A 109509-nucleotide genomic window follows, 5' to 3' on the forward strand; every position below is an offset into this window, starting at 1 on the left:
CAGCGTGGTATCGTCGCGGTTCAGTTCGTTGAAGAGCAGCGCCGTCACACCGTGTTCGCCGACGAATACCGTCCCCAAATTTTCAACCGTGCCATTGGCATTCATCAGCAGCGCCGTGGTTCCCTGCTTGAGGCTGGTAGAAGAGAGATAAACCAAGCTTGGCAAGGCACTCTTCAAATCCTGAGGTTTATCGACGATCACCAGCGCATGACCTTTGAGATCAATCATGTCGCCAACCTGAACCAGTATCGGAGCCGTCATCACCGAAACCCCTTCAGTCAGGCCGTACAACCCGCCCTGTTCTGAGGTGAGATACTCAAGCCACTGGCCGACATTTTCGACCGTGCCCCCCAAATCAGAAACCGTCTCTCCGGTATAAGTCAGTAAACCTGTTTTGTTGTTGAGCTGAACAAACACAGGGAGCGCGTCTAGCTGAGCGATCGCATTCCCCGTTGAGACGACCGTTGTACCCAGTTGCGTGGTCGCTTTCGTCGCACCTTGCAAGGTCGTTGAGACGTAAGAGTTGTCCACCTCTAACGATGAGGTGCCAAGCGGTAAACCATCACCAAGTGCACTGACAACTTCGCCCAGATTAACCAACACATCTCCGGATCCGGTCGTGATCGTGTCCAAAGTATCGGTCAGTTGACTCTGTGAAATCACTCCCCCCGATTCAGACACAAGATTTTTGTCCGATTGACTGCTGGTATTAGCGGTGTCCGTTGTCACGTCTTTACTCGTCACATCCTGAGAACTTCCGGAATTATTGGAAGCCACAGAACCGTTGCCACTGCAAGCGGCTACCGCTAATGCGGCCAGTGCGGTGACAATCGCAGTTCGATACACATTGACCATCGTATCTCTCCTTTATCAGATACTTCCTAGGCGATTCGCTTAGGTTGATGCGCTAAAGCGAGGTAAACGCGCTTCAGCGGCTAACGTATTGTTGAGCATTGCTCAAACCCGATTGGGAAATAAAAATGGCTTAAAAATAAGTCGATAACTTCAATATCATCCCCAATTCTTCTATTCATAAATTGAGGACAACTGCCATTAAACAGGCGAAATATTGGAGGACTTTTCGATGTTTAAGTAATACAACATCGGGAAAAGTAGAGATAAACAGAAAAAATCAACGCCAACCAATATCAAATATTTTCTTATTATCATCGGCCATACTTAGCAAAGATTGCCATCAAAGCACGATATTCTGTATAGAATATCGTTAAGGGTTAATTAAAAATCCAGAAAAAGATCACTCCTGAAAAATAATGAAAATCAACATAATTCAAACACTAATTTTGTGGTTATATACCTAAGTCATTAATTATTTTAAAAATTAATCATTCATCAATTGATAAATAAGAAAACAACAGGTTGATTTTTTTTTGAAATGCCACTAGTTTCATTCTTTTTTTATGACACTCGTCACATAAAAAAGTCTACTTTTCTTGCCGGCACACCTAGTCTTAAGTTTGAACGAAGGCCACAAAATTGTCTCATTTCGTGGATCTTCAGACAGTGTTTGGATAAGCACTGGCAGAATAAAAGCGTTGTGCTAGAGGGATTTAAAATGAATTATTTCAATACGTTAGTTACTAAGGCTTGGTGCGTATTTACCTCTTTCCTAATCGATAATAAAGGTGCCTCTGGTATTGAGTACGCCATTATCGCTACCATCGCAGCCATTGCGATTGCCTTATTCTCAACGGGTGATGACACCATTGCCGATCGCATCGAAGCGGTATTAACCAGTGTGAAGAACGCACTGCCGACCACAGCGGGATAATTACTCGATACGCTGATAAATGAGCTTATATTGGTTTGAATTAGGGCTGCTGCTTATTGCAAGTGTGTTTGATATAAAAACCATGAAGGTACCTAATATTATTAGCTATTTATTGATGTTAGGCCCTCCAGTTTGGTTGTTATTAGACTCCGACTTTAATTTTTCACTGATTGAATTAAAGTCTATCTTCTTAGTATTAGTTCTGACAATACCAGGATTTATTAAAGGGGAATTTGGCGCGGCAGATATCCGTATTCTGCTGGGGTTAGCCAGCATCTCTCCGTTTAATATCATGATTTATTATATATTTATCACGCTGGCCATATTCATTTTCTACAGCACAGTAAAATTCTCGACAAAAAATGAGGCGCCGTTTGTTCCCGCTATTTTTATTACAACAGGCGTCTTTGGGTTGGCAGGGATGGTGTAAGCAAAATGACAACGATACATCAGATACACAACAGGCAGCTCGGTTCGGTCGCGATAGAAACCGTCTGCCTGATGCCTATCATCATGATTTTACTGTTTGCGGTGATCCATTATTCGATGATCTTCTTCGCCGCCAGCCTGTTTGATCACGCCGCAAAAGAGAGTATTCGCCAATCCATCTCCTACGTCGATGAAGAGTGTTATTTCGATTATTCGGGCAGCGGCTGCAGCGACAATACCGTACTCGGGAATGTATCGCAGGTTATTCGCAACAACGCACTCGAGGTGATACAGGGGTTCACACATGGAGAAGGAACCAGCCCCGGACAGCTGTTTGGTGTGACGCTGCCCGCCGCCGATACGCTAATCAGCATCACTACAATCGATAGTGGCGGATGCTGCAAAGTCACCATCACATTACCCAACTATCAAACGACGCCTTTTCTCCCGACCAGCATTATCGATGGCCTGATACCCGGCGATGATTCTGTCTTTCCCACTGAAATTACGGCATCTGCCGTATTGAAACTGAATTAGGAGAAGCCGATGAAAATGACGTTCGATAAATCACTCTGGCTCAAAATTGCAGCAGGGGCTTTGCTGGCCATCGGTTTAGTCTTTTTCATCACAGGCATCATGACCGCTAAGCGTGAAACCACCAAAGTCATCCCACAAACGCAGCCAGAACGGCTGTACCAGGCTTGGGTGCTCACTCATGGTGCGGAGAAAGGCACGATCATCACCACCGACTTGATTGAACCCGTATCAACGCCACAGTTCAACGACAGCTTCATCCAGAATCCGGACATCGCCATCGGAAGGCGCCTGAAAGAAGAAGTCGCGCCCGGCACCTATCTGACAGCCAAACTGCTCGCGCCGAACCGCCCCGTGATTGATGATTTACCAGAAGACTACCGCGCCATCGCGATTAAAGCGGGTGAAGTATTGACTGTCGGTGGCTATCTTCAGCCCGGTGACTTTGTGGATGTAATGCTGCTGCTGAAACCCAATAAAGAGTCCGGGGCAATGACCAGTGCCCGCACTATCGCCTCAAACCTGATGGTACTGGCTATTGGTGAAAATCAGACCAGCAAAGATGACTTCCAACGTGAAGACCACGCCAAATCGGTTGTCCTTGCGGTACATGAGTCTATCGCGCCAATTCTTTTGCTCGCCGATGCGTCGGGAGAAATTCGACTTGCCGCTGTCGGCAGTAAAGAGGTGGCGCAGAGCAACCGTCCAGACAGCTCTTTTGCAGAGAACAATGCACTGTTTCATACCGTGGCGGTTTCTCAAACCACGTCATCCTCTGCACTCAACCGCGGAGCCAATATCGTTGAGCTCAAACAATTCAATCTGGCACCTAAAGCGTCGCCCAAAGTGAAACCCGCGCCCAAACGTCCATCTCAACCCGTCAGTTACGTGGAAGTGATTCAGGGCAACGAACGCTCCATGGTCACGACGAAAAACTAAGCGGAGGCTGCAATGCGCATCACCACATTTTCTATTACAAGTTTGTTTGCATTGTTCGCGTCTACGTTAGCGATGGCGGCCGAAGTCATTACTCTGGATGAAAACACGCAGAAAAGCCTCGCCTTAAACGGACAGGAGATCGCGCGCGTTGCCGTGTCTGATCCTAAAATCGCAACCATCAATGTGCTGAGCAAAACGACCTTGCTCATCAACGGCCATCAGGGAGGCCGAACCTCGCTGTTGGTGTGGCCGAAAGGCAGTAAGCAGCCCAACGAGTATCAGATAAGTGTCGTGCCGACAATGGTCAGCAGCTCCAACGTCCAGGTACAAACCGACATCAAAGTGGTGGAAATCAGCAAATCGGCCCTGAAAGAGGCGGGATTCTTTTTCGGAAAACAATCGGGCAATACCACCTTTGCTATCGGGAACAACTCGGCTTTGAACGGCGGTAATTTTGCCGGTGAGTTGCTATCAAGCAACAACTTCACATCGCTGGCGGATTCATTCAATGTCGTGATCGGCAATGCGTCCAAGGGCATTCTCAGCACCATCAGCGCGCTCAACGCCAACGGCTTTGCTTATACCCTTGCCGAGCCGAGCCTGGTGACCATGTCCGGCCATACGGCCACATTTCTGGCCGGCGGTGAATTTCCCTATCCCAAATCGTCCAACGATGGCGACATCACCATTGAATTCAAAGAATTCGGCGTGCGGCTGAATCTGTCGCCGACCGTGTTGAAAGATGAACGCATCATGCTCAAAGTGGCGCCGGAAGTGAGCGAACTCAACTACAACAATGCCGTCAGCACCGGCGGTGTTTTGGTGCCCGGTATGAGCGTGCGGCGCACCGATACCACGGTTCAGCTCGGTGACGGCGAAACCTTCGTCATTAGCGGACTGATCAGCAGCAGCACAATGAAAAACTCCGACCGCTTCCCCGGTTTGGGTGACATTCCGATTCTCGGTGCCTTTTTCAGCTCAAGCCGCTTAGAAACCAACGACAAAGAGCTGATGATGGTTGTAACGCCGCATCTGGTGAAGCCGATCGCCAAAGGAGCCACCCTGCCGCCACTGCCCGGCGAAATTTATCGCAACTATCGGCCTGACTTCTTCGATCTGGTTTTCCTGCAAACCGAGCCGGATGACTTACCTGAAGACATTGGTTTCTCTGATTAGACGCTAGGAAGGTGCTGTATGAACGCCATGGACTGGTTAAACACCATGAAATCCTCAGGTTACCAACCGCTGGATCTGGAACTGAAAGCGGCACTGCATCAGTTTGTGCTGGAACGGATGGAAGATGACGGCATCATTTTCGACATGTCATCGTCCGAGCGCTGCAACCTGCTGTTGCCTGTCAGCAGCTATATTCAGCTCTATCTCGACTCGGAAAAAATCGCCAACCCGCCTCCGATTGATGTGTTGGCCGCCGAATTGGTGGATGAGATGATGGGCTACGGCCCGATCGAAAACCTGCTGAAAGACAACACCATCAACGACATTCTGATCAACGGCCCGAAACACGTTTTTGTTGAACGTAACGGCATCCTCGAGCAAGTGAATCACCACTTTCTCAACGACGAACACGTTATCCGCGTGATTCGCCGCATGCTCTCGCCTCTTGGCCGCCGGATTGATGAATCCAATCCGATGGTGGATGCCCGCCTTCCCGATGGCAGCCGCATTAACGCCATCATTCCGCCCTTGGCGCTGGACGGGGCCTGTTTATCGGTGCGCAAGTTCAAACAGGATGTCCTGACCGACGAATTTCTCTTGGCAAATGAAGTGTTATCGCCGGAGATGCTGGAATTTCTCAAACGCTGTGTGCAGTCACGCCTCAACATTCTGATCAGTGGGGCGACCGGTTCGGGCAAGACAACGTTATTGAACGTACTGAGCCAGCACATTCATGCCCATGAACGTGTGGTCACGATTGAAGATGCCGCAGAGCTACAACTGCGCAACGGCCATGTGGTGCGTCTGGAAACCCGCCCGCCCAATTCCGAGGGCGCCGGTGAAGTGACCGCACGCGAATTGCTGAAAAATGCGCTGCGTATGCGTCCGGATCGCATCATTCTTGGCGAAAGTCGCGGCGGCGAAGTGCTGGATATGCTGCAGGCAATGAACACAGGCCACCTCGGTTCGATGAGTACGCTGCATGCCAACTCACCGCGAGATGCGCTGCTTCGCCTCGAAATGATGGTGACGCTGACCGGTTTTCGCTCCAGCGAAACGTTCATTCGCAAAGTGGTCTCTTCAGCAGTCGACATGATTGTGCAGGTCATTCGTCTGCCCAGCGGCAAACGAGTGATCTCTGAAATTGTGGAAGTAACCGATGTGCAGGCAGCGAACATTAACACTCAGACGCTGTTCCAGTACGTGCGAACCAAACGCCAGTTCAAGGCGTTAAAAGATCCGTCGGAAGAGCTGACCGTCAAACTTGAGGAGCAGATATGGTGAACGAGTATCTGCTGCTTGGGCTGGCGTTTTGCCTTCCCGCTTACCTCTGCTTTGTGTGGTCTAAGCGGGAGTCCAAAGACGTGTTGGGAACACCGCAATCGACTCTGCTGGCGACGCTGGCAAAGCAGAAACTGGGCCAGCATCACCCTGTTGCCGAACGGCTGCAAAAACTCGGTTTCAGTCGTTCGCCCTTCAAAAACCTGCTGATGTTGGGTGGTATCGTGATGTTTAGCCTGTTGTGCGCCTTTATTTTGGGCATCACCGGGTTTGCCATCAGTTTTCTCTTTTGTATTACGGTCGCCCTGACCATTGCGCAAATTCGCCGCAACAACATCAAGCTGCGGTTGGTCCAGCAGCTGCCGTCGTTTGTTGATCAGGTGAACCGCCGTATCAAAGTCGGGCTGAGTATAACTCAGGCGGTTGAGCAATCCGCTCGCGCCACCACCAGCCCGCTAAAAGACGTGTTGCAGCGGGTCAGCCACCGTCAGACGGTGGGGGTCGAGCTACAACATGCGTTCGAGAAAGAGAGCGCCATTACCGGTGTCGAAGCGTTCTATCTGCTGGGTTCCATATTCAGCATCAATTCTCGCTATGGCGGCAGTATTACGGATTCTCTGGAAAGCTTGGTGAAGCTGCTTCGTCAGCAAGATCTCAGCCGCCGGGAACTCAAATCCATCACGGGCGAAACCCGCATCACCGCATGGGTCATCGGCAGTGCACCGCTGCTCGTCAGCGCGTACATGATGACCCAGAACCCTGAGCTGTTGATCAACATGTGGTATTCCGAGAGTGGCCGTCATGCGCTCATCTTAGGGATTTCACTGCAAATCATCGGCGTTATCGTCATTTGGCGAATGTTTCGCAGCTTATAGTCGGGAGAAGAGAACATGGCAGGCGCTTTTTACTTCTTTATCGCTTCTATCTGTATGGTGTGTGCCTCACTTTGCTTTCACTATTCGCGCAAATATGTCGGGCAGACATCGATCACCGTGGGTGCAGACAAAAAAACCGGCAGCACCAAAGAGCACCTGTTGATGCACTCGCAAAAATGGTGGGGAAAATCAAAACAGCAACACCAGAAGTCGCTGTCGCAAATCGTGGTCGCCATGCGTCAGGCGGGCTACATCAGCAGCCGACAACAGATCCTGTGTCTGTTCAAAATGTTTCTGGTCTGGAGCGGGTTGTTTCTGATCCTGACGGGGCAGCAATATCTTTTCTCCACCTCGTTTCAGCGTACATTTTTGTACTACGCCCTGTTTATGGCAATCGGCGCGCTGGTATCCATTCGCTGGATTCGCATGCAGGCGCACAAACGTGCCCGCATCATTGATGAGGAGATGCTGACCGCGGTGCACATGATGGCCATCTTATGGCAGGTCGGGCTGTCGCTTGAAAGCCTGCTTAAGGCGTATCACAAAGAAGCCCGCCATCTGACGCCGGAAATGAACAAAGACATCGCGCTCATCATCGCCCGGATTGAAGCGGGCCAGAACCGTGAATGGGTGTTCCGCGACATGGCCACGATGACGCTGTCGTCCGGACTTCAGGATCTGTTGTCGATGCTCTCGCAAGGTTCAGAAACCGGTGGCGGGCTGAAAACATCATTTCAGTCACTGGCGGAGCTGATTTATGAACGCAAGCGCGTGGCGCTACAAGAGAAGGTCACCAAGATGTCGGGAAAAATCTCGGTAGCGATGATGACTCTGATGTTCCCCGCTCTATTCATCGTGTTAGGTGGCCCGGCAGCGTTGGCTCTGCTGGCAGCTTTTGGAGGCTAAATGAGACGACTATTCGTGATTTTCACTCTCGCTTTGGGTGCCTGTACCTCAGCCCCGAAAGAGACGCAATATACTCAAGCGCCGGGGTTGTGTGGTGAGAAATTCTCACAATCGACCGGCATGCAACTCTCGATGGCACAGCAAGCCTTCGCCAACCAAAACTACTACTCCGCGCTGGCTATGCTGCAAAAAATCGAAGGCAGTTACGTAACCAAAACGGCACTGGAAGCCAAAGCCCTGCTGAAAACAAACCAGTGGGACGAGGCCAATAAGAAATACACCAGTTTGCTCAATAGCTGCATGAAAGGCCAGGCCGCTCACGGCTTGGGATTGCTGACCGCGTATCAGAAAAAATACAAAGAGTCCGGCCACTGGCTGCGCTTTGCGGTGGATATGGAACCCGCCAACTCAGACATTCGCAACGACTACGGCTTTTATATGTTGCTGATTGATGAAGTCGACGTGGCCAAAAAAGAGTTTCTGACCGCGTTAGAACTCAATCCAAACAACCAAAAAGCAGCCAAAAATCTCTGGCTGGCGTTGGCACGCGGTCAGGACTTAAAAGCAGCGGAAAGCCTCACCAGACGTTATGGCTGGGATCAGGTCGAAAGTCAGAAACTGGCGAACGCTCTTAATACCTTCAACCCGATTAAAAATCTGGAGACGAGCAAATGAAACTCAACCTACTGATGGCTCTGTTGTGTGTATTGTCCACTCACGCTTCGGCTGCTCAGCAACGTCCGGAAACCAAAGGTATGAAAATGCCAGAAACCAAAGAAACGCAAATTTGGCTGCAAATCCAAAGAGAGAATATGATGGCCACCAGCTATCAGGACACCCTATCTCCCGAAGCAGCCAAAGCCAGCCAGCAACGGGCCATCAAAACCTTTAGCCATGAGCTGCCGGACAAATTCATTAAGAGTGAATTCGGAGAGAAATAATGACGCTTAAAGCTCAGTCTGGTGCCGTGACACTCTGGCTCGCCGCCGCGCTGCTGAGCCTGGTCATATTCACCTCCGTGGCACTCGACACGGCAAGGCTGGCTTTTCAACGCCAACAACTGCAATCGATCGCCGATTTAGCCGCAACTGAACTCGGCGTGAGCAGCCCCTATTTTTTGGACCCGAATCAGAAAGCGGAAGCCGAACAGACGGTTGCCTCGCTTTTTAGCGACAAAATCGACAAGCTGACGATCGAATACGGCACGGCAAAAATCGTCGATGGACGCTGGGTGATCGACACCAGCGCAACCGCCGACAACGGTTATCCTACGGCCAAAGTGGTCGTCACAAAAAAAGTCCCGGAAAGCATGGTCGCAGGTGGGCTGTTCAATAACCGGACGATGACGTTGTACGCCGAAGCGGCAGTTCAGAAATCGGGCGTGATCAGTTTTGGCGTCGGTTCAAAGACCGTATCGACGGAAACCGAAGCGGGACTTCTCAACAGCCTGCTGGGCAATGTGCTCGGCACAACGCTCGATCTCGATGTTGCCGATTACAATGGTCTGGCAAACAGCTCGGTCAAATTAGGTACTCTGCTCAGCACGTTAGCAGTAGATCTGAGTTTAGGCACAACCCAAGAGGTGTTGGAATCGAGTATTTCTCTGCTCGATATTCTCAATGCTTACGCCGATGTGCTGAGCAGCGATGGCGATTATCCGAATGGCATTAACCTGCTGATCAATCAATTGGCGCTGGTAGAGACCGTACCCGACATCGTGCTGGGCGATATCGTGGCGCTCTCCGAAACCAACACCGATGGCGCGGCGTTTGAATCGTCCATCAACGCACTGTCTCTGGTCAAAGCGTCCATCTTCGCCTCAGACAACAGTCATTTTATCGATGTTCCGGCGTTAGGGGTTTCAGTGCCCAACGTCGCCAGTATCGCTCTCGCCACCGACGTCATCACGCCGCCCTCATTCACTATCGCCACATTGCCAGTCATTGAAAGCAAAGAGCCCAGCATCTCCAACTCACAGGTGGATTTATCGCTATCGGCCGATCTTGATATTGTCGATGACATCACCTCTGCTTTATCGGTGGTCAGTCTTGGGCTTGCCAATGTGGTTGTCAGCCCGTTAAAAATTGAGGCGAATGCGTCCAAATCGACCGCCACATTGGTGGGCGTCAGCCGCTCTCCGAGCAGTTCCGAAGCGGAGTTCGCAACAGAGAGTTCGCTGGTTGATGTCAGCGTTGAACCTCTGACCATCAGCATTTACATTCCGCTGGTCAGTTCGCCCATCGTCGTGACCGCTCAAATCGCGGTGAATAATGAAGATCCCGTCACCGCAACCCAAACCATTTCGCTCGCGCAGCTGCCGCAAACCTCCACCATCAACCGAGGCACACTGTTTGATACCGAAATCAATCTATCGATAGAAGTACCAAACTCGTTAATTCTCAATGCGGTGTTAACTCCGTTGACAACTGCGTTATCGAGCGTACTGAGCCTGACATTAGGCAACGTGTTGAGTGGTGTTCTGAGCGGAATACTGCTTCCCACATTAGATGTATTGGGTGTGCAGGTGGGCGGTGCAGATATGTGGGTTGACGCGATTCAATCTTCGCCATCCGGCCTGATTTTGTAGCCGGAAGGTGTCAGCGTTGTATCGCGTCATAACGTGGTTTGCGAACGTGAAATCACACTACTCGGTGGCCGGAAGCATCCAGAATCAGTTCGCCATCTTCTTTGCACAAAGGGCCGGCCGGCCACCTATCGAGTAAATCCAGTACCGATTCACTAGGCCGGCACAACTTAACCCCTTTCGGTGAGCAGACAATCGGCCGATTGACCAACACCGGATAACGCAGCATGGCATCGAGAATCTGCGCGTCACTCACATCTTCAGCGAGCAAACCCAGTTCCTGCGCCGGAGATTTGGTGGTACGCAGCGCTGATCGAGGTGTGAGATCGGCGGCGGCAAACAGTGCCAGCAACTGCGAACGGCTCCATCCTTCTTGCAGATAGTCGACGATCACAGGCTCATACCCCGCCTTCTCGATAATCGCCAGTACGTTGCGTGACGTTCCACAATCCGGGTTATGGTGAATAACGATCATTGGGATGATTCCGTCACGTCAAACCAGCCACGGGTACGGTTCGCAAACCAAACCAGCGACAGCATCACCGGCACTTCCACCAGCACCCCCACTACAGTTGCTAATGCCGCACCAGAATGAAGACCAAACAGCGACACCGCAACCGCCACCGCCAGCTCAAAGAAGTTCGACGTACCAATCATACAAGCTGGTGCTGCCACATTATGAGGAAGCTTCAAGCGCTTAGCCGCCCAATAAGCAATGGCGAAAATGGTGTAGGTCTGAATCAGCAGAGGAATGGCGATCAGCACAATCGCTTGTGGAAGGGCCAGAATGGTCTCCGCCTGAAAACCAAACAGCAGTACCACCGTTGCCAGCAAACCTACGATTGACCACGGTTTCATCGTCGCCAGGAAACGATTCAGCGTTGAGTGGTCATTGGCTTTATCCAGCTTTTGACGAGCGACAGCTCCTGCCAACAGTGGAATCAACACGTACAACACTACCGAGAGCAACAGTGTGTCCCACGGCACCGTAATGTCGGTGACGCCAAGCAGAAAGCCAGCAATCGGCGCAAACGCAAAGATCATGATGATGTCGTTTATTGAAACCTGCACCAGCGTGTAGTTTGCATCGCCTTTGGTTAACTGACTCCAGACAAACACCATCGCCGTACATGGCGCAACACCCAGCAGAATCATGCCTGCGATGTATTCGCTCGCGGTTTGCGGATCGACCCAGTCAGCAAATAGCTCCTTAAAGAACAACCAACCCAATAACGCCATGGTGAACGGCTTGACCAACCAGTTGATCACCAGAGTCAGGACCAGACCTTTCGGCTTCTTACCAACATCTTTCAGAGAGGAGAAATCAATCTGCACCATCATTGGAAAGATCATCAACCAAATTAACACCGCGATCACGATGTTCACGTGTGCCAGCTCAAGGCCTGCAATCGCTGCAAACGCTTGAGGCGCCAGACTGCCCAATGCAATGCCACCCAAAATAGCCAACCCGACCCAAACGGTCAGATAACGTTCAAACAGACCCATTTTTCCTCCGAACACTTAGTTTTCGCCCATGCGCACTGTCCGTTCTTTCACTATAAGCCAGCGCAGCCATGTCGGTACTCTAACGCTGAAATAAACATATGAAAAGTCATATATACGAATTTCCATATATTAAATTTTAAACATGACAGTTGAGTGACAACGCGCGAGTAACATTGCACTAGTTGAGCAACAAAAGTGATTGGAACGATGAAATTCAGAGTCAACGGATGACTTGTTGATGTGGCTCAGATTCTAGGGAGATACGCATAACACAATGATTCGGTTCACATTCCGTATCGACTACCGTCCAACCTAAACGCGAATAGAGTGATGGAAGGTTAGTGTAAACGTAAAGATGACGCTGGTTGAAAGAGGAAACTTGGCTGACGCCCAGACAAATCAGTTCACTGGCAATCCCCTTTCTCCGCCACGGTGGAGAAACAGAGACGGCATTGATCCAAATGACATCAGCGACCTGATTCGGCTCCTGATAATAGGAATAAGCCAGCCCACCAATCACTGTGTTTTGACTGAGCACCATGATGACAGGTGGAAGTTGGACATCCGGCTTATAAGTATCGCGAAAACGGAATTCGGACCATTCACCTTGAAACAGACGTTCAACGTCCTGCCAATAAGGACTAGTTTCGTCGCATTGTCTGAATTCTAAGTTGTGCATTTTTGATCGTTACGTTTGGGTCAGAGTGCTCAAGCATAGCCTCTGTTATACGCATCAGCCATTGTGAGTCGTCTTAAATTTGACCGCCTGCTACATTCTTCGTCATACCTTTGCCAGCCACTTCATGATGAATGGTGGCAATATCCTCGTCCTACGTGACATTCTCGGCCACGCAGATCTCAGTATGACAATGCGCTACGCGCACTTCGCTCCAGATCACCTGACGGAAGCAATTTCCCTAAACCCTATCGCCTCGCTGACTGCCGCCACAAAAAAGTTGAGGTTCTGTCGCCACTTTGTCGCCACTTCCCTTTTTTGACGTAAAAAAAGAGCCACTAAAAAGCGGCTCTCAATAGTTCGTATTTTCCGAGTAATCTTACGATCACTCTTTACCGAATACGTTGTTCTCTTGCTCTTGTACGCGGATGAAGGTAGTACGCTTTGTTAGCTCTTTGAGCTTTGCTGCGCCTACGTAGGTACAGGTTGAACGCACACCGCCGAGGATGTCTTGAATAGTGCCGTGCACGCTGCCACGATATGGCAACAGGACGGTTTTTCCTTCAGCTGCGCGGTAGCCCGCTACGCCGCCAGAGTGTTTGTCCATCGCGCTCTTAGAAGACATGCCGTAGAACTTCATGAACTTCTCGCCGTCTTTTTCGATGACTTCGCCGCCTGACTCTTCGTGACCAGCCAGCATGCCGCCCAGCATGACGAAATCTGCGCCGCCACCGAAGGCTTTAGAGACATCGCCTGCACATGAACAGCCACCGTCACCGATGATGGTGCCGCCAAGGCCGTGTGCCGCATCAGCACACTCAATGATGGCAGACAGTTGCGGATAACCGACACCAGTTTTGACGCGAGTGGTACACACAGAGCCTGGGCCAATGCCGACTTTGACGATGTCTGCGCCTGCAAGAATCAGCTCTTCACACATATCGCCTGTCACGACGTTGCCTGCTGAGATCACTTTATCCGGGAAGGCTGCGCGCACTCGTTCAACGTACTCAACCAGATGTTCTGAGTAACCGTTGGCAATGTCGATACAGATGAAGATGAATTCATCTGACAGCGCCATGATGTCTTGGGTTTTTTGGAAGTCTGCGTCGGAAGTACCGGTAGACACCATCACGTTGTTCAGGGTGGCTTTATCTGCGGTTTTCGCAAACTCAGCCCAATCTTCAACGGTGTAGTGTTTGTGGACTGCGGTCATTACACCATGCTCAGCCAGTGCTTTGGCCATCGCAAAGCTGCCCACTGAGTCCATATTCGCCGCAATGACTGGCACACCGGACCATTGACGACCACTATGCTTGAAGGTAAACTCGCGGGTTAAATTTACTTGAGAACGGCTTTTCAGGGTTGAACGTTTCGGGCGAAACAGGACATCTTTAAAACCCAACTTAAGTTCTTGTTCGATACGCATTGTGTAATTCCTTGATTGATTCACAGTTTGTGTCTCTTTTGCAGAGTGCGTAGTACCGCGGTTGGCAGACTTTGGTACTTTTCGGACACAAAAAAACCGGAGCGTTGGCAGACGCTCCGGTTTTCAGCATTATAGGCCGCGATTTCTTTCCGGCAAGTCTGATATTTGACTTTTTTTTGTGTTACCCTGTCGAAGATTTCATACCTGTTCGCACTCCTTTCTCTCCCCTGCGCCTAAATATCAGATTTAACACTTAATATTCAGTGAGTTAATTAGAACCTACTTATTAAACTGCTCTAGGAAAACGTTCACCGCAAACGTTCACTCTGAGTGAGGAAATCTAAAAGTGAGACTGATGTCTCATGTTCAAACGGACAAATGGCAGCAAAACACCACAAATTATGACGGCGATATTTCGCTGATCACACATTTTCTTCTCTCTGCTTCGAAAGCCTCTGAAACGGTGTAAACCTTGCTAAGGTTTAACTATCGCTAATTCCTTCACCGGAAGTTAGCAGCGCCAAATACCTGGTTTTGGCTAACTTCTATGAAACAGCAGTGGAGAACAACAATGATAAAACCCATGATCGCCGGGATAACGCTGGCAACACTGTTTGCCGCCATGCCAACTTTTGCCGCCACCAACAGCCAGCATCAGTTCAACGTTGATGCAGGTTATACCACCTTAGATAACGGTCACAGCAGTGATCAGGTATTTACCACGACCGTCGGCTACAGCTACTACTTTTCGCCGTTCATGGGCGTAGATTTGGGCTATAACGGCACGATGTCGAGCACCGCAAAACTGCGCGATGGCAACGGCAATGCCATCGAAACCAAATACGACAGTTTCTACGGCGGTATTCGCGCCGAGGCGCCAGTCACCCGATACGCCACACTCTACGCGCGCGGCGGCTTTGCCTATACGCAGTTGGAAGAAACGAATGTCAGCGCCGTGCCGGAAACCTCCTCGACACATTCGGGCGTTAATCCCTATGTGAGTGCTGGCGCTCGCGTCGCCACCGGATTGAATCCGAACCTTGAGTTTACCGCTGAAGTCAGTTACCAAGACCTTGATAAAGGTTACTCCAGTACCTCATTCAGTGTGGGTGCGCGCTTTAGAATGTAGTGTTTTCCCTCAATTTGAACAAAAGGCGAGCGACCACCGCTCAGCCTTTGTTCACATACAAAACTTATGGTTTATTTTTGCCACCATCCGTTTAACTATAGCGATAATTATTTGAAGTCAGGTCTTATTTAAGGAGACTGCTATGATCGATATCGCTTTCTTCAGCGCAAAAACTTACGACGAAACCTCATTCAAAAAAATCGTCGACAAAAACGCGTTCACGCTCCATTTCCATGATTTTCGTCTAACGAAGAAAACCGCCAAAATGGCCAAAGGCTGTAAAGCTGTATGTGCCTTTGTGAACGATGATCTGAGTGAAGATGTTCTGACTGAACTGTATCAAGGGGGTACCCGCCTTGTTGCGATGCGCTGTGCAGGTTTCGACAAGGTTGATCTGGATGCCGCTAAACGCATTGGTATGCAAGTGGTGCGTGTTCCGGCTTATTCACCGGAAGCTGTTGCGGAACATGCCATTGGTCTGATGATGTGTCTGAACCGCCGCTACCACAAAGCGTATCAGCGTACCCGTGACGCGAACTTCTCTTTGGAAGGCCTGGTCGGTTTTAACTTTTATGGTAAAACCGTCGGCGTTATTGGCTCAGGTAAAATTGGCATCGCGGCCATGCGTATTCTCAAAGGGCTGGGCATGAACATTTTGTGTTTCGATCCGTATGAGAACCCGCTGGCGATTGAAATCGGCGCAAAGTACGTGTCGCTGCCAGAGCTGTTCGCCCAAAGCGACATCATTACCCTGCACTGTCCGATGACGAAAGAGAACTACCATCTGCTGGATGAAAATGCGTTCAATCAAATGAAAGACGGCGTGATGATCATCAACACCAGTCGAGGTGAACTGCTGGATTCGGTTGCCGCGATTGAAGCGTTGAAACGAGGTCGTATCGGCGCACTGGGGTTGGATGTGTACGATAACGAGAAAGATCTGTTCTTCCAGGACAAGTCGAACGATGTCATTGTCGACGATGTGTTCCGTCGCCTGTCAGCGTGTCACAACGTACTGTTTACTGGCCATCAGGCGTTTCTGACCGAAGATGCCCTGCACAATATCGCCCAGACAACGCTGAACAACGTACTGGCCTTTGAGCAAGGCACGACGTCAGGCAACGAACTAATTAACTAAACTGCGCAGATGGTGCAGTAAGTCACTGGCGAGCAAGCCACGCTCGCCAAACGCTTTGGCGTTTTGATCCGCCGCTAAACTGTGGATCAAAACGCCCATTTTCGCGGCCTCAAACAGACTCAGGCCCTGCGCAAGCAGTGAAACGATAATACCTGTCAGCACATCGCCCATTCCGCCCGTTGCCATTCCCGGATTGCCCGCCAAGCACACGTACGTTTCTTTGCCATCACACACCAGTGTCCCGGCCCCTTTCAATACCACCACGCCGCCATATTTTTTCTGCAGCGCTTTCACCGCGTTATAACGATCCGCCTCGATATTGGAGACTTTGGTATCCATCAGTTTGGCCGCTTCTGCCGGATGTGGCGTCAGAATACGCTGCTGGTCGAAGTTTGCGGATTGCGCCAGAAAATGCAGCGCATCAGCGTCCATGACTTTCGGTTTGGTCTGCTTTTGCACTTTGTGCATCATTTGCAGCGCGGTGTCATTTCGCCCCAGTCCCGGGCCAATCGCCAGCACATCACACCATTGCAGACGCTCATCGATCATCGCTTCGTCAGTCCATCCTGCCGCCATGATTTCAGGACAAGCGGACAACATGGGAGCGGTATTACTCGGATGCATCAGCGTGGTTGTTAATCCACTGCCGACCCGCGCACACGCCTGAGCCGCAAGGATCACCGCGCCCCCCATACCGTCATTTCCGCCCACGATCACAGCTTTGCCATGGCTGCCTTTGTGCGAGCAGGGTTCTCGCTTGGGCAGCAGTTGCTTAAGCGTTTTCTGATCGATCGCCTGAACGGTCGGCACATTTTGCTGGCTAAAGCTTTCTTCCAGCCCCAGCCCGGCAAAGTGCAATTCTCCAACGTAGTTACGCGCTTTACCCGTTACTAACCCTTGTTTCAGCCCGATAAAACTGACGGTATGCTGAGCGCGTATCGACGTGCCCAAAACCGCACCAGTGTTGGCACATAACCCTGACGGAATATCAATTGCGACAATCGGCGCTGAGCAGCGGTTCAGCGTATCAATCAATTGCTGCATCGGTTCGCGAACGGTACCCGTGAGGCCAGTGCCGAGCAGCCCATCGACGATCAAATCAACATCATCCGGCACCACTTCATCGATCGGATACACTTCTCCCCCATGATCCAGCCAGTGGTAATAGGCAGAAAGTGCATCTCCCTTGAGCTGCTCTGGGTCCCCTATTTGCCAAACCGTTACCTGAACGCCCAGCGAGCGGGCCAGACACGCCACAATATAACCGTCGCCACCATTGTTACCGCCACCGCAACATACCAGCCAGTGATGCGTTCCCGGATATTGGGCATACGCGACGGTAAACACCGCCTGTCCGGCCCGTTCCATTAGGCTGAACATCTCCAACCCTTTGGTTTTGGCCGCCATCACTTCACCTTGTTTGACTTGTTGCGCGGTATAGAAAACTTTCGGTAACGGCATCAGTTTGGTCCCTGTATACAAAACGATAAACTTAAAGTGTATGCAAAAAAGCCAAGGTTCACCTTGGCTTAGTTGTCAATTTTCTGCTTGGACGCGATTTACTTGGCTTGCAACGTCATCAGCGCTTCGGCGGTGGCATCCTGTATCGACAAGAATAATGAATTCACCTTGCCTGTCGGCGTTCGCATCGGGTTGAGCGTGATGTTTTGATACATGAACTCGGCCTGCTGGGTCACCGGACGCACATTGCGGCATTTAAACAGATACGGACGCTGCTGCCAGGTAATGAAACTGCGACACCCCAAATCGTAAACAGGCTTGGTTTTGAGTTTGAACCACTCTTTATGAATCTCAGGAAACAGAGTAAACAAGGATTGGCCTATCGCTTCATGCGCTAACTTACCACTGTGATGAGTCATAAAGCCGTTCCAAACCTGAACGTTGTAATCACGATCGAGGACAATCAGTCCCATATCGACGTTCTGAACCATATCCACCATCCAGTGAAATTGTTCAAATTCTGCAGGAAGCGACAACATCAGAAATCCTCCATCAGATAAGCGAGTTTGCTGTCCAGAAGCGGTAGCGATTCATCAACAAACATAAACAAGAGATCGCAGCGGATCGACGTGCCTTCTATGTTGTAGCTGACTTCAAACGTCATGGTTTTCTTAAACGAACCTGCGGTTGACTGAATCACAGAATCGATTGGAATGTGCTGACCGAGCAGCACCGGCGAACTCTGGAAGAAACGCACTTCGGCCTGCTCGCCCAACCCATTCAGAAAAGACCCGACCAAAATATTGGAGACATCCATGATGAGCTCCAGCTCTTCCAACTCTTCATTATCAGCTGGCACTTTCATCAGTTTTTTCAGATCGGCGACACTGGAATCGGTCAGCAAAACTAAGGCTTCCCCGGCAATCCCTTCACCACTAAAGCCCTGACAAACACCGGAAACGTGGACGTTATCCGCCAAGTCACGCAGTGCCATGTGCAGTTCACTCACTTCAAAAATATTTACGTTTGGCAGAGGTAACTGCACAAACACGTCGAAGTGACGTGCTAAAGCATCCGCTGCCCGGCCGATAGAAACGTTCGCCACTTCCATATAAATATCGCGGCGGCGCAGAACTGGCAGTTCAATGGAAATAGGCGTAACGATACGTGGCTGCGTGGGCGGTTCAACCAGCGTACGGATAACCGCATTGAGATCGTCTTTATTAATCGGTTTTTGAATGAAGGCTTTAGCACCGAGGGCCAATACGCGTTCTTTCGCTTTGGGTTGAATATCGCCGGACACCACCACCACAGGAGTGGTATAGCCTTTATCACGCATTGCTTCTAACGTGCCGAAACCATCCAGTTCCGGCATCGTCAAATCGAGAAACATCAACTGAAAGCGCTGAGTTTCTAAAATACTCAGCGCATCCAGTCCATGTACGGCAAAGGTGATATCTGCATTAAGCGATGCAGGGAGAGAGCGTGCCATCTGCTTTCGAGCCAACGCTGAGTCATCGCAGATGAGTACTGAATACGACATATCATCACCTTCTCATTCTCATTTTGGGTTTAACCTAGAGTGTATACCTAAATTTGCGAGAGAGGCTAGAATTGCGGCCTTAATTATTGATAAATAGGATGATTCCTATCCGTTAGTAATTTGGCCATAAAGTCAGAAGGACAATACGTAGTACAATAGCCAACACAACCATCGCAACCCCGAGTCGATATAACTTGTATTCCTCGATGGTCATTGGAACGCGCTTGTAAAACATTGTCGCCACACCTTTCCAATCCTGACTGCGTTTGCCGTATCGGGTAATCCCTGTCAGCACCAGCAAAATGCCCACTAAAAGTACACTTTTTTCAATCCAAAACAGTGCGGTTTCCATACTTCTACCATCCTTCAGTTACAACTCAACAGACAGTGTATAAAGAAACGAGCGGTATGACTGTAGAACTATAGTCGAACGTCAGGACACGCGAGATGAGCCACAAAAAAAGAGGCCTGACGGCCTCCATTTTTTTAATTGCTTAGTGATGTAGGGTTGGTTTGGGCACCACTGTAATGCTGTCTCGATAGCTGAACCACAAATAGGTCACGACAATCGAGAAGAACAAATAGGACAACGCAAACACCAATGGCGAGGTAATCAGTTGCGCCGACAGTCCCCAGGCTACTCCTAATACGGTGACACCCACTTTCGCCAACAATCCACACACCAGCAGGAATACCGCTAGTTCAGGGAAACGAGAGCTGCGAAACGCAAACCAGTAACAGCTACCTACCGCCAATGCCGCGACAGATAAGCCAAGCATGAAAGAATGGAAATGTTCAGCTGACGCTACACCTGCCGATACCGATGCCATCATGATCAATAACAGTTTCATAATCTGCCTACCTTAGTTACAGAAAGCATCCTTTCAAATTTGAAATCTCACTTTTTGCATATTTTCTCGCATCGAATTTTTATTTCAAGAGCAAAAAAGCAACAAAAAATGAACAAAACTCAGGCCTAAAGCGATTGTTAATTAAGCGTTAAATTAGGCAGAGAGACACTTTTAGACTTACCAAAGCTTAGCGCGAGACATCTTTCCGAAAGATGACATTTTGAAACAAAAAATTAACCATAATTTTTTTATGACTAATGTTTTCATTTTGTGATCAGCGCACAGTTAACCCACGGCGAAAAACTTCAGATTGCAAAAATGGAAAGGAGCACTGATTGCGGAGATTGAAAATTGCAGAAAAGAGGAGGAACGGAAGAGATAGCTGTATCACACTTTTAAACTATTGACCGATTTAACAACGCGAGGGTTCTCGTCTTAGGGATTGCTCTCTGCTACTTTTGCGCCACCTTTGATTAACCTCACTTTCACCTCATGCCGTCACAGTATCGAATCGACAAAATTGTTGAGATTGGCGACACACTTCATCGCAGCGGATGCGCCCCTTATAAAGTAGAAAAATACACCCAGTTTTATGCACAAAAACATGGGGTGGATGTGATGATTCAGGCGACACCGACAACGATCAACTACCAGTTTCCAGACGACAACAACGCTGTGGTCATGAAACGTTTAAAGCCGGCTTCAATTAACCTCAGCTTGCTGGCCAATACGATTATCCGTATTAACCAGCCAAGCCATGAACCGGTTCCCGAACCCATTGGTTATCCCAAATGGATCATCGCGCTCGCCAATATGGGAATACCGCCAGCCTATCTGATGTTAGTGGGGAGTACGCTGGAAGCGGTCATGATCGCCGTGTTACTTGGCTTTCTGGTTTGGATCAGTCAACTGATTTGCCATTCACGCCGAGCGATTGCGGTGGAATTTGTGGCTGCACTTATTACTGGTGTGCTGGTGGCATTTCTGGCCAGTACCGGCTTGCCCATTCCGGTTTGGGCGTTATGTGTTGCGGCCGTGATTCTGTTTGTCCCCGGATTATCAATTGCGAACTCATTGGAATGTTTGGCGTTCAACGACCTGGTCTCCGGCACCAGTTTATTCGGTCAGAGTGCGCTGACGCTCATTAAGCTTTTTGTCGGCATTGTGATTGGTTTAAACATCGGGGAAGCGATATGGGGTCAAGCTCCGGCGACAACGTACAAAAACGAAGTACCGCTGGCCCTGCATATTTTCGGCTTGTTCCTGCTCTCGACATCGATCGGTGTCCTGTTTAATGCACGCCCGAAAGATATTCTGCTCGGTTTGCCCGTCGCCGTATTGGGGATGTGGGGACCATTTTATCTCGGCTTTGATGCAGGATGGGTGGTGGGCACCTGGGTAACGACCGTACTTATCACTTTGTATGGCACCTGGCTGGCCAAAAAAATGGAGCTCACAGGCTCCATCTATATCGTTCAGGGGATCATTATTCTGGTTCCGGGTAGCCGGGTGTTGATCAGCGCCAGCCAATCGGTATTTGAACAGTCGATTCTGCCGATCCCAAGCATTGGCCTATCGGCGTTGTTTATGTTTTCCGCCATCGTTGCGGGCCAGATTACCGCCTATTCGATTTACTCTCCTAAAATCGAACGTTAATCATGTTGCCCTAAGTTAAGAGCCCTATTCGAAAGTCACTCTTAAGCGGCTTTTGAATAGGGCTCTTTCCCTCTGTGTTTCATTTTGCGGCTGAAACTGCCTTTCCCTTTTTTCGCTTTCTCGACTCGTTGTCTGAACAACTGACTGGTAACGACGGCTTTTAATGCGTTGTCTTTGATCGTACCGCGACCAAACTCGGTTTCTATTACCGGATTGTCACGAGACATCTTTGATGAATGACTCATCATCGCCTCCTTTGTATTGGCATTAACATGTGATTACATTTTCGTAGCACATTTTGCGCCGAAATCTTGGCGTGTCAATCATCTACGAGGAACTGGGGCCACTATTTTTAAGAATGAGTACATACACAATTGCACAGAAATGGCGCATAGAGCATAAAATCTGACAAAATCTGAAAAAGCTTTTCGAGAGACATCAAGATTCGATTGACAACCCTACGGATTGCTCTAGACTCGTTAGCAGCTAGAAATGAAGTTCTTTGTATACACATTCGTTGGATTACTTGTAACTCCCGTCGTGTCGTACGCAATAGCAATCTACTTTTCCACGCTATCCGCGCCGTGATCGGCCACAATATTTAAATTTTTTTAGGATATACACTATGTCTACTCCAGTTACTGGTACCGTTAAATGGTTCAACGAAACTAAAGGCTTCGGCTTCATCAAACAAGAAAACGGTCCTGACGTTTTTGCTCACTTCAGTGCAATCCAAGGTGACGGTTTCCGCACTCTTGCTGAAGGTCAAAAAGTTGAGTTCGTAATCACTCAAGGCCAAAAAGGTCCTCAAGCAGAAAGCATCAAAGTTCTGTAATAGACTTTCCGAATTTTAATAGCCAGCTTTTAGCTGGCTATTTTCGTTATTGGGCCTCCCACTTTTCAGGCTCGTATAATCCTTATCCCTTAAAGTTAAAGTGTGAGCCGTTTTCATGGCACTGAAACCAACCATTTATAAGTTCCGCATCGCACTGACGGACATGAACCGCGATCATTACGATACGCTCAACCTTACCGTGGCACTCCACCCTTCAGAAACCGAAGAGCGTATGATGGCACGTGTACTGGCTTACTGTCTTAATGCCCACCCTCAACTACAGTTTACCAAAGGCATTTCGACCACCAGCGAGCCGGACATCTGGCAACAAGACTTAGCCGGGCACAACGAACTCTGGATCGAATTAGGTGAGCCAGAGGTCGAACGGGTGAAAAAGGCGACCCGCCTGGCCGATGTAGTAAAAGTCTACACCTATCAAACCAAGTCAGATATCTGGTGGCAACAGAACAAAGGTAAACTAGGCTACCACAGCGCTGAAATTGTGCGCTTTGACCCTGAAGCAATTACTGCCTTAGCTGCGAATCCCAAACGCACGGTTGACCTCTCGGTAATGATTACGGGTCATACCGTATTCGTTGAAGGTGACCTCAACAGCCACGAGATCAACTTCGATCTGCTGCAAGCGTTACCAGACTAATTGCACACATTTCAATAGACATCAAACTTTTGGAATCGCCGGAACAATCATAACTAGAGAAACTTGTGATTTTCCGGCAACATAGGGCGCAAAAATTCAGTCTTAAAAAATGGACACTTCAGCAAATTGTTACATCTTTGTTGAGAAAAGAACGTCAGGCAACCGGCTACTGGACTAAAAATGATTGCACGGCTTATCAACCACCACCTTCGTCTGACTAACGATGACGAGCAGTACCGGCGTATATATCTCAATTGCGCATCGGCGATGTTGCTCGCTGCAAACAACGTCTTTTTCCTGTTCTACAATACGGTTCTCGATTTCTATCCTCCTTTGGTATACGCGCATCTGACAACACTGGCGATTGTCTGTTATACCCAATACCTTCTGTTTGTTAGGAAAAAGGCTTGTGCGTCAGCATTACTGCTCACCTGCGTGATTTTCCTGTTGACCCATTTTTATATGTTTGATGAAGGGAACCGCGAATACGCTTTAATTTTTGGGTTGATCACGCCAGTCGTCGCAATTGCATTACTGCCCAGAAAAATTTCACTCCCCGCGATTGCCATCCAGTTTACCGTCTTTAACTACTTCATGCTGTCGCACATGGATGTTTGGCAACCCGCAGAAGATAACTTTGCCAGCTACATCAATTTAGTGGTCGTATGGATCACATTAGCCATCATCATTTGGTATTTCGACGCTAGTCGCTTGCATGCATACCGGAAAATGAACGAGGCCAGCCTCAAGCTGGAAAAACTGGCGATGACCGATTCTCTTACGGGTGTGTTCAACCGCCACTATATTGAGCGCCGCATTGCCAACAGCACTCGTCCCTTCCATGTGGCCATGATTGACGTTGATAACTTTAAGATGGTCAACGATCAATTCGGACACGTGGCCGGAGATAACGTCCTGAAAGGAATTGCCGATGTGCTCACCCAGTCGTTTGCCAGTGTGGGGATTGTTGGACGCTGGGGTGGCGAAGAGTTCATAGTACTGCTTACTGAAGGCGACAGTGAGGATATCTACCATTTGACTGAACAGGCACGAGCGAAAGTCGCGACCACTAATTTTGAGATCAAAGCACCAGTATCCATCAGTATTGGGCTGGCTCAGCATGATCTCGGTGACTATGAAGCGACGCTGCGTAAAGTCGACAAAGCGCTTTACAGCGCGAAGTCGGAAGGCAAAAACCGTATCGTCTCGACATTCCGTTACTAGTATCCTTCCATGAAAAAAGGCCCCGCAGGGCCTTTGGTGTTCTTGATGATGCCTCAGTAATCAGGCATTGAGCGTAGCGTGCGGGCCAAATACTTCGTAGTGAATACGCTCACCACTCACACCCAGAGCCATTAGCTGTTTCACGATGCTTTCCATGAAGGCCAGTGGGCCACACAAATAGAAGTCACCATCTGTCAGTGGCAGATCAACCAGACTGAGATCCATCGCTCCAGAGCGCGAAGCGCCGCGTTGACCATTCAGATACCAGATATGCTGCTGCCAGCCTTTTGCCGCTATCAGGGTTGCAGTTTCGTCAACAAAAGAGTGCTGCAAAGGCGAGTTACACGCGTGCAGATAAGTCACCTGCTGTTTCTCACCCTGAGCCAGAGTTTGCAGCATGGCCTGAACGGGTGTCGCGCCCACACCAGCAGAAATCAGGACCACCGGGCGATCACGCTCAACATAGAAGAAATCACCAGCTGGAGCGTATAGCGAGACACTATCCCCCTCTTCAACATGGTCATGCAGGTGATTTGATACCAAACCTTCAAACTCGCTGCCAACACCTTCACGCTTAACTGAAATGCGGTAGTTCACACCATTTGGTGCTTGTGATAGTGAGTACTGACGGATCTCTTTGTACTGACCACCCTTTGGCGTTACTTCAATCCCAATATACTGACCCGGCTGATAATCCAAGACAGACCCGCCATCTTTTGGTGCCAGAATGAAACTGGTCACCAGCTCCGATTCCACTCGTTTTTCTGCAACGACAAATTCGCGCGCATTCGCCCAACCACCGACGGCTTGTTTGCGCTGCAAATACAGTTCGCCTTCCCGGTCAATAAACACTTTGGCCAGGAACAGATAGGCTGCCGTCCACGCTTCTTCCACTTCTTGTGTGAATGCGTCAGGCGCCAGTTCACGCAGGGTTTCAATCAGATGATGGCCCACGATTTGGTAGTGTTCTGGCTGAATGTTGAAGCTGGTATGTTTATGCGCAATACGTTCAACTGCTGCCGTCAGCGCGGCAAGGTTTTCGATGTTCTTGGCGTACGCCGCAATGGCTTCAAACAGCGCAACACTCTGACGACCCGTTTTTTGGTGTGTCATGTTGAAGATGTCTTTCAGTTTCGGGTTGTGGCTGAACATGCGCTGATAAAAATGTTGAGTCAGCGCAGGACCTGCGGACTCAAGCAAAGGAATGGTGCTTTTGATGATGGCAATATTATGATTGTTGAGCATAGATCCAATTCTCCTCAAAGGTGGATACAAATTGTAAGGTGGCTAAAGACCACTCTGTCTGGTTCAAAGCATGACTTTCTGAATCTGATATTGCACTATCCGTACCAATTCATATCTTATTGATTTTTAATAATTTGATTTAATTTCAATCACAAGCAATGAGTCAAATTAACTCTTTTCAATCAGGTCACTTTGACACTAAACTATCCAAAACGAACATTTGGACTCTAGAATGCAGGATTTTTCTATTTCGACGCTGGTCGATATGACCATCGGCCTGGCGAGCGGGCTCAATGATGAAGACCGTTTCAACCGATTGTTGGATGCGGTGCGAAAGACGATTCAATGCGACTGCGTGGCGTTGATGTCGCTACAGGGCGACACGCTGGTGCCGCTGGCGATGCAGGGCTTGACCCGCGATACCCTCGGACGTCGTTTTCTCATTCATGAACACCCGCGTCTGAATCAAATCTGCGCCTCAACGACTCCGGTACGCTTTGACGCCGACAGCACACTGCCCGACCCGTTTGACGGCCTGCTGATGGATCACGATGATGACCTGCCAATGCACTCCTGCATGGGGTTGCCGCTGATTTTCGGAGACAAACTGCTCGGCGTACTGACGCTCGACAGCCTGACGACCAACGCGTTTGAACATATTCCGCTGCGCAGCCTGGAAGTGTTATCCGCCATCGCCGCTTCGACCCTAAAAATGGCGCTGACCTTTTCTCAGCTCGAAGCGCAGGCAAAGCAGACCCAGCAGCGTCTGGAAGAGCTCAATGAAGAAGCGTGGGAACGTGATGGTGGCGAAATTATTGGGTCCAGTGACGCCATGCAAGTAATGAAAGCCGATTTGGAAGTCGTCGCGCCGTCCAACTTTAATATTCTGATTCACGGTGAAACTGGCGTGGGTAAAGAGCTGGTGGCGCGCACCATCCATCATCTGTCACCGCGTAAACGCCAACCGTTGATTTACGTTAACTGCGCCGCCATTCCGGAAAATTTGGTTGAAAGCGAATTGTTTGGTCACGTCAAAGGCGCTTTTACCGGCGCCGATCGCCATCGTCTCGGGAAGTTTGCGTTGGCAGACGGCGGCACCCTGTTTCTGGATGAGATCGGCGAACTGCCACTGGCGGCACAAAGTAAAATCTTGCGTGCGCTGCAGAACAACGAGATTCAGCCGGTGGGTCAAGATCAGGTGCAGACCATCAACGTGCGTATTCTTGCCGCGACCAACCGCGACTTAAAACAGGAAGTTGAAGCGGGCCGCTTCCGCGCGGACCTCTACCATCGCCTGAGTGTGTATCCTATTCACGTTCCGGCACTGCGCGAACGTAATGGCGATGTCACATTGCTGGCTGGTTATTTCCTCGAAGTGGCACGGCGTAAACTCGGCATCGTGCAACTCAAAATTCATCAGGAAGCGCTCAGCCAACTGATCTACTACTCTTGGCCTGGCAACGTGCGCGAACTGGAGCACGTCATCAACCGCGCTGCATTAAAAGCGCGTGCCAAGCATCCGATGCAGACGCTGATCACCGTCAGCGCCGAAGATATCGGTGTACTGGAAGGCGAAGCTCATACCCCAGCGAAAACGGCGGTGAAAGCGGCAGCCGAGCCGGCGGTTGATCTGTCGAAGGGATTGCGTGATGCCACCGATGATTTTCAGCGTCGCTTAGTCAGTGAAGCGCTGACTCAAGCCGATTTTAACTGGGCGAAAGCGGGTCGCCTGCTCCAAATTGATCGGGCAAACCTGACTCGCCTTGCCAAACGTCTTGGGCTGAATGTGACGAAAACACACAAGATTGAGCAGAATTAACCTCACAGAATGCGCACAAAAAAGGGATAACATCGGTTATCCCTTTTGTTTTTATCGCCAATCAAATCAGGCCGCAGCTGAAGGCTCTGCGAGAGTCGGCTGGCGTGGAAACGCTCGCTCGTACTCTTCCATAAAATCACGGCGAATCAACTGCTCAAGATGCGTTGCACGCTCGGTCGGACAGAAAATCATGAAGTGCACAATCTGCTCTCCTGCCGGCGCACTGGTAATGTCGATGTGTGGCTCGGCATTCGGCAAATCCACGCCAGCGTGCTTTTCAATCATGCTGTTGTAGCGGCGCGCGACATCAATAAAGTGCGAGAAGTGCTCTTCAATCCGTTCATGCATGACAGGCACTAACGGATAAAGATTCACAAATTCCGGCACCACCACCGTGAAGTTATGAAATACGTAGCGTTTCATAAAATTGAGGTTTTTGACCGGAAAGGTAAAAAACATGCTGTTCGGCAACGTCGCCGTCTTGCCGGTGTAATGATACTGGCCATGTTGCAGGTCGATTTCCTGAATCACCGTCGCCATCATGTTGTGCTCAATCACTTCGCCGCTCAGTTTGCCGACTTCAATCCAGTCGCCAATGCGGAATGAGCGCGAGCTGGCGCGCTGAATCGAACCGGTAAAACAGAGGATGATCTCTTTGGACGCAACCACAATAGCCACGGCTATCGCGGTAACAGACAACGCAAACTGGCTGATCTCCGGTTGCCACAAGACAAACAGCACAAACAGAGTGGCAGCAAAGGTACCGTTTTTGGTACTCGACATCCATTTCCGTTGATGTTCGGTTAAAAATGCCGCATCGCCACGGATCTGCGACAGCGCAACCCTGCGCATGAACACCGCAAACAGTAAAATGATGAGTGTAAATATAAGTTTGTGTGTCAGCAGATAATCGATAACCGCGTTGAGCTTCTCCATTACCTTCTCCTACTTTCTGTGCACAGCGACTGCCATTCATCTCTGCGGATGATTAAACGCTGTGATTAATTCAAATTTGGGGCATTGTAACCAAGTAACGCGGGAGTGTCGGCACAGGCTGCTCGTTCTATGCGCCCTGTCAAAGGTTTATCCCGATCCCGCTTAACTAGTGCGCAGGCAGTTGAATAAACGTGGGCATCAAGAGATTCCGCCACAAAACAAAGCGCCGCTTTACAGAGGCAAAGCGGCGCCGGAATAGAAGAAGATGAAGACAATTATCGATAATGATGCGCGGTATTTTCCGCCAGTTTCACAATCACTCGAACCGCCTGTTCCATGCCTTCAATGGTAATGAACTCATGAATACCGTGGAAATTGTAGCCACCAGTAAAAATGTTCGGACATGGCAACCCCATGAATGACAAACGTGCGCCATCAGTCCCACCACGAATCGGTTTGATCAGCGGCTGTACATCGCACGCTTCCATCGCTGTTTTCGCTAACTCAATGATGTGCGGATGCGGTTCAATCATCTCTTTCATGTTGGCATAGCAGTCGTTGACCACTAACTCCACATGGCCTTTCTTGAGTTGACGGTTTAACTCGTCCACCGTTTGCTGCAAAAACGCTTTGCGAGCTTGTAAGCCCTCACGTTCAAAATCGCGGATCAAGTAATCCAGTTGCGTTTTCGCCACGCCCATTTTGGCAGACTTAAGATGATAGAAACCCTGATAGCCTTCGGTGCACTCCGGCGTTTCCTGCTGTGGCATCATCAGGATAAAGCGCGCCGCGATGTGCATCGCATTCACCATCTTGCCTTTGGCAGTCCCCGGGTGCACGTTCACGCCGTGACAAATCACTTCCGCGCTCGCGGCGTGGAAATTTTCATATTCCAACTCGCCCACCGGTCCACCATCAACGGTATATGCCCACTGTGCGCCAAACTTCTTCACGTCAAAATGATTCGCGCCGCGGCCAATCTCCTCATCCGGGGTGAAAGCAATGCAAATATCCCCGTGGGGAATCAAAGGATCCGCCATCAGCATTTCGACTGCGGTTATGATTTCCGCGATACCCGCCTTGTTGTCGGCTCCGAGCAGAGTGTTGCCATCAGTGGTGATGAGGTTGTAACCATGCAGATGATGCAGATCCGGGTATTGAATCGGTGACAGTACTTCGTCTCCCTTACCCAGCGCGATGTCGCCACCCTGATAGTTTTCCACGATTTGCGGCTTCACATGCTTACCGGGGGCATCGGGTGCAGTGTCCATGTGCGCGATAAAGCCGATCGGCGGCACCGGATAATTCACATTGGACGGCAGCTTAGCCATGACATAACCATGCTCGTCCATACTGACCTCGCTCAGCCCCAGTTCCAGCAGCTCGTCGTGCAGCGCCAGAGCAAACACCTTCTGACCGGTCGAACTCGGGCAGTGGTGGTTTTTCGGTTTCGATTGAGTGTCGTAGGTTACATAGCGTAGAAAACGCCCCACAAGATTATCCATAGCAAGTCTCACTGTCTGTCAAAACGCAGTTGAGCTTCTCCTCAACTGAAAGAAAACGCGCTTATTCCCAGCGATGCAACATTCGGTGCTGAGATACGCAGCCAATTGCAATCCATAGTACGGATTCTTCAGGAGGATGATTTGCTATAAATCAGTTTTTGGTGGATTAGAACAGAAACGCCCGCCACGGGAAGAGACGGGCGTGAAAAGCATTACAGCGAGATAAAGATGCCGGCTAAACAGGCACTCATCAGGTTAGCCAACGTACCAGCGAGTACCGCCTTAATGCCGAGGTTCGCTACTTCAGAGCGGCGCTCTGGCGCGATTACCCCAATCGAACCCAACTGAATCGCAATAGAACCAATATTGGCAAAACCACACAATGCAAAAGTCACAATCACTTGCGAGTGCTCACTCAGCAGTGCACGGTGGTCAACAAAGTCGATGAAGGCAACGAACTCGTTCATCACGATTTTCTGACCAATGTAAGAACCCGCCATCAGCACATCACTGCTTGGCACGCCAATCACCCATGCCAGTGGCGAGAACAGGTAGCCAAACAGCGCTTGCAGAGTGACGCCGCTAAAGCCCAGCACTTCACCCAAGCTTTCCAGACCCGTGTTGACCATGGCGATCACGCTGACGAACGCGATCAGCATGGTGCCAACCGCCACCGCGACTTTCATACCGTTCATCGCGCCGCTCGCCAGAGCATCAATCACGTTGCTGTCTTTGGCGCTGTCCATTTCAATATCGCTCTGATCCACTGGCGTATCGCGCTCTGGCACAATGATTTTCGCCATCAGCAGGCTGCCAGGAGCCGCCATGAAACTTGCCGCAATCAGGTATTTCAGATCCACACCCAGGCCGGCGTAGCCACCCAGCACGCTGCCCGCAACCGATGCCATACCGCCCGCCATTACCGCAAACAGCTCTGAACGGGTCATGCGTGACAGGAACGGACGCACCAACAGCGGAGATTCACCCTGCGATAAAAAAATGTTGCCCGTTGCTACCAGCGATTCCGCTTTACTGGTGCCGAGGAACTTCTGAATACCACCACCGATGAACTCAATCACCTTTTGCATGATGCCGAGGTAGTAAAGCGCAGAAATCAGCGCGCTGAAGAAAATGATGATGGGCAGGACGCGAATAGCAAAGATAAAGCCCGAATTCGCCAGGTCACCAAACAGGAAGTTGATGCCCGCATCGGCAAAGCCCAATAGGCTGGAAACGCCACCACTCAATGACGCCAGCGCACTTTGTCCCCAAGGGAAATAAAGTACCAGCGCGGCAAAACCCACTTGCAGTAAAAGCGCGCGGGAGACAGTTTTCCAGTTGATTGACTTGCGGCTTTCCGATAACGCCACCGCGCACAGTACCAGCACCAGAACACCGATGAATCCAAATAAAAGTGTCATTGTTTTACCCAGTTAAAAGTTTGTAATAAAAGGAAAAACCAAAAACTTGGTAAAGGAGGAAGCACGCACCTCATCGGCAATGTCGGCAGACAGCGCACTGTGAAGAGAGAACAAATTGTTCATGAGAGATCACCTTATACAAGCGTTGGATGGATCGCAGCTGGTCCGGTCCGTGGGGTCATTCACAGTTCCATGTGACGGCTTGTATTGGCTGAGCACCGGCTCATAGCCGGGCGGAAAGTATAGCGATAGAAAATAGAACTTCATCACATTTTTTGACGCAAACGTTCAAGCGTTCATCCATTGAACAATTGATCAACACATTGGGTAATAAGGGTGATGAGATATGCACCAAAGCACATTTCAAATGCTACTTCGCTTCCAGAATAGAATAAAAAAGACGCGATACTCTGCCTGTAATTTGCAGTTTGAGCTATCGCGTCTACGTTTAATTAAGTCTCTCTAAAATCCCTTTAGATACTAAAATCGCTAACAACGTCATTGCCTCTTGTGATCTGTCTTCGGATCCTTGAGGCGCTTTTATTTGTGCGTTCAGCGATTAAAGCACAGGGGTAAAGTTCACTGTACTCGTTGTACCCACAGTCAGCGTCACTTCAGCCACTTGGCCATCCGGGTTTGGAATGGTCAGGCCGTCGTACTGAATCGAGCTGTCGTCATCACCGTCACAATTAAACGCAACGGTATAATCCCCTTCCGGAAGATAACCGAAGGCATAGCTGCCATCATCAGCCACTTCTGTAGAGCTGTATGGAGAGACCACGCCATCTGGCACCACAGTGTTAAATTCAGAATCGCTTTCGTCCACCAGGTCGCCCAGCGTCGATGTCGCTACGCTGCCCTGATAGAGGTACACATATTTGCCAGTACTCAGCGAACAGGTGCCTTCATCAAAGAGGGTTGGGTCGACGGTGCCAGACAAACTGGTGGCTTCATCGTTGCTCACAATAGACACACCATGAGGTTTTAAAATGTAACCATTGGTGCTGCCGCTGCTGCCACGCATCACCAGTGAGTAACGCAGATCAAATTCAATTGTGAACGCTTGTGTGGCTTCATCGCTGACAGTGAAGCTGCCCAGTTGCAGCTTATTACTAGGTTGCTTGAGCGCCTGAGTGCCGTCTTCATCCACGACGAAATTCACGTTCGATTCGGTGCTGATGTGCAGGATCAGGTTTTTATAAGTACCCACCGGGATCGACTGGCTGGTGATGATCAACTTCGAGTCGGTACCTTGATAATCCATTAGGTCAATCTGCTCATAATCCATACTGGGATCCGAAGGATTGACGTCCAGATAGATCGACGACCCGTCTGATTGAACCAGCTCTACCTGAGTAAAACCGATGGTAACGGAGCTTGCGTTGTCGACTGGTGCATCTGAAACCGAAAAGGAAACTTTAGACGTTTGTACAGATGAATCATCGCCGCCACCGCAGCCCGCAAGTAAAAGAGCAGCACTGCTGAGTGCCATCCAAGGTAAGATTTTCATGTTCACACCACTTATTGATACACTCATCAATTATAGTGCGGAAAAATCGTTCCTCGACAACGTAGTGAGCATTCTGGCAGTAACCTGACAAATTGACGCAATTTTACAGAACGCTGTCATTTTAAGTGTAAAAAAGCCTTTTAAATCAAATACAATCGAAGACCTATCCACGTTGTTAAGTTTATAAACTCCTGTCTTTTCAATGTATTAGCCGCAGTGGCCGCTGCGGCTATTTTTTTATCTATTTTTCGCTCACCCACAACATCCTGCTGCCCATCGAGGCCGTCTCTATCATCACTTGCGTGCCATCAGACGCAAACGTCTCGCCACTCAGTACATCCGTCAGTGACTGCGGCCAGTTGAGTTCCACCGTCTGACTGCGGGATGACTTGTTGATGATCACCACGCCTTTTTCACCACGGCTGAACACCAGCAGATCATCATTGGCTTCAATGTTCACCATCGGCAAACCGTGCATGCGGTTGTGAAATGCGATTCTGGCGACCATCTGCGTATCGCGCCAGCTGTCCCGCCAGCGCGGCTTCCCTGCTCCATCACGAATACCACTCGGATCCAGATCGGTGTAGATCAATGGCACGCCACCGTCACGTCCCAATACATAGCTGTAAGCCAGCGCTTCACATTGCGGCGTCATCACCAGATTGGCGAATACATCGTTGTTGGGAATGTCATGGGTGATGGCGAACGTAATCGCCCGCTCTTTGGAGAGCGCTTCACCAAAACAATAGGGGTCAATCAACCCTTTCAGGCTGCCGCCCGGTTGCAGTGCATTAAACAGCGTCTGGAACAGCGGAAAGTCATAGGCCCCGAGTCGGGTCTCTTCCAGATACGGCTGCAAAAACAGCTGATACTCTTCCTTGGTTGCACCACCATCGGTGATAATTTCACCAAAGATGTGCACATCGCGGGTAATCTCTTCCGTCCAGACTTTTTTCAGATGCTCAATCGTCATGTGCTTAGCGGCATCAATTCGAAAGCCTTTTACACCGAGATTTTTCAGCGCCAACAGGTAGTGTTGCTGCTGTGTCACTACATGGTCGTTGTCTCGCAGTGTTGGCAAACCTTGGTCATGCGGGCCGCCGGTAATGCGCCCGTTCTGCACCTGCCATTTGTCTTTCCAATCTTTAATTCCGAAGGCTTCGACGAAATCATCTTCGTTAAACAACGGCTGAGACAAATCGCCGAACAGACACTGTTTCTGGTAGTAGCCTGAACGTTTGCGATAGGCCTTCATATCCGCCTCACTCGGATATTGCAGATCAAGCCGCTGTTTGGATTCATTGGCCATGTGGTTAAACACCACATCAGCATATACGCGAAGATCCAGCGCCTTTAACGCGTTGATCATGTTAATAAAGTCTTCGGTGTTGCCAAGTTGGTTGTCGATAACCCGATAGTCCTGCGGCTGATAACGCTGCCACCAGGGAGTACCGGATGGGTGTTGATAAGATTTCATCGGTGGCGAAACCAGCACCGCTTTGTAGCCAGCCTGCTCAATAACGCCAGCTCGCTCAGTAATCAAAGAATATGGCCAGTCGAACGCATGCAAAATGACATCCGTCGGATGAGAACTGATCATGATTTATGCTCCTTCTGCGTTAGCAAGCGAAGAAAACGAAGAAAGTGAATGCAGCTTGCTAATCTTGACGCTGATTATAAATCGACCAATCATGTCGCAATCCCCCTTTGGAGAATAATTTATGGTTGAGAGTCAGGGCGTAGATCGTCGATCTTGCACCGATTTGGTTAAACTTTGACTCACTCCCAAGTAACCGATCATGCAAAAGCTATACTTAGTTGCAGGGTCTACCTCCCATCTGAGCGTGGCCACTGGCCACAATCCAGCAAACTCAAACTGTTACAAACACACCCATTAAACGACGGAGATTGAAATGCGCACACTTCGAATTGACATCGTCTCCGATGTTGTCTGCCCTTGGTGCATCATCGGTTACAAAAGGCTGCAAGCCGCACTCAGCATCCTGTCAAACGAAGTCCGGGCGGAGATCCACTGGCACCCGTTTGAACTTAACCCCACCATGGCTCCGGGCGGCGAAAATCTGCGTGAACATCTGGCCCGCAAATACGGCACGACACCACAAGCCAGTCAGCAGGCACGGGATACGCTCCTCCGCTTTGGACAGGAAGTCGGCTTTTCATTTCAATTTTTTGATGACATGCGTATCTACAACACACGTAAAGCCCATCAACTGCTGATGTGGGCGAATCAACACCACAAGCAGGGCGAACTGGAAATGCTGATGTTCGATGCTTATTTTTGCCAGGGACAAGTGATGGACGATGATGAAGTGCTGCTCGGCCTCACAGAGCAGGTCGGCCTCAACCGGGCCGAATGCCAGCAGGTTCTGGCGGACGAATCCTGGGCGAAAGCGGTAGCCAATACCGAGCAGCAATGGTTGCAGGCGGGCATTCACGCCGTGCCGGCGATCATCATCGAGCAGCGCCATCTGATATCCGGGGCGCAAACCACCGAGAACCTCTTGCAGATGCTGCGTGAGATTGTCAGCAAATCACCAACGCACTAACGTTCCGTTGATGCAGAAAAAGAAAAAGGCACCGAGCGGTGCCTTTTGGATTCGATTGAATGCAGCTTAGTGAACGGGCGTGTCAGATTCTGCGAAGAACTTACCGAAGTACTGCTCCATCACTTCCGGCGTCAGTTTGCCTTCCGCTTCAAGCTTTTTCAGCTCAGCAGCAATCGCTTTCTGCTCTTCCAGGCTTGGCAGCGCCACCTCTGGCTCGCTACCCATTTCCTGTGACATCTGCTCCAGTTCTTTCTCAAAATCGCTCATCTTACTTACCTAATTGTTCATAAATCACTGAGGGGGAGTTTACCCAACTCCCCCGCCTGATTCTAGAGCTTAAAGCTGCCTACCATCTTATCCAGACGTGCCGACAGGTCGCGCAGCTCCTGACTCGCTTCCGCCAGCTCTTCTGCGGTGCTGGTGGTCACTTCGTTGATGGCGTTGATCTCTTCGATGTTCTGGTTAATGGTGTGCACCACGGTTGATTGCTCTTCGGTCGCGGTTGCCACTTGCGTGTTGCGATCCGAGATGTCGTGAATGCGATCCGAAATACTCACCAACACCTGCACCGCTTCATCCGACGAAGAAACCCCTTCTGATGTCACAGCAATACCCGCCGACATGGCCGTTACAGCGTCTTTGGCATCGCTTTGCAGCTGATTGATCATCTTCTGAATCTCTTCGGTCGACGATGCAGTGCGGCTGGCCAGATTACGCACTTCATCGGCCACCACGGCAAAGCCACGGCCCTGTTCGCCCGCACGCGCCGCTTCAATTGCCGCGTTCAGTGCCAACAGGTTGGTTTGATCCGAAATATCGCGAATCACATCAAGGATTGAACCGATGTCTTGTGTCGTGGCTGCCAGTTGCTGTACGACCTGACCCGTACTTTCGATGTCGGCCGCCAGTCGGCTGATCGCATCTTTAGCTTTGTTCACTACGACACGGCCTTCGTCAGTGCTGTCTGAAGCCTGATTCGCCGTTTCTGCTGCGGTTGCCGCGTTTGACGCAATTTCCGAGATGGTCGCGCCCATCTGGTTAATGGCAGTCACCACCTGAATAGTCTGGTCACGCTGCTGCTGACTGTTGTCGTGAGTGGTGTTGGCTTTGTGCGAAACGGTTTCCGCCGCCACTTGCAGTGAATTGCTGGTAGACGCCACTTCCTTCATCGACTGATGAATCTTTTCGATAAAACCGTTGAAGCCTGAAGAGAGCTGAGCAATTTCATCTTTGCCCGCGATCTCAATACGCTGTGACAGATCACCGTCACCTTTACCCAGATCCGTAAAGCGCTGCGCGATTTGACGAATCGGATTGGCAATGCTGTTCGCCAGCACAATACCCATCACAATGAAAATCGCCGCCACCACAATCGTGATGATCAACATGCGCTGCGCCATTTGGTCGAGATCGGCGAACACTTCATTAACCGGCACCGTACCAATCACGAACCAGTCCATCGATTTGATGTACAAACTCGCGACAAACACTTGTTCGCCGTTGTACTGAGTGTTAATCAGGTTAAAACCGGACTTGTTCAGCAACTGATTCGAGTCAGCGCCATACAGGCTGTTGAGCGAAGCTTTGGCCTGATTCTTCTGACGATGAATCTGCACATTCCCTTTCGCATCGGTCAGGAACACAAAACCGGTATCTTCAATTTTGAAACCGTTCAGCAGTTTCACCATGTCGTCCATCGACTTGGACAGACCGGACATACTGTCACCGTTCAGCTGCTGATAGTTGGCAAACATTTTCACTTCGCCCGTTGCTTCCTGGAACATACTCACCATGGTTTGGTTACCCGATGAGGTGAAACCGAAGAACCAGCCATCCTGCTGCTGATTAAGCTGGCGCAGGAAGCCATTCTGGTTCCAGTAATAAGCCGTTTTGCGGTTGGCCACCGAGGCGTCGTTCAGTTTGTACTGATTGCGCACGTTGTTCAGCTGTTTAACCAGCACCGCCTCTGCCGCAGGATCGATATCCTTGTTGGCAATGGCTTGCTTAATGAATTCGTTATTGGCGATCTGTTCCGCGGCCTGAAGAAGCGTACTCACTTCGCGGTCGATCTGAGCGCTGATCTGTTCCAGCATGGATGGCAGCTCAATGTCTACCAAACGATGCTCGAGCACATCACGTGCCTGACGTTGAGCCATCACACCCAGAATGATGGTCGAGGCGAGCACGGCCAGAGTAATTCCGAGCACCACCTTTTGTTTAATTGTCATATTATTGAATTTGAACATCTTCTCCGCCTTTTACACTTGGCTGCTGCCAATACCAGTCACGTTGTCGGCCACTCAGTGGCTTTCTTGAGAGTTATCTCTGATTTTTATGTAATAAATGTCTTTGGTTTCACAAATTTGGCCACAATCCGTTCAATACGCGGCCAATCACCCAGAGCTAAGCATGGTCGAGAATGTTCAGAAATGACCAACTTTTCGCCAAACAAACTCTCTGTCGAAGTTTTGCGGAACTTTTCTTACAAACGACTCACTAAATGCCCAGAGTAAGAAGGGTATACAAACGCCAAGGAGAGTTGGGTTTCATGCAGTCACAGACTTTTCAAACACTACAGACCTATCTGAATCAACAAGTCATCGGCCAGGAATCGCTGGTTGAACAGCTACTCGTCGCGCTGCTCGCCGATGGCCATATTCTGGTGGAAGGCCCTCCCGGGCTGGCCAAAACCCGCGCCGTCAAATCTCTTGCCGATTGTATCGAAGGCGATTTTCACCGCATTCAGTTTACGCCCGATTTATTACCCGCCGATTTAACCGGTACCGATATCTACCGCCCGGAAACCGGTGAATTCACTTTTCAGGCCGGACCGATTTTTAATTCTCTGATCCTGGCCGATGAGATCAACCGCGCGCCCGCGAAAGTGCAGGCGGCGATGCTCGAAGCGATGGCCGAGAAGCAAATTACCGCCGGTCGTCAGACTTACCGTCTGCCAAAGCTGTTTCTGGTCATGGCAACTCAGAACCCGATTGAACAGGAAGGCACCTACCCGCTACCGGAAGCGCAATTGGACCGCTTCCTGCTTCATCTGGATGTGGATTACCCAAGTGCCGAACACGAGCTGGCGATTCTGCGCCTCAATCGTGGCGAGGCTCAGGGCACCGCGACCGCGACGCCACCGCTGGTTACTCAGGCACAAATTTTCGCAGCGCGCCAAGAGGTGCTCGCTATCCATATGGCGGAGTCGATTGAGCAGTATCTGGTTCGTTTGGTGATGGCAACCCGCCACCCTGCGCAGTACGACGCCAAACTGGCGGAATGGATTGAAATGGGCGTCAGCCCGCGTGCGACGATTGCGCTGGATCGCTGCGCCCGCGCACACGCCTGGCTGAACGGACGTGATTTCGTGAGCCCGGATGATGTGCAGGCGATGGTTTTTCCGGTGCTGCGTCACCGCTTGCTGCTGACTTATCAGGCGCAGGCGGAAGGCGTGCATCCGAATCAGGTGATTGCACACTTATTGTCTCTGGTCGGCAGCGCATAAGGTCGAACCATGGCAACGACACCGCTTCATCATTTGCCACCCCATGCTAATGGCGTAACGCTGAGCCTCGAAGAGCTGCTGCCGTATCAGCAGCAGAGCGTACGCTGGCTTCCGCCGGCGCGCAGCTTATGGACGCAAATGTCCGGTCAGCATCAGAGCCGCAGCCTGGGCCGCGGAATGGATTTTGCCGAGGTGCGCCAATATCAACCCGGCGACGATATTCGTGCCATTGACTGGCGGGTCACGGCGCGCACGGGCAAACCGCACACCAAGCTGTTTACCGAAGAACGGGAAAAGCCAGTGGTGCTGTACATCGATTTAAGTGCGTCGATGCAGTTTGGCTCGCAGCTGATGCTGAAATCCGTGCAAGCTGCGCACGTCGCCAGCCTGATCAGCTGGCTCTCCGTGGCACAAAAAGATCGCGTTGGTGCGGTGATTGACTTGGGCAACAAGCAGATTGAACTCAAACCCACCAGCCGCCGCAAAGGGCCATTGCAGTTAATGGCGCAGTTAGTCAGTGCGCAGCAAGCAGCGCTCAGTAGTCTCTCGCCTGAACAAGCGCCGCTGCACAACGCACTGCAAGTGCTTAACCGCATGTGCCCCAAAGGCAGCGAGGTCATTTTGATCAGCGACTTCGTGCGGTACGACGATTCACTTAAGCCATTATTCAACCAGCTGCGCAAGCATAACCGCGTTCGTCTGGTGCATATTTATGATCCGCTCGAGCAAGGGAACACCGCTTTTCGGGGTGTGGAACGGGTAAGAGATAACCAACAAACGCGCTGGCTCAACTTTTCGATAAATAGTACGCGCACAGGTATCAAAAAAGCCTTTGAATCTCAAAAAGAAAAACTAAAATCATTGAGCCAATCTATGGAGATGGATTACCGCTCACTGACATGTGAGATCCCTTTGCTGCAACAACTGTCCGGATAATAAAAATATGAAGGAAACATCATCGACATCCCTTGATCTTAATGCTTTGCATCTGCCTGCTGCACCGTCCTGGTGGCCTTTGGCCTGGGGTTGGTGGGCAACAGCGGCAGGCATTATTGCGGTTGTCGTAATTATCATGTTGATGATTCGCTGGAAACGTAAACGCATGGCGCCGAAAAAAACGGCTCTGCGTCTGCTCAATCCGCATCTGAAGCAGACGCCTTCTTCGGCGATTGAACTGCTCAGACAAGCGGCGCTTTGTTATTTTCCTCGCGAAGAAATCGCCCATCTGACGGGCAAAGAGTGGTACAACTTCCTGGATACTCAGGTCGGCCGTCCACTGTTTGTTCCGAACGAGAATGTGTGGCAGCAAGCCTTGTATCAAAAGCAGAAAGTCGAACACGCCGATGCGCTGGTCGCTGACTGCTACCAATGGGTTAATGATGCTTTGCCGCCCAAGAAAAGGAGACCTGTGAGCATTGGCAAACATTGAATTCGTATGGTGGTGGCTGTTTGTTCTGGTGCCACTGCCGCTGATTGTTTATCGTTTTTTACCTCCGGTAAAAGAAAGGGCAGCGATTCAACTGCCCTACCTTCCTCAACAAAATCAGGCAATTGCTCCGCGCCAATGGCTTGCGAAAACTCTGGTCATTGCGCTCTGGCTCTGTTTGGTGACCGCCGCAGCGAGGCCCGTCTGGTACGGCGAACCCGTCACCACATCGCCCAAACACCGCGACATGATGCTGGTGGTCGATTTGTCTTATTCCATGAGCCAGCAGGACATGAAATCCGGTGATCAGTTCATCGACCGTCTCAGCGCTGTCAAACAGGTGTTGTCTGATTTTATTGCCAAACGTCAGGGCGACCGCTTGGGTCTGATCTTTTTTGCTGACCACGCTTATCTGCAAACGCCGTTGACACTGGATCGTCAAACGATCGCCCAACAGCTCAACCAAGCCGTACTGCGCCTGATAGGCACCAAAACCGCGATCGGTGAAGGAATCGGTTTAGCCACCAAAACGTTTATCGACAGCGACGCACCGCAGCGCGTGATGATTCTGCTCAGCGACGGCAGCAACACCTCGGGTGTGCTCGATCCAATGGAAGCGGCCAAAATCGCGAAGAAATACCACACCACCATTTATACCGTCGGCATCGGTGCCGGGGAGATGATGGTCAAAGAATTCTTCATGACCCGTAAAGTCAACACGGCTGAAGATTTGGATGAGAAAACCCTGCAGGCGATCGCCAATGAGACTGGCGGTCAGTACTTCCGCGCGCGCAATCAGCAGGATTTGCAACACATTTACGACACCATTAACCAGCTTGAACCGATCAGCAAAGCCAGCCAGACCTGGCGCCCTCAAAGCGAATGGTTCGGTTATCCGCTGGCTCTGGCCCTGTTGTTGTCCGTTATTCTGATGATCATGAGGAGAAACTATGTCTGATTTTGTTTTCCTCTCCCCGTTATGGCTCTTAGCGCTGATCCCATTGGGCGGATTAGTTTTGTGGCTGAGCCGCCGCGCGAAAAACCAAACGCTGATTGCGCCGCACCTTGCCTCCGCTCTCGGTCTTGCCAGCCCGAAAAGCCAACGCGGTGCGCTGCATCTGCTCGGACTCAGTTGGCTGATTGCCGTCACGGCATTGGCGGGCCCGAGTTTTGAGAAACAGCCGCGCCCAAGCTACAGCAACAGCAGCGCACGAGTCGTGGTGATGGATATGTCGCTGTCGCTGCACGCCACAGACATCAAACCCAACCGACTGGCGCAGGCGCGCTACAAGGTGTTGGATTTATTGAAAGGCTGGCAGGAAGGCAGTACGGCTCTGGTGGCCTACGCGGGTGATGCTTACACCGTCAGCCCGCTGACCAGCGACAGCGCGACGATTGCCAACCTGGTGCCCAACCTGTCGCCTGAGATCATGCCATTTCCCGGCGCCAATGCCGCCAGCGGCGTCAAACTGGCGATTGAAATGCTGAAAAACGCCGGGCTCAATCGCGGTGACATCATTTTGCTGGCTGACGATCTCGACTCGAGTGAAAGCAAAGCAATTCGCGCGCTGCTCGACGGCACAAACTGGACACTGATGATTGTCGGTATCGGCACACAAGCGGGTGCCCCTATTCCGCTAGATGACGGGTCGCTGCTCAAAACCGATGCGGGCCAGACTGTGGTGGCCAAAACGGACTTTGCTGCCATGCAGTCACTGGCTTCAGCGGTGAATGGGGTGTTTACCCCCTATCGTGCAGACGGTTCGGATGTCGAGCGCATTCTGGCGGAAACACGCAGTGAAAAACCGATAACGGGTAGTAAAAATGCACAAACTATCAGCGATCAGGTCAATAACGGCTACTGGTTGGTCGTTCTGCTGCTTGCTCCCGTCCTACTGCTGTTTAGACGCGGTTTTGTTTTTGTCGCCCTGCTGGGCTTGACCTTAGGTTTGCACACGCCGACGGCTGAAGCTTCTCCATGGTTAAACCGCGACCAACAAGCCATGCAGGCCTTTGAGCAGAAAGATTATCAGCATGCCGCCGAGCAATTTTCTGACCCGCAGTGGCAAGGCATCGCCCGTTATGAAGCGAAAGATTATCAAGGCGCGATTGACGCACTTTCTCAGGTTGCGAAGCCAGACAGCCGCACCCAATACAATCTGGCCAATGCCTACGCCCAAGCTGGTCAACTGGAAAAGGCGCGCGATCTCTACCAACAGTTACTCCAAACCGAGCCTGACAACGCGGATGCCAAACACAACCTGCAAGTGGTTGAGCAGGCGCTGAAACAGCAGCAACAGCAACAGCAACAGCAACAGCAACAGCAACAGCAACAGCAACAGCAACAAAAATCGTCGCAGGGTTCTGAGCAAAAGCCAAATCCATCGTCTTCAAACGGCGATCAAAGCAAGGATTCGCAAAACTCGTCGTCACAAACAGCCAAAGACGAGAAAAATCCGTCTCAGTCGTCGAATCACTCGGCGCCAAATTCAGATTCCGCCAGCCAGTCTGAGTCTCAGGCCAATTCACAGCAAAACCAGCAGAGCGAGCCGCCACGTTCCCAAGGACAGAGTTCAAAGCCACAAGAGGCTGAGCAAAATACGCCTGAAGGATCGCAAACGAAATCTGACCGTGAGCAGCAGGCCCAAGCGAGCCAAGCACAATCGCCAAAACCGTCCGAGGCGCATTCTCAGTCTCAAGCAGACGTGGCCGCTCAGGCACAGCCGACGACTCAGAGCGTCGATCCGCAGCTAAGAAAACTCGAACAGGTTGAGAGTGCTCGCGACCCCAGCCAGCTACTGCGCGCGCAGCTTTATTTGCAGGCGCAAGACAGAGAGCCTCCACAAACGCAAGGTAAGAAGTGGTGATCATGAAATTGTTACAACCTCGTCTCTCAACGCTCAATCGTCTTGTAATCGGATTGAGCACGCTGCTGATGTGTATCGTCAGCTTATCAGCCCAAGCCGCTAACTTTTATGCCAGTGTCAGCAAAAACAAAGTGGCCAAAAACGAAGTGTTTCAACTGACCGTCGTCAGCGATCAGAAGGCGTCGGGTGACGACATCGACTTCAGCGTTCTGGACAAAGACTTCTTCATGAGTCGTCCGAGTTTCAGCTCATCAGTCAATATCATTAACGGCAGCCGCAGTAACCGCAGCGAATGGACCGTGTCGCTGGCCGCGAACCGTCTCGGCGTGGTGACCATTCCGAGTTTTGAACTCAATGGGGCCAGAACGCAGCCGATCGCGCTGCAAGTTACGCAGGATGAACAAGCCCCCAACAGCGATGATCTGGTCGAAGTACGCAGCCAACTGTCACGTTCAACACTCTATCCGAGCGAAAGTGCGCTGTTTAAAGCCAGATTGATCATCAAGGCCGATCCGCGCCGTTTACAGGATCCGAAAATCGCGCCACCTTCTGTCGACGGAATGGAGCTGAAAGCGGCCAGTGAGCCGAATCAGTACCAAACGGTGATGGACGGAATTCAGGTCACGGTTGTCGATCAGGACTTTCGTATCACCGCCAGTGAGGCGGGTGATTTCACGCTGACTGAACCGAGCTTCAAAGGTGCGCTGATATACGGCAGCAGTTACAGCGGCAGCACGCGTATTGTGCCGCTGCAAACCACGCCGAAAACCTACACCCTGCACGTCGATCCCAAGCCAGCCGACTATCAGGGAGCTTGGCTCCCCACCAGCAAACTCATCCTTAGCGAGCAATGGCTCGACAGCCAGGGAAAACCCATTAGCGGCAGCCATTTCGCCACCAAAGTGGGCGATTCGATTAGCCGAGAGGTAACGGTTCAGGTCACGGGTCTGACTCAGGAACAGTTGCCCAACATCAGCCTCAGCTACCCGGATTCTGTGCGGGTGTATGATGAAAAACCGCAGTTCGCCACACTGGATAGCGGCGATGTCGCCATGACGCTGAAACAGGTACTGATCCCGCGTCAGAGCGGTGAAATTGCGCTGCCCAAAGTAACGATGCAGTGGTGGGATACCGTCACCAAAGCGCAGAAAACCACCACAGCAGAAGGCCTGACTTTAAGCGTCGCCGCGGGCGATCCCGGCACCGTGACCGCGTCAACACCACTTCCTGCAACGCCTGCGCAAGTGCAGACGATCACGGTTAACGATGCTGGATTCTGGCCCTATCTGACGGCGCTGTTTGCGCTGTTGTGGCTCGCCACACTGGGGCTGGCCTGGCGCTGGAAGTCCTCGCCAGGCAAAGCAGCACCGCAAAGCGCAGCTCAGTCAGTCGCAGATACGCCTTATGAACAGCTGCAACAGACTTTGAATCGTGATGATGGCATCGCCATTTCGCGGGCGTTGAACGTTTGGATGCAACACGTGACGTTAACGGATGCTGAAACCGCGCAGCTGACGCTTGCGCTGCACGAACTCAATCAGTCGCTCTATGGCGCTCTGCCGGGCAAAAACAACAGCAGCGAACTCAAACGGTTAACCAAAGCCATTCACAAGCAGCAACCGAAACGTAAAAAGCAGGTCAAATCGCCGTTAGCAAGCCTATGAACGTGATCTGCCGCCTAACTCCACTCCGACAGTTTGGTCTACGCTGTCGGAGTTGGGTTGACAGGAGAAGACCATGACACAATTGAATACCAAATCGGCGCTGACCATGGGGATCAGCATTCTGCTCGGACTGGGACTGCTGGGCTACTTTGTCGAACAAGCCGCAGTGAAGTTCAAAGAGTACGACCGCATCGTCACGGTAAAAGGCCTCTCGGAACGTGAAGTGCCGGCCGACACCGTGATTTGGCCCATCCAGTTCACGCTTGCCGATAACGAACTGCCGACCTTGTTCACCACTCTAGATGCACAAACTCAGCAAGTGATGCAGTTTCTGGCGCAGCAAGGTATCGACACCCAATCGATTTCAATCTCTGCCCCTGCAGTGATTGATAAAAAAGCCCAGCAATATGGTGGCGAAGCGCGGATTGAATACCGCTATCTCGCGACGCAAACCTTAACCGTCTACAGCACGCATTTGGATTTGGTCCGTCAGGCGATAAGCCAGATAGGTCAGCTCGGTAAACAGGGCATCGTGTTTAATCAGGACAATTACAACAATCGGGTGGAATATCTGTTTTCTGGCTTGAATGACATCAAACCAGCGATGATCGAAGAAGCGACCAAACAGGCGCGAGAAGTGGCCGAGAAATTCGCCAAAGATTCGCAAAGCAGTCTGGGCAAAATTAAACGCGCGACACAAGGCCAGTTCTCGATTGTCGATCGCGACAACAACACGCCATATGTGAAAAAAGTGCGCGTCGTCTCGACCGTGGAATATTTCCTTTCTGACTGATACCAATCAGGCCTGATCAATTAGACCAGGCCGTTTTGCTCTCCCCCACGACCCGGTTGCGGCCAGCGTGTTTCGCTTCATAGAGCGCTTTATCAGCCTGAGTGTACATCTGGTCAAACTGGATTTCGCTCGGCTGAATACGCGCGACGGCAAAGCCAATTGACACGGTCAGCCAGTCCCCATCCGGATTGCAACAATGGGCAATCTGTTCCCGCTCAACGCTCTGGCGAATGCTCTCAGCCAACGCCGCGACCTGCTGTGGCGAGTGATCCGCCAACAGTAAAATAAACTCTTCACCGCCAATGCGGCAGAAACCTTCATTGTGTGCTGGCGTATGCTGGCTGAGAATGTTGCCGATGCGCATCAGCGCGATGTCTCCTTCCAGATGCCCGTATTGGTTGTTGAACAGACCGAAGTGGTCAATATCGAGCAGAATCACGCCGAAATCGACACAGCGTGCGTCCCGACGCTCGCAGGTTTGTTCCAGCAGATGGGTCAGCATGCGGCGGTTGCCCAATCTCGTCAGCGGGTCCATTTTGGCCAGCAGATCGAGCTTTTCATTGGCTTTTTGCAGATCGCGCGTGCGATTACGCACTTCACGTTCCAGATTCTCGTTCAGTTCACTGATCGCCTGCTGCGCTTTGGCACGCAACAACACTTCGGTCAGGTTGGAGGCAAACATACGAATCACATCGCGCAATTGCGACGACAATGGCGAGCGGCGAATCAGGTTGTCAGCGGCGATAAAGGCGATCGGTTTTCCTTTGTCCGCCAACATGGTCATCGCCGTCCAGCCATAACCGACGATGCGGCTGTCGTGATAAATCGGCACCGATTCTTTAAACACCACATCACTGGGATGATTGCGCGCCAGTGCCACAATGTCATTGTTTTCGACCGTCGAGCGGAAATAGGACTCGTCAACAATATTGCCCTGAATGTTGGTGCCCCACGTGCCTTGCAGATAAGTACAGGATTCATCGGTCAGAAACACGGCCATGCGATCAATCCCCATTCGGTTGATGGCAAACGCCACGGCCGATTTACACACGTCGCTCACCGTCAGGCAGCGCGACAGTTCCACCATACTAGCGTGCAACATGCGTACGTTCTGCTCCTGACGTTTGCGAATGTAGATTTGCGCCAGCAGCGAGCCAAACGACTCCAGCATCTGCTTCTGATACTCATCGATCGGCTGGCGATGAAGAAAGTTATCCATCGCGATCCAGCCAAACACGTCGTCACCATCGCGCAGCAGCAACATGCCGTTCCAGCCCTGACCAATCACCTGCCCGGCGGTATAGAGTGGCGCCTCTTCAATCACCACTAACGTTGAATTACCGTCAGCAATCGCCGCCAGATAACGCGCTTCCAACTGATGCAGATCATACTGATTGTGGTGTTCGCTGATGGTCTTGCCGTGTTCGTTGGTGCCGTAAGTGCCGATAAAACAGCGCTTTTTCATATCCAGCAAAAAGAACGCCGCGCGATCAAAACCGAGACGATCCCGCACCGCTTCCACCGCTGCGCGGTGCAGGGCATCGAGGCTGTCTGGGTTCGCCAGTTCAATCGCCAGTTGATGCACCAGCTTCATGTTGTCGATAAAGGTTTCACGCTGGGTAATTTCATCGCGATACTTGGCTTCACGAATATCGCGATGTTTAAACTCCTGCGCCGCATCGGTTTCCGCCCGAATAGATTGCCAGCGCGCCGCGATCAGTTGCAGGCTGTCGAGTTCTCCACTTTTGAGCATCTGCGTCACCCGGTCTTCATCAACCGCCTGAATGAGCAGATACATGCGCCGCTGACTGTGATTATCCAGCGTGAGTATATAGCTTTCTCCACCCAGCAAGGAGTAGTAGTCCCAGCCACAGGTGTTGGTGGCAAGCGGGATCAGCGTGTCAGAGGTATCAAACTGCGCCGCCCATGACCAGAAGGTATCCGGGTACTCGCTCAGCGGGGTATTCCTACCACAACTGAAAAGCGATTCCGGTTGATGTGAAGACGACGGCGCGTAGCAGACCAGCATGGCATAAGGTGCCAGCAGGGGTTGCAGAAAAGCAAATGTCTCGTCTGCCAGCATCGCATAGTTGCGGCAGGCAGAGAGTGTTTTCAGCAAGGACCGAGAGAGCATAAGAGAGCCTGATATGTCTGATTGAATAGGGAAAAATTAGAAAATTGCCCGTTCAGCTTCAATCACTTCACCTTACCGATGTTAAGCGCGCCGCAAATCCGCCGCGCGAACTTTTGCATTCTGGAGCCGAACAACAGTTTTGAGATCTTGTTTCCAATTATTTTTCAGACAATAGCCAGTAAAAACCCCGCTTCGCAAATGTAAGACAAAGTAATTCCACACTTTTCGAGTCAGGCCAAATCATTACTGGCATCCCCCCCTGCTCTGCATTCATAATAATGGCACTGCTGATGGAACCCTGTTTATGCTCAAATCCGGCTGTTTTTTGCTGCTCTTGTTGTTCAGTTGCTCCGCTCTGGCCGATGTGGAATTGGTCAAAGTGGATAAATCGAAGCGTCGTATGTATCTCATCGACGATGGTCAGGTGATCCGTGAATTTCGAATTGCGCTGGGCAAATCGCCAAAAGGGCACAAACAGCAGGAAGGCGATCAGCGCACACCGGAAGGCCGCTACTACCTCGATTTCGTTACCGAGCATTCCCACTTCTATCGTTCCATGCACATCAGTTACCCCAATCTGCGCGATAAACACCGCGCTGAGACACTGGGCGTAGATCCGGGCGGCGAGATTAAAATTCACGGTTTAAAGACGGGTTATGCCGGCAGCCCCGAGTTTATTCAAAGCTTTGACTGGACCAATGGTTGCATTGCAATCACCAATCAGGAGATGGACGAGTTTTTGAGTCTGGTCAAAATCGGTACTCCGATTGAGATTCAGTGGTAACCCACCAACTTCCTTGTTCTGCTGTTAGCGCCACGTCAACGTGCGTCATTGTGTGATTTCTATCTATATAATCAGCGGTAAAACGCCGCGCTAATTCCGTGATTGAGCTAAAGTAATTGTTAAAAATACATAATATTTCATGTACTTTAGACGCTCATTCATTTTAACGCCGGAATAAACAGTCGTCCGAGTGCAGCGTTAACCACAGGGAAAGGTCCAAGGGAACAATGCCAGCGCCAATGCCCCCCATTTATAAAAATCTGCTCAATATTCTTTGGCTGCCCCTCATTATTTTCGCCTTAGGGTATCTGGTGGCGTCCTATCTGGATAGTCAACAGCAACAGCAAAATCACCAGACAATTCAGCGTGAGCTGGACGCTCGTCTCAAACAAATTAGCGAAGGTGTGGTCGAACGAGTCACGCTGTATCAGTATGGTATTCGCGGCGTACGTGGCGCTGTGATGACCTCCCGCCTCGAAAATTTTGATTACGCACAAATGCAGGCTTACACCAAAACCCGCGATTACCCATTGGAGTTTCCTGGTGCGCGTGGTTTCGGTTTTATCCGCTTTATCCTGCCCGACCAAAAAGACGACTTTGTGGCCAAGGCACGCGCTGATCGTCCTGACAACAGTTTTGATATTCGCACGCTGACGGCGCACAACGACAGCCTGTTTGTGATTCAGTACATAGAGCCGGAAAACCGCAATAAGCAAGCAGTGGGGCTGGATATCGGCTCCGAATCGATGCGACGTGAGGCAGCGCTGAATGCCGCTCGATTTAACGAAGTGCGCCTTACTGCCCCCATCACTTTGGTACAAGCCAGCAAGAAAACCAAACAAGGCTTTCTGATCCTGATGCCGATTTACCAGCACAACGAAGTGCCGGCACGTATCGACCAGCGCTTGCAAGAGCTGGCAGGCTGGAGTTACGCGCCGATCTTAATCGATGAAGTGCTCAGCTCCGTTTCAGGGCTAAATGATGATGTCACACTGAGCATTTCCGATATCACCAATGGTTCGCCGCTGCCGTTTTTCTCACGTGGCACCGATGATGCCACTACCTCATATAATACTCAGCAGATCATCTGGTTGTTCGGACGCGATTGGTCACTGAATCTAACCGCAAAACAAAGCTTTATTGACTCATTGCCTTTGCCTGCTAACGAATATATCTATCGTGAAATTCTGGGCAGTACGCTGGTCATGATGCTGATCGTATTCAGTATCCAATTGATTGCCATGCGCCGAACGCAAGCAACCAAACACAAAGCAGAGCTCGCACTCGCAACGGAAAAAGCGCTCAAAGAAGCCAACGCCCTCCTTGAATTGCAAGTTATCGAACGTACCCAACAGATGGCGAAAATTAACGCCTTGCAACGCACCATTCTCAGCAGTGCGGGCTATGCGATCATCGCTACCGATCTCGATGGTATTATCACCGTATTTAACCCTTCAGCGGAAAAGTTACTTGGCTACACCGCCAAGGAAATGATTGGTGTCAGCACCCCTTCACGTTTTCATCTGATGGAAGAAGTATCCGCGCGCGCAAAACAGTTGTCTTCAGAGCTAGGTGAGAATATTCAGCCCGGATTTGATGTATTTGTAGCAAAAGCACGCCTTGGATTCGTCGACATCACCCGCTGGACCTACGTACACAAAAACGGCCATCACATTCCAATCCGCCTTATCGTCAGTTGCCTGCTGGACGATAACCAGGAGCCGTTAGGTTACCTCGGCATCGCTGACGACCTAACCGACATGCTACAGCGCGAAAAAGAACTGGCAGAAGCCAAGGAGCAGGCGGAACAAGCCAACCGCGCTAAATCAGACTTTCTGGCCAACATGAGTCATGAGCTGCGCACGCCGATGAATGCGATTTTGGGACTACTGCAAATCGCGCAGAATACCGATCTCAACAAACAGCAGCGCGACTACCTCAACAAGACGCAAAATGCCGCGCAATCCCTGCTGGTGCTGCTTAATGACATTCTCGACTTTTCGAAAGTGGAAGCCGGAAAAATGGAGATCGAACAGCAACCATTTTCTCTGCCGGAACTGATGCACGAAACCGGCATTCTGCTCTCATCTAACCTGCAACACAAACATCTGGAGATCATCTATCAAATAGATGAAGACGTGCCTTCGTACTTGGTTGGTGACAGCCTGCGCCTGCGCCAGATCCTGCTCAATCTGGCGGGCAATGCGATTAAGTTTACCGAAGAAGGCGAAGTGAAAGTCGCCATCAGCACGGTTGAACACACCGCTGATCACTACGTTTTGCGTGTCACCGTTACCGACACCGGCATCGGCATGACGGACGAGCAGCAAAGCGTGATCTTTAAAGGCTTTAGCCAGGCCGAATCGTCCATCAGCCGTCGCTATGGCGGTACTGGGCTGGGTCTGTCTATAGTGAAGCATCTGGTCAGCCTGATGGATGGTACGGTCGAGGTAAAAAGCCAGCTAGGCGTCGGTAGTGAATTTAGCTTTACGGTCAGTTTGGGTTGCGTTGAAGAGTGGAAGTTACCCGAACCAGCGGCGGCACTGCCTAATGGTCTCAATGTTCTGATCGTGGAAGACAACAACACCGCGCGTTTGATTTTCGATGATCTGCTCAAGCGGTTCGGCTGCAAGGTGACTTCCGTGGCGGATGCCGAACAGGCTTTGCCTCTGATTGAACAGGCCGATGCGAACCTTCAGCCGTTTGACCTGCTGTTTATTGATTGGAAACTGCCGGGCATGGATGGGTTAAGTCTGACCCAGACAGTGCGCAGCCAACTCACGTTGAAAAAGACACCACAAGTAGTGATGGCAACTGCGTTTGGGCGTGAGCTGCTGGATGAACATCTGGAAGATACTCAATCACTGCTTGATGCGCTGCTGGTGAAGCCAGTAACGCCTGATATGGTGAAAAATACCCTGTTGGACGTGGTCAATAACCGCAATAAGCCACGTGATGAACAACTTGGTTATAAAGCCCAGTCACAAGCTTTGCTTGGCCTGAAACTGCTGTTGGTGGAAGACAATTCAACCAACCGTCTGGTCGCCACCGAGCTTCTCAGTCAGCAAGGGGCTACCGTTGTAGAAGCGGAGAGCGGCACCGAAGCACTGGCGGCCCTCACTCAACAAGAATTCTCATTGGTACTGATGGATGTACAGATGCCTGGGATGGATGGTTATGAAACCACGCGCCGTATTCGTCAGATCCCGCATTTTGCTGACTTACCGATTCTGGCCATGACCGCGAACGCGATGCCAGAAGACAAAGTCGCTTGTCTGAACGCTGGCATGGACGATCATATTGCCAAACCTTTCCACATTGGCGAAGTGGCAGAAAAAATTCTGCAATACACCAGTCAACTGTCGCCGCCGGAAGAACACAAAACGGAAACTGAGACTAAGTTGAAGGACCTGACTCAGGCTGCTCTGCAATATGGTGAAACTCAACATATTGATGTGATGTCTGCAATTGAACGCCTTGGCGACACAGCCATCTACGCTCGCGTAGTACAGCAATTTGCCGATGATATTCAGCAGGCTATTCCTCAGTTCCAACAGCAGGAACTTCCCGCCAAAGAGGCGCGTTTGCTCTACCACAGCCTGAAAAGCGGCGCAGCCAGTTGCGGTCTGACCTCACTAGCACAGAAACTGCAGCAAGCCGAACAGTATTGTGCGCAAGACCCAGATAGTGTCATTCCGCGCAACAGTAGCCTACTGGCCGAAGTATTGGTTGCACGCTCAAAACTCAACAATCTTTATGAGCTGCTCACGGCGGACAATGAGAAATCGACTGAAACCGCAGACGAAATTCCGGAACTGGATTCAAAAATCGAGCAACTGGTTCATTATCTGAAGACGTCAAACATGGCGGCGATGAGTTTATTTGATGAAATTTCCGAGCAACTTCAATATATTGATGCATATCAGACAGCGGAGCTGTCTACTCATATGCAGAATCTGGCGTTCGATCAGGCGGCTGCAATCCTAGGACAAATTAAAAAGACAAAAGGCTTAGCCGATGCATCATAACTCTTTCTCCCCAGAGTTAATGACAGAACCCAAATTCACCGTGTTAGTCGTCGACGATCAGGCGACCAATATTCAGTTGATCTACCAGCTTTTGAAGAATGAGTACGACGTCCTGATGGCCACAACTGGCCAGCAGGCGATCGCCGTGTGCCGCGAGCACAAACCCGATCTGATTCTGATGGATGTATTGATGCCGGATATCAACGGCTGGGAAACGTGTAAGATTCTCAAGCGCGATCCGGACATCGCCACCATTCCGGTGATTTTCGTCACCGCCCTGACTGATCAGGATGATGAAAATGCCTGCTGGGACGCGGGTGCGGTCGATTTTCTGCAAAAGCCAATCAACGCCAATACTCTCAAACACCGCGTCCGCGCGCACCTGACCTTGAAACATCAGTCGGATTTGCTGCGCTCACTGGCTTATGTTGATGGCCTGACCGGCATCAGTTCGCGTCGCCATTTTGATCAGTATATGGAAGCTCAGATGGGCCATGCGTTTCGCAAGCAGGAAAGCTTAGGTGTGCTGTTGATTGATATCGACTTTTTCAAGCAGTACAACGATCGCTACGGCCATATCGCGGGCGATGACTGTTTGCGCCAAGTGGCGCAGAGTCTCAAACAGAGCTGTCTGCGCTCGGCGGACATGGTGGCCCGTTATGGCGGAGAAGAGTTTGTGCTGGTACTGCCCGATACCAATGAGAGAGGTTTGGAACGTATTGCTCAGCGCATCAAGCAGCAGCTTGAACAAGAAGCGATTGCCCACATTGGTTCTCCGACCTCGCTGCTGACGGTCAGCGCTGGCGGCGCGGTTTACTTACCAGGAGAGCTGCCTGACGACGCCGAAGCGATGCTGATACTGGCAGATACCATGCTCTACAAAGCCAAAGCGGAAGGTCGAAACCGCAGTTGCATCGAAGTTTTGCACGCCGAAGTGTTGTAGTCCGCTTGCGCGAAATCCGCACGCTACGTGACATTGTCACGCCGAATGATTCAACTTTCCCCTCATTTCCTGCCTAGAGACAAAAAATAGCCACGGCGAAACGTGGCTAAAACTCACAGCAGTTAGGAAATTTGAATCAGGCAATCCACTCTTCCAGCGAAGTGCGGGTCAGCATCAATCCAGCACGTAGGCCCGGGCGGACACCGCTGTTCGGGAAGATCAGCCATTCCTGATCCTGATGAACGCGGTATTCCGTGTCACCATCTTGCGCCAGCAGTTCACCCCGTTCAAATGCGGTAAAGTTCTCGACGCTTTCGGCGAAATTGAGCCTGAACGCTTCCGACAGTTTCGTCAGTTCCTGACTCACTTTGTACACCGGCATGGCCTCGGCGCTGTTATCCGGCGTGACTTCGTCGCTGACCAGAGCCTGCAACCCCTGCTCGATACCGACAAACTGACTGAGGTCATTTTCGCCAAACGGCAATGCTTTACCCAGTTCCAATGTGCAGCTGTCTGCGCCGCATTGTTGGCTGGAGAAGTAGCTGAACGTCGCGGCAGGTGCATGGTTGATCACCAGCGCTTCGAGGCCCACACGGCGCAGCCATTCGATGGTCGCTGCCGGATAGGTGCCACTGTCGACGTATGGCATCAGACCAAAGCGGACATGGAACGACGGTTTGCGCGCGGTGTGCAGGTCAAAGTGTACACGTTGCGTCTCTGGCGCAGCCTGATAAAACTCGCTCACCAGCGTTTCAATCAGCGCGGCGCGACGGGTTTCATCACACGGCTCATAATTATGATGCTTGCCACTGAACAGACGGTTCATGTCCACATCCAGGTAGCGTTCACCACTACGCAGCGCCGGCAGATTCCCCAGAATCACCAGTAAGCGTACCGCCAGTTTGCGCTCGCCACTGAGCAAATCCTGCACCAGTTGCGCCACAATCTCGACCGGTGCCGTTTCATTGCCGTGAATACCAGCAGAGATCACTACGCTCTTGTCGCACGCCGCTTTCGGCGTGAATTCAATCACGCCGGGCGCGCTACGCTGCCAATGTAGCGCTGGTGTTTCACCTGACTGCGGGGAATAGGCATCCCCCGCCAATGTTTCGTACAGAAATTGCATCATCGCAACCTCTTAGCGCTGGAACGGATAAATTGAACCCAGACCCATGATTTGAGTCAGCTCGTCCAGTGCAGTGCGGTTTTCCACCAGCAATTGTGGGTCCGCCAGATCCGCTTCCGTCAGACGGTCACGGTAGTGTTTCTCAACCCACTGCGTCAGAGACAGATACAAGCCATCGTTCATCAGTGCTTTGGGGTTCGCCGCACGCAATTCGTCGTCGTTTAAGACCACACGCAGACGCAAACACGCAGGACCACCGCCGTTGCACATACTTTCACGCAGGTCGAACACTTTTACTTCGTTGATCGGGCCGCCGCTGGTCACCAGTTCGTTGAGGTACGTCCACACGCGCTCGTTCTTGCGTGACTCTTCCGGTACCACAATCATCATGCGACCGTCGGCTTTGGTCAGCAGTTGGCTGTTAAACAAGTACGTACCGACCGCATCTTCCACCGACACTTTCGCTGACGGCACTTCAATTGGGGTGAATTCACAGTCAAAACGGCCCAATTTGTGACGAATTTCGTCAAACACTTGCGCTTGATGAATAAACGCTTCCTGATGGTGGAACAGCACCGGACCGTTGCTCACCGCGATCACGTCGTTGTGGAACACACCTTTGTCGATCACATCCGGATTCTGTTGCAGGAACACGGTTTGCGATTCATCCAGTTGATGCAGACGCGCCACCGCTTCACTCGCTTCACGGGTCTGACGCGCCGGGAATTTCTGTGGTTCAACCTGACCACCAAACGCCTGACGACCATAAACAAACACTTCCACACCTTGCTCACCGTAGCTGCGGCACAGACGGTTGTGGTTCGCAGCGCCTTCGTCGCCCATCAGGGCTTGCTGAGGCAGCGCCGCGTGGTGCGCAAAGTGGTTCGTATCGGCAAAAATCGCCTGCAGCGCATTGCCAGTGGTGATGTCTTCAATCGAGCGGTGGAACTTGTTGTTCAGGTTCGCCACGGTAAAGTGCACTTTGCGATCCGCCGTGTCGGCCGACGGTGACACCGTCGCCGCGTTTGCTACCCACATTGAGGAGGCCGAGCTCACGTTCGCCAGCAGTTGCGGCGCTTTCTTCGCGGCCTGCGCAATCACTTCGGCATCGGTGCCAGAAAAGCCCAGTTTGCGCAGCGTGTGCACGCATGGACGTTCTTGTGGTGGCAGTACGCCTTGTTTGAACCCCATGTCGGACAGGGTTTTCATCTTTTGCAGACCTTGCAGCGCCGCCACTTTCGGGTTCGCGACTGCATTTTTGTTGGAGGTCGAGGCCACGTTGCCAAACGACAGACCAGCATAGTTGTGCGTTAAACCGACGAGACCATCGAAGTTCACTTCATAAGCTTGTTTCACTGACATAGGGTAATACTCCTTCTCGCCTTTTAGTTAAATTGTAGGCCGGGTAAATGTTTTTCTGGCAGGGTCAGGTGTTCATGTTCCAGTGAAGCCATCGGCCAGGAACAGTAATCCGCTGCGTAGTACGCACTCGGGCGGTGGTTACCGGATGCGCCGGTGCCACCAAATGGCGCGTTGCTGGAAGCGCCGGTCAACGGTTTGTTCCAGTTCACAATACCAGCACGCGCTTCAATCAGCAGTTGTTCGTATTTTTCACGTTGTGGCGAAATCAGGCCGGTCGCCAGACCGAAACGGGTACGGTTCGCCAGTTTGATGGCTTGCTCATAGCTGTCATAGCGAATGATGCTCAGCAGCGGACCAAAATATTCGTCATCTGGCAGCTCGCTGACCGACGACACCTCAAGAATGCCCGGAGACAGCATGGCGCTGTGATCATTGAGCTTTGCCATACGCAGCAACGGCTCAGCACCAAGGCCGATCAGTTTGTCCTGCGCAGCCAGCAGTTGCTCTGCCGCTGCAGTTGAAATCACCGGGCCCATGAATGGCGCCGGATCGTCGTTCCACTGACCGATACGAAGATCACGCGTCACCTCAATCAGGCGACGAATCAGTGCATCACCCTGCGCGCCAGAGCGCACCAGCAAACGACGTGAACAGGTGCAACGTTGTCCGGCACTGATGAAGGCCGATTGCACCACGATGTTCACTGCGGCATCCAGGTTGTCGTATTCATCGACGATCAGCGCGTTGTTGCCACCCATTTCCAGCGCCAGAATCTTCTCCGGCTGGCCGGAAAGCTGACGATGCAGCAGATAACCGGTATTGGCTGAGCCGGTGAACAGCAGACCATCGATATCCTGATGCGAAGAGAGGGCAATCCCGGTCTCTTTTGCGCCCTGAACCAGGTTCAGTACGCCAGCCGGCAGACCCGACTGCTGCCAGATTTCCAGCGTGATTTGCGCCGTCCACGGCGTCAGCTCACTCGGTTTAAACACCACGCAGTTACCCGCAAGCAGCGCGGGCACAATGTGACCGTTTGGCAGGTGGCCCGGGAAGTTATACGGACCAAACACCGCCAGCACGCCGTGAGGACGGTGACGCAGCACGGCCTGACCTTCGGCCATTGCCGTCACTTTCTGCCCGCTGCGTTCGTGATAAGCCTGCACGGAGATCTGCACTTTGTTCATCATCGCCTGCACTTCCGTCAGCGCTTCCCATTTTGGCTTACCAGTTTCCTGAGCAATCACGTCCGCCAGGCGATCGCGCGATTCATTCAGGTTGGCAACAAAACGGTTCAGAATCTCGATACGCGCTTCAAGCTCCATGCGCGCCCAACTTGGGAACGCGTCACGGGCCGCTTGGACCGCTTGATCCACCTGCGCATCGCTGGCCGCATTGCCAGACCAGATGGTTTGCAGATCGCCCGGGTTGTATTTCGACAATGCAGCGCCTTGGCCTTGCAACCATTCGCCGTTAATCAACAGATCATGCGAGGTCATGACGTTTCTCCTTGGCAAACAGCGGCGCAATGCGCACGTGATCGCCATCGCTCACCAACAGCGCTTTCGCCTGCTCTGCCGACAGCACAATTTCCGTCTCGGTGCATGGCTGATTGCCAATCAGCGCGCGGTAGTTCTGGTAGCTTTCGTTACCGATCAGTAAGGTGGTCTCGGTTTCTTCGATGTGCTCAGCAATCACGACTTTACGGGTTTCGAAATCACGCACGATGCGCAGATCTCGGGTGTACGCTTCCAGCGTCGGGCCCGCATCAAAGATGTCGATGTAGCCTTCGTAACGCATGCCTTCACCTTCCAGAATCTTACGGGCTGGCAGCGTGTTTTCATGCACTTCGGCGATCACGGCTTTGGCTTCGTCAGTCAGGAAATCGACGTACAGTGGGTGCTTTGGCATCAGCTCAGCAATGAAGGCTTTCTGGCCGATCCCCGTCAGGTAATCCGCTTCGCTGAAATCAATCGCAAAGAAATGGCGGCCCAGACTTTCCCAGAATGGCGAGTGGCCGTTTTCATCCGACACGCCGCGCATTTCAGCGATCAGCTTGTCGGCAAATTTGTCCTGGAACGTCGCCATAAACAGCATGCGCGATTTTGACAGCAGGTGACCGTTCTTACCCTGGCGGTAATCCGGGTCAAGGAACAGCGTACACAGTTCGCTGTAGCCTGTGTGGTCGTTACTCAGAAACAGTGTTGGCATCTGAGTGTACACGTTCAGTTCTTTGGAGGCATGAACCAGTGTGCCGACACGAAAATCGTACCAGGCTTCCGTCAGGCCAATCGCGACTTCCACGCCGCTGATCCCAACCACTTCACCAGTTTCGGTTTCTTCCAGCACAAACAGGTAACCCTGATCGTGCAGTGGCGCGTCACCTTCCCAAGTTGCAATCATACGTTCGATACGATCGGTCAGACGCGCTTCGTTGTTTGGCAGAGACGTAAATCCTACCCCGGTTTTGGTCGCCAGCTTCAGCAGCGCCTGTTTGTCATCCCTCGTTACCGGGCGAATTACCATCATAGTCCTGATTCCTTGTTCTATTGTTGAAGATGAAAGTGTTACAGCGAGACGATCCACACCGGCTGGCCAGATTGCAGCCCCGCTTCTTCCATCATTCCTTTATCTACACTCAACTGGTTCCCTGACAACGTGCCTTCAGCAATCATAGCGCTGAAGCCGTGCGGACCTTCAAAGCCGACCAAAAACGGCATGCCTTCTCCACCAAGTGGTTGCGCTGCAATTTTGCCGCGCTGCATGCCATGCCACACCGACAACGTATTGCGCGGTGCGGTCAGGATTGGACCTGCATCGAAGATCTCGACGTATTTATCCGGCTCAAACCCTTCGTCGCTCAGCAGCTGGCACTGCAATTCCGCATCCGGGTGAACCTGCCCCATCACCGCTTGCGCTTCCTCATCAATCAGAGGCACATACAGCGGGTGGTGTGGCATCAGCTCAGCAACAAAGGTTTTGTCGCGTGTGCCGTTGTAGTACTCGACTTGGTTGTAATCCATACCGAAGAATTTTCTGCCGACATGCTCCCAGAACGGGGCTCGACCGTTCTTGTCTGCAATACCCGGCAGAACCGCCATCCACTCACTGGCAAAACGAATCGGAAACGCGCTCATATAGAGCAGGCGGCCGAGGGTAATCAGTGAGGGGTAGGTGGTCGCTTTGAGTGAGGGAACCACATAAAACGAGCACAATTGGGAGTGATCACTCAGATCGTGATTCAGCGTCAGCGCATGGATGCGGCTGTGAACATTCAACGCTCGTGATGAGTGGATCAGAATGTCATTGCGAAACGCGTAAAACGGTTCGCGGTAGCCCGCCAGTGCGTTGATCGCTCCCGTGCCCAAAAGGCGTCCGGTGTGTGTCTCTTCCAACACAAAGAAGTAAGACTCTTCTCCCGGACAAATGACGTCCTGCTCAAAGGCGGAAACCGAACGTTCCACTTTTTTCATCAGGTGATCACGCATGGCGGGCAAGGTGCACACCATCGGCCCACTTTCGTGTGCCAGACGCTCGATCTCGTTAAGATCACCCAGGTTTGCAGGACGCAATAAAATCATGATTTATTCCTTATGCGTAAAGGCTTCCAGTGCCTGTTCCAATCGATCCAGACCGGTATCGATTTCGTTGGTTGTGATATTCAGTGCCGGCGCAAAACGAACCACGTTCGGGCCGGCAATCAGCGTCATCAGGCCATGCTCAGCCGCCATGTTGCTGATGGTTTTCGCCTGCCCCGCGTGCTCAGCAGTCAGCTCGCAGCCGATCAACAGACCGAGGCCACGCACTTGCTTGAACACGCCAAGCTTGGCATTGATACTTTCCAGACGCGTAACAAAGTGATCCTGCTTGGCTTTGACCGCTTGCAGGAACGCGTCCTGATTAATCTCGCTCAGCACGGCACCAGCAACAGCCGCAGCCAGCGGGTTACCGCCGTAGGTCGTGCCGTGCGTGCCAACCGACAGCGCCGGGGCAAATTTATCGGTGGTCAGAATACCGCCAATCGGGAAACCGCCACCCAGTGCTTTGGCCGTTGAAAGCACATCCGGCGCCACGCCATAGTGCATGTACGCATACAGGTGTCCGGTGCGGCCAACGCCCGTTTGTACTTCATCGAAAATCAGCACCGCATCGTGCTCATCACACAGCGCGCGCAGGCCTTGCAGAAACTCAGGCGTTGCCGGAACGACACCGCCTTCGCCTTGCATGGGTTCAACGATGACCGCACACGTTTGTGGGCCGATCACCTGTTTCGCCGCATCCAGGTCGTTGAAATCAACGTGGTGAATCCCGCCGGGCAGCGGCGCGAAATCTTGTGAGTATTTTGGCTGACCACCCGCGGTCACGGTAAACAGCGTGCGGCCGTGGAACGCATTACGAAAGGCGACAATCTCGTTCTTATCGCTGCCGTGTTTATCCAGCGCGTACTTGCGGGCCAGTTTCAGCGCCGCTTCGTTCGCTTCCGCACCCGAGTTACAAAAGAACACTTTGTCTGCGAAAGTGCTTTCCACCAGCGTGCGAGCCAGCGCCAGCACAGGCTCGTTGGTGTAGCCATTGCCGAGATGCCACAACTTGTCCGCTTGCTCGGTCAGAACCGCTTTCAGCAGCGGGCTCGCATGACCCAGTGCGTTCACCGCAATGCCGCCAGCGAAATCGATGTATTGTTTGCCTTGCTGGTCGTAAACGGTCGAGCCTTCACCGCGAACCGGAATAAACGGTGCAGGAGAAAACATTGGGATCATGTATTGGTCGAAATCGGTTCTGTTTGGCGTGAGCGTCATGTTGTGTGCCTCGTTGTGTTTTTCCATTGCCACCAGATTACTCAATCGGTTGCCAGAATTCGTTCGGATTTCCGACCAAAACTTATAGATTTTCACACCAGTTTAAACGGACTGGTTTATTAAACGGACTGCTTTAAAACGTTTTGAAGCGTTTTGCCCGCTCATCCCTCGGCGTCATGTCGTAGTGCGCCTTATAGGCCGACGAAAAATGAGGCCCGCTGGAAAAACCGCACATCAGGCCAATCTGCACCACCGATTGGTTGGTGGTTTGCAGCAGATGACGCGCTTTTTTCAGCCGCAACTGCAAGTAGTAGCGCGCCGGCATGGTATCGAGGTAACGCTTAAACAAGCGTTCTAACTGGCGACGGGAAATGTGCACCAACTCTGCCAGTTCATCGCTCGACAGCGGCTCTTCGAGGTTGCTCTCCATCAGCGCGAGCGCCTGTTGCAGCCTCGGTTGCATCTCTGCGCCGCTAGTGACGCGCTGCTTATCACTGCCCGGTCTGACCCGTTCGAGACACAATGCATCTGCCAACGTTTGAATCGTCTCTTCGCTTTCAAAACGGCTGAGATAGGCCAGCAGGCAATCGAGAGCGGCCGCCTGACCGCAGCCGCTGCTGAGGCGTTCACCGAGCACATAAAGTTCGTGACTGAGCGCCAGTTGCGGATAACGCTGCGTCGCCGCATCCAACGTGTGACCATGCCACGCCCACGTCGCGTCCAGCCCGATGCCACTCTCCAGCAGCCACAAGCCGCCGTTATCCAGCGCCAACAGGTGTGAATCACCTTGGGCGGCATACTCCGCCAGCGCTCGTTTGACGTCATCGCTCAACGCCGCTTGTGGCGCATGGCTTGCCAGTACAATCAACAGTTGGCAATCGAGCGCGTCGCTGATGGCCTGTTCGGCATGAAGCGTCAGCCCTGCAGTCATCGTCACTGGCTTATCGGTTTGTTCGGCGATGTAAAAGAGCGTGTATTTTTCTTCGTCCAGAATCTGGTTGATGCAGGCCAGCGACTCAGTGACCGCACCCAGGGTGAGCAGTGAGCAAGGTTGAGGGACATAGAGTCCGATTCTGTGAGGCGAAGAAGATGAGGTCATATCGTGATTACTGTGTTCCATGTTGAGTGGCGGCCTTGCGCACCCATTTCGGTTGACCATTCACCTTCACTCACCGCAGCAATCTGCTTGCTCGGCCTGGACGGGGCAACACACCGAAATTCCTTTCGCGCCTATTTGCATGAGCTCGGCCGGAGTCGGCGCGACCAAGAAAAAGCGAATAATTAATCAGCTTTATTTCTTCATCATGAAAACTCATGCAAATAAAACAAATAAAATGAATTTTTATATTCCATTCTGCCCATAATAAATACCCACAGGGCTCGTCACATAGTAAATTTAAACACAATAAAATATCAACATATTAAACAAAATCGAAACATACTTCTTTGGATTTATTTCAAATAAATTTAATTAACCAATTGTTTTATAAAACTTATTTATAGAATAAATCGAAAAAACAAACACAATGAAAAGATTATTTTCAGCTTGCTCATCAATGAAGCAATTTTATTAATTTAAATTCAGATTTTTATTTAATTATTTTGAATAAAACATCAAACTAAATATTAACTCTAAATAACACCTCAATCCGAATGGAGATAGATTCAAGAAGCGACGTCACGGCGGAAATTCATCCGTAGAAACAAAAAGCCATGGCGAATGCCATGGCTAAAGAGGAACAACAAACAATCACACAGTGGAAGGAAATCCGTCTCAGCCCCACACGCCTTCGCTCGGTTCCACCACACTGTCACGGTAGTGAAGCGAGGGAGAGCGATCTTCTGACAGCAATAAAGGCCCGTCGATATCCACCCAGCGTGCTTGCTGCGCCAGCAGAAGTGCCGGAGCCATCGCCAGTGACGTCCCAATCATGCAACCGACCATCACCTCAAAGCCCATCGCCTGCGCCTCTTTGAGCAGTGCCAGCGCTTCCGTCATGCCGCCGGTTTTATCCAGCTTGATGTTCACTGCCTGATAACGTCCTTTGAGCGCCGCCAGTGAGGTGCGATCAATGCACGATTCATCAGCGGTGATCGGCAGAATCGGCGTAATGGTTTCCAGCAGATGCTCTTCTTCAAACGCCAGCGGCTGCTCGACCATTTCCACCCCCAGTTTTGCCAGCTCAGGCAGATAGTCGCACAACTGGGCAAAGCTCCAGCCCGTGTTCGCATCAATCACCAAGCGCGTATCGGGTGCGGCGGCGCGCACTGCACGCACACGTTCTATATCACCGCTGCGGCCCAGTTTGAGTTTGAGAATCGGTCGATGCTTCTGCGCCGTAGCGGCGCGGCCCATGTTCTCCGCGCTGTCGAGTGACAAGGTAAAGACGGTCGTCACGGGGTGCGGTGCGGCGTCAAATCCGGCCATCTGCCAAGCGGGCTGCTGCTGTAACTTGGCTTCAAGTTCAAACAGCGCGCAGTCAATGGCGTTGCGCGGTGCGCCGGAAGGCAGCAGATCGCGCAGTTCATCACGGCTGATGCCACCTTCAACCACCGCCACCGCTGATTGCACATCCGCCAGCACATCGAATGGATAATCGGGCTCAAAAATGTCCATGCGCTCGCATTCGCCGCGCCCCACACAGCCATCCTGCTCAATTTCCACCACCACAACTTCGCCATGCAGCATCGGCGCCATGCGAGAAATGACGAACGGTTCGTGCAGCGGCCATTGCTCGACGCGTACGCTCATCTTACGCATAACACACCTCAGTCAGGCCATCGACGATCTTCGCCACGCCCGTGCGCACTGGATCAACCACGGGTACACCAAACTGCTTCTCAACGCGGGCGATTTCAGCCAGCGCCTCTTCCTGAGTCAGATTGACCGTGTTCAGCGCAATGCCACCTAAGCGAATATTCGGGTTCGTCACACGGCCCATGGTCAGGTTGATGTCGATGGTGGTTTGCAGATCAGGCACGCTAAAGCCCGGCATTTCGTCCATCTGCGTGCGGCCCGCTTCGTGGCACACAATGATCACATCCGCCTGCGCGCCATGCAGCAGACCTAAACTCACGCCCGCGTAAGCCGGATGCAGCAACGAGCCCTGGCCTTCAATAATGTCCCAGTGCTCAGGTGCGTTGTCTGGCGACAGGTTTTCCACCATGCCGGAGATAAAATCAGAGACCACGGCATCGACCGGGACACCGCTGCCTTCAATCAGAATGCCGGTTTGACCGGTCGCGCGAAACGTCGCGGCCACGCCACGTTTTTCCAGTTCACGATGAATCGCCAGCGTGGTGAACATCTTGCCAACACAGCAATCGGTGCCGACACTCAGCAGACGTTTACCCACACGTGGTAACCCGGTACCACACACCATCGGCCCTTGTGGAACACGCACATCAATCAGTTTTTGCCCGGTGCGCTCAGCCGCCGCCACCAGCTCAGGAATATCGTTAAGGCGCATGTGCAGACCGCTGGCGATATCCATGCCCGCTTCCATCGCGTCAATCAGAATATCCAACCACGCCATCGGCAAAGTGCCGCCCACCGGCGCCAGACCAAGAATGAAGGTTTTGGCGCCGCACGCCGCCGCTTCACGCGGTGACATTTCCGCTAAGCCCAAATCGGCTTTGGCACCCGGCAGACGAAATTGCGCCAGGCATTTTTCCGGGCGCCAATGCGCCACACCTTTCGCCACTTTCGCCATCAGCAGGTCATTGGCATCGCCCAGAAACACTAAGTAAGGGGTTTTCAATTCAATCTTGTTCATTGTGTTGATCCTTTTTTACAGTCAAACGAGCCCACAAGAGCCGTAACTCCCGGTGCCATCAGGTTGTGGTTAGCGTGGAAAAATCAGGTCGCAGCAGCGGTCACGGGGTTTGCTTCCGGTGTTCGCTGAATCTGGTGTCGATAGAGGTAACGCTCTGCCTGACGCCAGGCCATCACAAACACCGTCGCAATGATGAGGTATAGCCCTGCCGCCAAAAAGTACGTTGAAATATCAAAAGTTTGAGAAAAAGCGCGCCGTGTTTGGCCCATTAAATCCATCACGGTGATCACGCTGGCCACCGCGCCGCCTTTGAGCATTAAGATGCATTCATTGCCCAGTGCCGGAAACGCAATCCGATACGCCAACGGCAGCACAATGTGGCGATACAGCAGGCTGTTGTTCATGCCCATCGACTTGGCCGCTTCAATTTCGCCGGCGTCGACCGACTGAATCGCGCCGCGCAGAATTTCCGTCTGATAAGCCAGCGAGTTGAACGTGAACGCCAGCAGTGCGCAGTTAAACGGGTCGCGGAAAAAGTGCCACAGCCCCATCTCCATCAGCCACGGACGAAATTGCCCGGAGCCGTAATAGAGCAGAAACAGCTGCGCAATCAGCGGCGTGCCGCGAAAGAACGAGATGAACCACTGTACCGGCCAGCGATAAACGCGCGTACGCTGAATACGCAGCAGCGACATCGGCAACGCCAGCAACGCCGCCAGTGACACTGAGATAAAGGTGATTTTGAGTGTCATCCATGCGCCATCCAGCAACATCGGCGCGACTTTAGCGATAAATTCGGTCATGGCTGTCTCCTTATCGACTCACGCGAATGCCGCGTTTGGAACGCACTTCCATTGCTGCCAGTACCCGCTCGCAACAGACGCACACGGCCCAGTACGCCAGGCACACGGTGAGATAAAACAGGAACGGTTTCTTGGTTGCGCCTACCGCGATATTCGCCGCGCGCATCAAATCATCCAGCGCAATCACCGACACCAGCGCGGTGTCTTTGAGCAGGTTGATCCAGAGGTTACCCAATCCGGGCAGTGCCAAGCGCAGCAGTTGCGGGCGCTCAATCAGCCAGAAAATCTGCCCGCGGCCCATCGCCAGTGAATAGCCCGCTTCGCGCTGGCCTTTATCCATGGCTTTCCACGCGCCACGCAGCACTTCCGCCGCGTAGCCACTGAAGACCAAGCCCAGCGCAATCACGCCCGCACCAAACGGGTTGAGTTCAAAAAAGCCGTTGCTCGGGTCAAGCCATTTTAGGGTTTTATTAATCAGCAGACCGACGCCGTGGTAAATGATGAACAGCGTCAGCAGTTCCGGCAGGCCGCGCAGCACCGTGGTGTACACGGTGGCAAACCAGCGGTGGCCTTTATGCTTGCTGATCGACAGTGCGGCGACACCCGTGCCAAGCACCATCCCCACCGGTAACGCACACAGCGCTAACCCGAGCGTAATCGCCAGCCCTTTGAGCAGTTCGTCGCCCCAGCCACTGTCACCCAGACTCAGATACATCAGATAATCCATCGCGTCGCTCTCTTCGTGATTCCATCCAAGTGGCGACGCTCGCCGCCACCCGTCGGCTGACTTATTTCAGCGTCAGCAGGTTAATCTTGAAAAACTCGTCGTTGATTTTCTGATAGGTGCCATCTTTGATGATGTTAGCGAGCGCCTGATTTACGCGCTGACGCAGGGCATCATCTTCTTTGCGCAGCGCAATGCCCACGCCGTCGCCCACGTATTTGCTGTCGGTAATCAGATCGCCCGCTTTGTGGCAACACGCACCGTCGTCTGAGTTCAGCCAATCGGTCATTGGCATGATGTCGCCCGCCTGAGCATCAATCCGGCCACTGGCCAAATCGAGGTTCACCGCGTCCTGAGTCGGATAAAGGCGCACATCCGATTCCGGATAGTTGGCCAGCAGATATTCCGCCTGCGTCGTAGAGCTTTGCGCGCCGATGATTAAGCCTTTCATCGCTTTCGGCGACACATCTTTGATGCCTGAGTTTTTATCAACCACAAAGGTCATTGCAGAAGCCTGATACGGCGCGCTGAACGAGACCTGCTGCTTACGTGCTTCGGTAATGAACATCGAGGCGAGAATCATATCGTACTTACCCGCGAGCAGCGCCGGAATAATGCCGTCCCAATCCTGAGCGACAAATTCACATTCCACTTTCATTTCGCTGCACAGCGCCTTACCAATTTCAATATCAAACCCAGCCAACTGACCATCAGCGGTGTAGTAATTGAACGGAGGGTACGCGCCTTCGGTGCCAATTTTAATCGTTTCTGCGCTGGCTGACGCCGCGAATGCCACTGAGGTTGCAAGTAATGCGCCCCATAGTTTTCCTTTTGTCATCATGGATTCCCTTCTACTTTTGTTATGCCCGTACGACTCATGATACGCCCGGTCGTTTGGGTGAATGATTTCATTCCAGACTGTCGTTTGCCGTGAAGACCGCTTCCTTTCAAAACCGCAAACGATGCAAGCTCACTAATGAGTATGTTGAAAGTTGGATAAAATCCATAATGATGAATAAGTATGATATACATAGTTTATCGCTATGGATAATTCGCCAAGGAAGCCACATCATGCTCAATGCCAAAGATCGCCTGCTGCGCAATCTCGACTGGAACCTGCTCTATACCTTTCTCACGATCGTGAATGAAGGCGGCATCAGTGCAGCAGCACGTAAGTTGTCACTCAGCCAGCCCAGTGTCAGCAATGCGTTGAAGCGTCTGGAAGAGCATGTAGACAAGCGGCTAATCCTGCGTAAGAAAGGCGTGTTCGCCCTGACGCTGCACGGCATGAGGGTGTATGAATACGCCTCGTCGGTGGGACGAATCATCGGCAACATGGCGGATCAGTTTGTCGACCAAACGGATAATATTCAGGGCGAGCTGAATATTGAGATTGCCAGCCATCTGCAATGTCCGGCGTTTGACGCCACCCTCGCCCAATACCATGCGCTGTTTCCCAACGTCATTTTCAACGTCAACACGCACCCGAGCGCCGACATTGTCAGCCATGTGGCCGACGGCCTGCTGCATATTGGCCTCAGCAACAAAAAAATCGCCAAAACCGGGATTCGTTGTGATTTTCTCGGCTATGAGCAGATGGGTTTTTACTGTGGTCGTACCCATCCCTGCTTTGGGCGCGATGACCTGACTTTGGACGAAATCAAAGGCCTGCCCTATATCTCGTTTGAAAGTGACCAACCCGGCGAAGGCTTGGACGCGATTGCCCACTTTCGCGATCAACAGCAGTTTTGGGGTAAATTAGTTGCCGTATCCTCGAATTTAGAGGAAGTTCGCCGCATGATTATGGCAGGACTTGGTTTTGGCGCGCTGACGGTGGAAAGCGCCAAGCCGTATGTGGCGCAAGGGTTGTTATGGCCGCTACCGCCGTATGAGTCGCTGCCTGTGACCGAAATGTATCTGGTGACGCCGGAAACCGTTTCGCTGAGTGATATCGAAGTGCATTTTGTGCGTCTGCTGAAACAGCAAACCCAAGCGCTGGTACGCAGCACGCTCAGTGCGATTCAGAGCGCGCATCACCAGCCATTGAGTGACTAACCATTGAATACTGCGTGGATATCGCGAAATTATGCGTCGATAAAGGGCAAAATCACCGACATCGCGTGTTGCACGGTCTGCTCCTTTTCACCGACGGGCGCAACGTAAAACATCGCCTCGCTTGCGGCCTGCGTGCCGGCCAATGTGGCAATGGCCCACGCGGCGAGATATTGTGACGCTAAGCAGCCGCCAGCGGTCGCAATCGACCCTTGGGCAAAAAAGGGTTGATTGAGGACCTCAACGCCCGCCTCGATCACCCAAGGTTTGGTGGTTAAATCGGTGCAGGCTGGCAAGTTTGTCAGCAAGCCCAATTTTGCCAGCAGCAGCGCGCCCGAACACTGCGCACCAATGAGCTGCTTGGCCGGATTGAGTGCCAGACGTGACAAGATTGCCTCATCGCTTGCAATATCCCGGGTCAGAATGCCACTGCCAAACAGCACCACATCGGCCTGATTGGCAAATTCCAGTGGCTGCTGCGCATCAATGGTGACGCCATTCATCGAGGTCACCTGCGCCGTTGGCGAGGTGATTTGCACGTTCCACCCGTCGCCTTTCATCCGGTTTAAAATGCCCGCAGCAATGAACGAGTCGAGCTCATTGAATCCTTCAAACGTCAGTATCGCGACTTGCATGAGTTTCTCCCTGTGGTGTGATTTCAGCGGTGTGATGACCGTGATGTGAGTCCTGTAGCGGTAACGTTTTTTCCATGCGCACCAAATTCCAGCGGTGGCCGTTGAACGAGCGCGTACCTTGTTCCCGCTGTGTTTCAACAAACCCCAGTTGCTGATAACAATGACGAGCCACCGCGTTGTGTTCAAACACGGCAAGGCTCAACAAACCGGCATTGAGTTGCTCTGCGGCGACGCCGATGGCCAGTTCGATCATCGGGCTGGCCAGCCCTTTGCCACGTTGAGCGTGAGCGATAAAAATGCGACATAACCGCACGTGCCAGCTATCGACCTGATACAACTCAATAAACCCCGAAGCGACACCCTGAACGTGAAACAAAAACGGATGCACCTGTGGCTGCGCGCAATGCGCCTCGATTTGTCCAAACGTCAGCGGAAACTGATAATTCGGCCCGCCCCACAAATAATTGAGTTCGTCACTGTCGATCCAGTCGATCAATTGCGGATAATCGGCAGCGGTGAATGGAGTCACTTCCATCAAAAATCCTCTCGCCCTTTCAACTCACTGAAATCACTCATGATCCCTTTCTGATACCCTGGGCGACTTTTCAAGAGCTCAAACCATCGTGCAACGTTTGCAGGCAAAGTAATATCCAACCCCTGAGCGGTGAGACGGTACAAGATTGCACCCACGCAGATGTCTGCCAACGAGATCGTTTCACTGATCAGATAAGCTTTGCCTTCGAGTTGCCGTTCAACCTGCTCTAGACAACACTGACAACTTTGCAAATCTTGCATGATTTTAGGCAGATCGCGTTTTGCTTCCGGCATACGGAAGTAACCCCAGAATGTCCCCATAAATGCGGGCTGAAAGGTCAGATGCGCCCAATCCATCCAACGCTCGTACAAAGAACGTTGATACGGATCTGGCAAGTACCACGCACTTTCACCATAGTTAGCTGCGAGATAACGTAAAATCGTGTGTGATTCCCATATTATTTTTTCTTCATCAATCAACACAGGCACTTTTTGCATTGGGTTGAGATGCGCAAAGTCGGCACTATCCAAACCACCAAAGCGCCCACCCAGCTCAATGTGTTCATAAGACAACTCAAGCTCTTCCAATAGCCATATTACTTTCTGCACATTGAACGAGGTGGCACGTCCATAAAGTTTCATTTATAACCCCTAATTTTGGCCGCTTGGTGATGCCGGACACTCCATGTCGTATTCAAATTCAGACTCGCCAGTGCGCTGAAATCCAAGCCGCGCATACAGGTGCTGCGCCGGATTGCTTTTCAGCACGCTCAAACCAACGCTGGCGCCTTCTGTTTTGGCTTGCTCTATTAATGTGGCAATCAGGCGGCTGCCGATTCGGGCATTCTGAAAATCGGGATGTACCTGAATTTGCACCAGATACCATTGATTGCGATCGGGTAAGAAGGTGGCTTTGAATAGCCCGGCGGGTTGGCCATCAATGAGAACGATTTTGGCGTCATCAAAATGGTAGTGAATTCGCTGAAGAAAGGCCTCGCGCGACGTGGGCGCACCGACTTGTTCAAGGTAATGGCGCATGGTGACATCACGCAGCGTCAGCAAAAATTCCATATCGTTTGGGGTGGCCTGTCGCAGGCTAAAATCCATCGTCGGCTCCTTGACTGATAGAAGAAATGAAAATGTCAGTGGTTTTCCATGCGCTCTTTTAACGCGTTGAGATCGTTGATAACCGCCATTTTATCGCGAAAGAAGGCTTCATCGCTCATGCCATCGCGGCGAAATAGGGTGAAGGTGAATTCGCAGCCGTCGCCATGGGGCACAACGCGCATCGGGTTATACACCCGCTCGCCATCTTCAAGTTCGACCGTGTGGTCCATGACGCCAAAGGGATTGGCCGGAGCGAATTCAATCCGCACCCGACCAAACGGCGCCTCAACCAACCAGAGGTTGCCCTCTTGAATCACGTTGGACTGCGCCAACCCAGCCGCCCACAAAGGCAGATTGACGGGGTTAGACGCAAATTGATACACCGTCTGCACAGGGCAGTCGATGTAAAGACTGAGGTGGTGCACTTCGTTCATACGACGCCTTTCAGAGCTGACTATTTTAACGCCAGTCTAAGGGGTAAAAAGTGCACAAAGCAAGATAAGAAAGTGCTTACTCGCCGTGGTTGATGTCAACCAAAGCTTCCACCTGAACCTGTGAGCACATCGCCTGTTCGCCCAGCCACTTTTCAACCGCTGCACGGTCTTCATCCGTTGCTGAATCGTAGCGGCCTTCGGCAACCACAAACCCATCAAACGACTCGTGATTCGCGCCGCCGCCCATCACCAGATTGCGGCTCTCAATGAAATCGATGAAGCTGTCGAGCAGCACGTCGTATTGCGTGTCATCATCGGTGTTCACCTTGCACGAAAACGCGAAGCCCAGTACCTGAAATTCGCCCACGTAAAGTTTCTTTCTCAGTCGTTTGCTTCTGTTGGTTGTCATTGTTATTTCCTCGTTACTATCAAAAATGCAATGCGCTCGTTGTCGCGGTTATCGTGGTGATAATCGCTGTTTTATCGAGCATTTTTTTCAATCTGTTACCGCTGCGACACAATTTTTTTTCGCGCGTTCTATGATGACTTTATCGCCCGATCACTCCCTCTGCGGAGGTTTGCAAACCGACTCATGGTGCGCAATCTGGTGATTGGCAAACCGTGTCTAAGCATAGGAGTGTAGTGATGAAATACCAACATATCCTGGTCGCGCTCGAACTCTCAGACGACAGCAAACCGCTCATCGATAAAGCGGTGTCGTTTGCCGAGGTAACGGGCGCGGATGTGTCATTTATTCATATCGATGGCACCATTGGCGAGATCTACAAAGAGCTGATCGACATTCAGGCCGATCCGAACCAGAAGCCGCTCAATGACCGTTCAAACAAAATGCTCAAATCGCTACAACAATACAGCGATTTTCCGATCAAACATTTCTATGTCGGCACTGGCGATCTGAGTGACAAACTCGGGATGATCATCGCCGATAACGGTTTTGATCTGCTGATTTGCGGTCACCACCATGACTTTGTCAGCAAGTTAGTCTCCTATTCTCGCCATCTGATCAACAAATCCCCCATCGATATTCTGGTGGTTCCGATCTGATCCTCGATCTGACTTCAGGTCATCAACACGCGAAAAAAAACGATAACCCCAAGCAACCTCAACCGACTTGGGGTTATCGTCTCTTCCCTTCACTCAATAATCGACTTTCTTTCTCAATACCTTGGTTTCGCCACGTTTGGATTTGCCATCCATACGGCGGCGTTGTGAGCCCAGCGTCGGTTTGGTCGCACGGCGCTTTTTCTGTACCACCATCGCGGACAAGATCAGCTCTTTGAGTCGCTCCAGCGCGGCCTCTTTATTTTGTAGTTGGGTGCGAAATTCCTGCGATTTAATCACGATTACGCCATCTGATGTAATGCGACTGTCGGAAATTTTAAGCAATCGTTCTTTGTAAACAGCTGGCAGCGACGAGCGCTGAATATCAAAGCGCAGATGAATCGCGGTGGCGACTTTATTGACGTTCTGACCGCCGTTGCCCGCCGAACGAATCGCGTTGATTTCGATTTCCCAGTCGGCCAGCGTGACGTTGTTTGAAATGACCAACATGCCGCTACATCCGTTTCAGTGGCTTGACCACACTGTCGAGACCTTCAATTTTCAGCGCCAGACACAACTGCAGCAGTTGCCCCAGTTCGCCTTCCGGAAAGCCTTTTTTATCGAACCACAACAGATACTCTTCCGGCAGGTCAATCAGCACGCGTCCGGCGTATTTGCCAAACGGCATCTGCACCCGAGCCAGTTTCAGCAAGTTTTCTTTTTCTAACATAAGCTTGACGGCCTTTTGTCTCTGTTCCGATATTGAGGGAGTACAACGTAATGGAGCGAAGGACGCAAGTCTAACCCCTAATGATGTGTAAACCAAAAGGTCTCGTATGAAAAAGTTCGTTATCCCTTGCCTCGGTCTGATTCTGCTGGCCGGGTGCGATCAGGCTCAGCAATCCGCAGCAGAAGGCAATTCGACCCAAAACGCAGCACCGCAGGTGACCGACAATGCCACCAGCGCCATGTGCAGCAATGAGAAGCTGGCCGGGGGCTGGCACGATGCCGAAGTTTCTCCGGAAGCAGAACAAGCGGTAGACGCAGTGCTGGCTCAGATGGGCAACAATGTGCGGCTGAAATCGATTCTTGCGGTGAAAACGCAGGTGGTCAACGGCACCAACTATGCTATTGAGTTTGATACGCAAGATGGTCAGGTTTGGCACGCGGTGGTGTATCGCACCCTCGATGGTGAGCTCACCATCACCCAAGGCGCAACACTGGGCGATTTGTGTGGCTAAACGCGTGTGAGGCGACACAAGACAAAGGGGCGAAAGCCCCTTTTAATTTTACGCGGCCTGAGAGTGCGCGGGCGGCGCTTTAGCTGCGATTTTCTGGCAAATGTATTCCCCAATCGGCATTGCCGAGGTCGCGGCCGGCGATGGCGCGTTGCACACATGCAGGCTGCGCGGACTTTCCGCAAACAGAAAATCATGCACCAAGGTGCCATCCGACAGCACCGCCTGAGCGCGAATGCCCGCCGGATAAGGTTGTAAGTCCGCCAATTCAATGCTCGGGCAATACTTGCGAACCAGTTGCAGATAGCCTGGCTTCCACAGCGAGTTTTTCATCTCCACCAAACCGGTCTTCAGATTCTTCGCGGTCACTTTCCAGAAGCCACTGAAACTGAGCATCTCCCACACATCGCGCACACTGATGTTCACTTTACCGTAACCTTCGCGCTTAAACCCCTGCACCGCATTCGGGCCCACCGTGACTGAACCATCAATCATGCGCGTTAAGTGCACGCCCAAAAACGGCAGTTCAGGATCCGGTATCGGGTAAATCAGGTGTTTCACCACCTGATTGTGTTTTGGCGCAAGGCGATAGTATTCACCGCGATACGGGATGATTTGAAAATCCGTCGCCAGCCCCAGCATCTTGGTCATGCGATCAGCCATCAGGCCAGAGCACGACACCAGAAACTGGCTGTGGAAAGTGATCGGCGAGCCTTTATAACGACACTGCACGCTGATCTCCTGCTCGGTTTCATTCAGCCCCACCACTTCGGTGCTCAGGCACACTTCACCACCTAATGCTTTGAACTCTTCCGCCATTTTCTCGGTCACTAAACGGTAGTTGACGATGCTGGTCGCTTTGACGTAAATCGCACCAAGGCCAGTGATGTTAGGCTCCGCCAGTTTCAGTTGCGCGGCATCGAGCAGTTCCACATCGAGTTCATTTTGCAGGCAACGCTCAAACAGCGCCTGCATACGTTCAAACTCAACCTCGTTGGTGGCGACCAGAAGTTTGCCGCAATTCTCCACCGGAATATCGTGTTTGGCGCAGAACGACAACGTGCGCTCCACTCCGCGTTTGCAAAAATCCGCTTTGAGGCTGCCGGGCGCGTAGTAGACGCCCGCGTGGATCACCCCGCTGTTGTGCCCGGTCTGATGGCGGGAGAAGCCTGCCTCTTTCTCCACCAGCAGAATCGACTTATCCGGATATTGCTGTTTGAGTTGCCAGGCCGTCGAAACACCAACAATACCGCCGCCCACAATCACATAATCAAAATGGGTGTTCATTTGCGTTCCTCATGCTGAAGCCGTTTTCATGGCGACGTTCGGACGTCGGCCACTGTAGATGAAAATCGCAATAAACAGCGCGACACAAACTACGCGAACCAGCAACGGAATGTTTGGCCACACCAACGCGATACCAATCACCGCCAGCAGTGCGCGTATCGGCCAGTTGAGCGGGCCTTCCAAAAAGCCTTCAATGGCACCGATCATGGCGTACGTGCCAACAATGGCGAAAAAGCCAATCGTGATAACGGTCATTGGATCCCAGTCGATCAATTGGGTATAGGCAATCAACAGCGGCACCAAATACAAGCCTTTGGCAATTTTCCACGCCGTCAGGCCTGTGCGCATTGGCGGTGTTTTGGCAATCGTTGCCGCAGCAAATGCCGTCAGACACACGGGTGGTGTGACGTTACTGTCTTGCGACAGCCAGAAGATGATGAGGTGCGCAGAAAGCAGCGCCAAGCCCACCGCTTCAAGACCCAAGCTTTGTTGCAGCAGCGTATCGAGGAAGTCTGCTGGCACCAACTCCACCAACTCTTTGGCTTTTTCCAGCGCCATCGGCGCATTGAGCAGTTCCAGTTTATCCGGCGCGGCCAGCATGAAGATAGCTTTGGCCTGTTCAGGCAACTGACCAGCAGCAATCATGTCGACCAACTGGCTTTCTGCAATCAGTTTGTACAGCGCAGGCGCAGAAAGTGTGCCCAATACGATGTACGCTGCCGTTACCGGCAGACCCATTCCGAGCACCAAAGACGCCAGCGTGATCAGCACCAACATGGTCAGCAGATCGCCGCCAGACCAGTTATCAATCATCAGCGAGAACGTGTTGCCGATACCGGTGGTACTGATTACGTTAATGACCAGACCAATACCCACCAGCAACACAGCCGTAGTGGCCATATTCTTCGCGCCCTGCTCCAGTGCATCAATGATTTCTTTGATGCCCATGCGGTGTTCTTTCGAGAACCATGACGCAACAATCACCGACAGAATCGACAAGCCCGCCGCATAAGTCGGGGTGAAACCTTGCACCAGCAGCGTAACCAGCACAAACAGCGGGATCAGGTTATGCCAGCCCGACACCAGCACTTTGAGGAACGATTCGTCACTGGTGGTTATCTTCTGTACGCCGCTGCGTTTGGCTTCGATACGGACGAAAAACGCCACCGACAAGAAGTAGATCAGTGCCGGAATAAACGACACCGCGACAATATCGACATACGGAATTTGGGTATAAGACGCCATGATGAATGCCCCGGCGCCCATTACTGGCGGCATCAATTGCCCTCCAGTAGACGCGGCGGCTTCGACACCCGCTGCAAATCGCGACGGGAAGCCCGCTTTTTTCATCATCGGAATGGTGATCACGCCCGTCGATACGGTGTTCGCCACACTGGAACCCGACACCGACCCCATCAGGCCGGAAGCCAACACGGCGATAAAGCCCGGCCCGCCGATGACTTTGCCCGCAGCGGCGCGCGAAACGTCAATGATGTAATCGCCCACCCCAGAGCGCACCAGAAAGGCACCGAACAGGATGAACATGAAGACAAAACTCCAGCTGATACGGGAAATCGACCCGAACATCCCCTCAGAAGAATAGAAGCTGCGATACAGCAGGGTTTCCATGCTCAGGCCCGGGAAATGGAAAATGCCCCCTGCCCATTTACCCCACAGCACCACGTAGCTCAGGCAGACAATAATCAAGATGGGAATGAACCAGCCCATGGTGCGGCGAATCATTTCAATCGCAATCACAATCGCCATAATGGCAAACACCCAGTCGCTGGTGACGAATTTCACGCCGCGCGCATAAAGTGCATCTTCCGCCAGAGGGATATAAATCAGGCACGCTAACGCTGCCAGGGCAATCATTACGTCAACGCCGAGCGCAATTTTGCTGTCACGCCAGCGAATGCTGGCCGGGTACCACAGCGCGCAGATCATCGCAAAACCGACAAAGTGAGTGGCGGAGATCCACAGCTCCGGCAACGTTGAAAAAGTATTAAACCAGATGTGGGCGAGCGACAGCAGCACACCGAGCACAGCAATGGTTTTCGTCACCCACGGAAAGGCATCGCGGGTTGGCAGTTCATATTTTTGTAGTTCTTGATCCAGTGGTTCACTCATATTGATACTCCACGGCTCTACAGCTAATGCCCGTCAAATACCGGGCACAATTAACCATAGAAAATGAGAAATGCCGCCTCAAGTCGAGGCGGCTTGCAGCATTACTCAGCGATTAACTGAGCCGGGATGTTGATGCCCACTTCTTTGTAGTAACGAGCCGCACCTGGGTGCAGTGGCAGAGGCAGGCCAGCGATGGCTTTTTCAATCGCCATGGCTTTGGTCGCTTTATGGATGCCTTGCAGGAACGCCAGGTTTTCGTACATGGTTTTGGTCAGCTGGTACACATCTTCTTCTGAGATGTCATCACGCACCGCCAGGAAGTTTGGCTGCGCGATGGTGGTGATTGGCTTATCCAGACCTGGGTAAGTGTTGGCTGGAATCACGTATTTGGTCCACAGCTCATAGTTGCCGTTCGCCTGTTTGATTTGCTCATCAGTGAACGACAGGATTTTGATATCGTTACCCAGCGCCGCAAACGCCTGAGTTACCGCACCGACAGGGACACCTGCTGGCGTGTTCATGCCATCAATCGTGCCGTTTTGCAGCGCACTGGCACTGCCGCTGTAGCCCAGATACGCCAGATTGAAGCTGTCCGGATCGATGCTCAGACCTTTCATGATCTGGCGACCCGAGTACTCTGTACCTGAGTTTTTCGAACCAATTGAGAATTTCTTGCCCTGCATATTCGCCATATCAGCAATGCTGCCGTTTGGCGCTAAATCAGAACGTACAATGAAGTGTTCGACGTTCTGCCACAGCATAGAAACCGAGCGTAGTTGTGTCTGACGCTCTTTGTATGGGCCTTCACCCGCCCACGCCCAAGCGCCGTACAGGCCTTGCAGAATCGCAAATTGCGCTTCATTCTCGTTGAGCATTTTGACGTTTTCGCCCGACCCCGCAGAGCTGATAGCAGAAAGGGAGAAGTGGTAAGTCGGACTCAGTTTAACTTTGCTCAGTGTCGCCAGAGCAACACCAACTGGGTAGTAAGTACCACCGGTTGAAGCGGTCGCCAGAATGTAGCTGCGTTCTTCAGCAGCGTGCGCTCCTGCCAGCAGACCAAAAGAAGCGGCGGCGGCCAGTAGGGTTTTGGCCAGGCGTTTGTGTTTCATCTTTACTCTCCGTGTCATTATTGTTGTTCGCCGGAAATAGCGAGTAACCCTTCCTATCGACAGTGCGGAAATTGGTTGGAAGCGAATGTCCGCTGCCCTAGCCGATTGTTTAGGTCTATCCCTATAGAGCAAAGACAATGCCAAAAACTAAGCGATTGAATTTATTTGAAATAATAAAAGTCAGTCAACGAAATGAGCAAAAATCCGCTTATTCGCCCGATTAGGCATAAGCAAAATTTCGCCGATGGTGACGAGTAAAAAGCGGTGCTTATTGCGGTTTTTGATCACAACTCATTAACGAATTGTGATCAATGTTAATAAATGCCATTGAATCCTAATGAGCAAAATTTTGCCTATCCCAAATTACTTGCCATTGGAATGGGTACGCGGCTCCTCGTCATCCTGGGTGTAATCGCTGCGATTGAGCCCATACTTCTGCATTTTCTGATTGAGGGTGCGACGCGGCAGATCCAGCTCTCTCATGGTGTCGCTGATGCTACCGCGATGGCGAGTTAATGCGTCGTGAATCACCTTGCGCTCGAACGTTTGCAACTGAATCGACAGCGGCAATCCGGCGCTGGCCTCTTCGGTGGTGGTATTCGGGCGACTGGCCAAAATTTCCCCGACTGTCAGCGATTCATCCAGTGCGAAACGAATGGCCACGTTGCGCAGTTCACGCACGTTGCCCGGCCAGGCGTAGCTGAGCAGTGCATGCTGATCCGCTTCGCTGGCGACGCGGGTTTGCGGATTGGCTTGCAACGTGAAGTGTTCAAACAGCAACAACGCATCTTCGTCGCGTTCACGCAGTGGCGGCAAATAGAGCTGCGCCACGTTGAGACGATAGAACAAGTCCTGACGAAACTCCGGATGCTCCAACAGATCTTCTTTGGCAGCCGCAATCACACGCAAATCGATCGCCACTTTCTGGTTGCCACCAACGCGTTCCACCACATGCTCTTGCAGCGCCCGCAGTACTTTGACCTGCATCGACAGCGGCATACTCTCGATTTCATCGAGAAACAGCGTTCCTTTGTCGGCAAACTCCAACTTGCCGATGCGCTTTTTCACCGCGCCGGTAAACGCGCCCGCTTCGTGGCCAAACAGCTCGCTTTCAAACAGGCTTTCGGGAATGGCGCCGCAGTTAATCGGAACAAAATTGAAATGTCGGCGCGGACTTTCCTGATGCAGACAAGTCGCCACCAGCTCTTTACCACAACCCGTTTCGCCGTAGATGATGACGTTGGTGTCAATCGCCGCCACTTTGGCGATTTGCTCACGCAGTGCCGTCATCACTTTGCTGCGCCCGATCAGGACTTGCTCCAGCCCTTGCAGCGTGGAGAGATAATGGCTTCTGTCTTGCGACTGCGCTTCACTGTGAAACTTACTCACCGCATCCGCGACGGTGCTCGACAGGCGCTCCGGATTAAACGGCTTTTCAATAAAGTCGTACGCGCCTTTTTGCAGCGCTTTAACCGCCATGTCCACATCGCCATGACCCGTGATCAAGATCACTGGCGTATGCGGCTGCAGGCTTTTCAGCTCAGACAACATTTCGACGCCATCGTAATCCGGCAGGCGAACATCACTGATGATGGTCGCAAAGCGCTGCGCCTTTAATCCTTCCAGCGCGGCTCGCCCGTCGGCGAACACACATACATCAAAGCCCGCCAGTTGCAGCCACTGACTGGTGGCCTGACGGACAATGTCATCATCTTCAATTAACGCGATCGGTAATGCGTCCTGACTACTCATGCCATGCTTCCTTTTCCTATCTCGCGATACGGTAAGGAAAAAAGCGCCGCAAAGAAAGGAGCTGCTTCTCACTTCTTTGTTACCAGATACAAAGCCGCGAATCACCCATCACTTACAACAAAAAATGCCCATCCGAAGATGGGCCTGGCTAACGAGGGTTAGGAGCGTAATTTAGCCACAAAAGACAAACCGATTAGTTGTATGCCCGAGCAAGTGTTCCCTGGCCGGCATAACTGAAACGTAATGCATCATTGCTGATAAATGCCGACTCACCCGCCGACAGCACAATCGTGTGTTCTTCGCACGTCACATTCACTTGCCCGTCAATGCAGAATAGGATCTCTGCGCTGCGGATGTACTGCTCTCGGATTTCATCGGTCACCGTTAAAATATCGAAGGCAAAATCATCCACCGGAACCGGATAGCTTTGTTTGCCATCTTTGTGAACCGGAGCCAGTTTGATCTCTTGTGGATTCATCGGGTTAAAGCTGGTGTTACGAATCAACTCTGCAACGTCGATATGTTTAGGCGTCAACCCGGCTCGGAGTACGTTGTCGGAATTGGCCATAATTTCCAACGCCGTTCCTCGTACATACGCATGGGGGGTTTCTGCATGCAGGAACATCGCTTCCCCCGGGGCCAGCTCCACAGTATTGAGAAACAGCGGAGCAAGCAGGCCGATATCATGGGGAAACAACTGCTCAAACTCTTCGATATACTGCAAAGCTTCACGCAGTTGTGACGTTTTAGCCGGACGCAACATTGACTGTTTAAGTTGCTGCAATACTTCCGCTTTTCGCTCATCGTTCATCGTCATTAACGTGGTAAAAAAGACTTTTAACCCAGCGTTAGTTGGCTGGCTCTCAAGCCGCGCCAAATCTTGTTCTAGCGCTTGAATACTGATCTGACCAAATAATTCGATGATGTCCGGAATCGGACGAAAGCCATTCATCGCACGATAAAAAGTGAGCGCGTAAACTAACTCTGGTTTGTGATTCGCGTCCTTGTAGTTTCGCTGCGGCGAATTCAGCGCAATTCCTTGTTGATTTTCGCGTTTAAATCCGATTTCCGCATTGCGCTTATTGGGGTGAACCTGAATCGACAACGGTGCCTCAGCGGATAACACTTTGAGCAAAAACGGCAGTTCGGCAAATCTTGCTGCCGTGTACTCCCCCAGATAGCGTTTGCCATTCTTCGCCAGAAGATCCGCCAACGACTCGCCCGTACCATGCACCTTGGCACAACCATTGGGGTGTGCACCCATCCAGATTTCGGCCTGAGGTTTCTGCTGTGGATTGGCGATTCCAAACATCTCCGTCAGAGCACTTTTGCTGCCCCAAGCGTAGTTCTGAATGACATTATCCAGTTTAAACAGTGCCATCTTAATGTCCTCCTGTCAGATTCGTGCCCAGTTTCAGCATCGCCGCGACATTACGTGCGGTACGTTGTAGGTTCTCACTCGCTTCAGAGAGCACTTGCTCCAATGATTGCGGTGCGCGGACTGAGTCGAAAACCCCTGCAAAATGGAGATTCAGAGCATCCGTCTCAGCCCCCAGAGAACCCGCAATACCAATCACCGGAATGCCTAGGTTTGCCGCCCTTTGCGCAATACCAAACGGGGTTTTGCCTTGCAGAGTCTGGTTGTCCATCTGCCCCTCGCCGGTAATAACCAGGTCAGCATTTTTCAGAACGCTCTCTGCATCAAGGGCATCCAACACCATCTCAATGCCCGGTTTCATCTCAATGGGAAACAGCAGTGACAACCCAAGTGGTGCACCGCCAGCGGCCCCAAAGCCGGGCATGTTGCCGCAATGAGTGCCACACTTTTTCGCGGCCAGATCAGCAAAGTGAGTCAACGCCTCATCAAGTTGTGCCACATCCTCTGGCGTTGCACCTTTCTGCGGACCAAAGATATGGCTGGCTCCTGCAGGGCCAGTCAGAGGGTTCGCCACATCACAAGCGATCACCATGTCAACGTGAGCGCAGCGACCATCGAGTGCCGTCAGGTCTATTTCGGCAACATCAGCAAGCGCCCGCCCGCCTCGGCCGATGACTTCTCCGTTGGCTTTACGCAGCACCCCGCCAAGCGCTTGAATGATCCCAGCGCCAGCATCATTGGTCGCACTGCCGCCTAATCCTATGAGGATTTTTTTCACACCGAGATCCAGTGCCTGCTGAATGATTTGCCCTGTACCGTAGGTTGAGGAGATCAATGGATTACGCTGCTGCATAGGCACTTTATCGAGCCCGGATGCTTCAGCAATTTCAATGAGAGCTGTACGCCCATTATCCAAAAGCGCCCATTCGGCAGCGATGATGTCGCCGAGCGGCCCCTCAACCCGAGAGACGATTTTCTCGCCATTGAGCGCTTTCAACAGCACATCGACCGTTCCTTCTCCTCCATCGGCTAAAGGCATCAGATGATAGTCAGCATTCGGAAAGACGGCAGAGAATCCGTGTTGAATGCACTGACACACCGCCAGTGCAGACAAGGACTCTTTGAAAGAATCAGGCGCGATAACGATTTTCATGAAAGGATCCTTACCCGCTCCGAAGAGCGGGCATTGCAGAAAATTACAACGTGAAACGGAAAGATTTCACCTGACAAGGTTTGAGCACACCAAACGACTCGGTATCTACGTCGTTCGAAATGGCTTTTTCATCCAAACTCACCGCCTGCCAAGACGTCACACCACCATGAATTTGCACGGCATCTTCAACCACGGCGGATTCCGATGGGTTGTAAACCCTTAAAATTAAGGCATTTTCATCTTCTGCTTTTTTCAGCACACTCAGTACCGCGCCGCGTTGATCTTTGCTAAGCAGGCTATGGGTCAATGGCAAATTCTGCTCACCGACATTAAGTTTCATCGCGTTGTAAGGAATTTTGTTGTAACACTGAATCGGCGTCACATTGTCACGGGCAGCCGCCATCACATTGGCGTCAATGTGGTTACCCGCAAAACCAAACAGGGTAAATTCGCACACCAGCTTGCCTCTCACCTGAGAATCCGGCGTTGGAATTTTGATCCCTGAAGGACGGCCCGGGCGCAGCAACAAATTCTCTTTACCCAGCACACCAACACCACGCACTAGTGTTAATGCAAAGGTATCGCGCTGTTCATTGCCTTGAGCGGAAATCACTTCAAATTCACGTAGGCCATTGCTCATAATGGCCATTCCACCCTGAGCATCTTCCAGCGCAGCAAAGTTCATCAGTTGATAAACCGGAACCGGAGCTTCTTTCCAACCATCGGCTTCCCAGTTGGCCATTTCCGGATCGTTGGTAGGACGAGTGATCAGACCAAACTGGTTGTCGGCCACGACCGTTTCAGACACAAACGGAGTAGGAACCAACACGCGAACACGGTGGTCATCCGCCTGGTTATCCAGCACCATCCGTACTTCAATGCGGCGCGAGCCTTGTTTAAGAACCACCTGACAATCAACATCCACGAAACCATTTTGACCGCTACGCGCTTCTCGTTCGCTCAAATCCTGCGGCACATTCATTCGCAGCATGATGCTTGCGACAGATTGGAAGCCTTCATGTTTCACATTCACGTCAGCTTTAAATTCATCTGAATACAACAGCCATTCGTGACGAGATGGAGAATAATCGTACTCATCACCATCATCGGAACCATCTTCAATGCGCAGTACTTGCGCGTAGGTATGCTTGGTCTCTTTATCGAAGATATCCAACGTGCCGTTGCTGTTCACATGGATGCGGTAGTACTCGTTCTCAAGCAGAAAGTCTTTTTGCTCTGCGACTTTTTTCACACCTTTTTCATGCGCTTGAATATGCAAAGTGGTAAAGCCCATCGCAGGGACTGAATGTTTGATTTGAATGTCATATTCAATGAACGGATCGTAATTTCCGTAATGCACGATCTGGCGGTCAATTTTGCCAGGGTCAATGACGCGTTGATCCTGAATGAAGTATTCAACGGGCGTGCCGTGCTCATCGAACAGATTGAATTCTTCTGCGCGAATGGTGATGGTGGTATTGATCACTTCATCGCGAGCATATGGAGACAGCTTAAACAGCGCCAATTTGTCGCAGCCTTCGCGAGCAGGCATGTGGTCAACAATCTTGCGCTTATAGAAGTTAATCAGATTGGTCGCCATATCGTCAGCGAGAATGTAACGATTGAGAATCTCCGCGTGCACTTTGTCTGAGCAACAGCAGCCGATTGAATCGTGCGCATGGTTCTTCATGCTCTCTTTCCACATCTTCTCAATCAAACCGTGGTGATACTCAAAGCCCAGAGTCCAGGCAATCGACGCCAACGGTTCAAGAATATTGACGATCTTGTTTTCTACTTGGGCATGGATCAGCTTGATGTCCATGCGAGTCGAAGAAATCGTGCGGTGAACACGCATGTATTTGCCATCGTTAAACTCACCTTTCACGGTGTCCAGTTGTTCGCGTTCAGCTTCAATGCGTTCAAACACCTCTTCGAAACGGCTCATTTGGAATGTTTTGTCCGGGTAGATTTCACGCAGTGTAGTCATCACTTCAAAAATGTCTTTTTGAATCGGCATCTGGTCATGGCCATTCGGCAGCAAAATATCTTTGGTTACCGACGGTTTTTCCAGCACAGGGAAATATTTGTCCAAGCGAGCACGCAGGCCAGCTTCATCTTGTGGCAGGTATTTACCAATCGCATACCCGAGCGGCAGTACTTGCGCCGTCACTTCGCTGCCATCGTTTGACTGCCACACAAATTCTGTTTTGTCTGTGCCATGGCGTTCAGAACAGCCGCGCCAGAACATCGCACGCTGAATGCCAAAGCCGTTATAGATGGCAGGCAGTTGAGAACTCATTGAGAACGAGTCCGGCAGATAGCCAATTTTCATGGGCTCACCCAATGCCAGACAATCTCGCAATCCATACAACATATTGCGTACAATCGACTCACCAGACACTTGCATGGTGTCGGTTTGCGAATACCACGGGCCAATGATGAGTTTGCCTGCCTCCACCAGAGCTTTCACTCGTTGTTTGTGTTCAGGTTTGATCGCGAAGTAGTCTTCAAGTACAGCGGTCTGTCCATCAAGCACGTAATATTTGTAGTCCGGATCGTTTTCCAGACGAGTCATGATTTCCTCCATGTTGTTCACCAACAGAATGCGTGACTCTTCGGTCGTGAAGTACCATTCACGATCCCAGTGCATGTGAGGAGTGATATGAACGCGAGATGTAGTCATAACGGTTTACCCTAATTAGCCATCGAGGCCAGTAATGAGTGAAAATGTGGTTGCTTTTTATTCGTTCTAGCGAATTCGGGGCGCAGAAATCCTGCGCCCAACAGTGGTATTGAGCGAATGAATCCATGCTCTGATTAGTTCTGAGTGACAGCCTCAGTGGCAAACTTGCCCTTTTTTACTGCATGAGCTCTCCATGCAACCAAGGTCAAGGTAGAAATAGCCGTTCCGACCAATGCAGCGCCAAACCAGATGGCCGCCGCGGTAAACGCGCCAATACCGGCGTCGTGAAGTAAGAAGATGGAGAAGATGCCCGCTCCTGGCGTCGACAGACCGATGCCTGCGGCACCAACCATGGCACCCGTCACCACAGAACCCAGCAGGAATGAGCCAATGACGCGGATTGGATCTTCAATTGCCATTGGAATCGCCCCTTCGGTGATCCCCGCCAAGCCCAATAGCCAAGTGGATTTCCCCGTCTCGATTTCAAAGTCTTTAAACAGTTTAGGGGCCAACATGGTTGAAGCGGTTACGGTAAACGCCGACACCATTTTCACCGAGCCGAAGATGGCGTAAGGGCCATATACACCGTTAGCCATTGCACCCAGACAGAATGCGTAAGCGGCTTTATTCACCGGACCGCCGAGGTCAAATGAGACAAATAGCCCAATCACAGCCCCCAGAAGCAATGCATTGGTCCCCGACATACCATTCAGCCAATCTGTCAGCCCTTGGTTCAACCAAGCTACCGGTTTACCAATCACAAACAGCATCAGCGAGCCCGCCACCAAAGTGCCGATCACCGGATACAAGTAGAAAGTCAGGAAGCCGTTGAATGCAGGGCTCAAACGTACATTCTCTTTAACCCAGCGCATGACGTAACCGGCAATCAAACCACCGACAACACCACCCAGAAAGCCCGACCCAATCAGATTCGCTGCGATACCTGCTGCAAAACCAGGGCCTAATGCCGGTTTATCTGCCAGAGAGTAAGCCGTGTAAGCAGCCAGCACAGGAACCATCAACGTCCCCAACAAGCCGCCTCCCAGTTTGCGATACATCCACAACCACGAGCCTTCTTGTGCATACAGATCCTGCAAATTAAACATTTGCGCGAGGAGCACGGCCACAGCCAATACGGTACCGCCGGCAACAATCAGAGGAACAGCGTAAGAAATGCCGGATAACAGCGCCTGTTTGAGTTCCGTTTTTAATGGCAGTTTCTTCGGCTGATGGTCATTCGCAACCGTGCGATTCGCACCTGAGCCTGATTTGCCCACTTCAACCGCTTCTTGCAAAATACGTTCTGCATGTTTAATCGGCTCCGCCACAGGTACTTCGACACGTGGAATACCATTAAAACGCTCCAGTTCCTTGATCGCCACTTCCGCAGCAAACACGACGGCTGTTGCTTTATTTAATTGCTCTGCGGTCAGTCGATCTTCAATTCCATTCGCGCCCTGCTTTTCTACCGAGACGTTATATCCCAGCTTTTTACCTGCTTTTTCCAGATACTCCGCAGCCATGTAAGTATGCGCGATCCCTGCTGGACACGCCGTTACACAGACAATCGTAGGCGCATCTTTGAGTTGATGAGTCTCTGATTCTGTATTCTGTTCTGCTTGGTTATCAAGCAATTCAAAAATTTGTTCTACATTTGTAGCATTTAATGCCGCTTCTCGAACCTCATCATCCACCAATGTTGTGGTCAGTTCAGTCAGCAGATGCATGTGGGTCGAACCTGCTTCAGCATTAGGAATCGCGATAAGGAAGATAAGGTTGACATCTTCCTCATCATCTATGCCTTGCCATTTCAGATCTTCGTTAAGTGTCGCTATCGCAAAAGCGGCTTCTTTTACGGCATCGGTTTTACCATGAGGTACCGCCAAACCTTCCCCAAGCGCTGTCGGCCCTTGGGTTTCACGGGCGAACACCGCCTGTAGATATTCGTCTTTGTTGTGCAATTTTCCCTGCTGATCCAACATCTCAGCAAGTGCACGAATCGCTGCGTCACGACTTTCAAATGTCGTTTGTAATGTTATCAGCGACGGATTGGTTAGAGAGGTAAGTTTCATAATTTGTCCCATTGTCACGTTTACATTCGTTGTCCGTCCAACAACAATGGAATAATACCTTTTAAATACATCAATACCATGATCAAGATCTCAGTTGTATTAATATATGTATTATAGTTGTATTTTAATTTATCACAAGAACAGCAATGTGCACTTGTCATATTGAATCACTTTCGTATCATACAAATAACTATAGACAGCGTTAAAATCCCTGTTAAGCATACAGTTACTGAGAGAAAGTATGGCCAGATTACCCATGTATCGGCAGATCGCTGATGCCATTAGAAAAAAGATCAGTTCGGGTGAGTATAAGGTAGGTGAAGCCCTGCCGACAGAAGCACAATTACGTGAAGAGTTTTCAGTCAGCCGAGTGACGGTTCGTCAGGCAATCAAATTATTGGTCGAAAACGAGGAACTGGAAAGCGTTCAGGGCAGCGGTACTTACGTTAAAGCCAACAAGGTCAATTACGACATTTACCAACAAAGTAGCTTTTCTGAAAAGTGGGAACACCTCAACAAAGTGACCCACAGTGACGTTGTGGCTTTTGAGATTCAACGAGCGGCTCTGCATATCGCAGAACATCTCAACATTAAAGAAGGTGAACGCGTTTACTTTGTCAAACGAGTTCGCTACATCGACGACACGCCTATCACCGTTGAAGAGACTTGGATGCCGACCAACTTGTTTCCCGATCTGACTTATCAGGTGATGCAGGGCTCTAAGTATGACTACATTGAAAATCAAAAAGGATTGGTGATTGATCGCAGTGAGCAGGAGATTATTCCCATTCTGCCACCTAAAGAGATCGCGGACTTGTTAAAAATAGATGTAACCGCTCCTATCATTGAAAAACGGACGATTGGCTATCTGGAAAATGCGACGGTATTTGAATACAGCCGTAACTACACCAGCCCAACCGAATACAAGTTCACGTTAGTCGCGAAACGTAACCGCGGGTAATCCATAAGCGCGGCCAAAAGTGCTGCGCTTTTTTGAATCACCGACTAGGGAAAGTACAGGTTTCATACATGACGTTAGCGCAGAAAAAGTTTGGTTTGGCGATGCTCGCTCTATTGCTGATTTTGGGCGTTAAGTCGGCATCGACCAACATCGTCAAGCAGTGGCAGCTGGAGCAGGCACAAAGTCACGGTGAGCAGCGTCTGCTGGACTACATCGGCGATGTGCGCAAAACGCTGCGCCGCTTTTATCATTTGCCCTATCTCATCACCAATGAGCTGATCAGCCAACAACTGCTGAGCGGTGATACTTCCGTCATGGATGACATGCAGGCGACGCTGGGCAAACTCGACAAAGCCGCCAACACCAAAGGCTGGTACGTACTTTCGTCCAGCGGCGACGTGTTGGTTTCCAGTAAAGATGCGGAGAACTGGAATACTCATGACGGCGATGCGATCGTGGCCAAAATTCACGAGCAGCGCGAAGGGATTTCCATTGTGACCAAAGCGATTGGCGCAACGCCGATCTATTTCCTCGCCGCGCCGATTTACATCGATCTTGATATTGTCGGCATTGTAGCGGTGCAAATTGATCTCAGCGTGCTGGCCGACCAATGGTTTGCCAATGATGAACTGATCCTGTTTCAAAACGCCAGCGGCCAATACTTTCTCTCCAGCAGCCCGCAATACAACGCCGACTGGCTCAATGCCCATCCGCACATCACCAACGCCGCACAGCCGATTCATTTGTACAACGGTACCCGTTTGGTGCTGTGGAATTTGCAGTCAGATCCGTATCTGGCTCAATCGGTCACGCTGGATGATTTGAACTGGACGCTGACCTATCTGACGCCGATGAAATCGCTCTATCAGACAGTCAACTGGATCAGCATGAGTTGTGTGGTTGCCGTACTGCTGCTGATCTTACTGGGTACGTTGCGCTACGAGCAGTACCAGAAACAGATCAGTCAGCGTAAGTTGCAGGAGATCGTGCAGGAGTCAGAGCGGCGCCAGCGCAACATGATTCAGAAGACTCACGTCGGGCTGCTGCTGCTCGATGAATCTGGCCGGATTGAAGAGATCAACCCGATGGCTAAGCGCTATTTCAGCCTGTCAGAGTTGATGGTGAAAAACGTGCGCGCCTGGGAGCTGTTTGATATTGGTAACCCCAACGCCACCATTCCTTTGCTGCTAGAAAACTTGGCGCGGAATCAGGAACTGGCCGACATTACCTCCGTGGAAACCATGGCGCGGCGCAGCGATGGCAGTTTGTTCCCGATTTTGTTCTCTCTCACCTCTGTGCAATGGAAAGACAAGCGCCACTATCTGGTGACGATCCTCGACATCAGTAAGCGTAAGAAAGCCGAAATTGCGCTGCAAACGGCGAACCAAGAGTTGCAACATCGGGTCGAAGAGCGCACCGCTGAGCTGAAGTCAGCGCAGCAGGAACTGATTGATGCCAGCAAAATGGCAGCACTGGGCCGCATGTCGAGTGCGATCACCCATGAGCTCAACCAGCCGCTGACCGGGCTGCGCACCCTCTTGTCGAGCAATGAATTGCTGCTGGCACGCGGAGAAACCCAGCTCGCGCAAGCCAACATGAAGCTGGTACACACACTGATCGATAGGATGGCGAATATGACTACGCAGTTAAAGTCTTTTGCCTTTAACCGCCCGGAAACACTGACGCCAGTATCAATTCCCGATGCGTTGCAGGAAATTTTGCGCGTTCATCAGGCGCGCCTCGATCGTGTGGATGTGCGGGTGCGTATGTCATCCGAGCTCCCCTTGGTTCGCGGAGAGGAGCAGCGCCTCAGGCAGGTGCTGGGCAATCTCGTCACCAACGCGCTGGATGCGATGCAGGATCAACCGGAAGCGAAACTGATCATCAGCGCCTCGGCTGAAGCCGGCAAAGTGATGATTCGCGTGCGTGACAACGGCTGCGGTATTGATGAAGACAAGCTGACCACCATCTTTGAGCCGTTCCAGACCAGCAAAAAAATGGGGGAAGGCCTGGGGTTGGGGCTTTCCATCACCGCCAACAGCGTACGTGATATGCAAGGCACCATTCGCGCGATGAACAATCCGGAAGGCGGCATGACATTCGAAGTGACGCTGAGCGCCAGCGCCGAAACCAGCAACCTCGCACAATAAAAAAGAGGCGATGCCGCCTCTTTTTTATTTTCTTGTTGAATCCAACACCTAACGCCACACTCCCCACTCGCCGGTAGTGCCCGGTTCGTCACCTTGCGTCCACCATTGCGCAGTCCATTCGCGGCCATTGTGGCTGACCACATCGCCCGCATTATAGATAGTGTCGCTGCTCCATGCGTTGTCAGGTCCGGTCGGCGGAGTCGTTTCACCTTTGATCAGGGATAGCTGATAGCTGAAGGTCGCATTCGGCGCGAAAACTTGGTTTGCAAACAGGTTACTGGTATCGAACATGTAATGCCCCATCTCTTCATGCCAGATGCCGATATACCAAGTCCCGTTAGTCAATTGATTAAACTGTCCCGCCAGTTCTGCCGACCAGGTCGAGCTGTTATTGGCAGAAATAGCAAGGTTGATGTCTGACTGTTCATTACCATTGGCATCAAAGGTGCGAAAACGCACGGTATCACCCGATTCGACCGGGCCAAATCCCTGCGCAATAAAGTAACCCAGCGCCGTCAGGTCGACGGGTTGCGTGGGATCGGTGGGGTCTGTTGGCCCTGCGCCGCCATCAAAGGAGATATCACTGCAGTTGTAAAACCCTTCACCAGCCGCATCTTCACGCTGCCAACGGGTATACAACACGGCATCGCCACTGCGCCCAACGGGGAACGTTACTGCAATACGATACTTTTTATCTTCGCCTACCGCGACATTACCTGCGGTATCGATCAGTTCCAGATCCGCCCACGTGAGCGGCGCAGCGTGATTGTATTCCGGCTTCGTCAAATAGAACTGCCAGTATGATGGGCTGTGCGGCGCGGTGGCGTTGAACACCAGTTCAATCTGCTGATTCGCATCCAGCGTAATGGCGGTTTTCTGCCAATAGGGTGACGGAATGTTTAAGCCAGATTTGGCACTGTCAGCAGCCGAACACAATGAACCATCGCGCACGATGGCTTGCACATGTGCCATATCCTGATAGTTAGGCACGTTGGCTGAAATTTCATTTCGCTGTACAAACGGAAAGGCACCGGATTCATCAAACGCAGCCTGACAGGCAGCGTTCGGAATCGTATTGTCCCAAAAGCCTCCATCCTGATAACAGGTATTCTGGCGGGCACTTGGGTATTCCACCCAGCCATGAGCGGCCACCTGAAACGAGGCAACACTCCCGATGATCAGTGCGCTTGACGCACTAAACTGCAACACTTTATTCATGATTTATCCTTTTTAACTGACATTGAGAAGCAAGGCGTACAAAACCGCTTTTGCTCCACAAAGCTAGCAAGGATTTATCTTTTCACGGCGCGCAAGGTGGGGTTTTCACGCCATTCAATCGTCAAACTGACGAGCCGTTTCCAAAGCCAGCCGCCAGTTTTCGTATCATCACATTTCCCTTCGAGTCACTTCAAATTTTCGTATGTCGGACAAACGTCAAACGGCGTTCAATCTTTGGTCAGTCAATTAACAGTGTTAGAGAATCCACCACCAAATCATGGATTGTCAGAAATCCCCGACAAAACCTATCGCAAGCTTTACTTGGGCTGACGGACTCTTTACAGAAGGTTGCGTAATATGAAACTGTGCATGTCGCACAACAACAGGAGAAAAGTTATGAAGAAAGCACTTGTTATCTTAACGACTATGACCCTTAGTGCTGGTGCATTTGCGTCAATGGGCACCACCCAACAGGAAACCACGCTAACCACGGATGCGTATGCATCGAAACAACAAGCGTATGATGCCGGTTTCGCGAAAGTGAGCGAACTGAAAAAAATGCCTTCAAACGAGCTGGCCAATGAGCTCAATGTGTTTGATACCAAACTGGTACAAAACAGTATGAAGGTGAAAGATGCGGAAGTGAAAGTCGAACCCTTTGCCAAACCGGATGGTCGGGTTCAGTACCGCGCGGTGGTCGATGTCGATTACCAGTACACCGTTCGTGAAAGCAAAAACAGCTAATCTCTCGATCAACAGGGTGAGCGGAGATCTCACCCTGTTGCCTTTCTGTTATTGCCGCAATCGAAGCGGCTTAATGTCGTTCAAACTGATGAATCAGGCGCTGCAACTGTTCTAAGTTGTGCACCAGATGTTGCGTGCGCTGCACTGAAGAAGACGCCGCAAATGAATTTTTCTCGGTTAACGTCTTAATATTGACGGCATTGGCAGTAATTTCGCGCGTCGCACTCGCCTGCTGCTCCACCGCGGCTGCAATCTGCTGGCTTTCATGGGTCACCTGACCGAGCTTGGCCGCAATATCCTGAATCACACCGCCAGTTGAATCCGCCGTTTGTTTGCATTGCAGCGAGAGTTCCGAACCGCGTTGCATCGAAGAGACCGCCTGTGTCGCGAGCGATTGCAACTCCGCAATCATGGCATGAATTTCACTGGTTGAATCCCCGGTTTTGGCCGCCAGTTTGCGCACTTCATCAGCCACCACCGCAAAACCACGCCCCGACTCTCCGGCACGCGCCGCTTCAATAGCAGCGTTCAGCGCCAGCAAATTGGTTTGCTCAGAAATGGCAGTGATCACTTCCAGAATGGTTTCCACCTGCTGACTGTGCTGAGCCAGTGTGGTCAGAACCTTCTGACTCTGCGCCAATTCACTGTCCAGTGCGTTTACCTGAGCCACCGTGGCACGAATCCGCTCCAGACCACACAACGAATCGCTCTGGGCAATTTCAGTTAGTTGTGACGCGGCCGACGCACTCTGGGCGATGTCGTTGATCGAATAGGTCAGCTCTTCCACTGCGGTGGCCACGAGTTCCGTTTCCTGCTGTTGCTGGGCCAATGCCTGTTCGATTCCACGCATATTGTCGAATTCACGCTGCGCCTCTTTCAGGATTTGTCCGGACGTTTCGCTGCTGCGTGCAACCACCGCACGCAGCTCCGCCTTACGCATCATCAGCGCCAGCTCGACGGGCGAACATTCATCGCAATAGCCGGTATACACTTTTTCCATCAGCGGATTACTGTAAGCTTCGCTGGCCAGTTTATACAGCTGAGCATGACGCCGATGTAAGTAGCTCATTCCAGCCAGCGTGATCATTTGCATCAGCACCACTAGGCTACCCAGCAACCACGCCTGCTGTTGCCACATCCAGCCCGCGCTGATGAGCGTGCCTGACAGCACTGCGCCTTGCATTATGCGCATCATCGGCCAGCGACGCACCGTGACGGCTTGCCCCTGATTGAGTTTGGCGTACAGCGCCTCCGCGCGCGCGACTTGTTCTTTGCTTGGTTTGGAGCGCACCGATTGATGCTCAACGATGTTACCCTGCGCATCTTTTATCGGTGTGACAAACGCCGACACCCAATAGTGCCTGGGGCCTTTGCAACGGTTTTTCACAATCCCCATCCAGCTTTTTCCCTGATTGAGATACTGCCATAACTGCTCAAACGCAGCTTTGGGCATTTCAGGGTGACGAACCATGTTGTGCGGCTGAGCCAACATCTCATCAAGTTCATACTCTGCAACATCGCAGAAAGCTTCGTTGGCGTAAGTGATATGGCTGGAAGGCTGGGTGGTAGAGATAAAACTGATATTCTCCGGATAATCTTTATTCTCGGTCGCGGCCATGCTGAGCAAGCTCTTAATTAATATGAATTTAGTTGAGGAGAGACTTTTAGCATGCTCACTTTATGGTCACTTTGATACGCATCAATTCTATCAATAAGCTGCGAAATTTATCTCATTTATGAAACAAATAATGCAAGGTTTACATATTTGACGTTGAAATCATCACGCTAAACTGAGAAAAAGCGAAACAACGAATCCGAGGCAGCGGTCCGCAGAATAAATGGATTAAACTTAAACCGACTCAGTCACGTAAACAGAACAAGAATAAAAACAAACACAACGGGCTTTCACGCCCACGAACTTATGCCGAAAGAACAACATCAAATTCAGGATGTGCCGATGAATGAGCTGAAACAGTGTTACTTTGACCAATCACCCGCAGGTATTGCTATCACGGATCTTAAGGGTCAGATTGAAATTGCCAATCAGCGCTTTTCTCAAATCACGCGGGCCAATGAGCAGCAGGACATCGGGGCGATTATGAATCCCGCATTGCCAATCAGCGTCGCAGAGGTCATCGATGATCTATTGCAGGGTAAACAGCATATGCACATTTTTGAGGTCAAGCACGCCTTCAGTGCTGACACTTTAAGTTGGTGCATCATCAAGGCCAGCCTGCTGGATAAAAACGCCAAAACTCACGTATCGTTTGTGATTGAAGACATCAGTCTCAACCGACAGCTCAATCCACGCATGAATGTGCACCTCAATGCCATTGTCGACAGCCTGCCCGTCCTGATCGCTCAGATCGACGCTCAGAACCGCTATCTGTACGCCAACAAAACCTACGAAGAATACTTCCATACCACACTGAATGAAGTGATTGGCCGTACGATCGAAAATCTGATCGGCGAAGAAGCATTTGCGCGCAGCGCGCCTTATATCGAACGAGCTCGTCAGGGTGAAACCGTCACCTTCGACAATACCTTGTTTTTCACCAACGAATTACGCGTGCTGCATCTCAAACTGGTGCCGGATGAGATGCATCAGGGTGGGTTTTATATTTTCGGTCAGGATGTCACCGAGTTGCGGGCGTTTCAGAGCAGCTTGGAGTTCAAGGCTTATCATGATTCGCTTACGGGTCTGCCTAACCGTAGCTTTTTTATGAAATCGCTCGCCAACGTGCTTAAGTACAAACAACAAGGCTCAGCACTGTTGTTTATTGATCTGGATGGCCTCAAATTAGCGAACGATCGCTACGGCCACCACATCGGCGACGGCTTACTGAAGATCTTCGCCCGGGTGCTACAAGATGCCATTCGTCCGCAGGATTTCGTTTCGCGCTTGGCGGGTGATGAATTCACCATCATTCTGACGGAACTGGAAGACCCACTCGTCAACATGCAGGAAATCTGTCAGCGCATTCAGGAACGGCTGCCCGCCAGCGTCGAGATTGAAGGCCATTGCATCCCCTGCAGTTGCAGCATTGGCGCGACACTGCTCGATCACACCCAACATCTGAGTGAAGAAACCTGGCTGGCGCGTGCCGATGCGGCCATGTACAAAGCCAAAAGCAGTGGCAAAGGCGGTTTCGTCATCGAATAGTTTTTCACCGTTTATCCCGTCCTCACACTTTCGAATGGGTATTTTTAAGCAAATACCCGCTTTTCTACTACGCCTTTTCGAACAAAAACAAACATTTATCAGTGTTATCTAAAACACGATTTTGGTGCAAAACTTTGAAGTAACCCCATAAATTTGCAATCTAATCATTTGTTTTTATGTTCAAATTAATTCACATGCAACATTTATCACAGAAATAAGTATACGTTCGAACAACAATCCACGAAATTTCGAACGAAACAAACTTTTTCTCGTTCGCACTTAAAAACCATCGCAAAACAAATGAGGTCACCAATGTTTGGGATTTTCAAACCACAAGCTCACATCGAACGGCTGTCGCCGGATCGGGTTGAGAGCGCTTATACACGTCTACGCTGGCAACTTTTTATCGGTATTTTTGTAGGCTATGCAGGTTACTATCTGGTTCGTAAGAACTTCAGCTTGGCGATGCCATATCTGATCGAGCAAGGCTACAGCCGCGGCGATCTCGGTGTCGCACTGGCTGCGGTTTCGATCGCTTACGGCTTATCTAAATTCTTAATGGGCAGCGTGTCTGACCGTTCCAACCCACGTTATTTCCTCAGTGCAGGCCTGCTTTGCTCTGCGCTGGTCATGTTCTGCTTTGGCTTTATGCCATGGGCAACCGGCAGCATCACGGCCATGTTCATCCTGTTGTTCCTGAACGGTTGGTTCCAGGGCATGGGTTGGCCAGCCTGTGGGCGAACCATGGTGCACTGGTGGTCGCGCAAAGAGCGTGGTGAAATCGTTTCAGTATGGAACGTTGCGCACAACGTCGGCGGCGGTCTGATCGGTCCTATCTTCCTGCTGGGTTTGTGGATGTTCAACGACGACTGGCGCACTGCATTCTACGTGCCTGCCTTCTTCGCGGTTCTGGTTGCAATCTTCATCTGGATCACCATGCGTGATACACCGCAATCGTGTGGTCTGCCACCAATCGAAGAGTACAAAAACGATTACCCGGACGACTACGACACCTCACACGAAAAAGAGATGACGGCCAAAGAGATCTTCTTTAAGTACGTGTTCTCTAACAAGCTGTTGTGGTCTATTGCGATTGCCAACGCGTTCGTTTACCTGATCCGTTACGGCGTGCTGGACTGGGCGCCGGTATACCTGCGTGAAGCGAAGGAATTCACCGTTGATAAATCGTCTTGGGCGTACTTCCTGTACGAGTGGGCTGGCATTCCGGGCACACTGCTGTGTGGTTGGATCTCGGATAAAGTATTCAAAGGTCGCCGTGCACCTGCGGGCATTCTGTTCATGGTACTGGTTCTGCTGGCCGTTCTCGTTTACTGGTTCAACCCGGCTGGCAACCCAGCGATTGACATGGCAGCACTGGTTGCGATCGGCTTCCTGATTTACGGCCCGGTTATGCTGATTGGTCTGTACGCGCTGGAACTGGCTCCGAAGAAAGCAGCAGGGACTGCGGCTGGCCTGACCGGTCTGTTTGGTTACCTGGGCGGCGCTGTAGCAGCGAACGCGATTCTGGGTTACACCGTAGACCACTTCGGTTGGGACGGCGGTTTCATCATTCTGGTTGGTTCTTGTATTACCGCCATCGTGTGTCTGATTTACGCATTGATTGGCGAACGAGCGCACCACAAAGCGAAAGCCGATAAAGAAGCCAAACAAGCGGTCGCATAATTCCCGCGACCCACACTGAAAACGGGCAGATCCTCCGATAACGCCCGTTTTCAGATTGTCACAATGTCTCCATTTAGGTGTGGTTTACTCCCCCATTCATCGCGCTCTTCCCCCGATTCAGAGCGCGATTTTTTCTAACCACGCCCTGCAAAACACAAGGATTCCACATGAAAAAGATTCTGACCCTTTCTCTGCTCTCTCTGGCTTGCAGCGCGAGCGTATCTGCCAATCCATTGGTGATTGCCCACCGCGGCGCATCGGGTTACCTGCCGGAGCACACGCTGGAAGCCAAAGCGCTGGCCTATGGCATGAAACCGGATTACATCGAGCAAGACGTGGTGATGACCAAGGATGACCAGTTAGTGGTTCTGCACGATCACTACCTCGATCGCGTGACCGACGTTGCCGAGCGTTTCCCTGGCCGCGCACGTGCTGATGGCCGTTACTACGCCATCGACTTTACACTGGCGGAAATCAAAAGCCTGCGCGTGACCGAAGGGTTCAACATCGATGACAAAGGCAACAAAGTGGCCGGTTTCCCCGACCGTTTCCCGATGTGGAAATCAACCTTTACCGTACCAACCTTTGCTGAAGAGATTGAGCTGATTCAGGGACTGAACAAATCGCTCGGTTATGACATCGGTATCTATCCTGAAATCAAAGCGCCGTGGTTTCATCGCCATGAGGGCAAAGACATTTCTAAAGCGGTGTTGGACGTGCTGAAACAGTACGGCTACGACAGCAAAGAAGACAAAGTCTACCTGCAATGTTTTGATGCCAACGAGCTGAAACGCATTCACGATGAGCTGCTACCTTCCATGAAGATGGATCTCAATCTGGTACAGTTGATGGCCTACACCGACTGGAATGAAACCATGACCTATCAAGGCGACACAGCAATGCCTTACAGCTACGACTGGATGTTTGAGCCGGGTGGCATGAAGAAAGTCGCGCAATACGCCGATGGCATCGGCCCTTGGAAACCGATGCTGGTTGACGACAAGAGCACCAAAGACAACATCATCATCAAGCCGTTGATGGGTGAAGCCAAAGCCGCCGGTCTGGTGGTGCATCCTTACACCTTCCGCGCCGACAAAGGCCGCATCGCGCCGTATGCGGAAAACTTCGATGGCATGCTGGATGTGTTCTACAACCAAGTAAAAGTCGATGGCCTGTTTACCGACTTCCCGGACAAAGCGGTGTCGTTCCTGAATCATCAGTAACCGACGTTGCGCTGAATATAAAAATGGATAACTAAAAAGGGACGATCATGGATCGTCCCTTTTCGTTTTCACGCTATCTGCGATTGTTACGCGGCATAATGATGGCGCATAAAGGATTTGATCAACGTGATGAAGTCTTTCTCCGCCAGTTTTGCGCAGCGCAGTGTCTGCTCGTGAGACAGTTCTACATCGCCCAGCCCTTCCGCCATGTTGGTGATGGCGCACACCGCCAGCACTGGCAATCCGCAATGCGCAGCCGAGATCACTTCCGGCACCACCGACATACCGACCACGTCGCCGCCGATGATTTGCATCATGCGGATTTCCGCGGCGGTCTCAAAGTTCGGGCCAGTGTAGGAGACAAAAATGCCCTCGTTGAGGTGGATGTTCTGCGCCTTAGCCACCGCCAGCGTTTCTTCACGCAGTGTTTTGTCGTAAGCATTGGCAAGGCTAAAGAAGCGCGGACCGTACGCGTCATCATTCGGACCCGTCATCGGCGATTCCGGCATGGTATTGATGTGATCAGTAAACACCACCAGCGAACCCACATCAATGCGTTCCGGTCGCAGTGAACCTGCTGCGTTGGTCACCAGCATGAATTCACAGCCAAGGCGTTTAAAGGTACGCACCGGATTGGTCATCACTTTCATGCTCTGGTGTTCGTAGTAGTGACCACGGCCTTTCATGCACACGACTTCGATACCAAACAGAGTGCCCAATACCAGTTCACCAGAGTGGCCTTCCACAGTGCTGACCGGGAATCCGGCTAACTCCTCGTAAGGGATAGCCACCTTGTCTTCCAACTCATCAGCGATAACGCCAAGACCAGAGCCAAGAATAAAAGCGGCCTGAGGCTTAAAGCCAGGCTTGCGCGCGTAGATAGTTTCCAGAGCTTGATTAACCGGATCGGACATGATGTTCACCTCGTTATGTTATTTGCTTCACTCTAGCGCAATCACTGTGCTGACAAAATCTCAAAATTTGGCATAATTATGTGATTATCCAGCACAATTAAAGAGCCACTATGTCTACTCTCAGCCAACGTATTACGCTGAAAATGCTGCGCTATTTTCATCAGGTCGCACAGTGTCAGCAGTTCAGTCAGGCCGCAGAACAACTCAATATCACCAAATCACCACTCAGCGCGCAGATTAAAGAGCTGGAGCACGCTTTGGGCGTGGTGCTGTTTGAACGCGATACGCGCAATGTGCGCTTAACCACGGCAGGCAAACAACTCAGTCAGGAGTGTGAACGCATTTTTGACGTGCTGGAAACATCGCTCAATCGAGTAACGCAAAGCGCGCGCGAAGAGCAAGCGACCTTGAACCTGGGTTTGATGAGTTCGATTTTCTGGGCTGGGTTTGGCGATGCGCTGCATCAGTTGCAACAGGCCAATCCATCCCTGACGCTCAATCTGCTGGAGCTGTCGCCGGAGAAACAAAAACAGGCACTGATGCAACACCAAATCGATATCGGTCTGGTGCGTTTTGCCGACACGACCCAGATAGCGCCGCTCCAGGCGCGCAGTTTGTATCAGGAGAAAATGGTGGTAGCGCTGCCCGCACAACACCCTTTGGCGTCCCGTAAACAGCTCTCCTTGCAGGAGTTGCGTGACACGGAATTTGTGATGCTTCGCCAGGAAAATTCTGCTTCGACCGCACTGATTCGCCAGCACTGCCAACAAGCGGGATTTGAGATGACGATTTTGCAGGAAGTGGTCGAACCCAATACTCTGCTGGCGGTGATTTCCACCCGTGGGCTGCTGTCAATTGTGCCAGCCAGTTACGCTAATCTGGCCTGGCCGCACGTGCGTTTTGTTGCGTTGAAAGAGACGATTCGCGCCGATATCTGCGCGCTGTACACCAAAGCGTCGCACAGCCTGACCAACACGCTGCTGAACCAGCTTAGTCAGGCATTACAGAAAGGTTAGTTGAGGGTTTTGACGCTCTTTCTCACCACCAGCGTCGGCTCCAGCTGCACCACTTGTGCTTCGTTGGTCTCTTTGTCGAGTTTTTTCAGCAGTGTTTCCACCGCCGCTTTGCCGAGGCGATATTTCGGCTGGTGAATGGTGGTCAAAGCGGGTGACATAAATTTTGCGATGTGGATGTCATCATAGCCAATGAGCGAGACATCTTGAGGAATACTCAGACCGTGTTCGTTTGCTGCATTGATCGCGCCCATCGCCATCATGTCGTTGCTGACAAAAATTGCACTCGGAAGCGCGCCACGTTCGATCATTTTGTTCATCGCTTCATAACCGCCCTCGCATTCAAAGTCGGCTTCGACAATCCATTTCGGATTGATCTCCAGCCCGGCTTCAAGAATGGCACGTTTGTAGCCTTCATAACGCATTTGCGCCTGCTGGCGAATCAGCGGGCCGGTGATACAACCAATCTCTTTATGGCCGCACTCAATCAGATGCTTGGTCGCCATATAGCCGCCCTGCAGTGAGTTATCCTGAATCTTGTCGCTGGCAAACAGCATCGGACCCCAGTCCATTACTACCACCGGAATATCCGGATAGCGCTCGAACATGTCGATACGCTCGCCCGCCAGCGTGGAACACATCAAAATCACCCCGTCGACACGTTTTTGCAGCAGCGTATTGATGGAGGATTTCATGCGTTCATGGTCGCCTTCGGTGTTACACAAAATGAGGTTGTAACCCTGGTGATAACAGCTGCGCTCCACCCCTTTCACGACTTCGCCGAAAAACGGGTTGGTGGAGGTTGTCACCAACATACCGATGGTTTTGGTGCGGTTCATTTTAAGGCTACGCGCCAGTGCAGACGGCGCATAGTTCAGGTCTTGCGCGGCTTTGTTGACCCGCTCGGCGATTTCATCACTGACAAAACGGGTCTTGTTAATGACATGGCTGACGGTCGAGGTCGAAACCCCGGCGAGTCGTGCAATATCCTTCATGGTTGCCATGTCATTGTCTCCTTGATTAATGATTGGCCAAAAACGCGTCCACTTCCGCCCGGTTTGGAATGGAAGTCTGGGCACCAAAACGAGTGACCGAAATGGCTGCCGCCGCATGAGCAAACTTAATCGCTGATTCTAGAGGCATTTCTTCTAACAAACCAGTGACCAGCGCCCCATTAAAGGTATCACCCGCTGCGGTCGTGTCCGTTGCCTGAACGCGGAAACCCGGGATCAACGCGCCACGGCCATTCTGGCTCAGCCACACGCCTTTTGCACCCAGCGTGATCATGACAATTTCAATCCCTTTGCGATGCAGTGCATCCGCCGCCAATTGCGCAGACGCATCATCGGTAACCGTAATGCCCGTCAGCACTTCCGCTTCGGTTTCATTGGGCGTGATGACATCCACACAGCTTAACAACTCATCCGGCAGTTCACGCGCTGGCGCAGGGTTAAGAATCACGTTCGTGCGTGCTTCTTTGGCGACCTGTGCGGCTTTGACGATGCCGTCAATCGGCGTTTCAAGCTGCATCAACAGATACTTAGCTTCGCGAATGCGGGCAAGATCCGGTTCAATCGCTTCGGCGGTCAGTCTGGCGTTGGCTTCGGCAGAAATACAAATGCTGTTTTCACCGCTGTCCGAGACCTGGATCATCGCGATGCCTGTCGGGCAGTTCGGCTGCATTTTCACACCGCTGATGTTCATGCCATCAAGCTTAAAACTTTCACGAATATTGATGCCAAATGAGTCGTCGCCGACGCAGGCAATAAAGCCGATATCCGCTTTTAAACGTGCGGCGGCGACCGCCTGATTGGCGCCTTTGCCACCTGGGATAACTTGGTAATTGCGACCGTGCAGCGTCTCGCCTGGGCGAGGAAATGAAGGCACTTGAAGAACATGGTCAGCATTGACACTACCTAATACCACCAACTTGTTCATAAGGGTTATCCTCAGTTTGAATGGAATACAATGTGATAGGAAATTCAGAGAGATTTGACGCCTCACTCAGGGACGTAAAGCGTCAAAGCTGTCTCATCCTGCCCTACCGTCACTATCAGTTTCGGTAGGAACTGCTCTCTCCGGAGCCTGCCGGAGAGAGCAGAGAGTCTCGCTTATTCAGAGATGATTTTCAGTGGTACAGGAATGTACTCGTCCACTTTTTCGCCTTTCAGCATCTGGTCAGCGGTTTCTACACCCAGCGCACCGATCATATCCGGTTGCTGTGCCACGGTTGCCGCCAGCTTGCCACGTTTTACAGCTGCGATGCCGTCATCCGTGCCGTCAAAGCCAACGATAACCACGTTTTTGCCTGATGCCTGAACTGCGCGCAGTGCGCCCAGCGCCATCTCATCGTTTTGAGCAAATACAGCTTGAACATCTGGGTTCGCAGCCAGCAGGTTTTCCATTACGTTCAGACCTTTAGTACGGTCGAAATCCGCAGGTTGGCTGGCAAGTAGTTGCATTTCGCTGCCTTTAACGGCATTCATGAAACCTTCGCCGCGCTCACGCGCCGCAGAAGTACCCGCAATGCCTTCCAGTTGGATAACTTTGGCTTTTTCACCCACTTTTTCCATGATGAAGTGACCCGCCATTTCGCCGCCCACCACGTTGTCAGAAGCAATGTGGCTCACCACTTCGCCACGGCTTGCACCACGGTCCAAAGTCAGCACCGGAATCTTAGCGTTGTTGGCGATGCGAATTGCGTTTGATACCGCGTCAGAATCGGTTGGGTTGATCAGAATCGCTTTCACGCCACGTACGGTCAAATCTTCCACGTTTGACAGTTCTTTGCTTGGGTCGTTTTGCGAATCGAGTACGATCAGGTTGTAACCCAGCTCTTTCGCTTTCGCTTCAGCGCCGTCTTTCATGGTCACAAAAAATGGGTTGTTCAGCGTCGACAGCACGATTGCCATCGTGTCCTGTGCCTGTGCTGACACAGAAACGGTGGTAGACAGCAGCGCAGCGGAAATCAAAGTTGCGAGTTTTTTCATGTTCATCGTCCTTTATTGTAGGGGACCGGGTCAGGAATCCTGAACCCGGTGGTTTCACTGTTTACTTGTTTTTGTTGTCTACCAGTACCGCGAGCAAAATCACGACGGCTTTTGCAATCATCTGGTAGTAAGAAGACACATCGAGCAGGTTCAATGCGTTATTCAGGAAGCCGATAATCAGCGCACCAATCAGGGTGCCCATGATGCGACCTTTACCGCCCATTAAGCTGGTGCCGCCCAGTACTACGGCCGCGATCGCATCCAGTTCGTATCCCATCCCCGCCGTAGGTTGCGCAGAAGAGAGACGTGAAGTCACGATGATGCCAGCCAGTGCTGAGAGCAGACCACAGATGGCGTACACACCAATCTTGACGCGATCCACGTTAATACCGGACAAACGCGTCGCTGATTCGTTTCCACCCAGCGCATACACATAGCGGCCAAAGCGCGTGTGGTTCAGCAGATACCAAGCCGCCGCAAACACCACCACCATCAGCCAAACGGGTACAGGAATACCGAGCGCATAACCTGTACCAAACCAGGCAAAGGCATCAGCGGTATCGGTAAAACCGGTCGAAATTGGTCGGCCATCGGTGTACACCATGGTGACACCGCGCAGCAAAGTCATGGTGACCAGCGTGGCGATAAACGCCTGCACTTTCCCTTTGGCAATGATGATGCCACTGATACCACCAAGTACCGCGCCCGCCAGCAGCGCGGTAGGCACTGCCACTAACACTGGTACTTCCATCGCAATCAGGCTGGCAGCAAACGCGCCACACAACGCCAATACCGAGCCCACGCTCAGATCGATGCCTGCGGTCAGGATAACCAGCGTCATACCCACGGCGATGATCGCGTTTACTGATGTCTGACGCAGAATGTTCAACAGGTTATCGACTGTAAAAAAATTCGGGTTCAAGAATGATACGACGACTATCAAAAACAGCAGTGCGATCAATGATTTTTGTTCAATCAGCCACTCTTTGCTCAGCAGCTTTCTGCCGCCTGTTGGGGTTGGTTTCGTCATGGTCTTAGTACTCATGCTGCTTCCTCGTTCAGCGTTTTGCCAACGGCACACGCCAGTAGATTTTCTTGGTTGGCATCTTTAGCATCAAATTCTCCGCTGATGCGGCCTTCGTGCATCACCAGAATACGATCGCTCATGCCTAGCACTTCCGGCATTTCAGAAGACACCAAAATGATGCTCATGCCATCGGCTTTAAATTTGTTGATCAGTTGGTAGATTTCTTTCTTCGCACCGACGTCCACACCGCGGGTCGGTTCATCCAGAATCAGCACCTTAGGACGAGTCATCAGTCCTTTGGCGATTGCCACTTTCTGTTGGTTACCGCCAGAAAGGTTGCCGATGATCTGGTCGCGACTTGGCGTTTTGATGTTGAACAGCTGAATGAAATCTTCTACCGCCATCACTTCATCGCTGTGCTGAATTTGTACGCCTTTGGTCAGTTGATCGAGCGCGCACAGCGACATGTTCTCTTTCACCGACAAACCGAGGATCAAGCCATCGCCTTTGCGGTCTTCCGAGATATACGCTATGCCATTCGCCAGTCCGTCCTGCGGGCTTACCGGATTAATGGTTTTGTTATTGAGGTTGATCACGCCGCGTTCAGAAGGCAGCGCGCCATAAATCACTTTCATCAGCTCCGTGCGGCCTGCGCCCATCAGCCCGGAGATACCTAGAATCTCACCGCGTTTGAGCGTAAAGCTGACATCGTGGACGCCCGAACCCGTCAGACCAATCACTTCCAGACAGACATCGCCGTGCTTAACTTCCACTCGCGGGTACTGCTCTTCCAGTTTGCGGCCAACCATCATTTCGATCAGGCCATCTTCATTGGTATCTGCCACGCGGCACTGGCCAATAAATTTGCCATCACGCAGCACTGTGATGTCATCACAAATCTCAAAGATCTCTTTCAGACGATGCGAGATGTAAACGATGCCGCAACCTTGCGCGCGCAATTCATTGATCACGTTAAACAGTGATTCGGTTTCGGTGTCAGTCAGCGCGTCCGTTGGTTCATCCATGATGATGACTTTGGATTCAAACGACAGCGCTTTGGCGATTTCCACCATCTGTTGCTCGCCGAGACTTAAATCGCCGAGCAGAGTTTTTGAACTGTGTTTGACATTCAGACGCGCCAGCAGTTTGTCGGCTTCGGCATACATCTGCGACCAGAGAATGCGTCCCATCGCGCTGGTTTTCTCGCGTCCCAAGAAGATGTTTTCAGCAATCGTCAGTTCCGGGATCAGGTTCAGCTCTTGGTGAATGATACTGATGCCCGCATGTTGCGAATCACGCGGACCTTTAAAGCTGGTTGGCTGGCCCTGATACTCGATGCTGCCTGCATCTTTGGTGTAGATGCCTGTCAGCACTTTCATCAGCGTCGACTTGCCTGCGCCGTTTTCGCCCATCAACGCCATCACGCGTCCCGGGTAGACGTTCAGGCTCGCTTTATCCAGCGCCTTCACGCCCGGAAACGCTTTTTCAATGTTGCTGAGAGCCAGAATTGGTTGAGTCATAGTCAGTCCTCAATCGAGTTTAAGAGCGGCGTTAAAACACCACCCCAGCTTGGAAAATCACGTTTGCGTAAGGCGTGCATTCTCCGGTTCTCACTACAGCGCGACTGTAATGAGTACGAGCTTTGAACTCTTCGTGAGAGACGTAAGCGATGGCGATGGATTTGTTGCAACGTGCTTCTTCCGTTTTCAGCTCGTTAATCAACGCCGCGTGCAGTTCCGGGCTGACTTTGGCAAATTCTTCCGCCATCACCACACCTTCAATTTGTGATTCCGACAAAATCACGCGCACGGTGTCCATAAAACTTGGAACACCATGGGTCAGTGCTAAATCAATACGTTGTGTTTCATCAGCAATCGGTAAACCCGCATCACAAATGGTGATTTCATCGGTATGACCAAGCGTCGCGACCAGGTAAGAGAGGTCGGCGTTGAGTAGAGTACTTTTTTTCATCGTTTTACCTTCGTGTTCGCTCACGTTCGAATTTTTCCGAGTATTTTCTGGGGCAGAAAAGTAAGAAAAAACACTCATCGAAACGTTTCGATGAAATCCTAACGCAAGTTTGTTGATTTGCACTAAGGTAAAAATCAGAGTGTGAGTTCGATCTCCGAAATCGATTCACAACGCCTGCAAAGGGTGAGAGTGATCACTGAGTTTTCTATCATCAAGGCCATTCTTTAGTCGCCAACAGTGGTGCGACATCGGTTGCCCTATAAGCACTCACATGCATTTAAGTGCGCCATTGTTCCATCCGATAAAGTCTGGTCGAGCGCAGATATTTGGCCTAGATTTAACAAAGCTTCAACCAATTTGGGTATAGTGGCGCGCATTAAGCACTTGCAGCGGAAAAGGATTGTTTATGATGAAGAAAATTGCACTGGTCATGCTAAGCGCACTCGCCCTCACCGCGTGTGAAAATGAGGTCGGCAGCGCGGGCTGGTGTCAGGATATGCGTGAAAAGCCAAAGAATGAATGGAGCGCGCAAAACGCCGTCGATTTCGCGAAGCACTGCTTGTTCCAGGAAGAGATCGGAACACCACAATGGTGTGAAAGTATGGATGCCAAACCAAAAGGCGACTGGACCGCAAACGAAGCCACCTCCTACGCCAAGCACTGCATCTTTCAATAAGTTCAGATCATTCTGTAATAAAAAATCAGGCCGAGTGGCCTGATTTTTTGGGAGTGAGTCACTCTGGATCTTCGATCTTCTGCAGATTTAGGAGGAATTCTTAGTCGTCGAAATCATTGCATACTTGGGTTTCAAAAAGTCTTTTATAAACCCTTTTTTCATCATAATAAGGGTAATTAACTTTTGGCGGTTCATCGTCAATGATTAAGCGATTGAAATAATCATCACCGTAAAAGTATTTATTTTCTTTGATCTCATCTCTTTCGAATTTTCCATTCATATATTTATATATATATGGAGTAAATTGAATATACCAAGGATATATATTACTAGAGCTAGAAAATCTCGTTTGAACAAACAAAACTGTCTTGTCATCACTTTTACATGTAAGCACTAACGCGCTCTGTCCATAAGGATTAAACTCTTCTTGACGAAATAGGAGAGATTGCTTCCCATCGATAACGTAGAAAACTGACAAAGATTCGTTATTCAATCCTTCTTCGTTTTTGATAAAACTATTTTTCTCGAAAGAAATTTCAAAGTCATTGTGTTTAAATGACGATATCTTTTCGTTTTCTGTTTCCAAATAAGATGATTGGATCAAACTATGAACACTTTTTTCACTAGATTGAGAAAAAACTAGAGGCGAAAAAAACGACATAAAAAGCAATAAATATCTCATAATATTCACAATCCAAAATAAACTTTTAATTTATCAAACTTGTTCATACGGTCCTCTAATCCATTAGAACTTCCGTAATTTCCACCATTTACAGCTTGGCTTACCAACTTTATATCATCAGGAGCATTATCTATCAGAACATTGATGTCTCCATTCGCATTAAACTTCTTAGATAAAGCACCCCAATTTCGCCAATACATGCATGCAGATTCTACAGCATAATCAATATTATCCGACACTAACTCTGGCATCGTTGAAAAATCTCGAAGATCATCTGTACTTTTAGCGTTGTGCGTAGTCGTGAACTTTTCATACTTTCCTTTACCTGTAATCTGAATCAGTCCTCTACCTCGATATTTGTGCCCATCCCCTGAGCGTTCATCACCATTCCCATTGCTATCTGAATAGACAAAGTTAAATAGATCTGGTTGCTTGCATCTTGACGGATTATCTTCTCGTAAAAATCGATTTACTGATCCAGGTTTCAATGAATTTACGTAAGCTCTATACTTTGCAAATTTAATTTTTGCTGCCATATGTTGATAGTTGCTGCCTTCAACGAGACTACTAAAGCAGCCACTTTCATGGGCAACCTGAGCGAGAAAGTGGCTAATTCGAACAGGCGTATCGATTTCGTACAATGGGCAATATTTATTTAATGCTGCCAATAAGCTCTGATCGTTTCCCGAACCTGGACAAACAGTGTCCAACATACCTTTAGTAATCAGCTCACAAACCCACCCGTCAACCAGGGCTTCATCCAAGCCCAGCAAGGTTCCTTGACCTACAATGCCATCAGCCTTGCCGACTTTATAGTCGGGATGCGTCGAATGGGACGGCGTATAGCTTTGCTGGAACATTTTGACCTGACGTTCCGTAGTACTGCCAAAACTGCCATCTGCGCCGTAGGTACCGAGATCAAACCCCAGTTTTATCAGTGCTTTCTGAATCGATTCAACTTCTTGACCTTTTGAACCCGTTTTGTAGGAAGCAACTTCACGGTCTGCTAATTTATTGAGCGTTTCGGAAGGTTTCAACAAATCAGACTTCAATCTAGGTTCTTTCGTTGATTCAACGTCGTTCTCCGCTTGCGACTCAGCTTGAGTTGAACTTACCGCTGAACCCGATGCCGCCTGAGATGATGCGCTCTGCTGTTGAGCGCCCTCGCCTAAGACGGGAGCCACCAGTTCAGACACAGTCAAGACATTTGCCTCACCAGAGACTTGCGTGGATTGAATCGCTGCCTGTTGCAATTCTGCTGGCGATTCCAAACTGACAAGGTCCTTCGCTAACAGGGCCGACTTGCCGCCATAACTGCTCCCACTGCCTGCACTTCCCCCGGCGTTAAGGTTAATCGCGGATCCTGAAAGGTGGACGCCACCAGCGTCGACCTTAACAAAGCTTCCTCCTGCCTTTAAGGTGACCTCTGCACCGGCTTCGACCACAATTTTGGTGCCACCTTTCAGTGAGATTTCACGCCCGGTTTGCACAGCAATCAGCTTAGCGACTTTGTTTTGTGAAGCGCCAGCAATCTCAACACTACTGTCAGCCACGATTTTAGTGCGGCTTTCTCCACCCACCGTCAGATGTTGATTGTTTTTGATTTGGGTAAAGCGATCGTTCTCCACCGTGAGGTGTTTGTCGTGCTTAATCACGCTGGTGTGGTCGTTTTCAATCAGTCCGTCAAAATCCTTTTGAGCGTGCAGGTAAATTTGCTCACTGCCTGCTTGGTCTTCAAAACTGAGTTCGTTGTAGCCCTGCCCCTGATGGGTTTCGGTGCGCAGCACGGTTTTGGTTTTGTTGTCCGGTAGTGCATACGGCGCGGTGTTGGTGGTGTGATAGGTGCGGCCAGTGACAATCGGTTGGTCGGGGTCGCCATTGAGAAACGACACAATCACTTCATGGCCGATGCGCGGAATGGCGATCATGCCATATTGACTGCCCGCCCAGCCTTGCGAGACTCGAACCCAGCACGAGCTGTGCTCATCACCGTTGGAGTAGCGATCCCACGGAAAATGCAGTTTTACACGGCCGTGTTCATCGCAGAAGATCTCTTCGCCTTCTGGGCCAACGACTGTGGCAATCATCGGGCCATCAACCTGAGGTTTGGCTTGC

The 109509-nt window shown here is 51.3% G+C and carries 98 protein-coding genes and 2 pseudogenes (1 of these 100 only partly in view); 41 read left to right on the forward strand and 59 right to left on the reverse strand.

Annotated elements, in window-relative coordinates; all coding sequences use genetic code 11:
* Positions 1-855 carry the 5' portion of a collagen-like triple helix repeat-containing protein gene (locus JIG40_RS19150; protein ID WP_199465874.1) on the reverse strand. 438 nt of this gene lie to the left of the window's left edge, so the window shows 855 of its 1293 coding nt (coding positions 1-855); it begins with the start codon at positions 853-855; its stop codon lies beyond the left edge, outside the window.
* A 718-nt stretch (positions 856-1573) separates the two neighbouring features.
* Here JIG40_RS19150 and JIG40_RS19155 point away from each other — a divergent pair.
* Genes JIG40_RS19155 through JIG40_RS19205 form a run of 11 tightly spaced genes read left to right on the forward strand, consistent with a single transcriptional unit; the run spans position 1574 to position 10516 of the window.
* Entirely contained in the window at positions 1574-1789 is a 216-nt protein-coding gene (locus JIG40_RS19155) for a Flp family type IVb pilin (protein WP_055452111.1), read from the forward strand.
* A 19-nt stretch (positions 1790-1808) separates the two neighbouring features.
* Complete coding sequence (locus tag JIG40_RS19160) at positions 1809-2219, forward strand: prepilin peptidase (RefSeq protein WP_061055884.1); 411 nt, start codon at positions 1809-1811, stop codon at positions 2217-2219.
* 5 nt (positions 2220-2224) lie between these two features.
* Positions 2225-2755: a TadE family protein gene (locus JIG40_RS19165; RefSeq protein ID WP_199465875.1), complete on the forward strand. Its 531-nt coding sequence runs from the start codon at positions 2225-2227 to the stop codon at positions 2753-2755.
* A gap of 9 nt (positions 2756-2764) precedes the next feature.
* On the forward strand, positions 2765-3691 hold the full coding sequence (gene cpaB / locus JIG40_RS19170; protein WP_055453576.1) for a Flp pilus assembly protein CpaB: 927 nt from the start codon (positions 2765-2767) through the stop codon (positions 3689-3691).
* Between the two features lie 12 nt (positions 3692-3703).
* Positions 3704-4867 (forward strand): pilus assembly protein N-terminal domain-containing protein, encoded by a 1164-nt coding sequence (locus tag JIG40_RS19175; RefSeq protein WP_061055886.1) that lies wholly within the window; start codon positions 3704-3706, stop codon positions 4865-4867.
* A gap of 18 nt (positions 4868-4885) precedes the next feature.
* The gene (locus JIG40_RS19180) at positions 4886-6151 is read left to right on the forward strand and encodes a CpaF family protein (protein WP_052074976.1); all 1266 of its coding nucleotides are present in this window, start codon (positions 4886-4888) and stop codon (positions 6149-6151) included.
* On the forward strand, positions 6145-7023 hold the full coding sequence (locus JIG40_RS19185) for a type II secretion system F family protein (protein WP_199465876.1): 879 nt from the start codon (positions 6145-6147) through the stop codon (positions 7021-7023). The genes JIG40_RS19180 and JIG40_RS19185 overlap by 7 nt, the downstream gene beginning before the upstream one ends.
* A 15-nt stretch (positions 7024-7038) precedes the next feature.
* Entirely contained in the window at positions 7039-7929 is an 891-nt protein-coding gene (locus tag JIG40_RS19190; RefSeq protein WP_199465877.1) for a type II secretion system F family protein, read from the forward strand.
* Positions 7930-8604 (forward strand): hypothetical protein, encoded by a 675-nt coding sequence (locus JIG40_RS19195; RefSeq protein WP_226976284.1) that lies wholly within the window; start codon positions 7930-7932, stop codon positions 8602-8604.
* On the forward strand, positions 8601-8870 hold the full coding sequence (locus tag JIG40_RS19200; protein WP_047461989.1) for a DUF3613 domain-containing protein: 270 nt from the start codon (positions 8601-8603) through the stop codon (positions 8868-8870). Before JIG40_RS19195 ends, JIG40_RS19200 begins: the two co-directional genes overlap by 4 nt.
* Positions 8870-10516 (forward strand): pilus assembly protein TadG-related protein, encoded by a 1647-nt coding sequence (locus JIG40_RS19205; RefSeq protein ID WP_199465878.1) that lies wholly within the window; start codon positions 8870-8872, stop codon positions 10514-10516. Before JIG40_RS19200 ends, JIG40_RS19205 begins: the two co-directional genes overlap by 1 nt.
* A 52-nt stretch (positions 10517-10568) precedes the next feature.
* Here the strand turns inward: JIG40_RS19205 and arsC are convergent, their stop codons facing one another.
* From arsC to JIG40_RS19220, 3 genes are all read right to left on the reverse strand, one after another.
* The gene (arsC, locus tag JIG40_RS19210; RefSeq protein WP_100268815.1) at positions 10569-10988 is read right to left on the reverse strand and encodes an arsenate reductase (glutaredoxin); all 420 of its coding nucleotides are present in this window, start codon (positions 10986-10988) and stop codon (positions 10569-10571) included.
* Positions 10985-12019 (reverse strand): ACR3 family arsenite efflux transporter, encoded by a 1035-nt coding sequence (gene arsB / locus JIG40_RS19215; RefSeq protein ID WP_199465879.1) that lies wholly within the window; start codon positions 12017-12019, stop codon positions 10985-10987. The genes arsC and arsB overlap by 4 nt, the downstream gene beginning before the upstream one ends.
* Before the next feature lie 220 nt (positions 12020-12239).
* Positions 12240-12698 (reverse strand): GNAT family N-acetyltransferase, encoded by a 459-nt coding sequence (locus tag JIG40_RS19220; RefSeq protein ID WP_199465880.1) that lies wholly within the window; start codon positions 12696-12698, stop codon positions 12240-12242.
* Positions 12699-12789: 91 nt separating this feature from the next.
* Here JIG40_RS19220 and JIG40_RS19225 point away from each other — a divergent pair.
* Positions 12790-12957: pseudogene (locus JIG40_RS19225) on the forward strand (tyrosine-type recombinase/integrase); the annotation flags it as partial.
* A 123-nt stretch (positions 12958-13080) separates the two neighbouring features.
* On the opposite strand, the gene JIG40_RS19230 reads toward JIG40_RS19225, so the two are convergent.
* Positions 13081-14124, reverse strand: coding sequence for a GMP reductase (locus JIG40_RS19230; RefSeq protein WP_020329838.1), 1044 nt, complete (start codon positions 14122-14124; stop codon positions 13081-13083).
* 571 nt (positions 14125-14695) lie between these two features.
* On the opposite strand from JIG40_RS19230, the gene JIG40_RS19235 reads away from it, so the two are divergent.
* Both JIG40_RS19235 and JIG40_RS19240 read left to right on the forward strand, forming a co-directional pair.
* Positions 14696-15253, forward strand: coding sequence for an outer membrane beta-barrel protein (locus JIG40_RS19235; protein ID WP_225869381.1), 558 nt, complete (start codon positions 14696-14698; stop codon positions 15251-15253).
* A 142-nt stretch (positions 15254-15395) separates the two neighbouring features.
* Positions 15396-16391: a 2-hydroxyacid dehydrogenase gene (locus JIG40_RS19240; RefSeq protein WP_047462007.1), complete on the forward strand. Its 996-nt coding sequence runs from the start codon at positions 15396-15398 to the stop codon at positions 16389-16391.
* Here the strand turns inward: JIG40_RS19240 and JIG40_RS19245 are convergent.
* The 5 genes from JIG40_RS19245 to JIG40_RS19265 form a co-directional block, all read right to left on the reverse strand.
* Positions 16380-17852: an NAD(P)H-hydrate dehydratase gene (locus JIG40_RS19245; protein WP_199465881.1), complete on the reverse strand. Its 1473-nt coding sequence runs from the start codon at positions 17850-17852 to the stop codon at positions 16380-16382. The genes JIG40_RS19240 and JIG40_RS19245 overlap by 12 nt on opposite strands.
* 98 nt (positions 17853-17950) lie before the next feature.
* Positions 17951-18391, reverse strand: coding sequence for a PAS domain-containing protein (locus JIG40_RS19250; RefSeq protein ID WP_020329833.1), 441 nt, complete (start codon positions 18389-18391; stop codon positions 17951-17953).
* Positions 18391-19395 carry a response regulator gene (locus JIG40_RS19255; protein WP_020329832.1) on the reverse strand — a complete coding sequence of 335 codons (1005 nt, stop codon included), beginning with the start codon at positions 19393-19395 and terminating at the stop codon, positions 18391-18393. The genes JIG40_RS19250 and JIG40_RS19255 overlap by 1 nt, the downstream gene beginning before the upstream one ends.
* 112 nt (positions 19396-19507) lie before the next feature.
* Positions 19508-19747, reverse strand: a complete 240-nt coding sequence (locus JIG40_RS19260; RefSeq protein WP_020329830.1) for a hypothetical protein — start codon at positions 19745-19747, stop codon at positions 19508-19510.
* Positions 19748-19889: 142 nt separating this feature from the next.
* A complete protein-coding gene (locus tag JIG40_RS19265; protein WP_020329829.1) occupies positions 19890-20246 on the reverse strand; it encodes a hypothetical protein in 357 nt (118 codons plus the stop codon).
* Between the two features lie 492 nt (positions 20247-20738).
* Between JIG40_RS19265 and JIG40_RS19270 the strand changes: the two genes are divergently transcribed.
* Complete coding sequence (locus JIG40_RS19270; protein ID WP_020432828.1) at positions 20739-21902, forward strand: threonine/serine exporter family protein; 1164 nt, start codon at positions 20739-20741, stop codon at positions 21900-21902.
* A 41-nt stretch (positions 21903-21943) separates the two neighbouring features.
* On the opposite strand, the gene JIG40_RS19275 is transcribed toward JIG40_RS19270, so the two are convergent.
* Entirely contained in the window at positions 21944-22150 is a 207-nt protein-coding gene (locus tag JIG40_RS19275) for a ribosome alternative rescue factor ArfA (RefSeq protein ID WP_269205753.1), read from the reverse strand.
* A 377-nt stretch (positions 22151-22527) separates the two neighbouring features.
* Between JIG40_RS19275 and JIG40_RS19280 the strand changes: the two genes are divergently transcribed.
* The 3 genes from JIG40_RS19280 (at position 22528) to JIG40_RS19290 (ending at position 24619) form a co-directional block, all read left to right on the forward strand.
* Entirely contained in the window at positions 22528-22737 is a 210-nt protein-coding gene (locus tag JIG40_RS19280) for a cold-shock protein (protein WP_000106983.1), read from the forward strand.
* A 115-nt stretch (positions 22738-22852) separates the two neighbouring features.
* Positions 22853-23395 carry a YaeQ family protein gene (locus JIG40_RS19285; protein ID WP_020329820.1) on the forward strand — a complete coding sequence of 181 codons (543 nt, stop codon included), beginning with the start codon at positions 22853-22855 and terminating at the stop codon, positions 23393-23395.
* A 180-nt stretch (positions 23396-23575) separates the two neighbouring features.
* Complete coding sequence (locus tag JIG40_RS19290) at positions 23576-24619, forward strand: GGDEF domain-containing protein (protein ID WP_244662698.1); 1044 nt, start codon at positions 23576-23578, stop codon at positions 24617-24619.
* Between the two features lie 60 nt (positions 24620-24679).
* Here the strand turns inward: JIG40_RS19290 and hmpA are convergent, their stop codons facing one another.
* A complete protein-coding gene (gene hmpA, locus JIG40_RS19295; protein WP_199465882.1) occupies positions 24680-25864 on the reverse strand; it encodes an NO-inducible flavohemoprotein in 1185 nt (394 codons plus the stop codon).
* Between the two features lie 232 nt (positions 25865-26096).
* Between hmpA and norR the strand changes: the two genes are divergently transcribed.
* Positions 26097-27683: a nitric oxide reductase transcriptional regulator NorR gene (norR, locus tag JIG40_RS19300; protein WP_020329815.1), complete on the forward strand. Its 1587-nt coding sequence runs from the start codon at positions 26097-26099 to the stop codon at positions 27681-27683.
* A 66-nt stretch (positions 27684-27749) separates the two neighbouring features.
* Here norR and JIG40_RS19305 read toward each other — a convergent pair whose 3' ends face one another.
* The 5 genes from JIG40_RS19305 to JIG40_RS19325 all read right to left on the reverse strand — a co-directional run bounded on the left by JIG40_RS19305 (position 27750) and on the right by JIG40_RS19325 (position 34655).
* Positions 27750-28619, reverse strand: a complete 870-nt coding sequence (locus tag JIG40_RS19305) for a mechanosensitive ion channel family protein (RefSeq protein WP_020329814.1) — start codon at positions 28617-28619, stop codon at positions 27750-27752.
* A gap of 275 nt (positions 28620-28894) precedes the next feature.
* Positions 28895-30124 (reverse strand): peptidase T, encoded by a 1230-nt coding sequence (pepT, locus tag JIG40_RS19310; RefSeq protein WP_199465883.1) that lies wholly within the window; start codon positions 30122-30124, stop codon positions 28895-28897.
* A gap of 212 nt (positions 30125-30336) precedes the next feature.
* Positions 30337-31545 carry a NupC/NupG family nucleoside CNT transporter gene (locus JIG40_RS19315; protein ID WP_020329812.1) on the reverse strand — a complete coding sequence of 403 codons (1209 nt, stop codon included), beginning with the start codon at positions 31543-31545 and terminating at the stop codon, positions 30337-30339.
* 559 nt (positions 31546-32104) lie between these two features.
* Positions 32105-33055 (reverse strand): DUF4382 domain-containing protein, encoded by a 951-nt coding sequence (locus JIG40_RS19320; protein ID WP_199465884.1) that lies wholly within the window; start codon positions 33053-33055, stop codon positions 32105-32107.
* A gap of 241 nt (positions 33056-33296) precedes the next feature.
* Positions 33297-34655, reverse strand: coding sequence for an alpha-amylase family glycosyl hydrolase (locus JIG40_RS19325; RefSeq protein WP_047462027.1), 1359 nt, complete (start codon positions 34653-34655; stop codon positions 33297-33299).
* 313 nt (positions 34656-34968) lie between these two features.
* Here JIG40_RS19325 and JIG40_RS19330 point away from each other — a divergent pair, with 313 nt between their 5' ends.
* Positions 34969-35622: a DsbA family oxidoreductase gene (locus JIG40_RS19330; RefSeq protein ID WP_154182704.1), complete on the forward strand. Its 654-nt coding sequence runs from the start codon at positions 34969-34971 to the stop codon at positions 35620-35622.
* A gap of 66 nt (positions 35623-35688) precedes the next feature.
* Here the strand turns inward: JIG40_RS19330 and JIG40_RS19335 are convergent, their stop codons facing one another.
* Together JIG40_RS19335 and JIG40_RS19340 are read right to left on the reverse strand one after the other, a co-directional pair.
* Positions 35689-35889: a restriction endonuclease subunit S gene (locus tag JIG40_RS19335; RefSeq protein WP_020329808.1), complete on the reverse strand. Its 201-nt coding sequence runs from the start codon at positions 35887-35889 to the stop codon at positions 35689-35691.
* Between the two features lie 62 nt (positions 35890-35951).
* On the reverse strand, positions 35952-37868 hold the full coding sequence (locus tag JIG40_RS19340; protein WP_158129597.1) for a methyl-accepting chemotaxis protein: 1917 nt from the start codon (positions 37866-37868) through the stop codon (positions 35952-35954).
* A 302-nt stretch (positions 37869-38170) separates the two neighbouring features.
* Between JIG40_RS19340 and JIG40_RS19345 the strand changes: the two genes are divergently transcribed.
* From JIG40_RS19345 to JIG40_RS19375, 7 genes are all read left to right on the forward strand, one after another.
* Positions 38171-39127 (forward strand): MoxR family ATPase, encoded by a 957-nt coding sequence (locus JIG40_RS19345; protein ID WP_020329806.1) that lies wholly within the window; start codon positions 38171-38173, stop codon positions 39125-39127.
* Positions 39128-39136: 9 nt separating this feature from the next.
* Complete coding sequence (locus JIG40_RS19350) at positions 39137-40063, forward strand: DUF58 domain-containing protein (protein WP_047462036.1); 927 nt, start codon at positions 39137-39139, stop codon at positions 40061-40063.
* Between the two features lie 7 nt (positions 40064-40070).
* Positions 40071-40556: a DUF4381 domain-containing protein gene (locus JIG40_RS19355; protein ID WP_038128037.1), complete on the forward strand. Its 486-nt coding sequence runs from the start codon at positions 40071-40073 to the stop codon at positions 40554-40556.
* Positions 40543-41511: a VWA domain-containing protein gene (locus tag JIG40_RS19360; RefSeq protein ID WP_199465885.1), complete on the forward strand. Its 969-nt coding sequence runs from the start codon at positions 40543-40545 to the stop codon at positions 41509-41511. The genes JIG40_RS19355 and JIG40_RS19360 overlap by 14 nt, the downstream gene beginning before the upstream one ends.
* Positions 41504-43420, forward strand: a complete 1917-nt coding sequence (locus JIG40_RS19365; protein WP_199465886.1) for a VWA domain-containing protein — start codon at positions 41504-41506, stop codon at positions 43418-43420. Before JIG40_RS19360 ends, JIG40_RS19365 begins: the two co-directional genes overlap by 8 nt.
* 2 nt (positions 43421-43422) lie before the next feature.
* Positions 43423-45084, forward strand: coding sequence for a BatD family protein (locus JIG40_RS19370; RefSeq protein ID WP_206769426.1), 1662 nt, complete (start codon positions 43423-43425; stop codon positions 45082-45084).
* A 73-nt stretch (positions 45085-45157) separates the two neighbouring features.
* Positions 45158-45877 (forward strand): SIMPL domain-containing protein, encoded by a 720-nt coding sequence (locus JIG40_RS19375; protein ID WP_199465888.1) that lies wholly within the window; start codon positions 45158-45160, stop codon positions 45875-45877.
* 16 nt (positions 45878-45893) lie between these two features.
* On the opposite strand, the gene JIG40_RS19380 is transcribed toward JIG40_RS19375, so the two are convergent.
* Entirely contained in the window at positions 45894-48011 is a 2118-nt protein-coding gene (locus tag JIG40_RS19380) for a GGDEF domain-containing protein (protein ID WP_199465889.1), read from the reverse strand.
* 304 nt (positions 48012-48315) lie between these two features.
* Between JIG40_RS19380 and JIG40_RS19385 the strand changes: the two genes are divergently transcribed.
* The 3 genes from JIG40_RS19385 to JIG40_RS19395 all read left to right on the forward strand — a co-directional run bounded on the left by JIG40_RS19385 (position 48316) and on the right by JIG40_RS19395 (position 53766).
* Complete coding sequence (locus tag JIG40_RS19385; RefSeq protein WP_172571486.1) at positions 48316-48795, forward strand: L,D-transpeptidase family protein; 480 nt, start codon at positions 48316-48318, stop codon at positions 48793-48795.
* A gap of 227 nt (positions 48796-49022) precedes the next feature.
* A complete protein-coding gene (locus tag JIG40_RS19390) occupies positions 49023-52823 on the forward strand; it encodes a response regulator (RefSeq protein WP_199465890.1) in 3801 nt (1266 codons plus the stop codon).
* Positions 52824-52842: 19 nt separating this feature from the next.
* The gene (locus JIG40_RS19395) at positions 52843-53766 is read left to right on the forward strand and encodes a diguanylate cyclase (protein ID WP_233275433.1); all 924 of its coding nucleotides are present in this window, start codon (positions 52843-52845) and stop codon (positions 53764-53766) included.
* Positions 53767-53902: 136 nt separating this feature from the next.
* On the opposite strand, the gene astE is transcribed toward JIG40_RS19395, so the two are convergent.
* From astE to JIG40_RS19455, 12 genes are all read right to left on the reverse strand, one after another.
* Positions 53903-54895 (reverse strand): succinylglutamate desuccinylase, encoded by a 993-nt coding sequence (gene astE, locus JIG40_RS19400; protein WP_172571489.1) that lies wholly within the window; start codon positions 54893-54895, stop codon positions 53903-53905.
* A 9-nt stretch (positions 54896-54904) separates the two neighbouring features.
* Positions 54905-56254, reverse strand: a complete 1350-nt coding sequence (gene astB / locus JIG40_RS19405; protein WP_199465891.1) for an N-succinylarginine dihydrolase — start codon at positions 56252-56254, stop codon at positions 54905-54907.
* A 23-nt stretch (positions 56255-56277) separates the two neighbouring features.
* Positions 56278-57750: a succinylglutamate-semialdehyde dehydrogenase gene (astD, locus tag JIG40_RS19410; RefSeq protein ID WP_199465892.1), complete on the reverse strand. Its 1473-nt coding sequence runs from the start codon at positions 57748-57750 to the stop codon at positions 56278-56280.
* Positions 57737-58780, reverse strand: coding sequence for an arginine N-succinyltransferase (gene astA / locus JIG40_RS19415; protein WP_020329790.1), 1044 nt, complete (start codon positions 58778-58780; stop codon positions 57737-57739). Before astA ends, astD begins: the two co-directional genes overlap by 14 nt.
* A 38-nt stretch (positions 58781-58818) precedes the next feature.
* The gene (locus JIG40_RS19420; RefSeq protein WP_020329789.1) at positions 58819-59832 is read right to left on the reverse strand and encodes an arginine N-succinyltransferase; all 1014 of its coding nucleotides are present in this window, start codon (positions 59830-59832) and stop codon (positions 58819-58821) included.
* A 3-nt stretch (positions 59833-59835) separates the two neighbouring features.
* Entirely contained in the window at positions 59836-61050 is a 1215-nt protein-coding gene (locus JIG40_RS19425; RefSeq protein ID WP_024374915.1) for a bifunctional succinylornithine transaminase/acetylornithine transaminase, read from the reverse strand.
* Between the two features lie 133 nt (positions 61051-61183).
* Positions 61184-62170 (reverse strand): helix-turn-helix domain-containing protein, encoded by a 987-nt coding sequence (locus JIG40_RS19430; RefSeq protein ID WP_199465893.1) that lies wholly within the window; start codon positions 62168-62170, stop codon positions 61184-61186.
* A gap of 654 nt (positions 62171-62824) precedes the next feature.
* Entirely contained in the window at positions 62825-63811 is a 987-nt protein-coding gene (dgcA, locus tag JIG40_RS19435) for an N-acetyl-D-Glu racemase DgcA (RefSeq protein WP_199465894.1), read from the reverse strand.
* Positions 63804-64826 (reverse strand): N-acetyltransferase DgcN, encoded by a 1023-nt coding sequence (gene dgcN, locus JIG40_RS19440; protein WP_020329785.1) that lies wholly within the window; start codon positions 64824-64826, stop codon positions 63804-63806. The genes dgcA and dgcN overlap by 8 nt, the downstream gene beginning before the upstream one ends.
* An 83-nt stretch (positions 64827-64909) precedes the next feature.
* Positions 64910-65629: an ABC transporter permease gene (locus JIG40_RS19445; protein ID WP_199465895.1), complete on the reverse strand. Its 720-nt coding sequence runs from the start codon at positions 65627-65629 to the stop codon at positions 64910-64912.
* Positions 65630-65639: 10 nt separating this feature from the next.
* A complete protein-coding gene (locus JIG40_RS19450; protein WP_044364586.1) occupies positions 65640-66356 on the reverse strand; it encodes an ABC transporter permease subunit in 717 nt (238 codons plus the stop codon).
* A gap of 61 nt (positions 66357-66417) precedes the next feature.
* Positions 66418-67191: a transporter substrate-binding domain-containing protein gene (locus JIG40_RS19455; protein ID WP_020329782.1), complete on the reverse strand. Its 774-nt coding sequence runs from the start codon at positions 67189-67191 to the stop codon at positions 66418-66420.
* A gap of 233 nt (positions 67192-67424) precedes the next feature.
* Between JIG40_RS19455 and JIG40_RS19460 the strand changes: the two genes are divergently transcribed.
* Positions 67425-68408: a LysR family transcriptional regulator gene (locus tag JIG40_RS19460; protein ID WP_199465896.1), complete on the forward strand. Its 984-nt coding sequence runs from the start codon at positions 67425-67427 to the stop codon at positions 68406-68408.
* Between the two features lie 29 nt (positions 68409-68437).
* On the opposite strand, the gene JIG40_RS19465 is transcribed toward JIG40_RS19460, so the two are convergent.
* The 6 genes and pseudogenes from JIG40_RS19465 to JIG40_RS19490 all read right to left on the reverse strand — a co-directional run bounded on the left by JIG40_RS19465 (position 68438) and on the right by JIG40_RS19490 (position 71524).
* On the reverse strand, positions 68438-69040 hold the full coding sequence (locus JIG40_RS19465) for a DJ-1/PfpI family protein (protein ID WP_020329780.1): 603 nt from the start codon (positions 69038-69040) through the stop codon (positions 68438-68440).
* A 61-nt stretch (positions 69041-69101) separates the two neighbouring features.
* Positions 69102-69575: pseudogene (locus JIG40_RS19470) on the reverse strand (GNAT family N-acetyltransferase); the annotation flags it as partial.
* Positions 69575-70216 carry a glutathione S-transferase family protein gene (locus JIG40_RS19475; protein ID WP_075989779.1) on the reverse strand — a complete coding sequence of 214 codons (642 nt, stop codon included), beginning with the start codon at positions 70214-70216 and terminating at the stop codon, positions 69575-69577. The gene JIG40_RS19475 and the pseudogene JIG40_RS19470, both read right to left, overlap by 1 nt.
* Positions 70217-70225: 9 nt before the next feature.
* The gene (locus JIG40_RS19480) at positions 70226-70681 is read right to left on the reverse strand and encodes a GNAT family N-acetyltransferase (protein WP_158152479.1); all 456 of its coding nucleotides are present in this window, start codon (positions 70679-70681) and stop codon (positions 70226-70228) included.
* A gap of 35 nt (positions 70682-70716) precedes the next feature.
* On the reverse strand, positions 70717-71115 hold the full coding sequence (locus JIG40_RS19485; RefSeq protein WP_024374907.1) for an SRPBCC family protein: 399 nt from the start codon (positions 71113-71115) through the stop codon (positions 70717-70719).
* A gap of 76 nt (positions 71116-71191) precedes the next feature.
* Positions 71192-71524 carry a YggL family protein gene (locus tag JIG40_RS19490; RefSeq protein ID WP_158148475.1) on the reverse strand — a complete coding sequence of 111 codons (333 nt, stop codon included), beginning with the start codon at positions 71522-71524 and terminating at the stop codon, positions 71192-71194.
* A gap of 236 nt (positions 71525-71760) precedes the next feature.
* Here JIG40_RS19490 and JIG40_RS19495 point away from each other — a divergent pair, with 236 nt between their 5' ends.
* The gene (locus tag JIG40_RS19495) at positions 71761-72180 is read left to right on the forward strand and encodes a universal stress protein (RefSeq protein WP_024374906.1); all 420 of its coding nucleotides are present in this window, start codon (positions 71761-71763) and stop codon (positions 72178-72180) included.
* Positions 72181-72273: 93 nt separating this feature from the next.
* On the opposite strand, the gene arfB is transcribed toward JIG40_RS19495, so the two are convergent.
* Both arfB and JIG40_RS19505 read right to left on the reverse strand, forming a co-directional pair.
* Complete coding sequence (arfB, locus tag JIG40_RS19500) at positions 72274-72687, reverse strand: alternative ribosome rescue aminoacyl-tRNA hydrolase ArfB (RefSeq protein WP_154182730.1); 414 nt, start codon at positions 72685-72687, stop codon at positions 72274-72276.
* Between the two features lie 4 nt (positions 72688-72691).
* On the reverse strand, positions 72692-72907 hold the full coding sequence (locus JIG40_RS19505) for a DUF3820 family protein (RefSeq protein ID WP_020329772.1): 216 nt from the start codon (positions 72905-72907) through the stop codon (positions 72692-72694).
* A 106-nt stretch (positions 72908-73013) separates the two neighbouring features.
* On the opposite strand from JIG40_RS19505, the gene JIG40_RS19510 reads away from it, so the two are divergent.
* Entirely contained in the window at positions 73014-73418 is a 405-nt protein-coding gene (locus tag JIG40_RS19510; RefSeq protein WP_044363132.1) for a cystatin domain-containing protein, read from the forward strand.
* Positions 73419-73466: 48 nt separating this feature from the next.
* Here JIG40_RS19510 and lhgO read toward each other — a convergent pair whose 3' ends face one another.
* From lhgO to mngA, 8 genes are all read right to left on the reverse strand, one after another.
* The gene (lhgO, locus tag JIG40_RS19515) at positions 73467-74702 is read right to left on the reverse strand and encodes an L-2-hydroxyglutarate oxidase (protein WP_199465898.1); all 1236 of its coding nucleotides are present in this window, start codon (positions 74700-74702) and stop codon (positions 73467-73469) included.
* A 9-nt stretch (positions 74703-74711) separates the two neighbouring features.
* A complete protein-coding gene (locus tag JIG40_RS19520) occupies positions 74712-76832 on the reverse strand; it encodes a TRAP transporter permease (RefSeq protein WP_020329769.1) in 2121 nt (706 codons plus the stop codon).
* Positions 76833-76933: 101 nt separating this feature from the next.
* A complete protein-coding gene (locus JIG40_RS19525; protein WP_020329768.1) occupies positions 76934-77941 on the reverse strand; it encodes a TAXI family TRAP transporter solute-binding subunit in 1008 nt (335 codons plus the stop codon).
* A gap of 363 nt (positions 77942-78304) precedes the next feature.
* Positions 78305-79693, reverse strand: coding sequence for a sigma-54 dependent transcriptional regulator (locus JIG40_RS19530; protein ID WP_158126045.1), 1389 nt, complete (start codon positions 79691-79693; stop codon positions 78305-78307).
* A gap of 193 nt (positions 79694-79886) precedes the next feature.
* On the reverse strand, positions 79887-81074 hold the full coding sequence (gene manA, locus JIG40_RS19535; RefSeq protein WP_199465899.1) for a mannose-6-phosphate isomerase, class I: 1188 nt from the start codon (positions 81072-81074) through the stop codon (positions 79887-79889).
* Position 81075: 1 nt separating this feature from the next.
* Entirely contained in the window at positions 81076-82224 is a 1149-nt protein-coding gene (locus JIG40_RS19540; protein ID WP_199465900.1) for a glycerate kinase, read from the reverse strand.
* 43 nt (positions 82225-82267) lie between these two features.
* Entirely contained in the window at positions 82268-84907 is a 2640-nt protein-coding gene (gene mngB / locus JIG40_RS19545; RefSeq protein ID WP_199465901.1) for a mannosylglycerate hydrolase, read from the reverse strand.
* Between the two features lie 134 nt (positions 84908-85041).
* Positions 85042-86979 carry a PTS 2-O-a-mannosyl-D-glycerate transporter subunit IIABC gene (gene mngA / locus JIG40_RS19550; protein ID WP_199465902.1) on the reverse strand — a complete coding sequence of 646 codons (1938 nt, stop codon included), beginning with the start codon at positions 86977-86979 and terminating at the stop codon, positions 85042-85044.
* Between the two features lie 241 nt (positions 86980-87220).
* On the opposite strand from mngA, the gene JIG40_RS19555 reads away from it, so the two are divergent.
* Together JIG40_RS19555 and JIG40_RS19560 are read left to right on the forward strand one after the other, a co-directional pair.
* Positions 87221-87940: a GntR family transcriptional regulator gene (locus JIG40_RS19555; protein WP_020329762.1), complete on the forward strand. Its 720-nt coding sequence runs from the start codon at positions 87221-87223 to the stop codon at positions 87938-87940.
* 68 nt (positions 87941-88008) lie between these two features.
* Positions 88009-90090 carry an ATP-binding protein gene (locus JIG40_RS19560; protein WP_244662699.1) on the forward strand — a complete coding sequence of 694 codons (2082 nt, stop codon included), beginning with the start codon at positions 88009-88011 and terminating at the stop codon, positions 90088-90090.
* A gap of 48 nt (positions 90091-90138) precedes the next feature.
* Here the strand turns inward: JIG40_RS19560 and JIG40_RS19565 are convergent, their stop codons facing one another.
* Complete coding sequence (locus tag JIG40_RS19565; protein ID WP_199465903.1) at positions 90139-91308, reverse strand: lytic polysaccharide monooxygenase; 1170 nt, start codon at positions 91306-91308, stop codon at positions 90139-90141.
* 396 nt (positions 91309-91704) lie between these two features.
* On the opposite strand from JIG40_RS19565, the gene JIG40_RS19570 reads away from it, so the two are divergent.
* On the forward strand, positions 91705-92052 hold the full coding sequence (locus JIG40_RS19570) for a DUF3316 domain-containing protein (protein ID WP_199465904.1): 348 nt from the start codon (positions 91705-91707) through the stop codon (positions 92050-92052).
* Between the two features lie 70 nt (positions 92053-92122).
* Here JIG40_RS19570 and JIG40_RS19575 read toward each other — a convergent pair whose 3' ends face one another.
* On the reverse strand, positions 92123-93670 hold the full coding sequence (locus JIG40_RS19575) for a PAS domain-containing methyl-accepting chemotaxis protein (protein ID WP_199465905.1): 1548 nt from the start codon (positions 93668-93670) through the stop codon (positions 92123-92125).
* Between the two features lie 303 nt (positions 93671-93973).
* Between JIG40_RS19575 and JIG40_RS19580 the strand changes: the two genes are divergently transcribed.
* The 3 genes from JIG40_RS19580 to glpQ all read left to right on the forward strand — a co-directional run bounded on the left by JIG40_RS19580 (position 93974) and on the right by glpQ (position 98121).
* On the forward strand, positions 93974-95215 hold the full coding sequence (locus tag JIG40_RS19580; RefSeq protein ID WP_233926484.1) for a diguanylate cyclase: 1242 nt from the start codon (positions 93974-93976) through the stop codon (positions 95213-95215).
* 312 nt (positions 95216-95527) lie between these two features.
* Complete coding sequence (gene glpT / locus JIG40_RS19585) at positions 95528-96898, forward strand: glycerol-3-phosphate transporter (RefSeq protein WP_020329755.1); 1371 nt, start codon at positions 95528-95530, stop codon at positions 96896-96898.
* A 167-nt stretch (positions 96899-97065) separates the two neighbouring features.
* Positions 97066-98121: a glycerophosphodiester phosphodiesterase gene (gene glpQ / locus JIG40_RS19590; RefSeq protein ID WP_172566600.1), complete on the forward strand. Its 1056-nt coding sequence runs from the start codon at positions 97066-97068 to the stop codon at positions 98119-98121.
* An 86-nt stretch (positions 98122-98207) separates the two neighbouring features.
* On the opposite strand, the gene xapA is transcribed toward glpQ, so the two are convergent.
* The gene (xapA, locus tag JIG40_RS19595; RefSeq protein WP_171934567.1) at positions 98208-99038 is read right to left on the reverse strand and encodes a xanthosine phosphorylase; all 831 of its coding nucleotides are present in this window, start codon (positions 99036-99038) and stop codon (positions 98208-98210) included.
* A gap of 107 nt (positions 99039-99145) precedes the next feature.
* On the opposite strand from xapA, the gene JIG40_RS19600 reads away from it, so the two are divergent.
* Entirely contained in the window at positions 99146-100051 is a 906-nt protein-coding gene (locus JIG40_RS19600; protein ID WP_199465906.1) for a LysR family transcriptional regulator, read from the forward strand.
* On the opposite strand, the gene JIG40_RS19605 is transcribed toward JIG40_RS19600, so the two are convergent.
* The 6 genes from JIG40_RS19605 to rbsD form a co-directional block, all read right to left on the reverse strand.
* Entirely contained in the window at positions 100048-101052 is a 1005-nt protein-coding gene (locus JIG40_RS19605) for a substrate-binding domain-containing protein (RefSeq protein WP_020329751.1), read from the reverse strand. The genes JIG40_RS19600 and JIG40_RS19605 overlap by 4 nt on opposite strands.
* Before the next feature lie 16 nt (positions 101053-101068).
* Positions 101069-101986 (reverse strand): ribokinase, encoded by a 918-nt coding sequence (gene rbsK, locus JIG40_RS19610; RefSeq protein WP_154182747.1) that lies wholly within the window; start codon positions 101984-101986, stop codon positions 101069-101071.
* A gap of 173 nt (positions 101987-102159) precedes the next feature.
* Positions 102160-103038: a ribose ABC transporter substrate-binding protein RbsB gene (gene rbsB / locus JIG40_RS19615; protein WP_020329749.1), complete on the reverse strand. Its 879-nt coding sequence runs from the start codon at positions 103036-103038 to the stop codon at positions 102160-102162.
* 61 nt (positions 103039-103099) lie between these two features.
* Entirely contained in the window at positions 103100-104083 is a 984-nt protein-coding gene (rbsC, locus tag JIG40_RS19620; RefSeq protein WP_020329748.1) for a ribose ABC transporter permease, read from the reverse strand.
* Complete coding sequence (gene rbsA / locus JIG40_RS19625; RefSeq protein ID WP_032081818.1) at positions 104080-105585, reverse strand: ribose ABC transporter ATP-binding protein RbsA; 1506 nt, start codon at positions 105583-105585, stop codon at positions 104080-104082. Before rbsA ends, rbsC begins: the two co-directional genes overlap by 4 nt.
* 31 nt (positions 105586-105616) lie before the next feature.
* Positions 105617-106036 (reverse strand): D-ribose pyranase, encoded by a 420-nt coding sequence (gene rbsD / locus JIG40_RS19630; protein ID WP_047462136.1) that lies wholly within the window; start codon positions 106034-106036, stop codon positions 105617-105619.
* Between the two features lie 409 nt (positions 106037-106445).
* Here rbsD and JIG40_RS19635 point away from each other — a divergent pair, with 409 nt between their 5' ends.
* Positions 106446-106712: a DUF3012 domain-containing protein gene (locus tag JIG40_RS19635; RefSeq protein ID WP_024375407.1), complete on the forward strand. Its 267-nt coding sequence runs from the start codon at positions 106446-106448 to the stop codon at positions 106710-106712.
* A gap of 100 nt (positions 106713-106812) precedes the next feature.
* Here the strand turns inward: JIG40_RS19635 and JIG40_RS19640 are convergent, their stop codons facing one another.
* Positions 106813-107394 carry a hypothetical protein gene (locus JIG40_RS19640; protein WP_158152467.1) on the reverse strand — a complete coding sequence of 194 codons (582 nt, stop codon included), beginning with the start codon at positions 107392-107394 and terminating at the stop codon, positions 106813-106815.
* A gap of 5 nt (positions 107395-107399) precedes the next feature.
* On the reverse strand, positions 107400-109509 hold a 2110-nt coding region (gene tssI / locus JIG40_RS19645), incomplete at its 5' end, for a type VI secretion system tip protein TssI/VgrG (RefSeq protein WP_199465907.1).

Origin of the sequence: Vibrio sp. bablab_jr001 (genome assembly GCF_016464285.1) — a bacterium.
GTDB classification, from domain to species: Bacteria; Pseudomonadota; Gammaproteobacteria; order Enterobacterales; family Vibrionaceae; genus Vibrio; species Vibrio fluvialis.

Excerpts from the sequence above, each read along its gene's own strand:
- JIG40_RS19605 (WP_020329751.1), bottom strand. The coding sequence starts at position 101,052 with ATGGCAACCATGAAGGATATTGCACGACTCGCCGGGGTTTCGACCTCG.
- JIG40_RS19345 (WP_020329806.1), top strand. The coding sequence starts at position 38,171 with ATGCAGTCACAGACTTTTCAAACACTACAGACCTATCTGAATCAACAA.
- JIG40_RS19425 (WP_024374915.1), bottom strand. The coding sequence starts at position 61,050 with ATGACGCTCACGCCAAACAGAACCGATTTCGACCAATACATGATCCCA.
- cpaB (WP_055453576.1), top strand. The coding sequence starts at position 2,765 with ATGAAAATGACGTTCGATAAATCACTCTGGCTCAAAATTGCAGCAGGG.
- JIG40_RS19220 (WP_199465880.1), bottom strand. The coding sequence starts at position 12,698 with ATGCACAACTTAGAATTCAGACAATGCGACGAAACTAGTCCTTATTGG.
- rbsK (WP_154182747.1), bottom strand. The coding sequence starts at position 101,986 with ATGAACAAGTTGGTGGTATTAGGTAGTGTCAATGCTGACCATGTTCTT.
- JIG40_RS19640 (WP_158152467.1), bottom strand. The coding sequence starts at position 107,394 with ATGAGATATTTATTGCTTTTTATGTCGTTTTTTTCGCCTCTAGTTTTT.
- JIG40_RS19385 (WP_172571486.1), top strand. The coding sequence starts at position 48,316 with ATGCTCAAATCCGGCTGTTTTTTGCTGCTCTTGTTGTTCAGTTGCTCC.
- JIG40_RS19175 (WP_061055886.1), top strand. The coding sequence starts at position 3,704 with ATGCGCATCACCACATTTTCTATTACAAGTTTGTTTGCATTGTTCGCG.
- JIG40_RS19380 (WP_199465889.1), bottom strand. The coding sequence starts at position 48,011 with ATGCTCTCTCGGTCCTTGCTGAAAACACTCTCTGCCTGCCGCAACTAT.
- JIG40_RS19335 (WP_020329808.1), bottom strand. The coding sequence starts at position 35,889 with ATGAGCGATTTTGAGAAAGAACTGGAGCAGATGTCACAGGAAATGGGT.
- JIG40_RS19240 (WP_047462007.1), top strand. The coding sequence starts at position 15,396 with ATGATCGATATCGCTTTCTTCAGCGCAAAAACTTACGACGAAACCTCA.
- JIG40_RS19195 (WP_226976284.1), top strand. The coding sequence starts at position 7,930 with ATGAGACGACTATTCGTGATTTTCACTCTCGCTTTGGGTGCCTGTACC.
- arsC (WP_100268815.1), bottom strand. The coding sequence starts at position 10,988 with ATGATCGTTATTCACCATAACCCGGATTGTGGAACGTCACGCAACGTA.
- JIG40_RS19290 (WP_244662698.1), top strand. The coding sequence starts at position 23,576 with ATGATTGCACGGCTTATCAACCACCACCTTCGTCTGACTAACGATGAC.
- JIG40_RS19260 (WP_020329830.1), bottom strand. The coding sequence starts at position 19,747 with ATGGAAACCGCACTGTTTTGGATTGAAAAAAGTGTACTTTTAGTGGGC.
- JIG40_RS19325 (WP_047462027.1), bottom strand. The coding sequence starts at position 34,655 with ATGATCAGTTCTCATCCGACGGATGTCATTTTGCATGCGTTCGACTGG.
- rbsA (WP_032081818.1), bottom strand. The coding sequence starts at position 105,585 with ATGACTCAACCAATTCTGGCTCTCAGCAACATTGAAAAAGCGTTTCCG.
- JIG40_RS19180 (WP_052074976.1), top strand. The coding sequence starts at position 4,886 with ATGAACGCCATGGACTGGTTAAACACCATGAAATCCTCAGGTTACCAA.
- rbsB (WP_020329749.1), bottom strand. The coding sequence starts at position 103,038 with ATGAAAAAACTCGCAACTTTGATTTCCGCTGCGCTGCTGTCTACCACC.
- glpT (WP_020329755.1), top strand. The coding sequence starts at position 95,528 with ATGTTTGGGATTTTCAAACCACAAGCTCACATCGAACGGCTGTCGCCG.
- JIG40_RS19635 (WP_024375407.1), top strand. The coding sequence starts at position 106,446 with ATGAAGAAAATTGCACTGGTCATGCTAAGCGCACTCGCCCTCACCGCG.
- JIG40_RS19155 (WP_055452111.1), top strand. The coding sequence starts at position 1,574 with ATGAATTATTTCAATACGTTAGTTACTAAGGCTTGGTGCGTATTTACC.
- JIG40_RS19395 (WP_233275433.1), top strand. The coding sequence starts at position 52,843 with ATGACAGAACCCAAATTCACCGTGTTAGTCGTCGACGATCAGGCGACC.
- norR (WP_020329815.1), top strand. The coding sequence starts at position 26,097 with ATGCAGGATTTTTCTATTTCGACGCTGGTCGATATGACCATCGGCCTG.
- JIG40_RS19255 (WP_020329832.1), bottom strand. The coding sequence starts at position 19,395 with ATGTCGTATTCAGTACTCATCTGCGATGACTCAGCGTTGGCTCGAAAG.
- arfB (WP_154182730.1), bottom strand. The coding sequence starts at position 72,687 with ATGTTGGTCATTTCAAACAACGTCACGCTGGCCGACTGGGAAATCGAA.
- astD (WP_199465892.1), bottom strand. The coding sequence starts at position 57,750 with ATGACCTCGCATGATCTGTTGATTAACGGCGAATGGTTGCAAGGCCAA.
- JIG40_RS19340 (WP_158129597.1), bottom strand. The coding sequence starts at position 37,868 with ATGTTCAAATTCAATAATATGACAATTAAACAAAAGGTGGTGCTCGGA.
- JIG40_RS19200 (WP_047461989.1), top strand. The coding sequence starts at position 8,601 with ATGAAACTCAACCTACTGATGGCTCTGTTGTGTGTATTGTCCACTCAC.
- JIG40_RS19460 (WP_199465896.1), top strand. The coding sequence starts at position 67,425 with ATGCTCAATGCCAAAGATCGCCTGCTGCGCAATCTCGACTGGAACCTG.
- JIG40_RS19480 (WP_158152479.1), bottom strand. The coding sequence starts at position 70,681 with ATGGATTTTAGCCTGCGACAGGCCACCCCAAACGATATGGAATTTTTG.
- JIG40_RS19270 (WP_020432828.1), top strand. The coding sequence starts at position 20,739 with ATGCCGTCACAGTATCGAATCGACAAAATTGTTGAGATTGGCGACACA.
- JIG40_RS19280 (WP_000106983.1), top strand. The coding sequence starts at position 22,528 with ATGTCTACTCCAGTTACTGGTACCGTTAAATGGTTCAACGAAACTAAA.
- JIG40_RS19250 (WP_020329833.1), bottom strand. The coding sequence starts at position 18,391 with ATGTTGTCGCTTCCTGCAGAATTTGAACAATTTCACTGGATGGTGGAT.
- JIG40_RS19190 (WP_199465877.1), top strand. The coding sequence starts at position 7,039 with ATGGCAGGCGCTTTTTACTTCTTTATCGCTTCTATCTGTATGGTGTGT.
- manA (WP_199465899.1), bottom strand. The coding sequence starts at position 81,074 with ATGGCACTGTTTAAACTGGATAATGTCATTCAGAACTACGCTTGGGGC.
- JIG40_RS19525 (WP_020329768.1), bottom strand. The coding sequence starts at position 77,941 with ATGAAACACAAACGCCTGGCCAAAACCCTACTGGCCGCCGCCGCTTCT.
- JIG40_RS19505 (WP_020329772.1), bottom strand. The coding sequence starts at position 72,907 with ATGTTAGAAAAAGAAAACTTGCTGAAACTGGCTCGGGTGCAGATGCCG.
- JIG40_RS19355 (WP_038128037.1), top strand. The coding sequence starts at position 40,071 with ATGAAGGAAACATCATCGACATCCCTTGATCTTAATGCTTTGCATCTG.
- lhgO (WP_199465898.1), bottom strand. The coding sequence starts at position 74,702 with ATGAACACCCATTTTGATTATGTGATTGTGGGCGGCGGTATTGTTGGT.
- JIG40_RS19510 (WP_044363132.1), top strand. The coding sequence starts at position 73,014 with ATGAAAAAGTTCGTTATCCCTTGCCTCGGTCTGATTCTGCTGGCCGGG.
- JIG40_RS19315 (WP_020329812.1), bottom strand. The coding sequence starts at position 31,545 with ATGACACTTTTATTTGGATTCATCGGTGTTCTGGTGCTGGTACTGTGC.
- JIG40_RS19495 (WP_024374906.1), top strand. The coding sequence starts at position 71,761 with ATGAAATACCAACATATCCTGGTCGCGCTCGAACTCTCAGACGACAGC.
- JIG40_RS19580 (WP_233926484.1), top strand. The coding sequence starts at position 93,974 with ATGCCGAAAGAACAACATCAAATTCAGGATGTGCCGATGAATGAGCTG.
- JIG40_RS19565 (WP_199465903.1), bottom strand. The coding sequence starts at position 91,308 with ATGAATAAAGTGTTGCAGTTTAGTGCGTCAAGCGCACTGATCATCGGG.
- astB (WP_199465891.1), bottom strand. The coding sequence starts at position 56,254 with ATGTCAGTGAAACAAGCTTATGAAGTGAACTTCGATGGTCTCGTCGGT.
- JIG40_RS19560 (WP_244662699.1), top strand. The coding sequence starts at position 88,009 with ATGACGTTAGCGCAGAAAAAGTTTGGTTTGGCGATGCTCGCTCTATTG.
- arsB (WP_199465879.1), bottom strand. The coding sequence starts at position 12,019 with ATGGGTCTGTTTGAACGTTATCTGACCGTTTGGGTCGGGTTGGCTATT.
- JIG40_RS19275 (WP_269205753.1), bottom strand. The coding sequence starts at position 22,150 with ATGATGAGTCATTCATCAAAGATGTCTCGTGACAATCCGGTAATAGAA.
- JIG40_RS19540 (WP_199465900.1), bottom strand. The coding sequence starts at position 82,224 with ATGAAAATCGTTATCGCGCCTGATTCTTTCAAAGAGTCCTTGTCTGCA.
- JIG40_RS19575 (WP_199465905.1), bottom strand. The coding sequence starts at position 93,670 with ATGGCCGCGACCGAGAATAAAGATTATCCGGAGAATATCAGTTTTATC.
- JIG40_RS19445 (WP_199465895.1), bottom strand. The coding sequence starts at position 65,629 with ATGACCGAATTTATCGCTAAAGTCGCGCCGATGTTGCTGGATGGCGCA.
- JIG40_RS19555 (WP_020329762.1), top strand. The coding sequence starts at position 87,221 with ATGGCCAGATTACCCATGTATCGGCAGATCGCTGATGCCATTAGAAAA.
- astE (WP_172571489.1), bottom strand. The coding sequence starts at position 54,895 with ATGATGCAATTTCTGTACGAAACATTGGCGGGGGATGCCTATTCCCCG.
- mngB (WP_199465901.1), bottom strand. The coding sequence starts at position 84,907 with ATGACTACATCTCGCGTTCATATCACTCCTCACATGCACTGGGATCGT.
- JIG40_RS19430 (WP_199465893.1), bottom strand. The coding sequence starts at position 62,170 with ATGGAACACAGTAATCACGATATGACCTCATCTTCTTCGCCTCACAGA.
- JIG40_RS19320 (WP_199465884.1), bottom strand. The coding sequence starts at position 33,055 with ATGAAAATCTTACCTTGGATGGCACTCAGCAGTGCTGCTCTTTTACTT.
- JIG40_RS19205 (WP_199465878.1), top strand. The coding sequence starts at position 8,870 with ATGACGCTTAAAGCTCAGTCTGGTGCCGTGACACTCTGGCTCGCCGCC.
- JIG40_RS19330 (WP_154182704.1), top strand. The coding sequence starts at position 34,969 with ATGCGCACACTTCGAATTGACATCGTCTCCGATGTTGTCTGCCCTTGG.
- astA (WP_020329790.1), bottom strand. The coding sequence starts at position 58,780 with ATGATGGTAATTCGCCCGGTAACGAGGGATGACAAACAGGCGCTGCTG.
- JIG40_RS19465 (WP_020329780.1), bottom strand. The coding sequence starts at position 69,040 with ATGCAAGTCGCGATACTGACGTTTGAAGGATTCAATGAGCTCGACTCG.
- JIG40_RS19420 (WP_020329789.1), bottom strand. The coding sequence starts at position 59,832 with ATGATTTTATTGCGTCCTGCAAACCTGGGTGATCTTAACGAGATCGAG.
- JIG40_RS19485 (WP_024374907.1), bottom strand. The coding sequence starts at position 71,115 with ATGAACGAAGTGCACCACCTCAGTCTTTACATCGACTGCCCTGTGCAG.
- JIG40_RS19370 (WP_206769426.1), top strand. The coding sequence starts at position 43,423 with ATGAAATTGTTACAACCTCGTCTCTCAACGCTCAATCGTCTTGTAATC.
- JIG40_RS19375 (WP_199465888.1), top strand. The coding sequence starts at position 45,158 with ATGACACAATTGAATACCAAATCGGCGCTGACCATGGGGATCAGCATT.
- mngA (WP_199465902.1), bottom strand. The coding sequence starts at position 86,979 with ATGAAACTTACCTCTCTAACCAATCCGTCGCTGATAACATTACAAACG.
- rbsC (WP_020329748.1), bottom strand. The coding sequence starts at position 104,083 with ATGAGTACTAAGACCATGACGAAACCAACCCCAACAGGCGGCAGAAAG.
- hmpA (WP_199465882.1), bottom strand. The coding sequence starts at position 25,864 with ATGCTCAACAATCATAATATTGCCATCATCAAAAGCACCATTCCTTTG.
- JIG40_RS19490 (WP_158148475.1), bottom strand. The coding sequence starts at position 71,524 with ATGACAACCAACAGAAGCAAACGACTGAGAAAGAAACTTTACGTGGGC.
- JIG40_RS19285 (WP_020329820.1), top strand. The coding sequence starts at position 22,853 with ATGGCACTGAAACCAACCATTTATAAGTTCCGCATCGCACTGACGGAC.
- JIG40_RS19570 (WP_199465904.1), top strand. The coding sequence starts at position 91,705 with ATGAAGAAAGCACTTGTTATCTTAACGACTATGACCCTTAGTGCTGGT.
- glpQ (WP_172566600.1), top strand. The coding sequence starts at position 97,066 with ATGAAAAAGATTCTGACCCTTTCTCTGCTCTCTCTGGCTTGCAGCGCG.
- rbsD (WP_047462136.1), bottom strand. The coding sequence starts at position 106,036 with ATGAAAAAAAGTACTCTACTCAACGCCGACCTCTCTTACCTGGTCGCG.
- JIG40_RS19305 (WP_020329814.1), bottom strand. The coding sequence starts at position 28,619 with ATGGAGAAGCTCAACGCGGTTATCGATTATCTGCTGACACACAAACTT.
- JIG40_RS19185 (WP_199465876.1), top strand. The coding sequence starts at position 6,145 with ATGGTGAACGAGTATCTGCTGCTTGGGCTGGCGTTTTGCCTTCCCGCT.
- JIG40_RS19455 (WP_020329782.1), bottom strand. The coding sequence starts at position 67,191 with ATGACAAAAGGAAAACTATGGGGCGCATTACTTGCAACCTCAGTGGCA.
- JIG40_RS19235 (WP_225869381.1), top strand. The coding sequence starts at position 14,696 with ATGATAAAACCCATGATCGCCGGGATAACGCTGGCAACACTGTTTGCC.
- JIG40_RS19530 (WP_158126045.1), bottom strand. The coding sequence starts at position 79,693 with ATGAGTAGTCAGGACGCATTACCGATCGCGTTAATTGAAGATGATGAC.
- JIG40_RS19350 (WP_047462036.1), top strand. The coding sequence starts at position 39,137 with ATGGCAACGACACCGCTTCATCATTTGCCACCCCATGCTAATGGCGTA.
- JIG40_RS19390 (WP_199465890.1), top strand. The coding sequence starts at position 49,023 with ATGCCAGCGCCAATGCCCCCCATTTATAAAAATCTGCTCAATATTCTT.
- JIG40_RS19265 (WP_020329829.1), bottom strand. The coding sequence starts at position 20,246 with ATGAAACTGTTATTGATCATGATGGCATCGGTATCGGCAGGTGTAGCG.
- JIG40_RS19475 (WP_075989779.1), bottom strand. The coding sequence starts at position 70,216 with ATGAAACTTTATGGACGTGCCACCTCGTTCAATGTGCAGAAAGTAATA.
- JIG40_RS19245 (WP_199465881.1), bottom strand. The coding sequence starts at position 17,852 with ATGCCGTTACCGAAAGTTTTCTATACCGCGCAACAAGTCAAACAAGGT.
- JIG40_RS19520 (WP_020329769.1), bottom strand. The coding sequence starts at position 76,832 with ATGAGTGAACCACTGGATCAAGAACTACAAAAATATGAACTGCCAACC.
- JIG40_RS19450 (WP_044364586.1), bottom strand. The coding sequence starts at position 66,356 with ATGGATTATCTGATGTATCTGAGTCTGGGTGACAGTGGCTGGGGCGAC.
- JIG40_RS19165 (WP_199465875.1), top strand. The coding sequence starts at position 2,225 with ATGACAACGATACATCAGATACACAACAGGCAGCTCGGTTCGGTCGCG.
- JIG40_RS19230 (WP_020329838.1), bottom strand. The coding sequence starts at position 14,124 with ATGCGTATCGAACAAGAACTTAAGTTGGGTTTTAAAGATGTCCTGTTT.
- pepT (WP_199465883.1), bottom strand. The coding sequence starts at position 30,124 with ATGGATAATCTTGTGGGGCGTTTTCTACGCTATGTAACCTACGACACT.
- dgcA (WP_199465894.1), bottom strand. The coding sequence starts at position 63,811 with ATGCGTAAGATGAGCGTACGCGTCGAGCAATGGCCGCTGCACGAACCG.
- JIG40_RS19160 (WP_061055884.1), top strand. The coding sequence starts at position 1,809 with ATGAGCTTATATTGGTTTGAATTAGGGCTGCTGCTTATTGCAAGTGTG.
- dgcN (WP_020329785.1), bottom strand. The coding sequence starts at position 64,826 with ATGAACAAGATTGAATTGAAAACCCCTTACTTAGTGTTTCTGGGCGAT.
- JIG40_RS19365 (WP_199465886.1), top strand. The coding sequence starts at position 41,504 with ATGTCTGATTTTGTTTTCCTCTCCCCGTTATGGCTCTTAGCGCTGATC.
- JIG40_RS19600 (WP_199465906.1), top strand. The coding sequence starts at position 99,146 with ATGTCTACTCTCAGCCAACGTATTACGCTGAAAATGCTGCGCTATTTT.